At 69.9% G+C, this 113,596-nt stretch carries 106 protein-coding genes, 1 tRNA gene and 3 riboswitches (1 of these 110 cut by a window edge); of the genes, 73 read left to right on the top strand and 34 right to left on the bottom strand.

Annotated features, from left to right (window positions below):
- The 5 genes from ACOJV9_RS14020 to proB form a co-directional block, all read left to right on the top strand.
- A protein-coding gene (locus tag ACOJV9_RS14020) for an Rne/Rng family ribonuclease (protein WP_420185835.1) crosses the window boundary here: on the top strand, positions 1-1,134 show its final stretch. The gene continues 1,740 nt to the left of window position 1, outside the view; 1,134 of the gene's 2,874 nt are visible here — the last part of the coding sequence; the start codon falls outside the window, past its left edge; its stop codon occupies positions 1,132-1,134.
- A 104-nt stretch (positions 1,135-1,238) separates the two neighbouring features.
- Entirely contained in the window at positions 1,239-1,544 is a 306-nt protein-coding gene (rplU, locus tag ACOJV9_RS14015) for a 50S ribosomal protein L21 (RefSeq protein WP_420185860.1), read from the top strand.
- Between the two features lie 35 nt (positions 1,545-1,579).
- Positions 1,580-1,849 (top strand): 50S ribosomal protein L27, encoded by a 270-nt coding sequence (gene rpmA / locus ACOJV9_RS14010; protein ID WP_420185834.1) that lies wholly within the window; start codon positions 1,580-1,582, stop codon positions 1,847-1,849.
- A 118-nt stretch (positions 1,850-1,967) separates the two neighbouring features.
- Positions 1,968-3,506 (top strand): GTPase ObgE, encoded by a 1,539-nt coding sequence (obgE, locus tag ACOJV9_RS14005; protein WP_420185833.1) that lies wholly within the window; start codon positions 1,968-1,970, stop codon positions 3,504-3,506.
- Positions 3,507-3,509: 3 nt separating this feature from the next.
- The gene (proB, locus tag ACOJV9_RS14000) at positions 3,510-4,637 is read left to right on the top strand and encodes a glutamate 5-kinase (protein WP_420185832.1); all 1,128 of its coding nucleotides are present in this window, start codon (positions 3,510-3,512) and stop codon (positions 4,635-4,637) included.
- Between the two features lie 12 nt (positions 4,638-4,649).
- On the opposite strand, the gene pdxY is transcribed toward proB, so the two are convergent.
- On the bottom strand, positions 4,650-5,504 hold the full coding sequence (gene pdxY / locus ACOJV9_RS13995) for a pyridoxal kinase PdxY (RefSeq protein ID WP_420185831.1): 855 nt from the start codon (positions 5,502-5,504) through the stop codon (positions 4,650-4,652).
- A 77-nt stretch (positions 5,505-5,581) separates the two neighbouring features.
- Here pdxY and ACOJV9_RS13990 point away from each other — a divergent pair, with 77 nt between their 5' ends.
- Positions 5,582-6,874, top strand: coding sequence for a glutamate-5-semialdehyde dehydrogenase (locus ACOJV9_RS13990; protein WP_420185830.1), 1,293 nt, complete (start codon positions 5,582-5,584; stop codon positions 6,872-6,874).
- A gap of 33 nt (positions 6,875-6,907) precedes the next feature.
- Here the strand turns inward: ACOJV9_RS13990 and ACOJV9_RS13985 are convergent, their stop codons facing one another.
- Both ACOJV9_RS13985 and ACOJV9_RS13980 read right to left on the bottom strand, forming a co-directional pair.
- On the bottom strand, positions 6,908-7,426 hold the full coding sequence (locus tag ACOJV9_RS13985; RefSeq protein WP_420185829.1) for a hypothetical protein: 519 nt from the start codon (positions 7,424-7,426) through the stop codon (positions 6,908-6,910).
- Complete coding sequence (locus ACOJV9_RS13980) at positions 7,423-8,391, bottom strand: glycosyltransferase family 2 protein (protein WP_420185828.1); 969 nt, start codon at positions 8,389-8,391, stop codon at positions 7,423-7,425. Before ACOJV9_RS13980 ends, ACOJV9_RS13985 begins: the two co-directional genes overlap by 4 nt.
- A 512-nt stretch (positions 8,392-8,903) precedes the next feature.
- On the opposite strand from ACOJV9_RS13980, the gene ACOJV9_RS13975 reads away from it, so the two are divergent.
- From ACOJV9_RS13975 to ACOJV9_RS13955, 5 genes are all read left to right on the top strand, one after another.
- Positions 8,904-9,143: a hypothetical protein gene (locus tag ACOJV9_RS13975; protein WP_420185827.1), complete on the top strand. Its 240-nt coding sequence runs from the start codon at positions 8,904-8,906 to the stop codon at positions 9,141-9,143.
- Positions 9,140-9,796 (top strand): nicotinate-nucleotide adenylyltransferase, encoded by a 657-nt coding sequence (gene nadD / locus ACOJV9_RS13970; protein ID WP_420185859.1) that lies wholly within the window; start codon positions 9,140-9,142, stop codon positions 9,794-9,796. Before ACOJV9_RS13975 ends, nadD begins: the two co-directional genes overlap by 4 nt.
- Positions 9,783-10,163: a ribosome silencing factor gene (gene rsfS, locus ACOJV9_RS13965; protein WP_035940111.1), complete on the top strand. Its 381-nt coding sequence runs from the start codon at positions 9,783-9,785 to the stop codon at positions 10,161-10,163. Before nadD ends, rsfS begins: the two co-directional genes overlap by 14 nt.
- Complete coding sequence (locus tag ACOJV9_RS13960; RefSeq protein WP_420185826.1) at positions 10,160-10,840, top strand: histidine phosphatase family protein; 681 nt, start codon at positions 10,160-10,162, stop codon at positions 10,838-10,840. Before rsfS ends, ACOJV9_RS13960 begins: the two co-directional genes overlap by 4 nt.
- Before the next feature lie 77 nt (positions 10,841-10,917).
- Positions 10,918-10,990 (top strand) — tRNA-Ala (locus tag ACOJV9_RS13955).
- Positions 10,991-11,052: 62 nt separating this feature from the next.
- On the opposite strand, the gene ACOJV9_RS13950 is transcribed toward ACOJV9_RS13955, so the two are convergent.
- The 3 genes from ACOJV9_RS13950 to ACOJV9_RS13940 are packed head-to-tail and all read right to left on the bottom strand — an operon-like array spanning position 11,053 to position 13,518.
- Positions 11,053-11,361 carry a YnfA family protein gene (locus ACOJV9_RS13950; RefSeq protein ID WP_420185825.1) on the bottom strand — a complete coding sequence of 103 codons (309 nt, stop codon included), beginning with the start codon at positions 11,359-11,361 and terminating at the stop codon, positions 11,053-11,055.
- Between the two features lie 22 nt (positions 11,362-11,383).
- Positions 11,384-12,586, bottom strand: coding sequence for a zinc-dependent alcohol dehydrogenase (locus ACOJV9_RS13945; RefSeq protein WP_420185824.1), 1,203 nt, complete (start codon positions 12,584-12,586; stop codon positions 11,384-11,386).
- Positions 12,583-13,518 (bottom strand): SRPBCC family protein, encoded by a 936-nt coding sequence (locus tag ACOJV9_RS13940; protein WP_420185823.1) that lies wholly within the window; start codon positions 13,516-13,518, stop codon positions 12,583-12,585. The genes ACOJV9_RS13945 and ACOJV9_RS13940 overlap by 4 nt, the downstream gene beginning before the upstream one ends.
- Positions 13,519-13,624: 106 nt before the next feature.
- On the opposite strand from ACOJV9_RS13940, the gene ACOJV9_RS13935 reads away from it, so the two are divergent.
- Complete coding sequence (locus ACOJV9_RS13935; protein WP_420185822.1) at positions 13,625-14,845, top strand: GNAT family N-acetyltransferase; 1,221 nt, start codon at positions 13,625-13,627, stop codon at positions 14,843-14,845.
- Positions 14,846-14,852: 7 nt separating this feature from the next.
- On the opposite strand, the gene ACOJV9_RS13930 is transcribed toward ACOJV9_RS13935, so the two are convergent.
- Genes ACOJV9_RS13930 through ACOJV9_RS13920 form a run of 3 tightly spaced genes read right to left on the bottom strand, consistent with a single transcriptional unit; the run spans position 14,853 to position 17,081 of the window.
- Positions 14,853-15,458 carry a DNA-3-methyladenine glycosylase I gene (locus ACOJV9_RS13930; RefSeq protein WP_420185821.1) on the bottom strand — a complete coding sequence of 202 codons (606 nt, stop codon included), beginning with the start codon at positions 15,456-15,458 and terminating at the stop codon, positions 14,853-14,855.
- On the bottom strand, positions 15,455-15,943 hold the full coding sequence (locus ACOJV9_RS13925; RefSeq protein WP_420185820.1) for a hypothetical protein: 489 nt from the start codon (positions 15,941-15,943) through the stop codon (positions 15,455-15,457). Before ACOJV9_RS13925 ends, ACOJV9_RS13930 begins: the two co-directional genes overlap by 4 nt.
- Before the next feature lies 1 nt (position 15,944).
- Entirely contained in the window at positions 15,945-17,081 is a 1,137-nt protein-coding gene (locus ACOJV9_RS13920) for a metallophosphoesterase (RefSeq protein WP_420185819.1), read from the bottom strand.
- A gap of 132 nt (positions 17,082-17,213) precedes the next feature.
- Between ACOJV9_RS13920 and ACOJV9_RS13915 the strand changes: the two genes are divergently transcribed.
- From ACOJV9_RS13915 to ACOJV9_RS13905, 3 genes are all read left to right on the top strand, one after another.
- Complete coding sequence (locus ACOJV9_RS13915; RefSeq protein WP_420185818.1) at positions 17,214-18,725, top strand: flavin-containing monooxygenase; 1,512 nt, start codon at positions 17,214-17,216, stop codon at positions 18,723-18,725.
- A gap of 10 nt (positions 18,726-18,735) precedes the next feature.
- A complete protein-coding gene (locus ACOJV9_RS13910; RefSeq protein WP_420185817.1) occupies positions 18,736-19,530 on the top strand; it encodes a deoxyribonuclease IV in 795 nt (264 codons plus the stop codon).
- Between the two features lie 77 nt (positions 19,531-19,607).
- Entirely contained in the window at positions 19,608-20,099 is a 492-nt protein-coding gene (locus tag ACOJV9_RS13905; RefSeq protein WP_420185816.1) for a DUF4396 domain-containing protein, read from the top strand.
- 9 nt (positions 20,100-20,108) lie between these two features.
- On the opposite strand, the gene ACOJV9_RS13900 is transcribed toward ACOJV9_RS13905, so the two are convergent.
- A complete protein-coding gene (locus ACOJV9_RS13900; protein ID WP_420185815.1) occupies positions 20,109-20,957 on the bottom strand; it encodes an NAD(P)/FAD-dependent oxidoreductase in 849 nt (282 codons plus the stop codon).
- 234 nt (positions 20,958-21,191) lie between these two features.
- Between ACOJV9_RS13900 and leuS the strand changes: the two genes are divergently transcribed.
- The 7 genes from leuS to ACOJV9_RS13865 all read left to right on the top strand — a co-directional run bounded on the left by leuS (position 21,192) and on the right by ACOJV9_RS13865 (position 31,561).
- On the top strand, positions 21,192-24,104 hold the full coding sequence (leuS, locus tag ACOJV9_RS13895; RefSeq protein WP_420185814.1) for a leucine--tRNA ligase: 2,913 nt from the start codon (positions 21,192-21,194) through the stop codon (positions 24,102-24,104).
- 78 nt (positions 24,105-24,182) lie between these two features.
- Complete coding sequence (locus tag ACOJV9_RS13890; protein ID WP_420185813.1) at positions 24,183-25,064, top strand: DUF72 domain-containing protein; 882 nt, start codon at positions 24,183-24,185, stop codon at positions 25,062-25,064.
- A 5-nt stretch (positions 25,065-25,069) separates the two neighbouring features.
- A riboswitch (SAM riboswitch) is annotated at positions 25,070-25,184 on the top strand.
- A 43-nt stretch (positions 25,185-25,227) separates the two neighbouring features.
- Complete coding sequence (locus tag ACOJV9_RS13885; RefSeq protein WP_420185812.1) at positions 25,228-26,616, top strand: aminotransferase class V-fold PLP-dependent enzyme; 1,389 nt, start codon at positions 25,228-25,230, stop codon at positions 26,614-26,616.
- Positions 26,617-26,651: 35 nt separating this feature from the next.
- Entirely contained in the window at positions 26,652-27,503 is an 852-nt protein-coding gene (locus ACOJV9_RS13880; protein WP_420185811.1) for a DegV family protein, read from the top strand.
- 13 nt (positions 27,504-27,516) lie between these two features.
- Positions 27,517-28,134 carry a glycerol-3-phosphate acyltransferase gene (locus tag ACOJV9_RS13875; RefSeq protein WP_420185810.1) on the top strand — a complete coding sequence of 206 codons (618 nt, stop codon included), beginning with the start codon at positions 27,517-27,519 and terminating at the stop codon, positions 28,132-28,134.
- Between the two features lie 92 nt (positions 28,135-28,226).
- A complete protein-coding gene (locus tag ACOJV9_RS13870; RefSeq protein ID WP_420185809.1) occupies positions 28,227-29,186 on the top strand; it encodes a ComEA family DNA-binding protein in 960 nt (319 codons plus the stop codon).
- Entirely contained in the window at positions 29,183-31,561 is a 2,379-nt protein-coding gene (locus tag ACOJV9_RS13865) for a ComEC/Rec2 family competence protein (protein ID WP_420185808.1), read from the top strand. Before ACOJV9_RS13870 ends, ACOJV9_RS13865 begins: the two co-directional genes overlap by 4 nt.
- 1 nt (position 31,562) lies before the next feature.
- Here the strand turns inward: ACOJV9_RS13865 and ACOJV9_RS13860 are convergent, their stop codons facing one another.
- Positions 31,563-32,501 carry a LysR family transcriptional regulator gene (locus ACOJV9_RS13860; protein WP_420185807.1) on the bottom strand — a complete coding sequence of 313 codons (939 nt, stop codon included), beginning with the start codon at positions 32,499-32,501 and terminating at the stop codon, positions 31,563-31,565.
- Between the two features lie 148 nt (positions 32,502-32,649).
- On the opposite strand from ACOJV9_RS13860, the gene ACOJV9_RS13855 reads away from it, so the two are divergent.
- Together ACOJV9_RS13855 and ACOJV9_RS13850 are read left to right on the top strand one after the other, a co-directional pair.
- Entirely contained in the window at positions 32,650-32,838 is a 189-nt protein-coding gene (locus ACOJV9_RS13855) for a hypothetical protein (protein ID WP_420185806.1), read from the top strand.
- Positions 32,839-32,904: 66 nt separating this feature from the next.
- The gene (locus tag ACOJV9_RS13850; protein ID WP_420185805.1) at positions 32,905-33,780 is read left to right on the top strand and encodes a Sir2 family NAD-dependent protein deacetylase; all 876 of its coding nucleotides are present in this window, start codon (positions 32,905-32,907) and stop codon (positions 33,778-33,780) included.
- An 18-nt stretch (positions 33,781-33,798) separates the two neighbouring features.
- Here ACOJV9_RS13850 and lexA read toward each other — a convergent pair whose 3' ends face one another.
- Positions 33,799-34,548, bottom strand: a complete 750-nt coding sequence (gene lexA, locus ACOJV9_RS13845; protein WP_420185804.1) for a transcriptional repressor LexA — start codon at positions 34,546-34,548, stop codon at positions 33,799-33,801.
- A gap of 184 nt (positions 34,549-34,732) precedes the next feature.
- Between lexA and ACOJV9_RS13840 the strand changes: the two genes are divergently transcribed.
- The gene (locus tag ACOJV9_RS13840; protein ID WP_420185803.1) at positions 34,733-35,137 is read left to right on the top strand and encodes a LysM peptidoglycan-binding domain-containing protein; all 405 of its coding nucleotides are present in this window, start codon (positions 34,733-34,735) and stop codon (positions 35,135-35,137) included.
- Between the two features lie 172 nt (positions 35,138-35,309).
- Here the strand turns inward: ACOJV9_RS13840 and ACOJV9_RS13835 are convergent, their stop codons facing one another.
- Together ACOJV9_RS13835 and ACOJV9_RS13830 are read right to left on the bottom strand one after the other, a co-directional pair.
- Positions 35,310-36,431: a winged helix DNA-binding domain-containing protein gene (locus ACOJV9_RS13835; protein ID WP_420185802.1), complete on the bottom strand. Its 1,122-nt coding sequence runs from the start codon at positions 36,429-36,431 to the stop codon at positions 35,310-35,312.
- An 87-nt stretch (positions 36,432-36,518) separates the two neighbouring features.
- On the bottom strand, positions 36,519-37,118 hold the full coding sequence (locus ACOJV9_RS13830; RefSeq protein WP_420185801.1) for a GNAT family N-acetyltransferase: 600 nt from the start codon (positions 37,116-37,118) through the stop codon (positions 36,519-36,521).
- A 424-nt stretch (positions 37,119-37,542) separates the two neighbouring features.
- Here ACOJV9_RS13830 and ACOJV9_RS13825 point away from each other — a divergent pair, with 424 nt between their 5' ends.
- Positions 37,543-38,061: a hypothetical protein gene (locus ACOJV9_RS13825; protein ID WP_420185800.1), complete on the top strand. Its 519-nt coding sequence runs from the start codon at positions 37,543-37,545 to the stop codon at positions 38,059-38,061.
- Positions 38,062-38,194: 133 nt separating this feature from the next.
- Here the strand turns inward: ACOJV9_RS13825 and ACOJV9_RS13820 are convergent, their stop codons facing one another.
- On the bottom strand, positions 38,195-43,162 hold the full coding sequence (locus ACOJV9_RS13820; RefSeq protein WP_420185799.1) for an nSTAND1 domain-containing NTPase: 4,968 nt from the start codon (positions 43,160-43,162) through the stop codon (positions 38,195-38,197).
- 56 nt (positions 43,163-43,218) lie between these two features.
- Positions 43,219-43,731: a hypothetical protein gene (locus tag ACOJV9_RS13815; RefSeq protein WP_420185798.1), complete on the bottom strand. Its 513-nt coding sequence runs from the start codon at positions 43,729-43,731 to the stop codon at positions 43,219-43,221.
- Positions 43,732-44,049: 318 nt separating this feature from the next.
- On the opposite strand from ACOJV9_RS13815, the gene nrdR reads away from it, so the two are divergent.
- The 9 genes from nrdR (at position 44,050) to ACOJV9_RS13770 (ending at position 58,383) form a co-directional block, all read left to right on the top strand.
- Positions 44,050-44,574 carry a transcriptional regulator NrdR gene (gene nrdR, locus ACOJV9_RS13810; protein WP_420185797.1) on the top strand — a complete coding sequence of 175 codons (525 nt, stop codon included), beginning with the start codon at positions 44,050-44,052 and terminating at the stop codon, positions 44,572-44,574.
- Between the two features lie 121 nt (positions 44,575-44,695).
- A complete protein-coding gene (locus ACOJV9_RS13805; RefSeq protein WP_420185796.1) occupies positions 44,696-47,671 on the top strand; it encodes a vitamin B12-dependent ribonucleotide reductase in 2,976 nt (991 codons plus the stop codon).
- 135 nt (positions 47,672-47,806) lie between these two features.
- A complete protein-coding gene (locus tag ACOJV9_RS13800) occupies positions 47,807-48,985 on the top strand; it encodes a cysteine desulfurase family protein (RefSeq protein ID WP_420185795.1) in 1,179 nt (392 codons plus the stop codon).
- Complete coding sequence (locus tag ACOJV9_RS13795; RefSeq protein ID WP_420185794.1) at positions 48,982-49,950, top strand: DUF4007 family protein; 969 nt, start codon at positions 48,982-48,984, stop codon at positions 49,948-49,950. The genes ACOJV9_RS13800 and ACOJV9_RS13795 overlap by 4 nt, the downstream gene beginning before the upstream one ends.
- Entirely contained in the window at positions 49,947-53,471 is a 3,525-nt protein-coding gene (locus ACOJV9_RS13790) for a hypothetical protein (RefSeq protein WP_420185793.1), read from the top strand. Before ACOJV9_RS13795 ends, ACOJV9_RS13790 begins: the two co-directional genes overlap by 4 nt.
- Positions 53,468-54,316 (top strand): phosphoadenosine phosphosulfate reductase domain-containing protein, encoded by an 849-nt coding sequence (locus ACOJV9_RS13785; RefSeq protein WP_420185792.1) that lies wholly within the window; start codon positions 53,468-53,470, stop codon positions 54,314-54,316. Before ACOJV9_RS13790 ends, ACOJV9_RS13785 begins: the two co-directional genes overlap by 4 nt.
- Before the next feature lie 391 nt (positions 54,317-54,707).
- Positions 54,708-55,721, top strand: a complete 1,014-nt coding sequence (locus ACOJV9_RS13780; RefSeq protein WP_420185791.1) for a hypothetical protein — start codon at positions 54,708-54,710, stop codon at positions 55,719-55,721.
- The gene (locus ACOJV9_RS13775; protein ID WP_420185790.1) at positions 55,718-56,758 is read left to right on the top strand and encodes a DGQHR domain-containing protein; all 1,041 of its coding nucleotides are present in this window, start codon (positions 55,718-55,720) and stop codon (positions 56,756-56,758) included. Before ACOJV9_RS13780 ends, ACOJV9_RS13775 begins: the two co-directional genes overlap by 4 nt.
- 386 nt (positions 56,759-57,144) lie before the next feature.
- Positions 57,145-58,383: a DEAD/DEAH box helicase family protein gene (locus ACOJV9_RS13770; protein WP_420185789.1), complete on the top strand. Its 1,239-nt coding sequence runs from the start codon at positions 57,145-57,147 to the stop codon at positions 58,381-58,383.
- A 289-nt stretch (positions 58,384-58,672) separates the two neighbouring features.
- Here the strand turns inward: ACOJV9_RS13770 and ACOJV9_RS13765 are convergent, their stop codons facing one another.
- The 3 genes from ACOJV9_RS13765 to ACOJV9_RS13755 are packed head-to-tail and all read right to left on the bottom strand — an operon-like array spanning position 58,673 to position 59,855.
- Positions 58,673-58,909, bottom strand: coding sequence for a hypothetical protein (locus ACOJV9_RS13765; RefSeq protein WP_420185788.1), 237 nt, complete (start codon positions 58,907-58,909; stop codon positions 58,673-58,675).
- A complete protein-coding gene (locus ACOJV9_RS13760) occupies positions 58,906-59,619 on the bottom strand; it encodes an RNA polymerase sigma factor (protein ID WP_420185787.1) in 714 nt (237 codons plus the stop codon). The genes ACOJV9_RS13765 and ACOJV9_RS13760 overlap by 4 nt, the downstream gene beginning before the upstream one ends.
- Positions 59,616-59,855 (bottom strand): hypothetical protein, encoded by a 240-nt coding sequence (locus ACOJV9_RS13755; protein ID WP_420185786.1) that lies wholly within the window; start codon positions 59,853-59,855, stop codon positions 59,616-59,618. The genes ACOJV9_RS13760 and ACOJV9_RS13755 overlap by 4 nt, the downstream gene beginning before the upstream one ends.
- A 158-nt stretch (positions 59,856-60,013) precedes the next feature.
- Between ACOJV9_RS13755 and ACOJV9_RS13750 the strand changes: the two genes are divergently transcribed.
- From ACOJV9_RS13750 to ACOJV9_RS13730, 5 genes are all read left to right on the top strand, one after another.
- On the top strand, positions 60,014-60,463 hold the full coding sequence (locus ACOJV9_RS13750) for a hypothetical protein (RefSeq protein ID WP_420185785.1): 450 nt from the start codon (positions 60,014-60,016) through the stop codon (positions 60,461-60,463).
- A gap of 2 nt (positions 60,464-60,465) precedes the next feature.
- On the top strand, positions 60,466-61,416 hold the full coding sequence (locus ACOJV9_RS13745; protein ID WP_420185784.1) for a patatin-like phospholipase family protein: 951 nt from the start codon (positions 60,466-60,468) through the stop codon (positions 61,414-61,416).
- Positions 61,413-62,042 (top strand): GTP cyclohydrolase I FolE, encoded by a 630-nt coding sequence (folE, locus tag ACOJV9_RS13740; RefSeq protein WP_420185783.1) that lies wholly within the window; start codon positions 61,413-61,415, stop codon positions 62,040-62,042. Before ACOJV9_RS13745 ends, folE begins: the two co-directional genes overlap by 4 nt.
- Positions 62,043-62,088: 46 nt before the next feature.
- Positions 62,089-63,387, top strand: coding sequence for an NAD(P)/FAD-dependent oxidoreductase (locus ACOJV9_RS13735; protein WP_420185782.1), 1,299 nt, complete (start codon positions 62,089-62,091; stop codon positions 63,385-63,387).
- A 141-nt stretch (positions 63,388-63,528) separates the two neighbouring features.
- Entirely contained in the window at positions 63,529-64,920 is a 1,392-nt protein-coding gene (locus ACOJV9_RS13730; RefSeq protein ID WP_420185781.1) for an HNH endonuclease signature motif containing protein, read from the top strand.
- Positions 64,921-64,980: 60 nt separating this feature from the next.
- Here ACOJV9_RS13730 and ACOJV9_RS13725 read toward each other — a convergent pair whose 3' ends face one another.
- The 3 genes from ACOJV9_RS13725 to ACOJV9_RS13715 form a co-directional block, all read right to left on the bottom strand.
- Entirely contained in the window at positions 64,981-66,093 is a 1,113-nt protein-coding gene (locus tag ACOJV9_RS13725; protein WP_420185780.1) for a hypothetical protein, read from the bottom strand.
- A gap of 349 nt (positions 66,094-66,442) precedes the next feature.
- Positions 66,443-66,973: a hypothetical protein gene (locus tag ACOJV9_RS13720; protein ID WP_420185779.1), complete on the bottom strand. Its 531-nt coding sequence runs from the start codon at positions 66,971-66,973 to the stop codon at positions 66,443-66,445.
- A gap of 353 nt (positions 66,974-67,326) precedes the next feature.
- A complete protein-coding gene (locus ACOJV9_RS13715; protein ID WP_420185858.1) occupies positions 67,327-67,704 on the bottom strand; it encodes a DUF6318 family protein in 378 nt (125 codons plus the stop codon).
- On the opposite strand from ACOJV9_RS13715, the gene ACOJV9_RS13710 reads away from it, so the two are divergent.
- Positions 67,637-68,104 carry a hypothetical protein gene (locus tag ACOJV9_RS13710; RefSeq protein WP_420185861.1) on the top strand — a complete coding sequence of 156 codons (468 nt, stop codon included), beginning with the start codon at positions 67,637-67,639 and terminating at the stop codon, positions 68,102-68,104. The two genes, ACOJV9_RS13715 and ACOJV9_RS13710, sit on opposite strands and share 68 nt — an antisense overlap.
- Before the next feature lie 66 nt (positions 68,105-68,170).
- Here the strand turns inward: ACOJV9_RS13710 and ACOJV9_RS13705 are convergent, their stop codons facing one another.
- Complete coding sequence (locus ACOJV9_RS13705) at positions 68,171-69,091, bottom strand: oxygenase MpaB family protein (protein WP_420185778.1); 921 nt, start codon at positions 69,089-69,091, stop codon at positions 68,171-68,173.
- A gap of 85 nt (positions 69,092-69,176) precedes the next feature.
- Between ACOJV9_RS13705 and ACOJV9_RS13700 the strand changes: the two genes are divergently transcribed.
- A complete protein-coding gene (locus ACOJV9_RS13700) occupies positions 69,177-69,896 on the top strand; it encodes a SprT-like domain-containing protein (RefSeq protein WP_420185777.1) in 720 nt (239 codons plus the stop codon).
- 67 nt (positions 69,897-69,963) lie between these two features.
- Here ACOJV9_RS13700 and ACOJV9_RS13695 read toward each other — a convergent pair whose 3' ends face one another.
- The gene (locus ACOJV9_RS13695) at positions 69,964-70,920 is read right to left on the bottom strand and encodes an NYN domain-containing protein (RefSeq protein WP_420185776.1); all 957 of its coding nucleotides are present in this window, start codon (positions 70,918-70,920) and stop codon (positions 69,964-69,966) included.
- A gap of 140 nt (positions 70,921-71,060) precedes the next feature.
- Here ACOJV9_RS13695 and ACOJV9_RS13690 point away from each other — a divergent pair, with 140 nt between their 5' ends.
- The 3 genes from ACOJV9_RS13690 to rocD are packed head-to-tail and all read left to right on the top strand — an operon-like array spanning position 71,061 to position 73,633.
- Complete coding sequence (locus tag ACOJV9_RS13690; protein WP_420185775.1) at positions 71,061-71,627, top strand: DinB family protein; 567 nt, start codon at positions 71,061-71,063, stop codon at positions 71,625-71,627.
- Between the two features lie 43 nt (positions 71,628-71,670).
- Entirely contained in the window at positions 71,671-72,351 is a 681-nt protein-coding gene (pdxH, locus tag ACOJV9_RS13685) for a pyridoxamine 5'-phosphate oxidase (protein ID WP_420185774.1), read from the top strand.
- Positions 72,352-72,400: 49 nt separating this feature from the next.
- Positions 72,401-73,633, top strand: coding sequence for an ornithine--oxo-acid transaminase (gene rocD, locus ACOJV9_RS13680; protein ID WP_420185773.1), 1,233 nt, complete (start codon positions 72,401-72,403; stop codon positions 73,631-73,633).
- A 42-nt stretch (positions 73,634-73,675) separates the two neighbouring features.
- Here rocD and ACOJV9_RS13675 read toward each other — a convergent pair whose 3' ends face one another.
- The gene (locus ACOJV9_RS13675) at positions 73,676-74,281 is read right to left on the bottom strand and encodes an acetamidase/formamidase family protein (RefSeq protein WP_420185857.1); all 606 of its coding nucleotides are present in this window, start codon (positions 74,279-74,281) and stop codon (positions 73,676-73,678) included.
- Positions 74,278-74,943 (bottom strand): cobalamin B12-binding domain-containing protein, encoded by a 666-nt coding sequence (locus ACOJV9_RS13670; RefSeq protein WP_420185772.1) that lies wholly within the window; start codon positions 74,941-74,943, stop codon positions 74,278-74,280. Before ACOJV9_RS13670 ends, ACOJV9_RS13675 begins: the two co-directional genes overlap by 4 nt.
- Positions 74,944-75,039: 96 nt before the next feature.
- Between ACOJV9_RS13670 and ACOJV9_RS13665 the strand changes: the two genes are divergently transcribed.
- Entirely contained in the window at positions 75,040-75,882 is an 843-nt protein-coding gene (locus ACOJV9_RS13665) for a TspO/MBR family protein (RefSeq protein WP_420185771.1), read from the top strand.
- 1 nt (position 75,883) lies between these two features.
- Here the strand turns inward: ACOJV9_RS13665 and ACOJV9_RS13660 are convergent, their stop codons facing one another.
- Positions 75,884-76,777 (bottom strand): alpha/beta fold hydrolase, encoded by an 894-nt coding sequence (locus tag ACOJV9_RS13660; protein ID WP_420185770.1) that lies wholly within the window; start codon positions 76,775-76,777, stop codon positions 75,884-75,886.
- Between the two features lie 71 nt (positions 76,778-76,848).
- Here ACOJV9_RS13660 and ACOJV9_RS13655 point away from each other — a divergent pair, with 71 nt between their 5' ends.
- Entirely contained in the window at positions 76,849-77,211 is a 363-nt protein-coding gene (locus ACOJV9_RS13655) for a hypothetical protein (protein ID WP_420185769.1), read from the top strand.
- Positions 77,204-77,629: a hypothetical protein gene (locus tag ACOJV9_RS13650; protein WP_420185768.1), complete on the top strand. Its 426-nt coding sequence runs from the start codon at positions 77,204-77,206 to the stop codon at positions 77,627-77,629. Before ACOJV9_RS13655 ends, ACOJV9_RS13650 begins: the two co-directional genes overlap by 8 nt.
- On the opposite strand, the gene mgrA is transcribed toward ACOJV9_RS13650, so the two are convergent.
- Positions 77,598-78,644 (bottom strand): L-glyceraldehyde 3-phosphate reductase, encoded by a 1,047-nt coding sequence (gene mgrA / locus ACOJV9_RS13645; protein WP_420185767.1) that lies wholly within the window; start codon positions 78,642-78,644, stop codon positions 77,598-77,600. The genes ACOJV9_RS13650 and mgrA overlap by 32 nt on opposite strands.
- A 75-nt stretch (positions 78,645-78,719) precedes the next feature.
- Positions 78,720-78,834, top strand: a riboswitch (SAM riboswitch).
- Positions 78,835-78,851: 17 nt separating this feature from the next.
- Here mgrA and ACOJV9_RS13640 point away from each other — a divergent pair.
- The 5 genes from ACOJV9_RS13640 to ACOJV9_RS13620 all read left to right on the top strand — a co-directional run bounded on the left by ACOJV9_RS13640 (position 78,852) and on the right by ACOJV9_RS13620 (position 86,716).
- A complete protein-coding gene (locus ACOJV9_RS13640) occupies positions 78,852-80,189 on the top strand; it encodes a bifunctional o-acetylhomoserine/o-acetylserine sulfhydrylase (protein WP_420185766.1) in 1,338 nt (445 codons plus the stop codon).
- A gap of 61 nt (positions 80,190-80,250) precedes the next feature.
- A complete protein-coding gene (locus tag ACOJV9_RS13635; protein ID WP_420185765.1) occupies positions 80,251-80,538 on the top strand; it encodes a WXG100 family type VII secretion target in 288 nt (95 codons plus the stop codon).
- The gene (locus ACOJV9_RS13630; RefSeq protein WP_420185764.1) at positions 80,535-81,746 is read left to right on the top strand and encodes a hypothetical protein; all 1,212 of its coding nucleotides are present in this window, start codon (positions 80,535-80,537) and stop codon (positions 81,744-81,746) included. Before ACOJV9_RS13635 ends, ACOJV9_RS13630 begins: the two co-directional genes overlap by 4 nt.
- A complete protein-coding gene (gene hrpA / locus ACOJV9_RS13625; protein ID WP_420185763.1) occupies positions 81,715-85,617 on the top strand; it encodes an ATP-dependent RNA helicase HrpA in 3,903 nt (1,300 codons plus the stop codon). The genes ACOJV9_RS13630 and hrpA overlap by 32 nt, the downstream gene beginning before the upstream one ends.
- Before the next feature lie 190 nt (positions 85,618-85,807).
- Positions 85,808-86,716, top strand: coding sequence for a proteasome assembly chaperone family protein (locus ACOJV9_RS13620; RefSeq protein ID WP_420185762.1), 909 nt, complete (start codon positions 85,808-85,810; stop codon positions 86,714-86,716).
- A 91-nt stretch (positions 86,717-86,807) separates the two neighbouring features.
- Here ACOJV9_RS13620 and ACOJV9_RS13615 read toward each other — a convergent pair whose 3' ends face one another.
- On the bottom strand, positions 86,808-88,505 hold the full coding sequence (locus tag ACOJV9_RS13615; RefSeq protein WP_420185761.1) for a DNA polymerase: 1,698 nt from the start codon (positions 88,503-88,505) through the stop codon (positions 86,808-86,810).
- Between the two features lie 131 nt (positions 88,506-88,636).
- On the opposite strand from ACOJV9_RS13615, the gene ACOJV9_RS13610 reads away from it, so the two are divergent.
- The 11 genes from ACOJV9_RS13610 (at position 88,637) to ACOJV9_RS13560 (ending at position 100,329) form a co-directional block, all read left to right on the top strand.
- Positions 88,637-89,386, top strand: coding sequence for an EcsC family protein (locus ACOJV9_RS13610; protein WP_420185760.1), 750 nt, complete (start codon positions 88,637-88,639; stop codon positions 89,384-89,386).
- A 3-nt stretch (positions 89,387-89,389) separates the two neighbouring features.
- Positions 89,390-89,806, top strand: coding sequence for a YkvA family protein (locus tag ACOJV9_RS13605; RefSeq protein ID WP_420185759.1), 417 nt, complete (start codon positions 89,390-89,392; stop codon positions 89,804-89,806).
- Positions 89,807-89,900: 94 nt separating this feature from the next.
- Entirely contained in the window at positions 89,901-90,977 is a 1,077-nt protein-coding gene (locus ACOJV9_RS13600) for a DUF4192 domain-containing protein (RefSeq protein WP_420185758.1), read from the top strand.
- Between the two features lie 63 nt (positions 90,978-91,040).
- A riboswitch (SAM riboswitch) is annotated at positions 91,041-91,150 on the top strand.
- Between the two features lie 14 nt (positions 91,151-91,164).
- Positions 91,165-92,298: a homoserine O-acetyltransferase MetX gene (gene metX, locus ACOJV9_RS13595; RefSeq protein WP_420185757.1), complete on the top strand. Its 1,134-nt coding sequence runs from the start codon at positions 91,165-91,167 to the stop codon at positions 92,296-92,298.
- A 92-nt stretch (positions 92,299-92,390) separates the two neighbouring features.
- A complete protein-coding gene (locus tag ACOJV9_RS13590) occupies positions 92,391-92,765 on the top strand; it encodes a universal stress protein (protein ID WP_420185756.1) in 375 nt (124 codons plus the stop codon).
- A 253-nt stretch (positions 92,766-93,018) separates the two neighbouring features.
- Positions 93,019-94,701 carry an RNA polymerase sigma factor gene (locus ACOJV9_RS13585; RefSeq protein WP_420185755.1) on the top strand — a complete coding sequence of 561 codons (1,683 nt, stop codon included), beginning with the start codon at positions 93,019-93,021 and terminating at the stop codon, positions 94,699-94,701.
- A gap of 114 nt (positions 94,702-94,815) precedes the next feature.
- On the top strand, positions 94,816-95,745 hold the full coding sequence (locus ACOJV9_RS13580; protein ID WP_420185754.1) for a tyrosine-type recombinase/integrase: 930 nt from the start codon (positions 94,816-94,818) through the stop codon (positions 95,743-95,745).
- A gap of 44 nt (positions 95,746-95,789) precedes the next feature.
- Positions 95,790-96,383, top strand: a complete 594-nt coding sequence (locus tag ACOJV9_RS13575) for a hypothetical protein (RefSeq protein WP_420185753.1) — start codon at positions 95,790-95,792, stop codon at positions 96,381-96,383.
- A 655-nt stretch (positions 96,384-97,038) separates the two neighbouring features.
- Entirely contained in the window at positions 97,039-99,126 is a 2,088-nt protein-coding gene (locus tag ACOJV9_RS13570) for a phage/plasmid primase, P4 family (protein WP_420185752.1), read from the top strand.
- Between the two features lie 242 nt (positions 99,127-99,368).
- Positions 99,369-99,926 (top strand): hypothetical protein, encoded by a 558-nt coding sequence (locus ACOJV9_RS13565; protein WP_420185751.1) that lies wholly within the window; start codon positions 99,369-99,371, stop codon positions 99,924-99,926.
- Between the two features lie 28 nt (positions 99,927-99,954).
- The gene (locus tag ACOJV9_RS13560) at positions 99,955-100,329 is read left to right on the top strand and encodes a hypothetical protein (protein ID WP_420185750.1); all 375 of its coding nucleotides are present in this window, start codon (positions 99,955-99,957) and stop codon (positions 100,327-100,329) included.
- Positions 100,330-100,827: 498 nt separating this feature from the next.
- Here ACOJV9_RS13560 and ACOJV9_RS13555 read toward each other — a convergent pair whose 3' ends face one another.
- Positions 100,828-101,226 (bottom strand): DUF1304 family protein, encoded by a 399-nt coding sequence (locus ACOJV9_RS13555; RefSeq protein ID WP_420185749.1) that lies wholly within the window; start codon positions 101,224-101,226, stop codon positions 100,828-100,830.
- Position 101,227: 1 nt separating this feature from the next.
- A complete protein-coding gene (locus ACOJV9_RS13550) occupies positions 101,228-102,310 on the bottom strand; it encodes a methyltransferase (protein ID WP_420185748.1) in 1,083 nt (360 codons plus the stop codon).
- A 73-nt stretch (positions 102,311-102,383) separates the two neighbouring features.
- On the opposite strand from ACOJV9_RS13550, the gene ACOJV9_RS13545 reads away from it, so the two are divergent.
- Positions 102,384-102,803 (top strand): MarR family winged helix-turn-helix transcriptional regulator, encoded by a 420-nt coding sequence (locus tag ACOJV9_RS13545; protein WP_420185747.1) that lies wholly within the window; start codon positions 102,384-102,386, stop codon positions 102,801-102,803.
- Here ACOJV9_RS13545 and ACOJV9_RS13540 read toward each other — a convergent pair.
- The gene (locus ACOJV9_RS13540) at positions 102,784-103,332 is read right to left on the bottom strand and encodes a phospholipase D-like domain-containing protein (RefSeq protein WP_420185746.1); all 549 of its coding nucleotides are present in this window, start codon (positions 103,330-103,332) and stop codon (positions 102,784-102,786) included. The genes ACOJV9_RS13545 and ACOJV9_RS13540 overlap by 20 nt on opposite strands.
- Positions 103,333-104,435: 1,103 nt before the next feature.
- Here ACOJV9_RS13540 and ACOJV9_RS13535 point away from each other — a divergent pair.
- The 6 genes from ACOJV9_RS13535 (at position 104,436) to ACOJV9_RS13510 (ending at position 109,368) form a co-directional block, all read left to right on the top strand.
- Complete coding sequence (locus ACOJV9_RS13535) at positions 104,436-105,410, top strand: hypothetical protein (RefSeq protein ID WP_420185745.1); 975 nt, start codon at positions 104,436-104,438, stop codon at positions 105,408-105,410.
- A 58-nt stretch (positions 105,411-105,468) separates the two neighbouring features.
- Positions 105,469-105,930 carry a macro domain-containing protein gene (locus ACOJV9_RS13530; protein ID WP_420185744.1) on the top strand — a complete coding sequence of 154 codons (462 nt, stop codon included), beginning with the start codon at positions 105,469-105,471 and terminating at the stop codon, positions 105,928-105,930.
- 551 nt (positions 105,931-106,481) lie between these two features.
- Positions 106,482-107,309 carry an FG-GAP repeat domain-containing protein gene (locus ACOJV9_RS13525; RefSeq protein WP_420185743.1) on the top strand — a complete coding sequence of 276 codons (828 nt, stop codon included), beginning with the start codon at positions 106,482-106,484 and terminating at the stop codon, positions 107,307-107,309.
- Between the two features lie 422 nt (positions 107,310-107,731).
- A complete protein-coding gene (locus ACOJV9_RS13520) occupies positions 107,732-108,568 on the top strand; it encodes a phytanoyl-CoA dioxygenase family protein (protein WP_420185742.1) in 837 nt (278 codons plus the stop codon).
- A 263-nt stretch (positions 108,569-108,831) separates the two neighbouring features.
- Entirely contained in the window at positions 108,832-108,975 is a 144-nt protein-coding gene (locus ACOJV9_RS13515; protein WP_420185741.1) for a hypothetical protein, read from the top strand.
- A 219-nt stretch (positions 108,976-109,194) separates the two neighbouring features.
- Complete coding sequence (locus ACOJV9_RS13510) at positions 109,195-109,368, top strand: hypothetical protein (protein ID WP_420185740.1); 174 nt, start codon at positions 109,195-109,197, stop codon at positions 109,366-109,368.
- Positions 109,369-109,444: 76 nt separating this feature from the next.
- Here the strand turns inward: ACOJV9_RS13510 and ACOJV9_RS13505 are convergent, their stop codons facing one another.
- Positions 109,445-109,861, bottom strand: a complete 417-nt coding sequence (locus ACOJV9_RS13505) for an ATP-binding protein (RefSeq protein WP_420185739.1) — start codon at positions 109,859-109,861, stop codon at positions 109,445-109,447.
- 1,205 nt (positions 109,862-111,066) lie between these two features.
- Between ACOJV9_RS13505 and ACOJV9_RS13500 the strand changes: the two genes are divergently transcribed.
- Positions 111,067-111,498 (top strand): ester cyclase, encoded by a 432-nt coding sequence (locus ACOJV9_RS13500; protein ID WP_420185738.1) that lies wholly within the window; start codon positions 111,067-111,069, stop codon positions 111,496-111,498.
- Between the two features lie 633 nt (positions 111,499-112,131).
- On the opposite strand, the gene ACOJV9_RS13495 is transcribed toward ACOJV9_RS13500, so the two are convergent.
- Positions 112,132-112,533, bottom strand: a complete 402-nt coding sequence (locus ACOJV9_RS13495) for a hypothetical protein (RefSeq protein ID WP_420185737.1) — start codon at positions 112,531-112,533, stop codon at positions 112,132-112,134.
- A 341-nt stretch (positions 112,534-112,874) separates the two neighbouring features.
- On the opposite strand from ACOJV9_RS13495, the gene ACOJV9_RS13490 reads away from it, so the two are divergent.
- Positions 112,875-113,381: an ATP-dependent DNA ligase gene (locus ACOJV9_RS13490; protein ID WP_420185736.1), complete on the top strand. Its 507-nt coding sequence runs from the start codon at positions 112,875-112,877 to the stop codon at positions 113,379-113,381.
- The last annotated feature ends 215 nt before the right edge of the window (positions 113,382-113,596 follow it).

Raw genomic sequence — 113,596 nt, 5'->3', positions numbered from 1 at the left:
GACTTCAGCCAGCTCATCGTCTCGGGCGACCAGGCGTGGAGCGAGGTCAGCGGCTACGTCGAGGACGTCGCACCCGACCTCGCCAGGCGCCTCACGCACTGGACCGCCGAGGAGGACCTGTTCACTCACCACCGCGTGGACGAGCAGATCGCCAAGGCGATGGACCGCAAGGTCTGGCTGCCCTCCGGTGGCTCGCTGGTCATCGACCGCACCGAGGCCATGACCGTGGTCGACGTCAACACCGGCAAGTTCGTCGGCTCCGGGGGCAACCTCGAGGAGACCGTCACCAAGAACAACATCGAGGCCGCCGAGGAGATCGTCCGTCAGCTCCGCCTGCGTGACATCGGCGGGATCATCGTCATCGACTTCATCGACATGGTCCTCGAGTCCAACCGCGACCTCGTCGTCCGGCGGCTCCTCGAGTGCCTGGGGCGTGACCGCACCAAGCACCAGGTCGCCGAGGTCACCTCGCTCGGTCTCGTCCAGATGACCCGCAAGCGGGTCGGCTCCGGCCTGATCGAGGTCTTCTCCGAGCCGTGCGAGCACTGCGCCGGCCGCGGCATCATCGTCCAGGCCGAGCCGGTCGACCGGTCCGAGGGCCAGGGCGGCGACTCCCACGGCCACAACGGCAACCACGGCAGCGACCGGGGCGCGGGATCCTCCGCCCGCGGCGGTCGCAGCCGTCGTGGCAAGGGCGAGCCCGCCCCTGCTTCGGCCCAGCGGGAGACCGCGGCCGAGGCACCGTCCACGCCGTCGGGCCCGACGGCCGCCCAGATCGCCGCCGCGGCCCACGCCGCAGCGATCAAGTCGATGTCGGGGGAGCCCGCCGACGACGACGTCGCCGACCTCAGCGATCCCGTCACCGACGAGACCACCTCGCCGCAGCCCGAGACCGAGCCTGGCGACGAGACCGGCACGCCCGAACAGGTCACGCCTGCCACGGCCGCCGAGGATCTGCCTTTCGCCGCCCCGGTCGAGCAGTCCGCGCCCGAGGCTCCCGCGCCTCCCGTCGAGGCCGAGCCCGCCCCGCTCGACCAGCCGGTCGTGCGGGCGCGGCGCAAGCGTGGCCGCGTGGTCGCACCGGCCGGCCCCCCGAAGGCCGCTGATTTGGAGCAGTCCGAGGGCGACCGCTAAACTCATCAGTCGGTGCGCCCACCGAGCCGATGTCCTGTGTCACTGGGGTAGCTGTTGGCCGGTCACCAGAGCGAGCGCATCCTGAACCGAAAGTGAGCACCACTGTGTACGCGATTGTTCGCGCAGGCGGTCGGCAGGAGAAGGTCTCCGTGGGAGACATTCTTCTGATCGACAAGATCGGCCAGGACGGCGACAGCATCGACCTGACCCCGCTTCTCGTCGTCGACGGCTCGACCGTCACCTCCGACGCCTCGAAGCTGGCGAAGGTCTCCGTCAAGGCTGAGGTCCTCAAGTCCGCCAAGGGCCCCAAGATCACGATCATGAAGTACAAGAACAAGACCGGTTACCGCAAGCGTCAGGGCCACCGCCAGCCGCTGACCCAGGTCAAGATCACCTCGATCGACGCCTGAGCGTCCCGTCCACAGACTCACGAAGGTAGGCAGACATGGCACACAAGAAGGGTGCGTCCTCGACCCGTAACGGTCGCGACAGCAACTCCCAGCGACTCGGCGTCAAGCGCTTCGGCGGCCAGCTCGTCAACGCGGGAGAGATCCTCGTCCGCCAGCGCGGCACGCACTTCCACCCCGGTGAGGGTGTCGGCCGCGGTGGCGACGACACGCTGTTCGCGCTCGTCGCGGGCAACGTCGAGTTCGGCACGCGGCGTCGCCGCAAGGTCGTCAACATCGTTCCCGTGGAGACCGTTTCCGCGTCGTGACCGCAGCGTCACCACCAAGGCGCCCGTATGCCGCGTGCTTCCCGCACGGCATACGGGCGCTTTTCGGTTCGCCGTAGACTTCCCCCGCACGCCAGCTTCGTCGAAAGAGGAACCCCCCATGGCCGTCAACTTCGTGGACCGCGTCGTCCTGCACGTCGCGGCCGGTGACGGTGGGCACGGGGTGGCGTCGGTCAAGCGAGAGAAGTTCAAGCCGCTCGGCGGCCCGGACGGCGGCAACGGCGGCAAGGGTGGCTCCGTCGTCCTCGCCGTCGACCCGCAGGTGACGACGCTGCTCGACTACCACCACACGCCGCACCGGCGCGCACCCAACGGCAAGCCGGGTGCCGGCGACGAGCGCAACGGTGGTGACGGCGCCGACCTCGTGCTGCCCGTCCCGGAGGGCACGGTCGTCAAGAACGCCGCGGGTGAGGTCCTCGCCGACCTCGTCGGCCACGACACGACGTTCGTCGTCGCCCAGGGTGGCCGCGGCGGGCTCGGCAACAAGGCACTCGCCTCCGCGCGGCGCGTGGCCCCCGGCTTCGCCCTGCTCGGTGAGCCCGGAGGGTCGCTCGAGATCGTCCTCGAGCTCAAGTCGCTCGCCGACGTCGCCCTCATCGGCTTCCCGAGCGCGGGCAAGTCCTCGCTCGTGTCGGTCGTGAGCGCGGCCAAGCCCAAGATCGCCGACTACCCCTTCACGACCCTCATCCCCAACCTCGGTGTCGTCACGGCCGGGGCGGCCCGCTTCACCATCGCCGACGTCCCGGGCCTCATCCCGGGTGCCAGCGAGGGCAAGGGGCTCGGCCTGGAGTTCCTGCGCCACGTCGAGCGCTGCTCGGTGCTCGTCCACGTCGTCGACTGCGCGACGCTGGAGCCGAACCGCGACCCGATGAGCGACCTCGACGTCATCGAGGCCGAGCTCGCGGCCTACGTGCCCGACAACAGCCTCGGCGGCCGGCCCCTGTCCGAGCGCACCCGCATCGTCGTCCTCAACAAGGCCGATGTGCCCGACGCGCGTGACCTGGCCGAGATGGTCAAGCCCGACCTCGAGGAGCGCGGGCTCGAGGTCCACATCGTCAGTGCCGTCGCCCACACCGGGCTCAAGGAGCTGACCTTCTCGCTCGCCAGGCACGTCGCGGCGGCCCGAGCCGAGATGGAGGCCCTCGTCGTCGAGCGGCCGCGCGCCGTCGTGCGGCCCAAGGCCGTCGACGACGCCGGCTTCACCGTCAAGCGCGAGAACACCTCCGACGGCGAGATCTTCCGGGTCCTCGGTGACCGGCCGACCCGCTGGATCCACCAGACCGACTTCTCCAACGACGAGGCCGTCGGCTACCTCGCCGACCGGCTCAGCCGCCTCGGCGTCGAGGAGCAGCTCTACAAGGCCGGGGCCGTCGCCGGGTCCACCGTGGTCATCGGTCCCGAGGAGAACTCGGTCGTCTTCGACTGGGAGCCGACCATGGCGGCCGGCGCCGAGCTGCTCACCGGCCCGCGCGGCACCGACCTGCGCCTCGGCGAGAACGACCGCAAGACCCGTGGCGAGAAGCGCAACGAGTTCCACGGCCGCAAGGACGCGCAGACCGCCGCGCGCGACCAGCTCGCGGCCGAGCGCAAGGCCGGGCACTGGGCCACGGTCCGCGGCGACGACTCCGACGACGAGTGAGCGGTGGGCACTGAGGCGCTGCTGCGCGCCGCCATCGGTGGGGCCCGTCGCGTCGTCGTCAAGGTCGGCTCGTCCTCGCTGACGGGCCCGGGCGGCGGGACGATCGACGACTCCCGCCTCGTCGCGCTCGTCGACCACCTCGCCGCGGTGCGGGCCCGCGGGGGAGAGGTCGTCCTCGTCTCCTCCGGTGCGATCGCCGCCGGCCTGGGGCCGCTGGGACTGACCGCGCGCCCGCGTGACCTCGCGACCCAGCAGGCCGCGGCCTCGGTCGGGCAGGGCGCCCTCGTCGCGGCGTACGCGCGGGCGTTCGCCGCCCACCAGCTCACGGTCGGCCAGGTGCTGCTCACCGCCGACGACGTCACCCGGCGCACCCACTACACCAACGCCCGTCGCACCCTGACCCGGCTGCTCGACCTCGGCATCGTCCCCGTGGTCAACGAGAACGACACGGTCGCCACTCACGAGATCCGATTCGGCGACAACGACCGCCTCGCCGCGCTGGTCTCGCACCTCGTCGGTGCCGACGCGCTCGTGCTGCTCACCGACATCGACGCGCTCTACGACGGTCCGCCGTCCCGCCCGGGGTCGAGCCGCATCTCGGCGGTGCTGTCACCGGCCGACCTCGACGGCGTCGAGATCGGCGGCACCGGCAGCTCGGTCGGCAGCGGAGGGATGGCCACCAAGGTGGAGTCGGCCGGCATCGCGGGGGCGGCCGGCATACCGACCGTCCTGTCCCGGCTCTCCGACGCCGGGCACGCGCTGGCCGGGGAGGACGTCGGCACGGTCTTCGCGCCCCGGTCCCGCTCGCGGGCCTCCCGCCAGCTGTGGATCGCGCACGCCACGACCCCGCGGGGCCGGCTCCTCGTCGACGCCGGTGCCGTCACGGCGCTCACGACGCGGCGCGTGTCGCTGCTGCCGGCCGGCATCGTCGAGGTGCAGGGCAGCTTCAGCGGCGGCGACCCGGTCGACGTGTGCGCTCCGGACGGTCGGGCCATCGCCAGAGGGCTCGTCAACTACTCCTCGAGCGAGCTGCCGCCGATGCTCGGCCGGACCACGCACGACCTGGCCCGGGACCTCGGTGCCGCGTACGAGCGCGAGGTCATCCACCGCGACGACCTCGTCATGCTCTGAGCCGAGCCACCCTCAGCTGAGGCGCTGGACCTCGAACTGCATGCGCGGGTGCGCGATCTCCTCCTGCGACTGCACGAGCTGGAGCTCGCGCCGGCCGGAGTCGAGCGTGCGCTGGAGCAGGTCGAAGACGCTCGACACCGTGCGGCCGAGGGCCACGCCGGCGTCACCGGTCTCGAGGAGGTGGGCGGTGAAGAGGGCGGCGGTGACGTCGCCGGAGCCGTTGGCCTTCATGGGCAGCTGCGGCGTCCGGACGATCCACGCGCCGTCGCCGTTCACGGCCAGCATCTCGATGGTGCCCTCGGGGCGGTCCGGGCGCAGCACCGAGGTGACGAGGACGGTCGAGGGGCCCATCTCTCGGGCCCGCTCGACGGAGGCGAGGGTGTCCTCGAGGCTCTCGGGCTGGGTCTCGGTGAGGAAGCCGAGCTCGAACTGGTTGGGCGTGATGAGGTCGGCCTGCGGGACCACGCGCTCGCGCAGCAGCACCGGGATGGCCGGGTGCACGAAGCAGCCCGAGGTCGCGTTGCCCATGACGGGGTCGCACGCGTAGATCGCCCCGGGGTTCGCGGCCTTGACCCGGGCGACGGCGTCGAGGATGACGTCGCCGATGGCCTCGCCGCCCTGGTAGCCCGACAGCACCGCGTCGATCTCCGGCATCGCGTCTCGCTCCTCGACCCCCGTGATGACCTCACGGACGTCGTCGGCGGCGAGCAGCGGGCCGCGCCAGGCGCCGTAGCCGGTGTGGTTGCTGAAGTTCACCGTGTGGACCGGCCACACCTCGACGCCGAGACGCTGCAGCGGGAAGACGGCCGCGCTGTTGCCGACGTGGCCGTAGGCGACCGAGGACTGGATGGAGAGGATCGTCGTCACGCCCGCCATCCTTCCACCACGCAGGGCCGGGATGAGATGCCCGTATGCCGCCCGCTGCCGCAACCTACGCTGGAGGCATGCCCGCGCCCGCCGCCGCTCCCGTCAGCACCGACGACGTCGCCCGCGTCGCCGACCTCGCTGCCCGCGCCCGGGTCGCGTCGCGGCGCCTGGCCCTGCTGAGCCGGGCCGACAAGGACGCCGCGCTGCGGGCGCTCGCCGACGCCCTCGACGCCGCGAGCGACGAGATCGTCGCCGCGAACGCCGAGGACGTCGAGCGCGGCCGGAGCTCCGGCATGGACGAGGGCCTCGTCGACCGCCTCACCCTGACCGGCGAGCGGCTCGCCTCGGTGGCCGGTGCCCTGCGCGACATCGCCGCCCTGCCCGACCCCGTCGGCGAGGTGGTGCGCGGCTCGACGCTCGCCAACGGCCTCGAGATCCGGCAGGTGCGCGTGCCGATGGGGGTGGTGGGGATGATCTACGAGGCTCGCCCCAACGTCACCGTCGACGCCGCCGGGCTGGCCCTCAAGTCGGGCAACGCCGTCATCCTCCGCGGCGGGTCCGCAGCCGAGTCGACCAACCGCGCCCTCGTCGCGACGATGCGCGCGGCCCTCGAGACGCAGGGCCTGCCCGCCGACGCGGTCGGACTGCTCGACGGCGGCCGCGATGCCGTGCGCGCGCTGCTCACCGCTCGCGGCCAGGTCGACCTCATCATCCCGCGCGGGGGAGCGGGCCTCATCCAGACCGTCGTCACCGAGTCGACCGTGCCGGTCATCGAGACCGGGGTCGGCAACTGCCACGTCTACGTCGACGCGGCCGCTGACCTCGACAAGGCGATCGCGATCGCGGTCAACGCCAAGACCCACCGGCCGAGTGTGTGCAACGCGGCCGAGTCGCTGCTCGTGCACGAGTCGCTCCGTGCGACCTTCCTGCCCCGGGTCCTCGCCGAGCTCTCCCGCGCCGGGGTGGTGCTGCACACCGACCCGCAGGCTGCGAAGGCGGCGGAGGCGGCCGGCATACCCCACGTCCCGGCGACGGAGGAGGACTGGGACACCGAGTACCTCGCGCTCGAGATGGCCGTCGCGGTGGTCCCGGACCTCGACGCCGCGCTGGAGCACGTGCACGCGCACTCCAGCGGCCACACGGAGGCGATCGTCACCGAGGACCGGGCGGCCGCGCGCCGCTTCACCACGGAGGTCGACGCCGCCGCGGTCATGGTCAACGCGTCGACCCGCTTCACCGACGGCGGCGAGTTCGGGTTCGGCGCCGAGATCGGCATCTCCACGCAGAAGCTGCACGCCCGCGGGCCGATGGCACTGCCCGAGCTGACGACGACCAAGTGGATCGTCGAGGGCGATGGGCAGGTCCGCTGACCGCCCGTCATCTCGCACTCGAGCTCCTGCCGGCTAGCGGCTGACCTGGAGCGTCGTGAGGATCTGCTCGCACATGCTCCGCGAGCGCGCGATCTCGCCGCCGACCGGGCACAGCACCATGAACGTGGAACCGACCGCGGTGCGAGCCCGCCCGCCCACGAGGATCGCGTCCTGCCCCTGCTGCTCGTCGGGGTCGAGCCGGGTGGCGGGAAGTCCGTCGACGGTGACCGGCCTGCTTCCGGGCACGGTGACCGCGGGGTCGACGAGGGCGTCGACCGGGCTGCCCTCGACCGGGTTCGGCTGCAGGAAGGCCACCGTGGCGGCCTCCACCTCGGTCATGTCGGGGGAGGTCACGCGCAGGCAGTCACCCTCGTCGGCGGCGCACGGGGTGGTGCTCCACGTCGCCGGGATGGTGAAGGTCAGCGACCCGCCGGGCGTGCGGGCGGAGGTCATCGGTGGCTGCACGTCGTCGGCGCGCAGTACCTTCCAGCCGGTGAGGCAGACGACGGCGAGCAGCAGCACACCGAGACCGGCCAGACCGCGGTCCCTCACGGCCGGTGCGCGCGGTTCTGGGAGTCCAGCGAGTCGTGCGCGACGAAGTACGTCGGCCGGGCCTGCATCGCGCCGTACATCCGCCCGACGTACTCGCCGAGGATTCCCAGGGCGAGGAGCTGCACCGCTCCCATCGCTGCGACGATGACGACGGTGGAGGTCCACCCGGGCAGGGCGTGCCCGAGCAGACGGGCGATCACGGCATACACGAGGACGCCGAGCGCGGCGAGACCGCCGATCAGCCCCAGCCACGTCGCGAAGCGCAGGGGCGTGAGCGAGAAGCCGGTGACCGAGTCGACCGAGAGCCGCAGCATCTTCGCGAGCGGGTACTTGGAGGTCCCCGCCGCGCGGACCTCGCGGGTGTAGCCGACGGAGGCGGAGGGGAAGCCGAGCGCCGGCACGACGAACCGCAGGACGCGGTTGTGCTCCGGCAGCGAGTTCACGGCGTCGACGGTGGCGCGCGACATGAGGCGGTAGTCGCCGGCGTCCACGGGGGCGTCGATGTCGGCCAGCCGGCGGATCGTGCGGTAGAACATCCCGGCCGAGTGGCGCTTGAAGGCCGTGTCGGTCGAGCGGTCCTCCCGCACGCCGTAGACGACGTCGACCTCGCGCTCGCGCGCCACGCGAAGCATCTCGGCGATGACCTCCGGGGGGTCCTGGAGGTCGGCGTCGAGCGTGACGACGTAGTCGCCCCTGGCGCGCCGCAGCCCGGCCGAGATCGCGGCCTGGTGCCCGGAGTTGGCGCGCAGCCGGACGACCCGCAGCTCGGGCCACTCGCGCCGCAGGCGCTCGAGCAGGACCGGGGTGGCGTCGCTGCTGCCGTCGTCCACCGCCACCACCTCGTATGCCGTCCGGAGCCCGTCCGCGAGGGGGCGAAGGCGCTCGACGAGGAGGGGCAGGACGGCCTCCTCGTTGAACATCGGCACGACGATGCTCAGCGTGATCGGGGAGGAGGGCGCAGACATGGGCCCCAGCGTAATCGGCGGCGTCGGCGCAGCGAGCCACCGAAGGCCCCCGACGTATGAGGTCGGGGGCCTTCGGCGCTGGGGAACAGTCCCTCTGTGTGAGCCGGTCGTTCCCGACGGGCGAACCCGCCGAGGGGGCCACGCGACAGTGGCGTCGTCCCGGCTGGACCGGGGCGAACTTCGACTCTGGCCGTCGGCCGCGGTGCGCCCCGCGATGCCGCTCGCGTCAGGGGTCTCCCCCAGCCGGTCCCGTCGCCGGGGCCGAGGCACGTCCGTTCTCCTTCGACCTGACGTCCACCCCGGGCCTCGAGCGAGCTCGAACGGTTCCGGAGCGGATGTCCGTGGGGTCCTGTCTAGTGCTCAGAGGGGTTGCGACGCAACAGGAACGGGTAGTTTCTCGCCGAGCGGCTCGCCCCGCGCGTGTCGTCCACAGGTGCGGTCCCGTCGCCACGCTCCCGTGCACAGCCCTGTGGACGGCGTCGGTGGACAACGGTGGCGGTAGGCTGCACCCCATGACGTCGCACGCTGCTCGTGTCCTCGCCGCCGAGGAGGCCGCCCTCAGGGAGCTGCCGATGCCCCCGTGGGCCTTCGGCGTCCTCGCCCTGGCCGCCTTCGGGCTGCTCCTCCTGGTGCTGTGGACCTTCCGCGGGACCGCGCAGCGGCACACGCCACCCACGGAGCACAACGACCACCACTCGACGGACCTGGCCCACGCCCACGGCGGCACGATGCACGACAAGGGCCAGCACTGAGCGCAGACCGACGACGCCGCCTGGGCGTGATGGGTGGGACGTTCGACCCCATCCACCACGGGCACCTCGTCGCCGCCTCCGAGGTCCAGTCGCTCTTCGACCTCGACGAGGTCATCTTCGTCCCGACCGGGCAGCCGTGGCAGAAGGCCGAGAGGGTCGTCAGCGAGGCCGAGCACCGCTACCTCATGACCGTCATCGCCACCGCCTCCAACCCCCGCTTCCAGGTGAGCCGCGTCGACGTCGACCGTGCCGGCCCCACCTACACGATCGACACCCTGCGCGACCTGCGCCGGCTGCGCCCGGACGACGAGCTGTTCTTCATCACCGGCGCCGACGCCCTGGCCCAGATCCTGTCGTGGAAGGACGTCGACGAGCTCTGGGACCTCGCCCACTTCATCGGGGTCACGCGCCCCGGCTACGAGCTGTCCGAGTCGGGCCTGCCGCAGGACGGAGTCACCCTCCAGGAGGTGCCAGCCATGGCGATCAGCTCGACCGACTGCCGCGAGCGGGTCGCCGACGGCGAGCCGGTCTGGTACCTCGTGCCCGACGGCGTCGTCCAGTACATCAACAAACACCACCTGTATGCCGGTGGACCGGGTGCGTCGTCCGACGCACCCGCCACTGCGGACGAGGAGTCCCGTGCCAGCCACTGACCGTTCCCTCGAGCTCGCTCGCGCCGCCGCCCACGCGGCCGCCGAGAAGCTCGCCACCACCATCGTGGGCATCGACGTGAGCGAGCAGCTCGCGATCACCGACATCTTCGTCATCGCCTCCGCCGAGACCGAGCGCCAGGTCGGCGCCATCGTCGACGAGGTCGAGGACTCGCTGCGGGAGATGGGCTCCAAGCCCGTCCGCCGCGAGGGCCAGCGCGACGGTCGCTGGGTGCTCATCGACTTCGGTGACATCGTCGTGCACGTGCAGCACGACGACGAGCGCGAGTACTACGAGCTCGAGCGCCTCTGGAAGGACTGCCCCGAGGTCGACCTGGGTGCCGTCGGCACCGAGCAGGGCGGCCGGTGACCCTCGGGCCCCACGCCCGCGTCATGGCCAAGGACTCCCCGCGCCGCCTCATCGTCCTGCGCCACGGTGAGACCACCCACAACGCCGCCGGCATCTGGCAGGGCCAGCTCGACTCGCCGTTGTCCGCACGGGGTGTCGAGCAGGCCGCGGCGGCTGCCCGCGCGGTCGCGGCGTTCGGCCCGACGCGCGTGGTCGCCTCCGACCTGTCCCGCGCGCGGGTGACGGGCGAGACCGTGGCGCGCGTGGACGGCATACCGTTCTCGACCGACGAGCGGTTCCGTGAGATCCACGCGGGGGCGTGGCAGGGGCTGACCGGTGAGCAGGTGCGCGCCGGCTACCCCGAGGACATGGACCGGCTCCTCGAGGGCGAGGACTTCAAACGGGGTGGCCACGGCGAGTCCGTGGCCGACGTCGCGGCTCGGTGCCGCTCCGGCGTGGACGCGCTGCTCGACGAGCTCGACGCGGGGGAGTGCGTGGTCATCGCCACGCACGGCGTCTCGGGCCGCGCGCTGGCCGCCGACCTCGTCGGCCTGGACCAGCGGACCGCGTGGATCGCGCTCGGTGGCCTGGGCAACTGCCACTGGGCCGAGCTCGTCGAGGGCCGGGCCGGCTGGCGCATCCAGACCTGGAACCAGTCGGCGGCAACGGCTTCGGCACGTGACGACGGCGTGGCCTGACCCCGATTTGGTCGCTCGGTCGGGCCCGTCGTAGACTTTCGCCGTCGCCTTCGGGGGACGTCCCACCGGGGCAACTCGGGGCATTGGCGCAGTTGGTAGCGCGCTTCCATGGCATGGAAGAGGTCAGGAGTTCGAATCTCCTATGCTCCACCCAGAACAGGACCGGACACCTCGCGTGTCCGGTCCTTCGTCGTTCCGGCGCCAGCGGCCGGTCAGGCGCCGCGGGGCGCGTACATGATGACGGCGACGCCGACGAGGCAGACCAGTGCGCCGCCGATGTCCCAGCGGTCGGGGCGGAAGCCGTCGGCGACCACGCCCCACAGCAGCGAGCCGGCCACGAACACCCCGCCGTATGCCGCGAGGATGCGTCCGAAGTTCGCGTCCGGCTGGAGCGTGGCGACGAAGCCGTAGAGACCCAGGGCGATCACACCGGCTCCCACCCACAGCCAGCCCCGGGAGGTGAGGTCACCGGTCGGGGGTTGGGTGACGAGTCGGGACCCCGAGGGGAGGCGACTCGTCACACCACCCCCGAACGGTCCCGGGTCAGGGCTGGAGGACCACCTTGGTGCACTCCTCGTCCTTGTGCTTGAAGATGTCGTAGCCGCGGGGGGCGTCCTCCAGCGGGAGGTGGTGGCTGATGATGAACGTGGGGTCGATCTCGCCGCTGCGGATCCGGCCGTAGAGGTCCTTGAGGTAGCGGTGGACGTGCGTCTGACCCGTGCGCACGGTGACCGAGCGGTTCATCAGCGAGCCGAGGGGGAACTTGTCGGCGAAGCCGCCGTAGACCCCGACGATCGAGACCGTCCCGCCGTTGGCCACCGACAGGATGGCCTCGCGCAGCGCCTGCGGCCTCTCGGTGGACAGCTTCGTCAGCTGCTTGGCCTTGTCGTAGGCATGGACGAGGGAGAGGTCGGTGTGGGCCTCCATGCCCACCGCGTCGATGACCCGGTCAGGGCCGCGCCCACCGGTGAGCTCGCGCAGCTCCTGCAGGACCGGCGTCTCCTCGTAGTTCAGCGGGTGGGCACCGGTGTGCTCCTCCGCCATGGCGAGTCGCTCGGGGACCCGGTCGATGACGATGACCTTGCCGGCCCCCATGATCTGGGCACTGAGGCAGGCGAACTGCCCCACCGGGCCCGCGCCCCACACGGCGACCACGTCGCCGGGCTCGATGTCGCACAGGTCGGCAGCCATCCAGCCGGTGGGCAGCACGTCGGTGAGGAAGAGCACCTGGTCGTCGGTGAGGTCGTCGTCGACCTTGAAGGGGCCGACGTCGGCGAAGGGCACACGGACGTACTCCGCCTGGCCCCCGGGGTAGCCACCGAGCATGTGCGAGTAGCCGAAGATCCCCGACGGGGAGTGGCCCATGACCTTCTCGGCCTCACCCGCGTTGGGGTTGGAGTTCTCGCAGAGCGACGTCAGGCCACGCTGGCAGGAGCGGCAGGCGCCGCACGCGATGGGGAACGGGACGATGACGCGGTCGCCGACCCGCAGCCCGCCGTCGCGGTTCGCGTTGCCGTGGCCGTTGGACAGGCCCGGGCCGAGCTCGACGACCTCGCCCATGAACTCGTGGCCGAAGATGTCGCCCGGGACCGCCGAGGGGACGTAGCCGTCGTAGAGGTGGAGGTCGCTGCCGCAGATGGCGGTCGAGGTCACCCTGACGATCGCGTCGCGGCTGCCGAGGATCTGCGGCTCGGGCACGTCCTTGACCGACACCCGGGTGGGGCCGCCCCAGACCACGGCCCTCATCGGGAGCTCCCCACCTTCGAGGCGCGGGCCGGGCCCTGGAGGAACCGGCGCTTCGCCTCCGTTCCGCGCGGGAGGATCTCGGTCCGCACGACCTCACCGGTCTCGATCACCTGCTTGAAGCGGCGCAGGTCGTCGCGGACCTGCTGCTCCGGCTCCTCGCCGAACAGCGTCGCCACCGCGCGGCCGAGGAGCCCACCCGGGACGTCGTAGTGCAGGACGACGCTCACCTCGGTGCCGCGGTCGCCGGGGGCCGGCGCGAAGTGGACGGTGCCGGAGTTCTCGACGTCGGCGCCCGGGAGCGACATCCAGGACAGCCGACGGCCGGGCTCCTCGCTCGTGATCTCGGCGTCCCACGAGACCTGCTTGCCCGCCGGGCCGTGGGCCACCCAGTGGCTGGTGCCGTCGTCGTTCTCGACCACGGACTCCAGGTGCCCCATGAACGACGGGAGCCGGTCCAGCTCCCGCCAGAACGCGTACGCCTCGTCGGGAGGCCGGTTCACCGTCGTGCTGGCCCTCAGCGCGAGCGGGCCCGGCCGGCCGGCGCCGTGCTGCGAACCCCGGGTGCGCAGGGCCGCGCGGACGTCGAGCGCGGTGATGCCGGCCACCGCGAGGGTCGCGAGGGACAGCCGTCCCAGCCGGTCGCCCGAGCGGGACCGCAGGGCGTGCCCCATGAGCGCGAGGTCCATGGCGTCGCCGACCACCCTCGTCCACACCGACCGGCGGGGGCCCAGGAGCAGCAGTCCGGCATGCCCGAGCTCGCGCACCCCCACCCCGCGTATGAGGGCCGGCGCCGTGGCGATGTCGTCCACGCCCGCCACCCGGGCCACCCCGGAGGGGCGGAGCACCATCGGCAGTCCCAGCCCGGCGCTGGCCACGCCGAGCCCGCGCACGAGCCGGTCGATCTGACGTTCGGGCCTGTCCTTGGTCTTCATGAGGCCCCGATACCCCTGTCCGCGGCGCCCATTCGCCCTCGGTTCGCGCATTCGCCCGACGGCTCGGCGGCCGGCCGCGCAGGGGGTGCGCTGGCACGATGGCGCCATGACGACGCGACGGCTCGGACCGGACGACGAGAAGGCGAGCGTGAGGCTGGGTGCCGAGGCCTTCGGCGAGCGACCGCCGTCCGCCACGCCATCTGGGCCGGCCGACGCCGACCAGCCGGCGCGCACCTGGCCGCCCGAGGGGGTCGTCGCGCTCGGCACCTTCGACGACGACGACGACGCCGGCATCCTGGTGGCCAAGCTCAACGGCCGGCCCTACGACAGCTGGTTCCACGGGAGCCGGGTGCCGACCTTCGGGATCGCCGGGGTCACGGTGGCGGCCGAGCGACGTGGCGAGGGGCTGCTCTCGCCCCTCATGGACGAGATCCTCGCGGAGGCCCGCCGCCAGGGTGCGGCGATCTCCACGCTCTTCCCGACCGCGCCCGGCATCTACCGCCGCTTCGGCTACGAGCTCGTCGCCGAGCTGACCACCGTCTCCGTGCCGACGGCCGCACTGCAGCGGCTCGGGCGGGCGGACGGCATACGCACCCGGAGGGCGACGGAGGGCGACTTCGACGCGGTGCGGCGGTGCTACGACCGCTGGGGCGCCCAGCGCAACGGGCCGCTCACCCGCGACGGGGTGATGTTCCCGGCGGACGCGGCCGAGTGGCTCGGCGGCTTCACCGGCGTCACCCTCGCCGTCGACGCCGACGACACCGTCCAGGGGTTCCTGTCGTGGCGCCGGGGGCCGGGCTACGGACCCGATGCCAGGATCGCCGCCGAGGACCTCGTCTGGAGCACCGGGGCAGCCCGCGACGCGCTCCTGTCGACCCTCGGGAGCTTCGCGGCGGTGACGCCGACGACGCACCTGGAGTCGAGCGGGACCGCCGAGCTGGAGCTCGCGCTCCCCGTGACGGCCACGAGCCCGGTGGAGCGCTCGCCCTACATGCTGCGCCTCCTCGACGTCCCCGCTGCCTTCGGTGCCGTCCGTCCGGCCTCCGGCGTCACCGGCTCGCTCGTCTTCTCGGTCGTGGGGGACGTGCACGGCGGCACCGACGGCACCTACCGCCTCGACGTCGACGGGGGGGAGGTGCGCTGTGAGCCGACCGACGGGGAGGCCACGACGGCCTTCTCCCCGCGGGGGCTCGCCCTGCTCTGGAGTGGCGCACTGCCACACGGCCGGATCGTCGCCGAGGGCCTGGCCCGGACGCGCGGCGGTGACGAGGACCTGTGGGACGCGCTCGGACTGGGCCGCCCGCTGCACATCCGCGACTACTTCTGAGCCGCCGCTACTGGGTCCAGACGCCCGAGGTGCCGCGCCGGTGGGAGCCGACGAGGTGGGTGTCGACGATGCCGATCGCCTCCATGAGCGCATACATCGTCGTCGGCCCGACGAAGGTGAAACCCTTGCGCTTCAACCCCTTCGACAGCGCGAGCGACTCCGGCGACGTCGTCGGCACGTCGGCGTACGTCCGCGGCGTGGGTGTGGTGGCAGGCCGGAACGACCACACGTATGCCGCGAGGTCGCCGTCGGGGTCCTTGCGCAGTCCCAGCGTGGCCTCGGCGTTCTGGATCGTCGCGTGCACCTTGGCCCGGTTGCGCACGATGCCCGCGTCTGCCATGAGGCGGGCGACGTCGTCCTCGCCGAACGCAGCCACGGCATCGGGGGAGAAGTCCGCGAACGCGGCACGGAACGCCGGGCGCTTGCGCAGGATCGTGGCCCACGACAGCCCGGACTGGAAGGCCTCGAGCGACAGCCTCTCGAACACGCCTCGCTCGTCGCGGACCGGCATGCCCCACTCGGTGTCGTAGTAGTCGCGCAGCATCGGGTCGACCGACGCCCAGGCCGGCCGGGCCAGCCCGTCGTCCCCGACCACGACTCCCGGCTCGCTCACACCAGTCCCTGACGGGCGGCGACGACGGCCTCGACGAACTCGTGCGGGTCCTCGACGCTGAGCCCGAGCCGGCCACGGCGGTGCACGACGGTGGCCATCGGCCCGCCGACGCGGTAGGCCCACTTGCCGCGACCCTCCCAGCGCAGGCCCCAGCCCCAGCCGACCCCGTCGACGTGGTCGCCCGCGCCGACGTCGGTGACGTCCTCGATGGCGATGGTGCGCGGGGCGAGGGGATAGGCCACGCGGATGGCGCGGTCGGTGACGGTCACGGTGACGGGACCGCGGGCGACGAGCCATGCCAGCCCGACGAGCCCCACGAGCAGGACTGCTCCGAGGGCGACCGCCCACCCGCCGAGGCTCGCCACGAGCAGGCCGCTGACGACGCCGGCACCGGCCACGAGCGCCCCGAGGAGGACGAGCGCCCGGTGCGGCCGGACGACGGAGCGGTAGCGGGCGGCACCGAGAGCGGTCGGGTCGGGCGCCATCTCAGCCTCTCCTCAGCGTGATGACCGGGATCTCGGGAGGCGCGGCGACGCGCACGGGTGGACCCCAGCTGCCGGCACCGCGACTCGTGATGACGGGCACACCGTCGACGACGGCATACCCCTCCACCATGGGCTGCTGGAGCGGCACGATCAACTCGCCGGGCCACACCTGGCCACCGTGCGTGTGGCCGGACAGCTGGAGGTCCACGCCCCGGTCGGCCGAGTCCGTGGCCATGAGCGGCTGGTGCGCCAGGTAGAGGGTGAAGCCGTCCTCGGTGCCGGCGAGCGCCCGCTCGGGCTCGGGGGCGAACGCACCCGTTCCCTCGCGGTCATGGACCCCCGCCAGCCGGATCGACTCCCCGCCGACGGTGAGGACCTGCGAGGAGTTCGCGAGGACGGTGATGCCCAGTCGCTCCCACTCCGCCAGCCACTCGGCGGTGGAGCCGGTGTACATCTCGTGGTTGCCCGTCACGGCGAAGACGCCCAGGGGCGCGTCGAGGTCGGCCAGCGGTGCGATCTCGGCGCGGTGCCGCTCGAAGGGGGCGTCGACGACGTCACCGGAGAGGATGACGAGGTCCGGGGTCGCGGCGTTGACCCGGTCGACGACCCGCTGCGCGAAGTCGGCGCCGTGGACGACACCGGCGTGCAGGTCGGTGACGAGGGCGACGGTCGTCCCGTCGAAGGCGGCCGGGAGCGCTGCGGACGTGTGGGTCGTGCGGGTGAGCTCCGGCTCTGCCGCCTCCACCACGCCGTATGCCGTCGTGCCCAGTGCCGCGACGAGGGCGACCACGGCGGTGGCCCGGTTGAACGACCGCAGCCGGCCCGGCCGGCGCTCGCGGGGAGTCACGAGCCAGACGACGAGGGCGACGAGCTGCGCGGCGGCGAGGACGAGGAGGAGGTACATCGCGACGACGAGCCAGGTGAGCGCCAGCCATGCCACCGGGCGGGTGTCGTCGGCGGTGCCCCAGCGCAGACCGCCGGCGATCGCGAGCACGGCGAGGGCGGTGAGCACGACGAGAAGGGCGCTGCCGGCATACCTCCAGCGTGTCGACCACCGGGGCGCCGCGACGAGGCGACGGTGCAGCCAGAAGGTGAGGAGCCCGATCACGGTCAGGGCGATGAGGGCGAAGATCAGCACGCAGGGTCCCCGGTCGTCGTCATGGAGGGGTCATGCTCGCACGGGCGGATGTGGGTGACCTGGACGCGGGCCCACGTCGCCGGAGCCCGAGCGCGCCCGTGGTCTGATGAAGGGGTCCGCCCCCACCTCCCCGTGGAGCCATCCCATGACCCCCTCGACGTCGACGTCCTCGTCGTCGGCGCCGGCCTCTCCGGCGTCGGCGCCGCCTGCCGGCTCGTCGAGCTCTGCCCCGACCGGACGTTCGCCGTCCTCGAGGCGCGTGCGGCCGTGGGAGGCACGTGGGACCTCTTCCGCTACCCCGGGGTGCGGTCGGACTCCGACGTCTTCACCTTCACGTACCAGTTCCGGCCGTGGACCGAGCCCGACGTGCTCGCCTCGGGGCCGCGGATCCGGGACTACATCCGCGACACGGCGCGCGAGCTCGGGGTCGAGGAGCAGATCCACCACGGGCAGCGCGTCGTCGAGGCGGACTTCTCGAGCGACACCGGCCGGTGGACCGTCACGGCCGAGACGGCGGACGGCCGGGTGGAGCACACGGCGGCCTTCCTCTACCTCTGCACGGGCTACTTCTCCTACGAGGGAGGGCACGTCGTCGACTTCCCGGGACGGGACGACTACCGGGGCCCGGTCATCCACCCCCAGGACTGGCCCGACACGTTCGACCCCGCCGGGAAGCGCATCGTCGTCATCGGCTCGGGGGCGACGGCGGTGACCCTTGTGCCTGCCCTCGTGGATGACGGGGCCGCGCACGTGACGATGCTGCAGCGCACCCCCGGCTACGTCCTGTCCCGCTCGGGCACCGACCGGCTGGGCGGCGCGCTGCTGCGAGCGCTGCCGACGGGCGCCGCGCACCGGACCGTCCGCGCCAAGAACCTGCTCACCAACGTCGCCCTCTACGAGGTCAGCCGCCGCTTCCCGGACGCGGTCCGGCGAGGGATCGCCCGGGTGAACGCCGGCCTCGTGGGCGAGGAGGTCGTGCGAGAGCACTTCACGCCGGCCTACGCACCGTGGGACCAGCGCCTGTGCATCGTGCCGGATGGCGACCTCTTCGCCGCGATCGACTCGGGTGACGCGTCGGTCGTCACCGACACCGTGGACCGCTTCACTCCGACCGGGATCCGGCTGGGCGGGGGAGGGGAGCTCCGGGCGGACGCGATCGTCACCGCGACGGGGCTGCGCATCGAGGTGGCCGGCGGCATCCGCCTCAGCGTGGACGGGGCAGCCTTCGCACCCCACGAGCGCTTCTTCTACAAGGGCGTGATGTTCGACGGGGTGCCCAACCTCGCGGTGTGCTTGGGCTACACCAACAACTCGTGGACGCTGCGGGCCGACCTGTCCTCGCGCTTCGTGTGCGCCGTGCTCCACCGGATGGCGGCAGCCGGCGCGGCGACGGCGACACCACGCCTCGACGCGGACATCGAGGAGGGGGAGCCGCCGTTCGAGCTGACCTCCGGCTACGTCCGGCGCTCACGTCACCTGCTGCCACGCCAGGGCACGAAGGCACCGTGGACGGTGCGGCAGAACTACTTCCACGACCGGCGGCTCATGTCGACCCGTCGCGTCGACGACGGCACGCTCGAGCTCGCGGGGCGTGCTCCCGCGCGGTCCGGCGCCGCACCAGGCGCTGACACCCCGGCTTCCTAGACTGGGGCGCATGACCCTGACGATCGGTGCCCACGTCGACCAGACCGACCCGCTGGCGGAGGCCGCCGCCCGTGGCACGACGTTGGTGCAGTTCTTCCTCGGCGACCCCCAGGGCTACAAGGGCCCGGAGATCAGGTATGCCGGTGGGGCGGCCGCGCTGCGCGCCGACGCCGAGGCTGCGGGCGTCGACCTTTACGTCCACGCGCCCTACGTCATCAACGTCGCGACGACGAACAACCGCATCCGCATCCCCTCGCGCAAGCTGCTCCAGCAGCACGTCACCGCGGCGACCGAGATCGGCGCCAAGGGCCTCATCGTCCACGGTGGCCACGTCGGGAAGACGGACGACCCGGAGGTCGGCTTCGACAACTGGCGCAAGGCGGTCGAGGCCACCGACCTCACGCTGCCCCTCCTGCTCGAGAACACCGCCGGCGGTGACAACGCCATGGCCCGCTACCTCGAGCGGATCGCGCGGGTGTGGCACGCCATCGGCTCCGCGTCGCAGGCCGACCGGGTCGGGTTCTGCCTCGACACGTGCCACGCCCACGCCGGTGGCAACAGCCTCGAGACCGTCGTCGACGACGTCCTCGCCATCACCGGCCGGATCGACCTCGTGCACTGCAACGACAGCCGGGACGCCTTCGACTCCGGCGCCGACCGGCACGCGAACTTCGGAGCCGGCCGGATCGACCCCGACCTCCTCGCCGGGGTGGTGCGCTCCGCCGGCGCCCCGGTGGTGTGCGAGACGCCCGGGGGCGCCGAGGAGCACCAGGCGGACTTTGCCTGGCTGCGCGAGCGCCTCTGACCGTCGGCCGGCTGGCCGTGGAGGACAGCCGGTGGCCTTGCCGGAATATACCCCCTAGGGGTATCGTTGTCGGCATCATGGACCACTCGACACATGCCCAGCACACCACCCACGACTCGGCACCGGCGGATCGCGGACTGTGGCCCCAGGCCGTCAGCGCGACTCTGCACTGCCTCACCGGCTGCGCCATCGGCGAGGTCCTCGGTCTCGTCATCGGCACCGCCCTCGGGCTCTCGACCATGGCGACGATCGCCCTCGCCGTGGCACTGGCCTTCTTCTTCGGCTACGCCCTCACCCTCACCCCCGTCCTGCGCGCGGGCGTGCCTCTCGCCACGGCGCTCGGCGTGACCTTCGCCGCGGACACGATCTCGATCACCGTCATGGAGGTCGTCGACAACGCGATCATGCTCGTCGTCCCGGGCGCGATGGAGGCGGGACTGGACTCCTGGGTCTTCTGGGGCGCGCTCGCCGTGGCGCTCGCAGTGGCCTTCGTGCTCACCGTGCCGGTGAACCGCTGGCTCCTCGCCCGCGGCAAGGGCCACGCGGTCGTCCACCAGTACCACCACTGACGCCACGCCTCAGGAGGTGACCCGCACGTCCCTCCGGTGGAGCACGTGCTGGAGCGCGGACGTCGCAGCGAGCTGGCCGGCATACGCCGCTGCCAGGACCGAGTGCACGGGGGCCGTCATGTCGTCCGCCTGCGCGAGGTCACCGGCAGCGAAGATGCCGGGCACGCTGGTCCGGCCGTGCGAGTCGACGGCGATGCAGCCGGTGTCCCGCATCTCCAACCCGAGCTGCGCCGCGAACGGTGCCGCCTGCTCGGCCTCGACGTGCACGAAGAGCCCGTCGACCACGACGGTGCTGCGCCCGGACGAGACGTGCAGCCCGTCGGGGCGCTTCGCGAGGGCGGTCACGGTCGGGACGACGTCGACACTGCGCGCGATCGGCTCGAACATCGCGACGAGGTCGCGGGCCGCGGGGTTCTCCTCGACGACGACGCGTCGGCCGTGCAGCTCGTGCCCGTGGCAGAACGGGCACATGAAGACCGTGCGGCCCCACTGCTCTGCCATCCCCGGCACGTCAGGCAGGAGGTCACGCAGCCCGGTCGCCAGCAGCACGGCGCGCGTCGGCGCGGAGGAGCCGTCGGCCAGGCGCACGGAGAAGCCGTCGCCTCCGTGCCTGTCGACGACCAGGGCGGCCGTGTCGGACACCTGGACGTCGCGGTAGGCACGCAGCTCCTGGCGGGCCAGCTCCCGCAGCCGGGCCGGGGGGCGCCCGTCGGCGGTGAGGACGTTGTGGACGGCGTCCACGGGGGCGTTGCGGTAGGAGCCGGAGTCGAGCAGGAGGGTCGGGCGGTGCATCCGGCCGAGGGTCTGCGCGGCCTGCAGGCCGGCCGGACCGGCGCCGATGACGACGACGTCGAACATGTCTCTCCCGAGGTGCGGTGGTGGGTGCGAGAGCGGATACCCCACCGGCCCTGATTCATGTGCGCGGAGGGGTGCCCACACGCTGCGATAGTCTGCAGCCATGGCACACCGGCTGCTCCTTCGACAGCCGCGCTGACGCTCCACCCCGGACGTCACCGCGGCGAACCCCTCCTGCGCGAGGGGCTTTTTTGTGGGCAGCCACGTCTGAGAAGACACCGAGAAGGCAAGGATGAGATGAGCGAGACGGCGCACCGCTACACCGCAGAGCTGGCCGACCGGATCGAGCTGGCCTGGCAGGACCGCTGGGAGGCCAGTGGCGCCTTCGACGCGCCCAACCCCTCCGGACCGTTCGCCGACCCGGAGGCGGTCGCCTCCTTCTCGGGCCACCTGCTCGCGCTCGACATGTTCCCCTACCCGAGCGGCGCCGGGCTCCACGTCGGGCACCCGCTCGGCTACATCGCCACCGACGTCTTCTCGCGCTACCACCGGATGCTCGGCAAGAACGTCCTGCACTGCCTGGGCTACGACGCCTTCGGCCTGCCGGCCGAGCAGTATGCCGTCCAGACCGGCCAGCACCCGCGGGTCACCACCGAGGCCAACATCGTCATCATGGCCCGCCAGCTGCGCCGGCTCGGGCTGGGGCTGGACAACCGCCGGTCGATCGAGACGATGGACCCCGACTACTACCGCTGGACCCAGTGGATCTTCCTCAAGATCTTCGACAGCTGGTACGACCCGGAGGCGCCGGGTCGCGCCGGGGGAGTGGGCCGGGCCCGCCCGGTCAGCGAGCTCGTCGCCGAGTATGCCTCGGGGAGGCGGCCGCTGCCCGCCGACGACGGTCGCGGCTGGTCCGACCTCAGTGACGTCGAGCGTGCCGACATTCTCGACAGCCACCGCCTCGCCTACGCCTCCGAGGCGCCGGTCAACTGGTGCCCCGGCCTGGGGACGGTGCTCTCCAACGAGGAGGTCACCAACGACGGCCGCTCCGAGAGGGGCAACTTCCCCGTCTTCAAGCGCAACCTGCGCCAGTGGATGATGCGGATCACCGACTACTCCGACCGGCTGGCCGACGACCTCGACCGCGTCGAGTGGCCCGCCAAGGTCAAGGCGATGCAGCGCAACTGGATCGGTCGCAGTGAGGGTGCGCGCGTCTCGTTCCCGATCGTCGGCGCAGAGGACACCGTCGACCCGATCGAGGTCTTCACGACCCGCCCGGACACGCTGTTCGGGGCGACCTTCATGGTGCTGGCGCCCGAGCACCCGCTCGTCGACCTGCTCGTGCCGGAGGGGGAGTGGCCCGAGGGCACGAACCCGGCCTGGACCGGTGGCGAGCCGACCCCGCAGGCGGCCATCACGGCATACCGCCGGGCGGCCTCGCGCCGCAGCGACGTCGAGCGGCAGACCGAGGGCAAGGACAAGACCGGGGTCTTCACCGGCGCCCACGCCACCAACCCCGCCACGGGCGCCCTGCTGCCGGTCTTCGTGGCGGACTACGTCCTCATGGGCTACGGCACCGGCGCGATCATGGCGGTGCCCGGCCAGGACGAGCGCGACTGGGACTTCGCGACCGCGTTCGAGCTGCCCATCATCCGCACGGTCCAGCCCACCGAGGGCCACCCGGAGGACGAGGCGTTCACCGGCGACGGCCCGGCGATCAACTCCGCCAACGACTCGCTGGACCTCGACGGGATGGCCGTCGCGCAGGCGAGGGCGACGATGATCGACTGGCTCGTCGAGCACGGGCACGGCGAGGCGACGATCAGCTACAAGCTGCGCGACTGGCTGTTCTCTCGCCAGCGCTACTGGGGCGAGCCGTTCCCCATCGTGTTCGACACCGACGGGGTCGCGCACGCAGTGCCCGAGTCGATGCTGCCGGTCGAGCTGCCGGACGTGCCGGACTACAGCCCGCGCACCTTCGACCCCGAGGACGCGCAAAGCTCACCGGAGCCGCCGTTGGGCCGCGTGTCGGAGTGGGTCGACGTCGACCTCGACCTCGACGACGGCCGGGGCGTGCAGCGCTACCGCCGCGAGACCAACACGATGCCCAACTGGGCCGGGTCGTGCTGGTACTACCTGCGCTACCTCGACCCCGAGAACCGTGAGGAGCTCGTCTCCGCGGAGACCGAGGAGTACTGGATCGGCCCGCGGGACAGGCCCGTCGACGGGGCTCCGGCCGGCTCGCGGGACCCGGGCGGTGTCGACCTCTACATCGGCGGCGTCGAGCACGCCGTCCTTCACCTGCTCTACGCCCGCTTCTGGCACAAGGTGCTCTTCGACCTCGGGCACGTCTCGAGCGAGGAGCCGTTCCGGACGTACTTCGCGCAGGGCTACATCCAGGCGCCCGCCTTCACCGACTCGCGCGGCCAGTACGTCGAGGCGAGCGAGGTCCGGGAGGTCACTGGCGACGACGGCCACCCCGCCTTCACCTGGAACGACCAGCCGGTCACCCGCGAGTTCGGCAAGATCGGCAAGTCGCTCAAGAACATGGTCTCGCCCGACGACATGTATGCCGCGTACGGCGCCGACACGCTGCGGCTCTACGAGATGGGTCTCGGCCCGCTGGAGCAGAGCAAGCCGTGGGACACCCGGGCCATCGTCGGCTCGCAGCGGTTCCTGCAACGCCTGTGGCGCAACGTGGTCGACGAGGAGACCGGGGAGCTGCGGGTCGGCGACGGACCGCTCGACGACGCGACGGCGCGCGTGCTCCACCGCACCATCGACGCGGTCCGGCGCGACTACGACGAGCTCGGGTTCAACACGGCGATCGCCCGCCTCATCGAGCTCAACAACGCCCTCACCAAGCTGGGCAGCGCGCCTCGTGCGGCCGTCGAGCCGCTCGTCCTCATGGTGGCGCCGCTGGCGCCGCACATCGCCGAGGAGCTGTGGTCGCGGCTGGGTCACCCGGAGTCGCTGACGCACGCGCCGTTCCCCGTCGCCGACCCGGCGCTGCTGGTGGAGGAGTCGGTCACCTGCGTCGTGCAGATCAGGGGCAAGGTCCGCGACCGCATCGAGGTGCCCGCGGACATCGGCGAGGACGAGCTGCGCGAGAAGGCGCTGAAGCTGCCCAAGGTGCTCGAGGCGACCGCCGGGGGAGTGCGCACCGTCATCGTGCGAGCCCCCAAGCTCGTCAACGTCGTCCCGCTCTGACCCTCACCTCGTGTGCCCCAGCGCGACCTCTGGGTCGCGCTGGGGCACACGAGGCTGGCGTTCGGGCAGGATCGGGGCATGATCCGGATCGGCATCTCCGGCTGGCGGTACGCGCCGTGGCGCGGGGTCTTCTACCCGAAGGGGCTGCCCCAGCGGCGTGAGCTGGAGTACGCCGCGGAGCGGATGTCGTCGGTCGAGGTCAACGGCTCGTTCTACTCCCTGCAGCGCGCCTCGAGCTGGAAGGCCTGGGCGCAGGCCGTCCCCGACGACTTCCTCTTCGCCGTCAAGGGTCCGCGCTTCGTGACCCACATGAAGAAGCTCTCCGACGTCGAGGTGCCGCTGGCGAACTTCTACGCCTCCGGGGTGCTGACGCTGGGGCACCGGCTGGGGCCGTTCCTCTGGCAGCTCCCGCCGAACCTCGGCTTCCACCCCGACCGGCTCTCGGCGTTCTTCGACCTCCTGCCCCGCAGTGCTGCTGCCGCCGCGCAGTGGGCGTCGAGCCGGCACGAGCCCGAGCGGCTCAAGGGCACCCCGGACACCTCAGCGCCGGTCGACGTGCCGCTGCGGCACGTGCTGGAGGTGCGGCACGAGACCTTCCGGACACCGGCGCTGGCCGAGCTGCTGCGCGCGCACGACATCGGGCTCGTCGTCGCCGACTCCGCCGGGACGTGGCCGATGCTCGACGACGTCACGAGCGACCTCGTCTACGTGCGGCTGCACGGCGATGAGGAGCTCTACGCCAGCGGCTACAGCGACGCCTCGCTGGACCGGTGGGCCGACCGCATCCGGGACTGGTCGTCAGCAGGGCTCGACGTCTTCGTCTACTTCGACAACGACATCAAGGTGCACGCGCCCTACGACGCGCTGAGGCTGGCCGAGCGACTGGGTGTCGGGCCCGCTCCCGTCTCGGCTAGTGGACAGGAGGTCCCGAGGACTGGGCGGACCGGCATATCCTCCTGACCCAAGGTCACGAGTACCAGTGTTCAGCCCCGGCTTGCTGGTCGGCAACCCTCCTCCGCGGTGGGGTGCTCCGGGTGACGACCTGGTCGGCTGCAGCAACGCAGCCGGCAAGCGCGGACTCCCGAGCACCTCGAGGGTCCATCGACTCTCCAGGGAGCAGCAGATGTCCATCGCCAGCTCGATACCGCACACCGCGACCCCCGAGCGCCGACGCACGTGGCTGCGGTCGGTGCCCTCGCCCGACCGGGTCGTCGCCGAGCCGGGGCCGGTCCCCGCCGTCGTCGCGCCCCCGCAGGTGCCGACCTGCCACGGCACGGTCGTCGAGTACGCCAACTTCGACCACGGCGCCTCGACTCCGGCCCTCGCGAGCGTCGTCGCCGCAGTCGCCAGGGCCACCGCGACATACTCCAGCGTCCACCGGGGGCAGGGGTGGGCCAGCCAGGTGTCGAGCCACTACTACGAGGCCGCCCGCGAGGAGGTCGCCCGATTCGTCGGCGCCCGCGAGGGCGACGAGGTCGTCTTCACCCGCAACACCACCGACTCGTTCAGCCTCCTCGCCCGCGCCGTGCCGCGCCGCACCCGGGTCGTCGTCTTCGCCAGCGAGCACCACGCCACCCTCCTGCCGTGGGAGCCGAAGAACACCACCCGGCTGCCCGTCCCGCTGACCCACACCGACGCCGAGGTGCTCCTCACCGAGGCACTGGCGCGCAGCCGGGGCAGCCGCACCCTCGTCGTCCTCAACGGTGCCTCCAACGTCACCGGGGAGTACTGGCCGGTCGAGCGTCTCTCCGAGATCGCCCGCAGCCACGGCGCGCGGGTGGCCCTCGACGCGGCCCAGCTCGTCGGGCACCGCCGGGTCGACCTGGACACCCTCGGCGTCGACTACGTCGCCTTCAGCGGTCACAAGATCTATGCGCCCTACGGCGCCGGTGCGCTCGTCGGTCGCGCCGACTGGCTCGACGCGGCGCCGCCGCACCTCGCCGGCGGCGGCGCGACCGCGCGCGTCGACCCGCTCTCGGTCACGTGGCAGACCGGGCCGGCCCGCCACGAGGGCGGCACCCCCAACGTCATCGGTGCCGTCGCCCTCGCCGCGGCGTGCGCCGCGATCCGCGAGCACCGCGGCGCCCTCGAGGCGCACGAGGCCCACCTCACCTCTCGGCTCGTCGACGGCCTCCGGGCGATCGAGGGTGTCGAGACCTGGAGCATCTTCGGCGACGCGTCCGACCGCGCGCCGGTGGTGACCTTCACGGTGGACGGGCTCGAGTCCTCGCTCGTCTCGGCCGCGCTGTCCGCAGAGCACGGCATCGGGGTGCGCGACGGCAAGTTCTGCGCCCACCTGCTCGTGGACAGCCTGCTCGCGGACGAGGACGTCGACACGGCGGTGCGGGTCAGTGCCGGCCTCGCGACGACCGAGGAGCACGTCGACCGGCTGCTCTCCGCCGTCGCCTCACTCGCCGGCGGCGGACCCGGTGTCGCCTATGGCCGGGTCGAGGGTCGCGGCTGGGTTCCGACCGACGACCGGCGGGGCACCGTCACCGACCTGCCGTGGTGACCACGGCGGGGCCGGTGGAGCACTAGCCTCGGGCTGTGGCCACCGCTCTCGTCACCGACTCCACGGCATACCTCTCTCCCGAGCTCGTCACGGCGCGCGGCATCGGGGTGGTGCCCCTGCACGTCGTCGTCGGTGGGCAGGACCGGCGCGAGGGCGTGGACATCGGTGCCGGTGAGGTGGCCGAGGCGCTGCGCTCGTTCCGTCCGGTGTCGACCTCGCGCCCGGCGCCGCAGGCGTTCCTCGACGTCTACCGCGGGCTCGCCGAGGGCGGCGCCGACGCGATCGTCTCGGTGCACATCTCGGCCGACATGTCGAGCACCATCGGGTCGGCCCAGCTCGCCGCGCAGCACGCGCCGGTGCCGGTCACCGTCGTCGACAGCCGCTCGATGGGCATGGCGATGGGGTATGCCGTCCTCGCCGGTGCCGAGGTCGCCGCCGGCGGCGCGTCGGTCCAGGACGTCGCCGAGGTGGTGCGCCGGCGGTGCGAGGCGGCGACGGTCGTGTTCTACGTCGACACGCTGGAGCACCTGCGCCGTGGCGGCCGGATCGGCAAGGCCAACGCGCTGCTCGGGTCGGCGCTGGCCATCAAGCCGATCCTCGGGCTCACCGAGGGGTCGATCGTGCCGCTGGAGCGGGTGCGGACGTCGTCGCGTGCGATCTCGCGACTGGAGGACCTCGCCGTCGAGGCGGCCACGGCATCCGGTGCGGAGTCGGTCGACATCGCCGTGCACCACCTCGACTCGGCCGAACGGGCCGACAGGCTCGCGGAGCGGCTGCGTCCCCGCGTCCACGGGCTGGCCGACCTCTCGGTGGTGGAGCTGGGCGCGGTCGTCGGCGCGCACGTCGGGCCGGGGACCCTCGCCATCGCGGTGAGCCCGCAGGTCTGACCCGGCCGACTCCGTGACCCTCTCGACCTCCGGCACCGGCACCGTCATCGCGGCGGCGCTCGTCGCGGTCGTCTGCTTCGCCATCGGCGGCGTCAACCCCGCCACCGCCGTGGGGCGCAGCCAGGGCGTGGACGTCGCCACGGTGGGTTCGGGCAACCCGGGCGCCACCAACCTGGGTCGCGTGCTGGGCCGGAAGTGGGGCATCGCCGTGGGCGTCCTCGACGTCCTCAAGGGCCTCGTTCCCACGCTTGTCGTGCAGCTGACGCTCGGGACGTGGCTCGCGCTGGTCGGGGGCGCCGCCTGCGTCCTCGGGCACATCTACAGTCCCTACCTCGCCGGTCGCGGGGGCAAGGGCGTGGCGACCTCGCTCGGTGCGATGCTCGCGGTGGCGCCCTGGGTGGCGCTGGCCGGACTGGTCGTGTTCCTCCTCGCGCTGCCGTTCGTCAAGCGGCTCGGTGACGCGTCGGTCCTCGCGACGACGGCGCTCGTCACGCTCGGGGTCGTGCTCACCGTGCGGGCGGAGCACACCGTGGGCCGGGGCGTGGGGGTGTGGGTGACGCTGTTGTCGCTGCTCGTGCTGGCCCGGCACCGGCGCAACATCCTCGCCTGGGTGGGTCGGCTCCGGGGCTGACGGCCGTCCACATGCCGACGACGCCGGGGCGGTCGTCCACAGATGCCCACCGCCGGCTTGGGGAGGGGTCCGGGACTTCCTAGCGTCGCCGTATGCCGTTGCGCCGCCACCCCGAGCCCGTCTCACCTCGCGCTCTCGCGCGGGTGCGCGCGGGTGCCGAGCGCCCTCGGGCGGGACCGGACGAGCTCGCCGCCCGGTCGGCAGCGGACGGACCGGGTCCTGACGAGGGGCGCGGACGGCACCGTCCCATCGAGCTGGCGCGCGGTCCGGTGCTCGAGCTCCCGACCAGCCTGCGTGGCGCCCGGTGGGCGCCCACCCGGTCCGCGGGCCTGGCGGTGCTGGCCGTCGTCGTCCTCGTGGCCGCGGTGTTCGGGGTCCGGGTCTGGCTCGCCGGGTCGGGTGGGGAGCCCGTCACGGGAGGCGACAGGGGCACCGCTGCACCGAGCGGTGTCAGCCGGGGGACGGCGACGCTGTCTCGCGCTGCTCCGGGTGTCTCGGCGACGGGTGGGGCGCCGTCCGCTGCTGCGTCCCCGACCGCTGGGGCCACTGCTGCGCCCGTCCCCACCGGCCCGGCCGGTGTCGTCGTCGTGCACGTCGTCGGTCAGGTGGCGTCGGCGGGCGTCTACCGCCTGTCGCCGGGAGCCCGGATCGCCGACGCGGTCCGGGCCGCCGGTGGCGCCACGCGAGGGGCGGACCTGTCGGCGGTCAACCTCGCCCGGCTCGTCCTCGACGGCGAGCAGGTCCACGTCCCTCGACCCGGGGAGCCCGCCCGGCCGGGGGCATCGGTCGGCGGCCCGGGTGCCGGTGCGGGGTCGGCGGGTGGGGCGACCGGTGTCGGCGGCGGGGGTGCTGGTGCCGGTGGCCTGGTGGCGCTCAACTCGGCGGACCTGTCCGCGCTCGACACCCTCCCGGGGGTCGGCCCCGTGCTGGCCCAGCGAATCCTCGACTGGCGCACCGAGCACGGCCGGTTCACCAGCGTCGAGGAGCTCGGTGAGGTGAGCGGCATCGGTGACAAGCTCCTCTCACAGCTCACGCCCAAGGTCACCCTGTGAGCGAGCGGGTCGCCGGTGAGGAGTGGCGGCGCGAGGTCGTGCACCGCACCGACGTCCGCATGCTCGTCCCGGCGCTGGTCGGCTGGGCGCTGCTTGCGACCACACTCACCTGGGCGGAGGTGCCGCGATGGGTGCTCTGTGCCGTCCTTGCGCTGGCCGTCGCCGTGGGCTCATCGGTGACCGCCGTGCGCCGCCGCCGGTGGTGGCGCGGCCTGCTGCTCGTGCTCGGCGTGGTCCTGCTGCTCCAGGTGGCGGGCAGTGGGCAGCACGCCCTACGCGCCACCGGTGACCTCGACGCCCTCACCCTCGCCCGAGCGGTGGTGACCCTCGAGGCGACGGTGACCTCCGACCCCTACACGCCCCAAGCGCAGGGCGGCCGGGAGCCGGTCGTCATGCTCCGCGCCTCGGCCCACGAGGTGACGGGCAGGGGGCGGACCACCGCTGCCCACGCCCCGGTGGCGGTGCGCGGTGACGACGCGCTCCTCGACCTGCGGTGGCACGACCGCGTGCGGTTCCGTGGCCGGCTCGGGCCGCCCCAGCCCGGTGCCGCCGACGTGGCGGTGCTCCGGGCCTCCGAAATCGTCGTCGTGGAGCCGGCCGGTCCGGTGGCCCGCGTCGCCGAGCACCTGAGGGCGGGGCTGCGGCGCGCGGTGGACCCCACGCCGGCCGACGCGCGGGGCCTGCTGCCCGGGCTCGTCATCGGTGACACCACCCGCACCCCGCCGGACCTTACCGAGGCGATGCGCGCCACCGGCATGACGCACTTGACGGCAGTCTCGGGGTCCAACATCGCCGTCGTCGGTGGCATGGTCCTCGGGCTGTGCGTCCTGCTGGGTGTGAGGCGCCGGTGGCGCCCCGTCGTCGTCGCGCTCGCGATCGTCGGCTTCGTCATCCTGGCCCGGCCCGAGCCGAGCGTCGTGCGGGCCGCAGCGATGGGCCTCATCGGGCTGCTCGGCGCGAGCAGGTCACGGCGTCGAGCCGGCATCCCCGTCCTGGCCGGGGCGATCGTCGTCGTGCTGGTCGTCGACCCGTGGATGGCGCGCTCGTTCGGGTTCGCACTCTCCGCGCTGGCGACGCTCGGGCTGCTCCTGTTCACCCGTCCGTGGGGTGACGCCATCGCGAGGCACCTGCCCGCACGGCTCGCCCTCCTTGGTCCCGCCATCGCCATACCCGTTGCGGCACAGGCGATGTGTGCACCCCTCGTCGTCCTCCTGCAGGGATCGGTGAGCGTCGTCGGCGTCGTGGCCAACCTCGTGGCCGCGCCGCTCGTCGCTCCGGCGACCATCGCCGGCGTCAGTGCCGCCATCGTGTCCGTGGTGGCCGACCGACCGGCAGAGCTCCTCGGCTGGCTCGGCGCCCTGCCCACGCTCGGCATCACGAGGACGGCACGCGTCATGGCCGAGGTGCCGGGTGGCACGATGCCGTGGCCCGACGGTGCCCGCGGGGCGCTGCTGCTCGCTGGGGTAACGGTGCTCGTCATCCTGTCGGGGCGGTGGTGGGCCCGGGTGGTCCTGCTCCGCCCGGTGCTCGCGCTGGGGGTGCTCGCCCTCACCGCGGCGATGACGATCCCGACACGGGTCGTCACCTGGCCCGCGGAGGGGTGGCGCGTGGTGTTCTGCGACGTCGGTCAGGGCGATGCCGCCGTCGTTCGCACCGGACCGGGCCGCGCGCTCGTCGTGGACGCCGGTCCGGACCCGCCACTGGTCGACGGCTGCCTCGACTCGGTCGGGATCGACGTCGTGGACGCGGTGGTCCTCACGCACTTCCATGCCGACCACGTCGAGGGGCTGCCAGGCGTCCTCGGTGGCAGGACCGTGGGGCAGGTGCTGACGTCACCGGTCCCGGAGCCGGCCCACCAGGTCGGCGAGGTGACGGCGTGGGCGGGGGCACGCGGCATACCGGTGTCCGGCCTGGCGGCGGGCGACCGGCTCGCCCTCGGCGAGGTGACCGCAGAGGTGTGGGCGCCGGTGCGGCGCATCGCGGCCGGGTCGGTGCCCAACAACGCGAGCGTCGTGCTCGCCGTCCATGTCGGCGAGGTCGACGCCCTGCTGCTCGGCGACGTCGAGCGCGAGTCGGCGCACGACCTGCTCCTCCGCCTGCGTCGTGACCCCGCCATGGCCGCTGCCGCGGAGGCCTTCGACGTCGTCAAGACGCCCCACCATGGCAGCGCCAACCTCGACGCGGGCCTCATGGCGGCGGTGCGCGCACCGCTCGCCGTCGTCAGCGTCGGCAAGGACAACGACTACGGGCACCCGACCGCCACGCACCTGGCGATGATGAGCGGCAACGGGTATGCCGTGCACCGCACCGACCAACGGGGGCACATCGCCCTCGTCGAGCGGGACGGCCGGATCGAGGTGGTCACCCAGCGGTGACTCAGCGCACCGAGGCCGAGGACGCCCTGTGCGTCGCAGCCTCGGCGCTCTCGACGAGCGCGTCGAGCGTGGCCCTGACGGCCGGGACGCGCTGGAGGTCCGGGGTGGTGACGGCGACGATGTGGCGACGCGAGGCCGGTGTCATCGGCAGGGCGGTGACGTCCTCGTGGTGGACGGTCCTGAGGATAAGGTCGGGGATGACGGCGATGCCGAGCCCTTCGGCGATGAGCCCCATCACCGCGACGTAGTCCTCGGTCTCGTAGGCCACGTCGGGCACGTAGCCCGCAGTGCTTGCGAGCTGCAGCAGGTGGCCACGGCAGCGCGGGCAGCCCGCGATCCAGGTCTCGTCCTGCAGCGCTGCCATGTCGACCTGGCTCGAGCCGGCCAGTGCGTGGGTGCGGGGGACGGCCAGCAGCACCTCGTCGTCGAGAAGGGGAGTGGTGACGAAGGCCTCGAGGTCCTCCTCGCCACGCCCGAGGTCGGTGCCCTCGTAGACGAAGGCGACGGCGAGGTCGCACTCACCGGCGCGCAACGCGGCCAGCGACTCACGGGGCTCGGCCTCGCTGAAGGTGATCGAGACACCGGGGTGCTTGGCCTTGACCCTGGCCAGGGCCTTGGGGACCAACGTCGCCGACGCGGACGGGAAGGCCATGAGCCGGACCCGGCCCGAGCGCAGCCCGGCGATGGCGGCGACCTCCTCCTCGGCGGCGTCGAGCGCGGACAGCACCGGACCGGCGTGCCGCGCGAGGACCGCACCGGCCTCGGTGAGGCGGACGCTGCGGCCCACCCGCTCGACGAGCGTCGTGCCCGTGCGCGTCTCGAGGCGCCGGACCATCTGCGAGATGGCGGGCTGGGAGTAGCCGAGCGAGAGCGCCGCCGCCGTGAAGCTGCCTTCGTCGGCGATGGCCCGCATGACCCGGAGTCCTGCAGCGTCGATCATGCAGGAATTCTATAACCAGAAGTTATCGAGTGCCGCCACCGTCGCTCGATGCCTGATGTCGCCCGATCCGGCGAGCAGGGACGCTCCGTCCCGGACCTCGCCGCATCCAGCGGTGTATCTGGGCATGAGTCGGCTCCTCCTCCCCAGCATGAGGTCCACGAACCGTCGGCGGACGGCCCGCCGAAGCCACCACCCGGACGTCACCTGCGACGGCCTCGGCCGTTGGCACTGGAAGTGCCAGTGCGGTGCCGGCGCCTACGCGGGTGCCACCGCGGTGGACTGGCGCTGGATGGTGACGGCCGCCCTGGTGCACCAAGGTGCCTGCCCCGGCGAGTGAGTCCCCCCGCTCAGGGCCTGACCTCGTCGGCGCAGGGGCGACAGGGCCAGCACCTACGATGGCCGGGTGAGTTCAGAGGTGTCGGTGGGCGAGGTCGCGGCGCTCCTGCGCGCGACGGGGCCGGCGCTCGTGCTCAGCGGAGCCGGCATGTCGACCGAGAGCGGCATCCCTGACTACCGTGGACCCGACGGCAACCGCCGGGTGACGCCGATGTCGCACCAGGAGTTCACCGCCACGAGTGAGGCACGCCAGCGCTACTGGGCGCGCAGCTTCATCGGGTGGCAGCGGTTCAGTGCTGCCGAGCCCAACGAGGGTCACCTCGCGGTCACCGAGCTCCAGCGCGCCGGCGCCCTCGGACCGGTCATCACCCAGAACGTCGACGGGCTGCACCAGGACGCCGGCACCCGGGAGGTTCTCGAGCTCCACGGTTCGCTGGGGGAGGTCGTCTGCCTCACCTGCGAGAGCCGTCTCGACCGCGGCCTGCTCCAGGCGCTGATGGACGACGTCAACCCGGGGTTCGCCTCGCGCGCCCTCGGGTCCGTCGTCGACGGGTCCCAGGTCAGCAGCCAGATCCGTCCCGACGGCGACATCGTCCTCGCCGACGAGGCCGTGACCGCGTTCGCCACCCCACGCTGCCTCGCCTGCGGCGCCGACACCCTCAAGCCCGACGTCGTCTTCTTCGGTGGAGCCGTGCCCAAGCCGCGCGTCGAGCGCTGCTATGCCCTCACCGAGGAGGCGAGCGCCCTCGTGGTCCTCGGGTCCTCGCTCAAGGTGATGAGCGGCTACCGGTTCGTGCGCCGGGCGGCGGCACGCGGCATACCCGTCGTCGTCATCACCAGGGGCCCCACGCGGGGGGACGCCGAGACGACGCACCGTATCGATGCACCGCTCGGCGTCACCCTGGCGGCGCTGACCCGCGCGGTCGAGACCCAGGTGGCGTGAGGGCAGGCGGACCGACGCTCAGATCCGGCGCAGGACCGCGGTGACCTTGCCGAGGACCGTGGCGTGGTCACCGTCGATCGGGTCGAACGCCGGGTTGTGCGGCAGCAGCCACACCTTGCCGTCCTTGCGCTTGAACGTCTTGACCGTCGCCTCGTTGTCGAGCATCGCGGCGACGATGTCCCCGTTGTCGGCGGTGGGCTGCTGGCGGACGACGACCCAGTCGCCGTCGCAGATGGCCGCGTCGATCATCGAGTCGCCGACGACCTTGAGCAGGAAGAGCGAGCCCTCGCCGACGATCTGCTTGGGCAGCGGGAAGACCTCCTCGACCGACTCCTCGGCGAGGATCGGCACACCGGCCGCGATCGACCCGAGCACCGGGACGTAACTCGCCTCCGGCCGGAGGTCGCCACTGCCGGTCGGGTCGAGCTCGGCGTCGACGTCGTCGGGCGCGGCCCCACCGCGGTAGCCGCGGATGTCGCTCGGGGTGTCGGGGGAGACGACCTCGATGGCGCGAGGCCGGTTCGGGTCCCGGCGCAGGTAGCCCTTCTTCTCGAGGGCGTGCAGCTGGTGCGACACCGAGCTGGGCGACGTCAGGCCCACGGCTTGGCCGATCTCGCGCATGCTCGGCGGGTACCCGCGGCGGTCGACGGAGTTGCGGATGACGTCGAGAACCTTGCGCTGACGCACCGTGAGCGTGCCGTCACCCGGGTCACGGTCCGGCAGCTGGTGGACGTCGGCGTCGGCGTCCTGGCGGCTCTTGTCGCTCATCTCGTCTCCTCTGAAACCAGTGGTGTCAGTGGGGCCTGATTGGCTTCCTGACATGACCACAGCGTACGGAGTTCGTGCAGGCGGATCAAACACCTGTTCGACGCGTGTCTTGAATCGTTCGAACATCCGTGCTAGACATCGTACAGACGTTCTATCGAACGTCCTTTCGACCCAGGAGGACTTCATGAGTGCAGCAGCTGCCCTCGACGGCACCACGGGCGGGTATGCCGTCCCGCGTCCGGTGCGTCGCCCGGAGCGTCCGCGCCTCGTCCTCGTGCCCACCGGTGCGGCCGTCCCGGTGGCGCCGCGTCCGGCCCTCCGCCTCACCCGCACCGGCCGCCTCGCGCTCACGAGCTCGGTCCTGCTCGTCGCGCTGGTCGTAGCGTTCGTCGGCCTGACCGGTGGAGCGTCAGCGACCTTGGGCCCCGAGCGCGTCACGGTCGAGCAGGGTCAGACCCTGTCCCAGATCGCGGCCGAGTACATGGGTGGCTCGTCGATCGCCTCTGCCGTCGCCGAGCTCCGGCTGGTCAACGGTCTCGGCTCCGCCCAGGTCCGCGCCGGCCAGCAGATCGTCATTCCGCAGGGCTGATGCCCGCGCGATGACGACCGCACGCTCCGAGCCGCTTCGACCCCGGCTCGGTCCTGAGTCCATGGCAGAGCCTCGACCCCTCGCCGACTCAGCACGGAGGGCGCCCCGCCTTTGTTGTGCGGGGCGCCCTTTGGCGTGCCCGGGGGTCTCCACCACCGCCGGCACTCGAGGCTCAGCCGAAGACGAGCTCGAGCGTGCGCTCGTGGAATGACGCGAGGAGCTCGGCCGCCTCCGCGATCCCGTCACGTTCTGCCGGGGTGAGGTCGACGTCTGGCCGCACCGTCACGATGGCCCGTCGCTGCTCGAGCTTGCGGTTGAACGTGCCGACGTCGTGGGCTCCGACGACGACGATGCCGCCGCCGGCCTCGGAGACCAGACGCGTCCGGTCCGCCTGCTGGTTGCGGCGCAGGAACCCGGTCCTCGGATAGGTCAACGCCGCCTCGTCGAAGGTCGACAGTAGGTATGCCGTGTGCTCCCGCGTCGTGCGCGACGTCACCGAGGGGTCGAACCACAACGTCTCGTCCTGGCAGCTGACCTGCTCGAGGGGGTGTGACGCGAGCAGGGAGGGCGAGGTCGTCAGCTCCGCTGTGGCGGAACGGATCTCGCTGAGCGTCAGCCCGCTCCACCGCTGCAGGTCGCGCTCGGAGGCAGGGCCGTGACCGGCGTAGAAGCGGTGGGTCAGCTCGACCGCCGCTCGTGCGCGGGACCAGGAGTCGGACGCGGCGGGAGCCACGAGCCCGTCCACGAGGGCGTAGGTGTGCTCGGCGCCCCGAGGAGGTCCCGAGCAGATGACCGATCGCACCTCCGCCACGATGAGCTGGTGCGCCATCGCCTCCCCGGGCCCGGGCAGCCCGGCCGCGGCGAACGCGGGCCCGAGCTCCCGGCGGGTCATGGAGCGGCCGTCGACCAGCAGCGTGCGCAGCAGCTCGATGCCCCGCTCCCTGACCTCGGGAGTGACTCCGAGCTGGCGCTGTCGCGAGGCGGCCGATGCCTCCACCTTGGCGCCCGTGAGTGACTGGATCCAGCGCAGGTCCTCGGGTGCGACGTGGTGCCAGGTGGGTCGCAGGATGTGCGTGCGCACCCAGCCGCCGGCCGACTGCGCGTCCAGCACACCGGCATACGACGTCGTCCTGGAACGCATCGCGAGCGAATGAGCCGCGAGCGGTGCGTCCTGACTCTGGACGCAGGTGAGGAGCCGGACCGCGTCGGCGGCGTGGGGGAGCGGAGCGGACGAGAGGCGTTGGACGGCGAGCCGTCGTCGGACCACCCAGTCGCGGGACACGGTTCGGGTCATCCGGCGGTCCCCGGGTTCTTCCGCAGGCTCACCGAGCGCCACCTCGCGACCGAGGCGGCCGTGCTGAAGGCGCGCAGCGCGCAGGGTTCATGACGCCAGCGTCCGTCGCATCGTGAGGCGCGGCATCCTGCTCGCCGTCGCGTCGGTCGTGCCGACCACCTCGAACCCGGAGCGTTCGAACATCGCCCTCGTCCCGACGAACGCCATGGTGAGGTCCATCCGGCCCGGAGGGTCGACGGGGTGCGACTCGACCGCGGGTGCCCCGTGCGCCGCGGCGTGGTTGACCGCTCCGTCGATGAGGTGCCGCGTCACCCCACGCCTGCGGTAGCCACTGCGGACGACGATGCAGACGATGCTCCACACCGGTAGGTCGTCGGTGGGCCGGATGAGCTTCGAGCGGTGGAGCCGGGGGATCTCGGAGCGCGGGCCGATGTTGCACCAGCCCACCGGCGTGCCGTCCAGGTAGGTGACGACGCCGGGCGGGTGCTCCCGCTCGCAGAGGGCGCGCATCGCCAGCTCGCGCTGGTGCGGGCCGTCGCCGCCGAGCTCGGTGATCTCGGCCGTGGTGAGACGGTGCGACAGGCACCAGCAGTGGGTGGCGCGACGGTTGCGGTTGACGACGTCGGCGAAGTCCTCGAAGCGGTCGGGGGTGACCGGGTGCGTCTCCCACACGGGCTCGGTGGTCATGGACCCATGGTGGCGCCGACGGCCGACAGCGCGCGCAGCACATCGCTGCGTGCGTGAGTCACGAGGCCGTCGTCGGCAGTGAGCACGATCTCGCTGACGAAGCTGAGCCGCTGCGAACAGGCTTCAACACCGTCGTGGGCGAGCCGCCGTCGTCCGAAGCGGCTCGCGAACCGCTGTGGTGCTCGTGGCCCTGATCGATCCGGCTCGCGAGCCCCAGCAAGGTTCGCGAACCCGATCGGGTCGGGCGGGAACACGTTTGCTGCGCGTGCAGTTGTGTAATCATGTAAGCAGTGCAACGCGAGGAGGCAGGTTCACCATGAGGGCCCACGACACAGACAGCACCACCAGCCCCAGGGCGGAGCGCCAGGACCGGCGCGGCACGCCGCGACGAGGACCGGGCGGTCACGGCAGAGGCGGGCGCGGCATGGGCCGGCCCGGCGGCTGGCAGCAGGCCGACGTCCCCCGCGCCGACGACGCGCGCGACTGGTTCACCGGGCGTCTGCCCGACGACTGGTTCACCGAGGTCGACATCCGCATCGACCGCGACGAGATCACCGTCATCGGCACTCTGCCCGACGAGACGCTCGAGGGTGCCGAGGCCGAGGGTCGCATCAGCCGCTGGCGCAGCGACACCAAGGACCGGCGCATCGAGATCGCCCGCGAGGCCGAGGCGCGCTACGAGCGCAAGGTGTCCTGGGGCGTGCGCCTCGGCAGCACCGAGGCGCTCTTCACCCACCTCGCCGCACCGGTCATGACGCGGTTGCGTCAGCCGGAGCGGCAGGTGCTCGACACCCTTGTCGACGCCGGTGTCGCCCGCTCCCGCAGCGACGCCCTTGCCTGGTCGGTCCGCCTCGTCGGCCAGCACGCCGACGAGTGGCTCGGCCAGCTCCGCGAGGCCATGAGCGAGGTCGACAAGCTCCGCTCCCAGGGCCCCGGTCTCTGACCGACCGCCCACCCGCGTATGCCGTCCGCTTCCCACGAGCGGACGGCATACGTCGGCCTGTCGGACCCTTCCCCGCCGCCTACTGCACAGGAAGGGGCGTGGTCACACGCCTTCCTGTGCAGTAGGTGCTGCGTCAGGGGCAGGTCCGGGGGACCGGACGGCCGGGCAGGACGATCGCGGCCTCGTCGGCGGTGAGGTTGCGGTTGGCCGCCGAGCACGCCGCCGCCACCCACTCCTCGCGGTCGACGCTGAGCCGCACCCGGCGGCTGGAGTCGTAGAGCACCTGGACGTGCTCGGCGTCGGGGAAGTGGACGAACCCCCACGCCTGCTCGTCGACCACCGGCTTGCCGTAGGGCCGCCACGTCGTCATGTCCCAGAGCGTGAGGTCACCGTCCGTACCCAGCGTGGCTAGCACGCTGCCGTCCGGGCTGACGGTCGCACCGATGACGAACCCGGCGGCGATGAGACGCTTGGGCGCTGCGGGCTTCAGGGTCTCGGCGTCGAGGAAGCGCACCCAGCCGGCGAAGTCGCCCGCGATGATCGTCTTGCCGTCCTTGCTCCACGTCACGGCGCCCACCTGGACCTTCTGCGTCGTGAGCTTCCCGAGTCGACGCACCTCACGCATCGTCGCGACGTCGACGAGCACGAGTGCGTCGACGCGCGCCACGGCGGCCAACCGCCCGTCGGGTGAGAGGGCGATCTGGGGCACCTGGTCGCCGTTCATCCGCTCCGGATCGAGGTCGCGCAGGTGCCCGGTGACGCGCCTCTCGCGGAGGTCGACGGACATGACACCGTGTGCGCCGTTGGCCACGGCGCGCTTCCCGTCGGACGACACGTCGACCGAGAACCCCGGCTCGGGCAGGGCGACGACGCCGACCTGCCGCCTCGATGCCACGTCCCAGAGGTGCAGCGCCCCCTTGTCCTCGACCAGGTCGAAGTCCTCGGTGAACCACATCGCCGACACCAGCGCCGTTCGGCCGTCGGGCGCCATCGCCACAGTCGTCACCTGGCACTCGCACGTCTCGGCGTCGGGCAGGGGAAGGTCGGCGACCTTCTTCCCCGAGGAGAGGTCGACGAGCTCGGCCGTGTTGGGTCTGTCGTCGTAGAAGTGGACCGAGGCGCCGACCTCCCCCGTCACGGGCGCCTCGCCGGCGTAGACCCTGGCCTCGATCGGCCCGTCGCTGATGATGGTCCTCGTCCCGGAGAGGTCGAACCCGACTGCCGTGCCGTCGCGGCCCGCCGTCCACAGGAGGTCCTCCTCGCGGCCGGCGAACGCGACACCGAGCACGGTGCCCTTGTGCCCCTCGAGCCGGTGCAGCTGGTCCATCGTCGCGGTGTCGTACACGTTGACGGCCTCGTCACTGCTCACGGCCAGCGTCGTGCCGTCGCGGCTCCACCGCCCGGAGCGGGGGTCCCCGTCGAGCGGAACCGCGGACCCGGCGGGCTTGAGGGTCGCCGTGTCGAGAAGCGTCACGGTGTCGCCGGAGGCGCTCCGCCTGACAACCGCTGCCCGGTCGCCCTCGGGGGAGGCGGCGAGGATCTCGCCGGTGACCCGCGCAGGAGCGCGCACACCGCGCGTGTCGATGACGACGCTGCCCGAGTCCGGCTCGAACCCGGCACCGCGGCTGGCTCGGCCGTCGGGCCAGATGACGAGGTTCTCCATCGCCGCCTTGCTGTATGCCGGCCACGCCACCGAGCCGCGGACCGTCCCGGTCGCAGGGTCGACGGCATACAGCCGTGTGTCGGTCTGGACGTGGAAGGTTCCCGAGCCGTCGAAGCCGCCCCAGTGCAGGTACGGCGCGCCTTTGGCTGCGGGGTCGGCGGGAAGGGCGGCGGACGAGAGCTCCCAGACCACCGAGCCGTCGCGCGCGTCGAAGCGGGTGAGGACGGAGGTGGGCTCGCGACCGAGCGTGCCCAGGATGCCGAAGCCGTCGGGCGTGACGCTGAGGTTGGCGATCTGTCCGCCTTCGGGGGTGTCGACCAACCACTTCGTATCGCCGGTCTCGGCGTCGATCGCCCACAGCCGTCCCTCGTTCTCGCTCACGTAGACCGTGCTGCCATCGGGACTGACCGCGTTGCGCAGGAAGCGGTTCGGCGTGCGGACGCGGTGCACGACGGACGGCTGGCGCGCCAGCAGCGTGAGCAGCCCGCCGTAGGTCTCGGGGCTCTGCTCGAGCTTCGTCGCCTCGATGGCGGTGAGCAGGGCGGTGTCGGGGTAGTCCATGTTGAGCGACGTCGCCGCGAGCCGGCGGGCGTCGGCGCTCACCGCGTTGGCGGCGGCCTCCTGGCGCGACCGCCACGCGAGCAGGCCGGCGACGAGCGCTGCCACGAGCACGGCCGCGATGGCCATGACGAGCCACCGCAGGCGCCGGTTCTGCCGAGCCGTCGAGGCTGCCCGCTCCTCGACCTCGCGCCGAGAACGTTCCGTGGCCTCCTGGCTCGCGTCGAGGAAGTCCCGCTCGACGCTCGTGAGCTCCTCGGGGCGTGCCTGGGCGACCTCCAGCCCCGAGGCCAGCCGCGTGCCCGACCAGAGGCCGGTGGGCTCCCGGCCCTCTGCGTGCCACTCGCCTGCGGCCACCGCCAGCCGGCGCTGGACCGCCCGGCCGGCGGCGTCCTCGACGAGCCACCCGCGCAGCCGCGGCCACTCACGGAAGAGCGCCTCGTGGGCGACCTCGACGTGACCACCGGTCACCGTGAGGAGCCGGGCTGCGGCGAGGGTGTCGAGCGCTGCCCGGATTCCCCTGTCAGGCAGAGCATCCAGCTCTTCCAGCGGCACGCGCCGCCGCGTGACCCCCGCGCCGTCGCCCGGCCCGGTGAGGCGCAGGAGCAGCGACCGGGCGCTCTGCTGCTGTCCGGACGTCAGGTCGTCGAAGCACTCCTCCGCCAGCGTCGCGATCGCGCCGCTCAGCCCGCCGGTGCGCACGTATGCCGCGTACGTCAGGTTCGCCCCGTCCCGCTGCTCCCACAGCTGGGTCAGCGACGTCGACAGCAGCGGGAGCAGGCCGGGCTCCGCGCCGGCGTCGGAGACGATGGTGTCGGCCAGCCCTTCGTCGAGGCCCAGGCCGGCCGCCGCGGCGGGACGGTCGATCGTGCGCCGGACCTCGGCCGGGGTCGGGGCACCGACGAGCACGGTGGCATCACCCACGAGGGCCGCCAGGCCGGAGTGCTCGGCGAGCTCCCCGGTCCGGTCGGCGCGGAGCGCGACGACGACCGTGACGTCCGACCGCGCGTCGGTCGCCAGCTCCGCGAGCGTGTCGAGGAACTGTCGCCGCTCGTGCTCGTCGTCGCACAGCGTCCACACCTCCTCGAGCTGGTCGACGACGAGCACGGTGCGCGTGTCCGCCGAGTCGTCCGCGGTGACGAGCTGGGAGAGGAGGTCGCCGACGTCGGCATGGCTGCGTCCGAGCGCAGCTCTGGCCAGCTCACGCAGCGGGTGCGGACCGGGTCGCATGACGACGACCGACCAGGCCGCGCTGCCGGGCAGGACATCGGCGGCGAGGGAGGCGACGAGTCCGGCTCGCAGTGCGGACGACTTGCCCGACCCGGACGCCCCGACGACGGCGATCGCCCGAGAGGACGCGACGCGGGCGACGAGCTCGGCCACGAGACGTTCGCGGCCGGCATACCACCGCGCGTCCTCCACGTCGTAGGCCGCGAGACCACGCCACGGGCACACCCCCGGGTCGGCAACCGTCGAGGGCAGCGCTGCATCGCGCAGGTCGACCACGCTGTCGACCAGGTCGGCCCGAGCGCTCGCGAAGGAGATCCCGCTCTCGTCGGTGCGCCGGGCGGCGGCACCGACGCGCTGGGTCGCGTGGGCCCGCGCGTGGACGGTGGCCGCCTCATGGACCGCGCCGGGCCACCCGTGCGACCGGGCGAGCACCGGCTCCAGCGCCGCGTCGACGGCATCGGCGGGAAGGTAGTCGGCGAGCACCTCGCGGACGTGCGCCGCGCCGAGGGGGAGCAGGTCGACCACCTCGTCGACGCCCTCGGTGGACGCGTGCGGGCCGCCGAGGCGCAGCGTCATGGTGGCCGGCCGTCCGCCCTCGACGTGGTCGGCGACGAGGAGGAGCGGGCGGCCCGGCGCGACGAGCGCCTCGTCGGCGGGGGAGTCGGCGGCCTCATAGCGGACCTCGGCACCGCTGCGCGCGACCTCGGCAGCGAGGTTCGCCGCCAGCGCCGTGGCGCCGGCACCGACCGGTCCGCGCACGAGCAGGGTCGTCGCGGGGGAGCGCAGCGCCTGCTGCCATGCCTGGCGCAGCCGGTCGAGCTCGGTGTCGCGGCCGACGGTGCGCGGCCGGGCGCCGGACAGCTCCGCTGGCAGGGCGAGGCGAGGAGTGGTCGGCCGCAGTGCCGGGTCGTGGGCGAGCACTCGGCTGTGCAGCGCTTTGAGGCCGGCTCCCGGGTCGACGCCCAGCTCGTCCGCGAGCGTGGTGCGCGCGCGCTCGAACGTCGTCAGCGCCTCGCCCTGCCGCCCGTCGCGGTAGAGCGCGAGCATGAGCATCTCCCACGCCCGCTCCCGCAACGGGTGCGCACCGACGAGCTGCTCGAGCTCGGGGATGGCGAGGGCGAGGTGCCCCAGGGCGACCTCGGCGCTGAGCCGGTCCTCGGTGGCGGCCAGTCGCAGCTCCTCGAGCCGCCGCGCCTCCGCCTGCGCGAACCGGGCGTGGCCGAACCCGGCGTATGCCGGTCCGCGCCACATCGACAGCGCCTCGCCGAGCGTGGTGCTCGCGCTCTCCGGTCGCCCGTCCGCCAGGGCTCGGCGACCGACGGTGACGAGGCGGGTGAACCGCTCGGCGTCGACGGTGCCGAGGTCGAGCGCGAGACGGTAGCCCGGGCCCTCGGTGAGGAGCACCTGGGGGGTGCCCTGCCGCTCTGGCTCGAGGGCGTTGCGGACCCGCAGCACGAACGTCTGGAGCGACTTGCCGGCGCTGGCCGGCGGCTCGTCCTGCCACAGCGAGTCGATGAGGTCGCTGCTCGGGACCAGCCGACCGCCCGCGCTGACGAGGTGGGCGAGAAGGGTGCGCTCCTTGACCCCACGGATCTCGATCGGTCCGTGACCGTTGCTCACGCGCAGCGGGCCGAGGACGCTGTAGTCCACGTGCTGACGATAAGGGGACACGGTTCCGCCTGTCCTCGAATTGGTGAGTCGCGGACCTATGCCGTGAAGGCGTCGCAGAGGTCGGCGAAGGTCTCGTCGTCGGGACCGCTCCGGAAGGTGACCGTCTCGGACTCACCGTCGACGACCAGGACCGAACGGCCGGAGGCGAGCGTCACCGTCCCAGCACCGGGGACACGCCGGTTGACGACGCCGTGGACCGCGACGGTGAAGGTGTCCTCGTCGGTGTAGGTGATGAGCTCCGGGCCACGGGACGTGCCCTGGATCGTCACCCCGTTGGCGGTGATGTCGCTGCGGAAACGGTAGTTGCGAATCTCCCGCGTGGGGTTTCCCTCCTCGTCGGTCCACATGACCACGGTGAAGGTGCCGTGGACGTGCAGGCTCACGGGGAAGCCGCAGGCCTCGGTCATCCCGCCGTGGACCGGGAGGGTGAACTCGACGGACTCGACGGTGTGGGTCGGGCCGGCCGCGTGAGCCGGCGTCGCGGCGATGACGGCGCCGGCGGCGAGAGCGGTGGCAGCGAGGGCGCGAAGCGGTGTGCGAACGAACATGTCGGTCTCCTGTGGCTGGGTCTGTCGGGCTGGTGAGAAGGACCCTGTCGACCCCCGGTCGCGATCGGGTCGCGGTCCGATCGATGCCCTGCGCCGCGCAGCCATGGGGCGACACGCCGAGACACGCAGGACACGTCCGCAGGGCTTGCGGCGCACGTCACAGCAGCGCATACTGGCTACTACATCTAGTGGTTACACCGATGTAGTTCATCCACATATGGTTCACAGGCGCAACGGGGTTACCCACACGTTGTCCCCAGCCCGTCCCCAGCGCCGTCCCCAAGCAGGCGCTGTCAGGCCCCCGGAAGGAGCCGGTCCGTGCACTGCCCGTTCTGCCGCCACACCGACTCCCGGGTCATGGACTCGCGGGCCACCGACGACGGCTCCAGCATCCGGCGCCGCCGTCAGTGCCCCGCGTGCGGCAAGCGCTTCACGACGCTCGAGTCCGCAGCCCTGTCCGTGGTCAAGCGCTCCGGGGTGACCGAGCCGTTCAGCCGGGCCAAGGTGCTCGTCGGTGTCCGCAAGGCCTGCCAGGGCCGACCGGTCACCGAGGACCAGCTGGCCCTGCTCGCGCACCAGGTCGAGGAGTCGATCCGGACCGCGGGCCAGGCCGAGATCGACGCCCACGAGGTCGGCCTCGCCGTCCTCGAGCCGTTGCGGGCGCTCGACGAGGTCGCCTACCTCCGGTTCGCGAGCGTCTACCAGGCGTTCGACAGCCTCGAGGACTTCGAGCAGGCGATCACCCTGCTTCGCGTCGAGCGTGAGGCCATGACGGATGACAGCGAAGAACGCCTGTCAACGCCGGCCGGCCCGCCGGGTGAGAGCACCTCCGGTCCGCGCTGACCGGCATACGAAAAGCAGAAGCAGCACCACCAGATCGGCACGGCACCACTGTCAGTGGTGCGCGATAGACATGGCATCAGATCATCGCCCGGCGCAGCCCGGGCAGGGAGAGGGAGCAGCAATGACGGAGACCGCCGGCGCACGTGCAGGGGCCCGCAAGAACCCGACCAAGGGAGCGGGTGTGAAGGTCGAGCGGATCTTCACCACGCCCGGCGTCCACCCGTACGACGAGGTGACCTGGGAGAAGCGCGACGTCGTCCAGCAGAACTGGAAGACCGGCGAGACGATCTTCGAGCAGCGCGGCGTCGAGTTCCCCGACTTCTGGAGCGTCAACGCCTCCACGATCGTCACGACCAAGTACTTCCGGGGCGCCGTCGGCACCGAGGCGCGCGAGACCGGGCTCAAGCAGCTCATCGACCGCGTCGTCCTCACCTACGTCAAGGCGGGCAAGGAGCACGGGTACTTCGGCTCCGACGCCGACGCCGAGCTCTTCGAGCACGAGCTGACCTACGCCCTGCTGCACCAGGTCTTCAGCTTCAACTCCCCGGTCTGGTTCAACGTCGGCACCAAGAGCCCCCAGCAGGTCTCGGCCTGCTTCATCCTCTCGGTCGACGACTCGATGGACTCCATCCTCAACTGGTACAAGGAGGAGGGCTTCATCTTCAAAGGCGGTTCGGGCGCGGGTCTCAACCTGTCGCGCATCCGCTCCTCCAAGGAGCTCCTCTCCTCCGGCGGCACGGCCTCGGGCCCGGTGTCGTTCATGCGTGGCGCCGACGCGTCCGCGGGCACCATCAAGTCCGGTGGCGCGACCCGCCGCGCGGCCAAGATGGTCGTCCTCGACGTGGACCACCCCGACATCGTCGAGTTCGTCGAGACCAAGGCGCGCGAGGAGGACAAGATCCGCGCGCTGCGCGACGCCGGCTTCGACATGGATCTCGGCGGCAAGGACATCGTGAGTGTCCAGTACCAGAACGCCAACAACTCGGTCCGCGTCAACGACGAGTTCATGCGTGCGGTCGAGGAGGGCACCGAGTTCGGCCTGAAGTCGCGTGGCGACGGCTCGGTCATCGAGACCATCGACGCCCGCGAGCTCATGGGCAAGATCGCCAAGGCCGCGTGGGAGTGCGCCGACCCGGGCATCCAGTACGACGACACGATCAACGACTGGCACACCAACCCGGAGACGGGCCGGATCACCGCGTCCAACCCCTGCTCCGAGTACATGTCGCTCGACAACTCCTCGTGCAACCTGGCCTCGCTCAACCTGCTGAAGTTCCTGCGCGACGACGACACCTTCGACGTCGAGACCTTCCAGAAGGTCACCGAGCTCGTCATCACGGCGATGGACATCTCGATCTGCTTCGCGGACTTCCCGACCGAGCCGATCGGCAAGACCACGCGTGACTACCGCCAGCTCGGCATCGGCTACGCCAACCTCGGCGCGCTGCTCATGGCGACCGGCCACGGCTACGACTCCGACGGTGGCCGTGCGCTCGCCGCGTCGATCACGTCGCTGCTCACCGGAGCCGCGTACAAGCGCTCCGCCGAGATCGCCGGCGTCGTCGGTGCGTATGCCGGGTACGCCCGCAACGCGGACGCCCACAAGCGGGTCATGCGCAAGCACGCCGCGGCGAACGACACCATCCGCACGATGCACACGATGGACAAGGACATCCACCGCGCTGCCACCAAGGCGTGGGACGCCGTTGTCAAGGTGGGGGAGAAGAACGGCTACCGCAACGCCCAGGCGTCGGTGCTCGCCCCGACCGGGACCATCGGCTTCATGATGGACTGCGACACCACCGGCATCGAGCCGGACTTCTCGCTGGTGAAGTTCAAGAAGCTCGTCGGTGGCGGCTCGATGCAGATCGTCAACCTCACCATCCCGCGGGCCCTGCGCAAGCTCGGCTACACCGAGGAGACGGTCGAGGCGATCGTCGAGTACATCGCCGACAAGGGTCACGTCATCGACGCGCCCGGCCTCAAGACTGAGCACTACGAGATCTTCGACACCGCGATGGGTGCACGCTCCATCTCCCCGATGGGCCACGTGCGGATGATGGCGGCGACGCAGCCGTTCCTCTCCGGTGCCATCTCCAAGACGGTCAACCTGCCCGAGGACGCCACGGTCGAGCAGATCGAGGACGTCTACGTCCAGGGCTGGAAGATGGGCCTCAAGGCGCTCGCGGTCTACCGCGACAACTGCAAGGTCGGCCAGCCGCTCTCCGACGGCGGCTCCACCGCCAAGGACGCGGCCGCGGACAAGGCTGCCGGTGTCGCTGCGGCGGCCGCCGGTCCGGCCCAGGTCGTCGAGAAGGTCGTCTACCGCCCGACGCGTGAGCGTCTGCCGAAGCGTCGCTCCTCGCAGACGACGTCGTTCGCGATCGGTGGCGCCGAGGGTTACCTCACGGCCGGCACCTACGAGGACGGTCGCCTCGGCGAGGTCTTCCTCAAGTTCGGCAAGCAGGGCTCGACCCTCGCCGGTGTCATGGACGCCTTCTCGATCGCGGTCTCCGTCGGCCTCCAGTACGGCGTGCCGCTCGAGACGTTCGTCGAGAAGTACTCCAACATGCGCTTCGAACCGGCCGGCATGACCGACGACCCGGACATCCGCATGGGCCAGTCGCTCGTCGACTACGTGTTCCGTCGCCTCGCGCTGGACCACCTGGACTTCGAGACCCGCTCGTTCATGGGCATCCACACCGCGGAGGAGCGTCAGCGCCAGCTCGAGACCGGCTCGTACGCCCCGTCGACGGTCGAGTCCGACGACACCGAGGCGCTCGAGGACGAGATCGAGTCGTTCTCCCAGGGTGTCGGTGCGAGCTCGCCGAAGAAGACGGCGGAGGCTGCTCCGAAGACGGCGGGCGAGTCCCCGGCGGTCAACGGCGTGGAGCACGCCAGCGAGGTCACCTCAGGTGCCGGTGCAGCCTCGGCCCGCGTCATCTCGGGTGACGTGCACTCTTCGGCCGAGCTGCTCGAGAAGTTCCAGGGTGTGTCCGCGGATGCGCCGATGTGCATGACCTGCGGCACGAAGATGCGCCCGGCCGGGTCCTGCTACGTCTGCGAAGGCTGCGGAAGCACCAGCGGCTGCAGCTGATCCCGGAGGAGGCGGCGCGCCTAGCCTCCCTCGACTGATCATCGGGGGAGGCTAGGTCAGTAAAGCGAGCGGTTGGTTTAGTGGAGTACGGGTTGTCAGAGGTCGCACATACGTTCGAGGTGGAGGTGAGCAGAGATGACGTCCATCTATCTGGATTACAATGCGACAACGCCCCTGGATGACCGTGTGTTGATTGAGATGCTTCCGTGGTTAACGAGCCAGTTCTGGAACGCAGCCTCTTCACATGCGGCCGGTGAAGTTGCCCGAGGCGCAGTAGAAGCGGCTCGACGACAGGTAGCGACCCTCATCGGTGCGCGGCCCCGCGAGGTCGTGTTCACCTCCGGCTCAACAGAGGCGAACAACCTGGCGCTTAAGGGGGTAAGCGGTGCCCGACCTGCGGGCCGGGACACGTTGCTAGTTTCGTCCATAGAGCACAAGGCAGTCCTCGACGCGGCTGGATGGCTTGAGGAGCAGGGCCTCAACGTCCAGTTGATCCCAGTTCGCAAGGACGGGGAAATCGACGTCGAAGAACTTGGCCAATTGATGGGCGAGCACGTGCTTCTGGCCTCGGTGATGTTGGCCAACAATGAGACGGGGGTTTTGCAGCCCCTTCAGCGCGTGTCGAGTCTTGCCAGCAGGCACGGCGTACTCGTCCACACCGACGCCACGCAGGCGGTAGGCAAGCTTCCCGTGGACGTCGAGTCTCTAGGCGTGGATCTACTGTCGCTATCAGCTCACAAGTTCTACGGGCCGAAAGGGGTCGGCGCTCTCTATATCCGGCGCGGCGTGCAGCTCGAGGCTCAGCAGCATGGGGGCGGGCACGAAAGCGGAGTTCGGAGCGGGACGCTAAACGTTCCAGGCATCGTGGGTCTCGGTGCCGCAGCGGAAATGCTGACAGACGAGGTGGTGCGTGAGAGCGCTCTGAGCGAATCGACGCTCGTAGAAAAACTCACTGCCGGGCTTGTCTCTGCCATCCCTGGGGCCAGTCCTGTCGGATCGGCGAGAAGGTTGCCCAATACCGTGTGCCTCCACTTTCCTGGAGCCGACGCGGAGGCCGTCATGGCCAACATGCCTGACGTTTGGGTGTCAACTGGGTCGGCTTGCACTGCACGCGTTCCCGAGCCATCGCATGTCCTGATCGCGATGGGATTGTCCAGGCAACAGGCTTACGAGTGCATCCGCTACAGCGTCGGCCGATCGACGACCTCAGAAGAGATCAGAACTGCTGTTGAGCGGTCGGCTGTAGCCGTTGAGCGCGTACGAATGCTGACTGAGTCGGATACCAATTTGGACATTGAAAGGATTCCCACGTGAGGCTCGATGAGGCCTGCTCGCCGGTGTTCGCGCGTCATGAGACCTTCGCGCCACGCTACGGCTGGCTGAAGAAGGCCGTCGATGCGGCATCGCAGGAGGATGATGTCTTCAACCGCGAGGAAGCCGTCGTTGACCTCGGAGTTGGCAAGAACATGGTGCGATCGATTCGTCACTGGGGCCATGCGTTCAAATTGCTTGAGATGGAACTTGTAGCGAAGAGCCGCCGACCGCGTTCGCGACCCTCCTCCATTGGAAGCGACTTCTTCGCTGATGATGGAATCGATCCATATTGTGAGCTGCCGGGGACGCTTTGGCTGCTCCAATGGTGGTTGCTGGCGCCAATTTCGGTCTCGCCCGTGTGGTGGCTGTCTTTCAACGAGTTCACCGGTATAGAGTTCACGGAGGAAGAACTGCAACAGTTTGTGCTAGACCGCACAGGCGAGTGGGCAGACCCGCATCCATCGTCGGTGAAGAAGGACGTAAGCGCCTTGCTGCGGATGTATTCCTCGGGGGAGGGCGTCCGGGCCACGTTCGACGATCGCATCGACTGCCCCTTCAGAGATCTTGGCCTCCTGCAGCCAAGCGCGACCGTCCCTGGAGGATACCGATTCCTTCTCGGTGCGAAGGCGACGTTGCCGAGCCTTATCTTCACTGCATGCGTCCTAGACTTCGCAGTCCGTACGGGCGATGACACCAGAACCATTAACCTTAGCCGTGCGACCTCAGAGGTCGGCTCACCAGGGCGTGTGTTCAAATTGTCTGATGGGGCAGCGCTCGACCTCTTGGAGGACGCAGTGACGCGCACTGACCACGTGCGCCTTACTTCGGCAGCCGGAGTGCCACAATTGACGCTTTCGACTTCGCCGGCGATCGCGCTTCGAGGCGTCCTCTCGGATCACTATCGCGTATTCGGACGAAGGATAATGCCCGGAGAACTGGTGCCGGCCGTGGGGAGTGTGGCGTGACAAGGCTCATTGAGCTCCGTCGTCCGAAGAGTCGATTCGCACGCTCCATCAACGTCGAACGTGACACCGGCTCCTCAGCGGTGGAAGGATATCTTCCGGTCGGCCGCGCAATTGAGGCATTGGATCGCCTAGGCCGTGCGCTGCTTAGCGATTCTGCAGAGGTCGCCCTGTCAATCACTGGACCCTATGGGTCTGGCAAGTCCTCACTCGCCCTGATCATTGACGGCCTCTTTGCACCTGCTGACGACCCAGCACGCGCGTCTGCCGAGACTATGCTCCGCGACGCCGCTCCCGAGACTATGGTGCTCCTCCAGCAGGCTATGGAGCGGTCCGAGGCCAGGAAGTCGGGCTTCATCCGCGCCGTAGTCACGGCTCAGAGGGAGCCGGTGGCCCAGACGGTCGTACGAGCGCTCCTACACGGTGCCCAACGCTTCACACCAGCGCCAGCGAAGCGTCAGGCCCTCCGTCGTTGCATCAAGACCCTCATTGATTTTGACCACGCGATCCGTTCTTCCAGTGAACGAGTGGAGAGCCGTGCCATTCGAAACTTGATTTTGCAGTTGGACGAAATCGGCCCAGTCCTACTCGTGATCGATGAGTTCGGGAAAAATCTCGAGGCGTTTGCCGAGCGACCCGGCGAGGGCGACCTATTCCTGTTGCAGGAACTTGCCGAATGGACTCGGCGCGGATCCGGCGCTCGATTGGCCCTCGTAACGTTGCAGCACATGGCCTTTGGAGACTATGCCGACGGGGCGAGCGCTATGCAGCGCCGCGAATGGGTGAAGGTCCAAGGGCGGTTCGAAGACATCCCGTTCGTCGATACCGCGGTGCAGACCATTTCCTTGGTGGCAGCCTCATTCGAAGATATGAGAAGCCCTCAATCTGCTCGGATTGAGGAGTGGGCAAAGCGTCAAGTCGCTGAATTACGCTCTCTGGGACTGACCGAACTTGCGATACGCACAGAACTGATTGCTTCGTGTTGGCCCCTGCATCCGCTGACCCTGGCCGTCCTACCGGAACTCTGTCAGCGATATGGCCAGAACGAACGCACCATGTTCTCGTTCCTAGCCGGCACGGAACCCAGGAGCGTTCACTCCTTCTTGCGTGATATGGAACTCCCTGACACTGGGCTTCCAACGGTAGATCTGGATATGATGTATGACTATTTCTTGGAGTCCGCATCCAACATGGTCAGCGTCTCCGCGGACGCCTCGCGCTGGATGGAGATTGACACACGGATTCGTGATGCGCACGGGTTGGATACCGCTGCGAGGCGGGTGCTCAAGAGCGTTGGGCTTCTCAATCTCATTTCGGCAGGGGGCAGTGTCCGTGCCAGCCGTGAAATGGTCGGTTACGCCGCGTCGAATGGGCTTCCCGGGACCCGCGGTCCAGCAGAGGTCGAGGCTCGCCTTCAGCAGTTGGAGGCGGCTGGGCTCGTCACGTACAGGGAATTCGCAGACGAGTTCAGAGTGTGGCAGGGCAGCGACTTCGACCTGAAGTCAGCAATCGCTGTGGCGAAGAGGCGACTGAGGGATGAGCCGCCGAGAGTGATCTTGCAGAGGGTCCTGCCGCTGGGGCCGCTTGTTGCCGCGCGGCACTCGCATGTCACTGGAACGCTTCGAGCGTTCGAACGTGGATGGACCGATAGCAGCGTGTCAGTGATCACACCGCTTTCACAGCGTGATCGTGGTGATGGGCTGTTGCTGTACGTACTCGCTGGCACGCAGCCGACACGGGCCGTAACGTGCGTAAACAACGACAAGCCAGTGGTCTTCGCTACCACCAGCAACCCCGCGCCACTCGTGGATGCAGCCCGAGAACTCGCAGCGATAGATGAGGTCATCGCAAGCGACGATGAGGTTCGGTCCGATTGGGTAGCCCGGAAGGAACTTGCTGAGCGGCGCGTGGCGGCTGCCGTTGCGATGGACGCGGAGTTTGAGACCGCCTTCGGCGCAGCCTCCCTCACATCCCGCTGGCACTGGGTGAAGCGTGACCATTGGGGCAAGGCCGGGCAAGTCTGGCGGAAGACGAGCAGGCAAAGTCCGTCCGCCGTCCTGTCAGTTGTCGCTGACTCCCACTACCCGGATGCGCCCGTGGTGCGCAACGATCTGATCAACCGGCATGAGCTCTCCTCGCAGGCCGCTAAGGCAAGGCGAGAAGTCATGGAGGTCATGGGAGCGAATGAGCAGGTCCCTGGCCTTGGTATTACCGGGTTTGGGCCGGACCGAACGCTGTACCTCTCAGTTCTGCGGTCTTTGGGCCTGCATGGAACCCGTGAGGATGGAAATTCTGCCTTCCTCGAACCCGCCCACGACTCAAGTGTTCGTCCCGTCGTGGCGGCAATCATTGGTCAAATTCGCACCTCATCGCGCTCACGGCTCAACGTGTCTGACCTGTATGCGGATCTTTCCCTTCCGCCGTATGGCCTGCGTGCTGGGCTCGCGCCAATTGTTTTTGTCGCGGTCATGCGGCAACACAAGGATGAGTTCGCACTCTACGAACACGGCACGTTCCGTCCCACGTTTTCGGGCGATGTGGCCGAGAGGCTGCTCAGGAATCCAGGCAACTTTGAGGTCAAGAGCTTTGCAAGCGGGTCAGGAGTGCGGCGCCAAGTGGTCGAGAGCCTCGCCGCGACCCTGATGAACGCGAGGGCTGGCTCCCAACCAACAGTAGTGAACGTGGTTGGGTCCCTCGTGGCGCGCTTCAACATGCTCCCCGCGTACGCGAAGAAGACGGCGACGGTCTCGAATGAGGCAAAGGCGCTACGGGTTGCCCTCGTCGACGCGACAGAACCCGATCTCCTGGTCTTCGACCGTATCCCGGCAGCCGTGGGCTTCGCGCCGATCCCTGCCGGGTCGGTTCACAGCAAGACCGACGCCAATCGACTCGCCGCTGCTGTCCTGGGTGCAGTGACGGAGTTGTCTGACGCCTACCCTGCCCTTGTCGAAGAGATCCGCAAAAGGCTATGCACAGAGTTGCGAGTCTCTGGCGACGACTACCGCGCGTCCCTTCAGCGGAGGGCTGCCGAGATCGCGGACAAGGTCATTGACCCGCGTGTGAAGTCCCTGGTCGCCGCGATCAGGGCCGGTATTCCCCAGGAGGAAGGGTGGCTGGAGTACGTTGGCATGCAGGTGACGGGGGTGCCGCCACAAGCGTGGGCAGACGAGGACTGCCGCCGGTTCCGCAGCATCATGGCTGAAGCCGGGGGCACCTTCAGGCGGATCGAAGCTCTTAACGCCGATATGCGTAGTCAAGAGGGCGAGTTTGACGCCGTTCGGTTCCACGTGAACTGGTCGCATGGGCATGAGACGGTCAAGCTGGTTGTCTGGGATGAGCGTACGAAGGAGGGGACGGCCTCAGTGGTGACTCAAGCATTAGATGCCCTTACTGCGGCGGCCGGAAACAGGGAGACCGCTGCTGATTGGCTTATGGCAGCGTTGGCAGACCATGAGTGGAAACGGGTCGCTCAACCTGACGCGACCGGAAATCACCCCAATGCTTCAAACGAGGAATCGGCATGACTGCATCAGTCCGGCATGTTTGCGGAATCTCTGGCGGTAAGGACTCATCCGCTCTAGCTATCCATCTCCGGGACCGCGTCCCCGACATGGAGTACTTCTTTTGCGACACTGGCGCGGAGTTGCCAGAAACCTATGATTACCTCAATAAACTTGAAGTGGTCCTCGGCAAGCCCATCGCGCGCCTGAACTCAGATCGTGGCTTTGACCATTGGTTTGAGGTCTTTCGCGGAACCCTGCCGTCGCCTCAAATGAGATGGTGCACGCGGCAGGTCAAGATCAAGCCTCTTGAGGACTGGCTCGGGGACGATCCGGCCATAAGTTACGTGGCCATTCGGTCCGATGAAAGCAACCGGAAGGGCTATGTGTCCACAAAGCCGAATATTGAAGCGGTCTTTCCCTTTATCGAAGAGGGCGTGGACCATGAAGGTGTCCTGAAAATTCTTGATGAGGCGGGGGTTGGGCTGCCGGCGTACTACGAGTGGCGCACTCGATCGGGCTGCTACTTCTGCTTCTTCCAGAGGAAGGCCGAGTGGGTCGGCCTTGCCGACCGCCACCCCGACCTGTTCGAGCGTGCGAAGGCAATCGAGCGAAAGGTTCTCACTGACGCAGGCGCTTCAGGCGACGCCAACTACCAGGGCGTCGCCATGAAGGGCCGTGACTACACCTGGTCCGCGGGGGAGACCCTCGACGAGCTGCTCGCGCGCCGTGACGAGATCATGGACAAGCATGAAGTTGCCATGGAACGTTCCCGCCGAAACCGACGCAACCTTCCCCTGATCGAGGTACTCTCGAACGCGCTAGACGAGGATGACGATACCGAGGCGTGCACTGTGTGCGCACTTTGACACCAAAGGGGGACGCGCATTGACAGCCGGGGTACCAGGTCCATTCGCTCAGGTCTCTACTCGTATCGCAAATGTGGACCTACGGGAGTATCTGTCGTCAGAGCCGGAGGTCTTAGGCGCCCTCCGGGTCATCAATACGGGCCCAGGCTTGGGAGATTGGCGAGTCGACCTATCATCGGTCGGCGGTGGACTAACCGAACTTACAATTTTCGCCCCAAAGGCGGGCGCATTGCCAGATGACTCTCTCCTTATTTCTGGGTGCATCCCCGAACTCTTCGCTTGTGAGTATTTTGAAGTATCACGAGGGGGGAGACGTTGGCGCACTGAGTCACTCCCAGAATGGTTGGCGGCGCCGACGACAGCCACCCTCAAGCTTCAAACGCTGTCGCCCTTGAATAGAGCCACGCACTTCGTCAAGCTCATTGGCGCGCATCCGCACGGCATTCCACCGGAATTCACCAACAGTAGAGCTATATGCGAGTTCCTCAGACATCGCACATGGCTCGGGTCTGAAGACTATCGAGATTCCTCCCTGGCCGTTTCCTTCTCCGTCCTCACAAAGGAGTGGCAGATCTCGGCCCGTAGCTTGCATGAGGATGAAGAAAGACCTGAACTCGTGTGGGACGGGTCCGCCAACGGGCACCACGTCCGCCTTTGGACTGCAAAGGGAAACCAGCGCAACATCAGGCATTCGGTTTTCGGTGGGATCCAGGTGCCCTTCCAAACGAGGACGGCGATAGCTGCTAGCCTCACGAAGGCGGGTCTGGCGTCGTTCACGTTTGAACTCATCGATCGGCACCAAGTCGACTGGGGTGTACTGGGCACAACTACGATGCCGCCCAAGCAGGCGTCCAAGCTCGAGGGAAGCTTGGACGCTTTGCTGGAATCTGACGAGGTTCAAGCATGCGCGGAGCGTCGTCGAGTCTCGCGCCGAATCGAGGCTATGAAGCGGCTCAACGAGCGAATGGACGCAGCAAGGAATGCCAAGTCAGTCTTCTTGAATGACGTCTTCATAGGACTTGAGCCGAAGAGTGAAGCAGGCGCCATTGCGCTCTTCCATAAGCTTGAGGGCATGAATGCATTGCCATTCGAGTACTGTTCCCGAGCATGGGCTGGCGCAGAGGGAATCGACGAACTCGCCGACTTTCAGTTGGACAACCTATCCTTGAAGCAGACTGACGTTCCTGTAGAATTCGAGTTTGACCTGCACAACTTTTTCCTGCACGACCATCCTCTTGAACAGGTGAAACTCATAATCTGCTGGACTTCCTCATGGAAGCGGGAAGAGCTTGCTTCAACGGAGAAACCTTGGCTTTTTACCCTGCAGAGAGATGGCCACAAGATCCCCGTGGTTACTATCAGTTCCCTTCCAGGCATTTCATTGAGTTCAGGAGTAGTCAAATGAGCAAAACGGTCATAGAGAAGGTCGTTCGTCGCTTCATTGAAGACGAGCACGGGAATCGGAGGGACTACTACGTAGGAGCCCTACGCAATGATCATGCGAAGATGATAACGTTTGTGCCTGTTGCAGAGAACAGCACGCGCACTTTCCTGGAGGAAAATACTGCAGACGGGTATCAGCGGCCCGGGAGCGCAGCACGTATGAGCCTATTCGCGAAGTATGCAGAGGAGCACCCCCTCGCCGTCGTCCCGCCGGTGGTTCTAAGCGGCCGCGGGCGCTGGAGCTTTGTGAGCGAAAAGAACTCCGACTTCGGCCGGTTGGAAGTTGAGGAGCCGGCCGCGATAATTGATGGACAACATCGCATGGGGGGCTATGTAAAGCTTTGGGACAAGTCTAAGATGAGACGCGAAGTCGACTTTGTACTGCTTCCGAACTTGGTTCTTGAAGAAGAGAAGCAGGAGTTCCTCGCAATCAACAACACTCAGAAGGGGGTGGAGCGGTCGCTGACGACCCTCCTCCTCGAGAGTGATGAGGCTCTTGTTGGCGTAGAAATGGACGAGCGTGAGGATTCCCCCTTCAAGGGCAGAATTCAGCAAGTCAAGAAGCAACGACAGCATATTTTTAGCCTTGCAGCCGTGGCAAAAAACGTGGGGCGTACCTTCAGTCACGGAGGCTTCGACGACACGCCAGTGGATGTCAAGGCAGACATCATGATTAAGTATTGGGAACTCATCGGCGAGGCTTTTCCTGAGGAATGGGACGACCTGTCCAAGCCCACCCCAAAGCTTTTCCAGTTCAAGTTACTTGAAACAACCGGGCTTATAGCGTGGAGTTATGCGGCAACCGACGTTCTCGCACCCTCCTATGACCCGTCGATGCAGTCAGTGAACTGGGGCAGCGTCAGGGCGAGATTGCAGACGGTGGCAGATAGAGATTTCGACTGGAGTAAGAGCGGTGAATTCTCCAACGCTACTGGAGAGGTCGGTGGAAAACTGATTCATAAAGCTATTCAGAAGGCCCTTGTGAATTCCAAGGACTAGCGGTGTTGGTGCTGGTCCGTCTTTCCCGGGGTGCGCCGCTAACGGTCTTCCACTCCGCAAGAAGCCCATGTGGTTTAGTTTCAGGGAAGCGGAGCCATAAGGGGAACTATGTTAAGACGCGCGCCTCCTCAGCAGCCTCCCTCGGGCTGCGGCCCTGCAGACGCTGCAATTGGCCAGACGATGACGAGGAATTTGGGGCCTAACGGTGGGGAGTTCAAGTGCAGGTTGAGTTGTGGTGTACGACGCGGTTCTTGAAGTCGATGTATCGAAGTCAGAAACTTACCGCCATGAGTCGACAAGCGCTGAGAGATGTCTTGGCGCGTTTCGAATCATTGACTTTTCCCATGTATGGCTATGATCGTCATGCTGGCCTGAAGAAGTTTCCCGTGTATGAGATCAAGATATCGGGCGGCGATCGTATGCTGGTGCATTGGGATACGAAGAAGCTGGTCCTGCTGGATACGGGCGGCCACGAGACAGTTCCACGTTACGACGCTGCGAAACTTCGATTCGACCTCGAATACTGCTCGCCTGCGCCCCCTGATTTGCTGCAGCGACCGCTGTTCCAAACTCGAGCAAGGGGCGAATTGTATGCCGCGCCTAACGGGCATTTCCCGGGCGAGAATGAGGGCCTGTGGGCGGTGCACCTGGACGATGAGCAAGGCGCTCTTTTCGATTGTGCATATGACGCTTTGCGCGGTGAGGAGCCATCCGTCCACGTTTTTGCAGGAGGGCCCGGAACCGGAAAGACTGCAATACTCGCTTCGCTCTTGAGCGCTGCCTTGGATCTTGGCAACGAGGTGAGACTCTCGGCAATGGCGGGTGTAGTTGACTACCTCGAGTTCTCCACCGATCTCCCAGTTGCCGACCACCTCGGTACTGCTTGGGACAGTGTTGATGTGCTGTTGCTGGATGACCCAAATAGCCTATACGAAGTTCAGCAGGCGTCGCGAAGTGTCTTGTCTGGAAGGGTGCGATTTTTGGCAATCGGCGTCGATCCGATGCAACTAAACGACAGTGTCACTGATAGTGAGTGGGAATCCTGGGCGGCAGGCTGTCACGCGCAGGTGGGATGGTTGCGCGACTGCTATAGGCAGAAAGAAGAGATCGCTGATCTTGTCCTTCCAGTGATCAGGGCGGCAGCTCTCAGCGGCCCTTCGAGTGCGCAGGGTGAAAACCTTGACTACGCTGCCTCACGGAGACGCCTTCTAGATCGATCGGGAAACCTGCGGTTTGTGAATCCTAATGGGTATGTCCGCGTCTACCGGGAGCCATCGATAGATGATGTGCGAGGCGAACTGGCACGCCTCAGGATAGGGGAGAGCAGTTTATGGAAACACTGGCCAGCTCTGCTCTTGGTCTCTGATAATGAGAGCGACGCGTCGCTGATAGAGGAAGTGCGATCGCAGTCAGATTGGTTGTTCATAGAAACGATTAGCCTTGAGGAAGCGCTTCGTGTCAAGGGGGTCGAGTTTCAGCATGGCTTTGTATTCATGTCCCAGCTTCGGTTCCAAGACCTGCAATCTGGTGTAGCAGGTGATGGTGAGCGAGCCGTTGCAGATCTGAGGCTGAGTAGGATCCCGTTGACAAGGGCTCGAGATTCGCTTGTATTCTTTGTATATTGAGGCATGGCAGCGAGTAGTGTCGTTCTCGTTTGATGCCAAGATGCTCATCTCTGACGCGTTTGGAAGCTGCTCGTCCAGAACGTCGCATTGTGTAGGCTAGGGCCTCGAGCCCTCGCCATAATTCTTCTCGAGGGCGAACGACATTTCCACATTCCACTCCCGCTATGCGACGAAACCGGCCGGGCCGCATGGGCCGCACACGGGAACAACAGACTCGATGCGCAAGCGATGAACGCGTGTGACCTCGTCGATCTTCGACAACTCGGGTGACTGCCGATATCGCGGCCCGTTACATTCGTAGGAGGGCGATGAGGGACTGGGCCTCCTCGTCGCACGCGGCGCAGCCGACGAGGTGGCGGTCCATGGCTGCGTCGTGGTGGTCCGGGTCTGCCACCACGGCCTCGACGTGTGTGTCCATCCGGTCGAAGCACTCGTCGCACGACAGGTACGGCGTCGTGTCGACGAGCAGCGCTGCCACCGCGGCGGCAGGAAGGTTCGAGTTCGGGGGAGTGGGCGGGGGAGTCATGACGATCCTGCCGATGCAGTGGGAATGTCGGACTCCGCGTCGCCACGCGCAGCCAGCTCCGGCAGGTATCCCCGCCGGGTGAGGTCCGCGCGCAGCCGCTGCCGGACGTCGTGGACGGTCTTGTAGAGCGCGTTCCGGTTCGAGCCGAGACGCTCGGCGAGCACGTCGATCGGCACACCGTCGACGAGCAGGGCGATCGCCACCCGCCGCTGGTGCGGCGTGAGGCAGGTGTGCATCGCCTCGGCCAGGGCACGCGCGAGGTCGGCGCCCTCGGCCTGCCGCTCCGGTCCGTCGGAAGCGTCGTCGGGAACGCGCCCGAGGTCGAGGTCGCGCAGCTCCACTTCGCGGTGCTGCCACTGCAGCCGCCGCACGTCGGTCGCCGCCTCGAGGATGGCGAACTTGAACGCCCACGTCGTGAACCGACTGCGCCCCTCGAAGGTGTGCAGCTTGCGCAGCAGCGCCGTCATCGCCTCGTCGGCCGCCTGGTTGACGATGACGTCGACGGTGCCGGGAGAGGCGTCGGGCAGCGCCGAACGCATCCGCCAGACCTGGTGGGCCGCGGCCCGCAGCATGAGGGAGTGCAGCGCCCGCAGGGCCGCCTCCTGCTCGGCGCCCGAGGATGACAGCGCGGCGATCCAGTCCTCCGGAACGCCGTCGGCCGGTGCGTCGAGCGCCGACACCGTGGTCTCGGCCCGGAACCCCTCGCTCACCACGGTCCCGTTCCCTCGTCGATGGGGGCGAGGATTCGGGCGGCCAGGTCGGGCGGGCACCCCGCGTCGACGAGCGACAGCAGCTCGTGCAGGTCGGCCCGCGTCCGGGCGAGCGAGTCCGCCAAGGCCCACGGGAACCCGGCCTCGTACAACCGGGTCGCGCGCCAGGCGACTACGTCGACCGGGGTGCCGGCCGGCTGGTGCGCCTCCGGTGTCCGGGTCTGGTGGGTGGTCATGCCCTGTTCGCTGCACGGCAGGCCCTCGGTCTTACCGACGTCCTCGTGCCCGGTAAGACCCACGACCCACGACGCCACCAACACGATGTCAGCCTCCCACCCCGCTGTCGTCGTGTCAGGCAGCGCAGGCCGGAGGGCACCACACATAGGAGGTCATCATGGCCACGACCGAGACCCAGCGAGAGGCTGAGGCAGCGCAGCACAGCAACGGCGACCCGGCATACCAGGCATTCTTCGTCCTTCGGTCGGCGTTCGTCGTCGCACCGATCCTCTTCGGGCTCGACAAGTTCACGAACCTCATGACCGAGTGGGAGCGCTACCTCGCGCCGGTCCTGTCCGACCCGCTGCCCTTCTCGTCGCAGCAGCAGATGTATGCCGTCGGTGTCATCGAGGTCGTCGCCGGACTCGTCGTCCTGTTCCACCCGCGCCTCGGCGCCCTCGTCGTCGCGGCCTGGCTCGGCGGGATCATCGTCAACCTGCTACTCATCCCCGGCTTCTACGACGTGGCCCTGCGCGACGTCGGCCTCCTGCTCGCCGCCCTTGCGCTGCAACGGCTCTCGACCCGGTTCGACGCCCACGCCCTGCTCTGGCCGCTGCGCAAGAGCTGACCATGCCAGCCACACCACGCAGCGCTCCGGCGCCACCTGGACGCACGGCGTTCGTGCTCACCGGCGGGGGCAGCCTGGGCGCCGTCCAGGCCGGGATGGTCTCCGCGCTTCACGACCACGGCATCGACCCCGACCTCCTCGTCGGCACGTCGGTGGGTGCGGTCAACGCCGCCCACCTCGCCGGGCCCGGTGCACTCTCCGACCGCATCGGGGAGCTCCGCGAGCTCTGGCGGGGGATGCGTCGCAGCGACGTCTTCGTCGCGAGCCCACGTCGGTGGGTGCGGGCGGCAACCGGCTCCGCGCCCTCCCTGTTCTCCGACGGGCCGCTGCTCCACCTGCTGACGACGCACCTCGGGTACTCGTCCTTCGAGGACGCGCAGCGCCAGCTGGCCCTCACCGCAACGGATCTCGTCACCGGGGCGGCACTCACGCTCGATCATGGATCGGTCGTCGACGCCGTCCTGGCGAGTGCCGCAGTGCCCGGGTTGCTGCCGTCCGTGCAGCGGGACGGCCGCACCCTCGTCGACGGCGCCGTCGGCCACCCGGGACCTCTCGCCTACGCCGACGAGCACGGCGTCGCCGACATCTACCTCCTGCCGGCCGGCTACCCGTGCGCGGGCGCCCCACCACGGGGCGCGTTGGCCGTCGGCCTCACCGCCCTCGCCCTGCTGCTTCACCACCAGCTCGTCGACGAGGTGGAGCGGTATGCCGGCAACGCCCGCCTGCACGTCGTCCCACCGCTGTGCCCGCTCGCCGTCTCACCCGCGGACTTCGGCCACGCCGGCGAGGTCCTCGAGCGCGCCCACGAGACCACGTCGGTCTGGCTGGAGCACGAGGACGCGACCGGACGGCATACGGGCGCAGGTGTCCTCGGCTTCCACGGTCCGCATGACACTCCGACAAGCCACGCCAGCAGCCCACGGCGACAACCGATCGAAGGGATCCTCAGATGACCAGCACCGCAGCGCAGCCCCGTCAACCTGCCTGTCCGCGCGCGTCGTGGGCGGGGGTCGAGGCCGTCGTCGAGCCGGACCTCGAGTCGGCGACCGGCGCGGCAGCGGACCTGCTCACCGCCCTCGGGGTCGACGTCACCACCGAGTCGCTCGAGCGCACGCCGGAGAGGATGGCGCGGGCGCTGGCCGAGATGTTGCGGCCGAGACCGTTCGAGCTGACGACGTTCCCCAACGACGGTGGCTACGACGAGCTCATCGTCGCCCGCAACATCCCCGTCCGTTCCCTGTGCGAGCACCACATGCTGCCCTTCGTCGGGACGGCGCACGTCGGCTACCTGCCGGGGGAGCGGATCCTCGGGCTGTCGAAGCTGGCGCGGGTCGTCGAGCACTTCTCGCGCCGGCCGCAGGTGCAGGAGCGGCTCACGACCCAGGTCTCGACGTGGCTGCGGGACCAGCTCGGCGCCGCGGGCGTCGGGGTCGTCATCGAGGCTGAGCACCTGTGCATGGCCCTGCGCGGGGTGCAGGCGCCCGGGACGAGCACGGTGACGTCGAGCCTGCTCGGGGTGCTCCGCGACGACCACCGCACCCGCGCCGAGTTCCTCGCCCTGACCCGTCCAACCCGCTGACCGCCCTGCCCTCCCACCATCCCCAGACACACGAAAGCAGGACGTCATGACCCGCACACCCTCGTCCGTCGCCATCGTCGGAGCCGGCCTCGCCGGAGCCAGGACCGCAGAGGAGCTGCGCACCGCCGGCTTCGACGGCTCGATCACGCTGCTCGGGCGCGAGGAGCACCAGCCGTACCAGCGGCCGCCGCTGTCCAAGGCCAACCTGCTCAGGGGCGAGGTGGCTGATGGCGACCTCTTCGTGCACGAGCCGGCGTGGTACTCCGCGCACGACGTCGACCTCAGGCTCGGGTGCTCCGTCGACGCGGTCGACCTCGAGGCGCGGACGTTGTCGACGAGCTCGGGCGGGTCGAGTGCACGCACGTCCGGGGAGACCGTGGCGTTCGACGTCCTCGTCCTCGCGACGGGCTCGTCGCCGCGGCGCCTCGACGTGCCGGGAGCGGACCTGTCAGGGATGCACTACCTGCGCACGCTCGACGACAGTGACCAGCTGCGAGCCGCCCTCGTCGAGCGCCCGCGGGTCGTCCTCATCGGTGGTGGCTGGATCGGGCTGGAGGTGGCCGCCGCTGCCGCGACCCTCGGCGGCTCGGTCACCGTCCTCGAAGCAGGCGGTATGCCGTTGGGTTCCGTTCTCGGAGAGCGGATGGCGTCCGTGCTGGTCGATGCTCATCGCGCCCACGGGGTGGACGTTCGGACCAACGTCGAGGTCAGGGGGTTCCTTGGTGACGGTGCCGCCCACGCTGCTGGCGCGGGTCACGTCACGGGCGTCGAGCTCGGCGACGGAGCCCGTGTGCCGGCCGACCTCGTCGTCGTCGGCGTCGGAGCCACGCCCAACCTTGACCTCGCCGTCGCGATGGGGCTCGATGTGGACAACGGAGTGCTCACCGACGAGTACCTTCGAACCTCACACCCCGACGTTCTCGCCGTCGGGGACATCGCGAACGCCTGGCACCCGGCACTCGAGACGCGCGTCCGCGTCGAGCACTGGGCCAACGCACTGAACCAGCCGTGGACGGTGGCAGCGACCATTCTTGGCAAGCGGACGGCATACGACCGCCTTCCGTACTTCTACTCCGACCAGTACGACCTCGGGCTGGAGTACACCGGGCACGTCGGGCGGGACGACGTGACCGAGCTCGTCGTGCGCGGCGAGGAGTCGTCGGGCGAGTTCATGGCCTTCTGGCTGCGCGAGGGGCGGGTGGCGGCCGGGATGTGCGTCAACATCTGGGACCGGATGGAGGACATCCAGGCGCTGATCTGCTCCCGTGAGGAGGTCGAGGTGGGACGGCTGGCCGATCCGGACGTGCCCTTGGGAGAAGTCGGGATCAGGGCGGTGGTGGCGTGACGGGCTGGTGCCCTTGGCGCTCGCCAGCTCACGGCGACGCGGCTCACCCTGTCGTGCCCTGTTTGTGCGGGTGGCCGCGCGTTTCCCTGACGGTGGTCCTCGCCGAGGTGCAGTGTCAGTGCTCTCTCATAGTGTCGCTTCATGGCACTCGGACATCGCCTTCCCGACGCGGCGCAGCAGCCGCATGGTCGGCCGGTGCTGGGTGCGACCCGAGAGGCGACCGAGGCCCTGGAGCAGTCCTCGGTCCAGCGGGTCTGGGCTCTCAGCGACGACGAGCTCGGGGCGGCCGTGGGACAGCTCGGTGCGTTGAGCGCCAATGTCGAGGCCCACTTGGTCGCCGTCGTCACCGAGGCCCGGCGTCGAGGACTGGGCACCTCTGACGGGTGGGGTCCCACCGACTGGACCCGCGCGATGGCTCCCCAGCTGGCCAGCCGCACCCACGCCGACCTCGACGTCATCAGTGCAGCCGCTGACGAGCCGCGATTGGGAGAGGTCGTGGACGCGGTCATGGATGCTGCCTCCTCGGCTGACGATCGCGTGGATACCCCACAGTGCGAGAACGGTGCTGACGGGGCTGGCTACCTGCCGCTGGGCAAGGCGGCGCAGATCGCGCGGTTCCACCGCAGCGTGCGGGGGCTCGCCGACGCGTCGGAGCTCGAGGGGGTCACGGAGGTGCTGCTGCACAGCGCACGGGGCGCCGACGGGCTCAGTGAGCGGCAGTTGGCCACCGCCATCCGGTATGCCGGTCAGGTGCTGCGGCCCGACAAGCTGGCAGAGCATGACGCCGACCGACGTCGGGCGCACCGCTCCTTCACCAAGGGCAAGGGACCGCTCGGTCTCGCGCGATACATCCTTCTGCTCGACGAGGAGGGCGCCGCCATCGTCGACGCCGCTGTCGATGCGCTGGCCAAGCCGCGGCCGGACGAGGACACCGGTGAGCGGGACTCACGCACACCGGCAGCCCGCCGCGCCGACGCGCTGCTCGACCTCATCCAGCGAGCGGTCGGTGCCCCGGACGGCGTGCCGCGACAGGCCAAGACGACGGTGTCGGTGACGATCGACCACGAGGTGTTGGCCGGGCGGTGCCGGGGCGCGGGGGTCACGATGGAGGGCGAGGTCCTCACGCCCGGCACGGTGCGCCGGCTCGCCTGTGACGCTCTCATCATTCCCGTGGTCCTCGGCTCGCGTGGAGAGGTGCTCGATCAGGGTGAGGCGCAGCGGCTCTTCACCCGTCCGCAGATCCGACACCTCTGGCTGCGGGACGGTGGATGCACCTTCCCCGGGTGCTCCAAACCGGCGGCGTGGACGGACGCTCATCACCTCCTCCACTGGGTCGACGGCGGGCCAACCGACATCGACAACGCCGCGCTCCTCTGCCGGGCGCACCACACCGTCGTCCACAGCAACCGATACGCAGGCCAGGTCGTGGACGGACCGCGCGGTCCGCGAGTCCAGTGGGACCTGTCCGTCGACTCCTACGAACGTGCGCGCGGTGAGGCCCCCGATCACGCCAGCACGCGACGGCGACGGTGATCCCGCCCCGCACCCCGCCACGGCGGGGTCATTGGTGTGCCCCGTGCTGTCGCGAGGCGACTACCGGCCCTCGGCACCCTCCGCACCCTCGGCAGGGTCTGTGGTGTCGGAATGCCTCTGGTCCGGCGGCTCCTCTGGGTCGCTCGGGTTCTTGACCGCACGCAGGATCGTTGGGGCGCTCGACTGGGCCGTAGGGACCTCCCAGGACTCCCATGGCCCGAGATCTTCGGCGAACGGTGTCCGCCATGCGCAGTGTCCCAAGGTCGCGACGATGAAGCGGTCGAACGACATGCCGTACTTGGCCGCACGACGGTTGAGCTCGGCGTGGAGGGACTCCGGCATGCCGGCGACGGAGAACGACACGACGTCACCGGCAGCCCAAGCTGCTGTGTCGTCGAAGACATGCTGGCGGGAATGCTCGGAGAGGACGTCGTGCAACAGCTCAACCAGCGGGCTCACCGGCCGGCGGAACAGCTCGGGATCCTCGATCAGGGCGTGGCCGAGGGCTCTGTTGAGCTCGGCCTCGCGGTTCGGCTCCCCGACGTCCGACCACCACGCTTCCTCACGGATGTGTCTCCCGAGGATGGCCCGCACCCGCTGCTCCTGTGCAGCGGTGGCGCCCACACCGTTGGGCAACGCCTCGATCCGCACCCGTCCGCCCTCGACGGTGAGTGCCAGCACGGTTCCCGCTGGCACGTCGGGAAGCCACCCCGCCGGCCCGAGGAGTGCGGGGTGCCCGAACTCGGCGGCCGTGAGCTCGCCCCCGGTGACCAGAGGAATCGGGTCCAACGATGCGCACAGGAGGAGCGGCTGAAGCGAGACGTTGGTCCACAGGTCAGTCCGATCCGTCGTCGCGGCCTCCACCCGGTGCGTGAGCGTTTGTCCGTCGAGGACGTCGAGCAACCGGCAGATCCGGCCGTCGGGTCGTCCCACCAGGACAGTGGCGTTCATGGCCATGGCGATCACGCTCTCCCTCGTCACCCGGGCATCTCGAAACTCGGCGCGCAATCGTCCTGTGAGCCAGTCGAGAGGCAGTGGACCAGAGGCAAGCACGCGCAGGGCGGTCGACAGTTGGTCCAGTTGAGCGAGAGCGTCGGCGTCGTGATTCATCCGATCACTGTGTCCGATCGCTGCCGCGCACCGGCTGAGTTGTCCACAGGCTCGCACGGTCACCGAGGATGGCGGGACCACGAAAGGTGCTGTGTGGCAATGCCATCCGATGGAATGCACGTGCTCGGTGCGTCGCCTCACTCGCGTGGCCGAGGCCCGCGGGATCACGTCACTGGGGCACCCGAGAGCCACTCTGCTCACGGTCGGCTTCAGCCCGCGCCGATGCGATCGCCCACTCGCCATACGCGGACGTGACGTCGTTGGCGGCGGCACCCGACGGGAGGAAGTGCAGGTGGAGCTGACGGACACCAGCGGAATGCCGATGCCGCTGGGGCGGACCGACCCTCACTGGCAATCCCTACGCCTGCAGTGATCCCGCCCGGTGTGTGAAAGCTCCACGCTAGGGAGGGTGTCAGTTCTGGTACAGGCGCGCCTTCGCCTCGGCCACGGTGAGGTTCGATGGCGTGCCTTCGATCGTCACGGTGTCGGGGATGGTGATCCAGGCGCCGCCGTCGACGCGGAAGCGACCCGAGTATGTCGCGTTGATCTGGACAGGAGCCACGGTCTTCGTCCGGTACGTGTGGACGATGTCGCCCGTCGGGTGCGGTCCGCCCAAACTCTCGACAGGACCAACGGCCTCGCCGTCACCGAAGAGGTAGGTGGCGCTGACGAAGACCGGCTCGATCTCGACCCGACGCCCGACCAGGGTCGCCGAGTCCGGTTCACCGGGCTCGAATCCTTCGGTCGGCCACCTGAGCTCGTAGTACGTGGGCAGGTTCACGAGGGTCTTCAGCCCAACGGGCTGAATGGATGCAGACGGTTTCGCGAAGGCCGTCTTGTGGAACTGATCGAGGATCATCTGCATCGTCAGGGCATTGGTGGACCCGGGGACTAATGAGGCCAAGCACGTGTAGTCGATGCGTTCCCACTGCGCGCCCGCCACGGGACTCCCGTCCCTGTTCACTTCTATCCGCCAGACCCAGACCGCTGGCCCAGAGGTGGCTCCAACCGTACGACCACCGTTGCAGACGGCGAACTCGCCCGTACAGCTGGGTTGGCTCGGGTTCCCTGCTCCCGGAGGAGCGGTCGTGCAGTAAGACGTCGACGAGAACTTGTACCAAGGCGGCCTACTAGGGGCGGTCGCTGACCCGTGAAAGGACGCGCCCAGCGTCTCGAGCTCCTGAGTCGAGAGCCCGTTAACTGCAGCTCCGTCATCGTCAGTCTCGCCAAGAAATGACGGATCGTTGGCGGTAGCAATCGCCGGTGAAACAAGAGCCCAGAGCGTCAACGCAATAGTCAGGACTGAGGTGCGGCCAATCCCTCCATCAGCCATTGGTCCCCCTTTCGGCTAAGTAGCGCGACACGTGCCGCCGAACTTGCCTTCTGTTTCTCAACGGCCACCCCAGTTGAGTCAACGACGGTCACGGCGTTCTGACTTAGCGTGAAGCTCACGCGGTGCTGCCCGAGCGGGTCGGCGCCCATCGACTTGATGTCGACGAGAGGTTTGAATGGTGCTGGCGTCACGCGGTGCCCCTTCGCGGCGTACTGGACCGGATTGTCCGCCAGATTGGAACAGCTCCTGCAGGTCGGCGAAGACAGTTGTGGGATGAGTTTCGGATCCGGGGTCATGAAGGCTGTGTTGACTTGGTCGAACCAGAAACGGACGAAGGCGATGGCGCCGGCGTCGGTGTTGGCGCGGGCTGCTGCAGGGATGTCGATCGAGGGAGACGCGGACGCGCTGGGGCTCGCAGAGACAGAGGGCGACGGTGAGGCGCTGCTCGGCGATGCCGATGGCGACGGCGACGAGATCGTCGGCGTGGGAGCGGCCGTCGCACCTTCGCCACCGCCGTTGCAACCAGCGAGAGCGAGCGTGGCAACGGTGGCGGCGGACACGGCATACGACCGGCGTGTGCGTGACTTCATCGTGCGGAACCCTCCGTCGTGCGGTACCGCGCAGACGACCATGCGCCCCGAGGCATCGTGTTCTGCCATCAAGAGTAGGGACTGCGACGGGTTCCGCCACTCGAGCGCAGGGTCGGTAGACGCAGCGAAGGCGTTGCGCGCGCACGTCTGAAGGTCTCACGACACCGAGTGTGTCGAAAGCCTCGAACTCGGCCGCGGAGTTATCCCCAGCCCGGGCTCAGCGGGCGCGGGCCTGCTCCGCCACCGTGCGGACGTCGGCCGGGTCAGCCATCGCCCATCGGACCGTCGCCGTCGCCGCATCCCCGAGGGGCCGCGCGAGCACCATCTCGGTCACCGGCAGCCACGGGAGCCGCAACGGCCGACGGGCCCACCGCGGGAGCAGGGCGACGGCGCCGGCAGCCAGGGCGGCATACCCGGCCTTGGCGGCCAGGGGGAGCGGCGGGTGGAGCAGCAGGAACCGGGCCGCTTCCCGCGACGCAGGAGTGGACTCGAGCTCCGGCCAGTAGGACTCGATCATCGCTGCCAGTCCCGCGGTCGTCAGCGGAGGGTCCGCGACACCCAGGCGCCGGGCGACGACCGCCGCTTGCTCGACGTAGAGATTCGCTTCGGCATCCGTGAGCGGCTCGGACGCATACCGCTGGAACGCCGTGAGGAAGCTGTCCACCTCGGTGATGTGCACCCAGCGCAGCAGGTGCGGGTCGCTCGCGGCATACGGACGCCCATCCGCGGCCTTGCCGCGCACGCGCTCGTGGATGGAGCGCACCCGCGTGATCAGCTCCTCCGCGTGCTCGATCGTCCCGAACGTCGTCGTCGCGAGGAACTCGCTGGTGCGCTGCAGACGCCCCCACGGGTCACCCTTGAACCCGGAGTGCCCCGCGACGCCGGCCATGGCCAGCGGGTGAAGGGACTGGAGCAGGAGCGCCCGAATCCCGCCCGGGAACATCGCCGCGTCCGCGTGCACGCGCCAGATCGGGTCCTCCGGCGTGAACCAGCGCTCACCCTCGGCGCCCCAGATCACGCGTGCCTTGGCGGCGGCGTCCTCCCCGGCCACGCGGGAACGCAGCGCGTGGGCGAGCTGGGTCCGGGCGCGGGCGTCCCACCGGTCAAGGTTCGCGCTCGTGTCGTCGCGGCTGGTCATTCCACACTCCTCGGGCAGGGTAGGACAAACCCTATACACCCAGGCTGACAAGCGGCTGGGAGCGCGTCAAGGAGGACTGTCAGTGGTGGCTGGCAGCATCGTCGCCATGGAGATTCCCGCAGCCCTCACGCTCGGGCGCCGCCTGCTGCGCGAGCACGGGCTGGGCGACTGGAGCATCCGCACCGACCGTGCCAAGACGCGTGCCGGCGTCTGCCGGTTCAGCACGCACACGATCTCGCTCAGCGCCGACCTCACCCGCCTGCACGACGAGACGGAGGTGCGCGACACGATCCTGCACGAGATCGCGCACGCCCTCGTCGGGCCCTTCCACGGTCATGACGAGGTGTGGCGAGCAAAGGCCGTCGAGATCGGCTGCTCGGGGGAGCGCACCGTGCCGTCGCACGCACCTCGGGTCGAGGGCCCCTGGCGAGGTGTGTGCCCGCAGGGCCACGTGTCGACGCGTCATCGCCGTCCGACCCGGGTGCTGAGCTGCTCCCGGTGCAGTGGCACCTTCGACGCCTCCTCAGTCATCTCGTGGACCTACCGCGGGCGGCGGGTCGCCATGGGTCAGGCCTACCGCGCCGAGCTGGAGGCCTTGGGTGGTCACGTCGGCGTGGCTCCGTCTCGGACCGTTCCGGCCCCCGCGCTCGGGTCGGTGGTGCGTATTGTCACCGCCGGTCCGCTGCGCGGCGCCGTCGGCGAGGTCGAGGCCGCCTTCGCGACGCGCAGCCAGGTCCGCGTCGGCGAGGAGCTGTATGCCGTCCCCAACGACGCGCTCGAGACGGCCCACGCCGTGGCCAGCTGATGACGATGCCACGAGCTTGAGGGCGACCGCGTCGGTGGCTGCCGTCGGACTCGGACGGCGACCGCGGTCAACGCAGCCGGACGGTCAGCTGCCCGTTGTCGTTGGCCTGGAAATCGAGGAGGTTGCCCTGTGCCTCGACGAAGGCGCGGAACGAGGAGTGTCCGAGCGACTTCTCCTTGAAGGTCGAGTCCATGCGTTGCATCTGCGTCTTCACCGCTGACAGGTACAGCCACCCGTCGTCGCTCTTCTCCATCCCGACGCGCATCGCCCGGACCAACAGCTCGGTCGCCCTGGCACTCGCCTTCTCCGCCTTGGTCGGAACCTTGGCGGCCGCCGGTGCGGCCTTCTTCGCCGCAGCCTTCGTGGTGCCCGCCTTCTTGGCCGCAGCCTTGGTGGCGCCGCTCGCGTTCGCCAGACCCTGCGTGGGGGTGTGGGCAGCAGCCTCCGCCTGCTTCGCCGGCACGATGGTCCGCACGCCGGGCAGGTCGCTGTAGTCGCTGAACTCGTCACAGGCAGCCACGAGGGCACGACTCGTCGACCCGGTGACCCCGATCCCGACGACGAACCGGCCCATTCGCCGACAGCGCTGCGCCAACGCGATGTAGTCCGAGTCACCTGCCACGACCACGACATGTGTCAGGTCCGCGTGATCCACGAGGTCGTTGACCGAGTCGATCGACAGGCGGATGTCGGCCCCGTTCTTGGTGCCGGACGTGGCGAAGAGCTGGACGAGATCCACCGCCCTGTCGACGAGCTGGCTCCGGTAGGCGGCGTTGGCCGGCACCGACCAGTCGGCGTAGGCCCGGGTCAGTGCCACGGTCCCGAAGGACGACGCGTAGTCGATGATCGCGCCCACGTCGACCATCGCCTCGGCCAGGCGCTTCGCGGCGACCTCGCCGCCACCGGGCGCGTGGTCACGGGCGTTGTCGCGCCGCCACGAGCCGTCTCCGTGCAGGTTGTCGTAGCGGGAGATGACCATGTTGTCGAAGTCGAGGTAGACCGCGACCCGGGAGCTGTCTGACATGGGGCCGACCCTATGGCCGGCTGCAGGGTCGGGCGCGGACCGGCGCCAACACGGCCACGCCGGGGAGGAAGCGCAGGAGGAAGACGCCTCGGGTGACGGAGTGGCAGGAGCGCTCGACGGTGTCCGATCCCATCGCTAGCGTGACGAGCATCAACGCGTCACCCGGAGGAAGGTTCGTCATGGACACCCAGCCCGACGTCGTCGCCCTGCTCTCGCGCGCGATCGACCAGACCGCGGGACTGCTCGAGGAGGTGTCGCCCGACCAGTACGACCAGCCCTCGACCTGCGCGGACTGGACGGTGGGCCAGCTGGTCCAGCACGTCGTCGCGTCACCGCGGAACTTCGTCGACATGTTCTCCGGCAAGGACGTCGACTGGGCCCACCCGCCGGCTCTGGGCGAGAACCCCGCTGCGGACTTCCGATCAGGCGCTGACGAGCTGCTCGAGCACCTGCGCTCGCAGGACGGTGACGCCTCGTCCAGTGCGGCGCTGCCCGAGTTCGCCGTCCACTCGTGGGACCTGGCCACCTCGATCGGAAGCTCGCGCCTCCTCGACGACGAGGTCGCCACGCACGCGCTCGCCTTCATGAGCAACAACCTCACCCCCGAGAACCGCAGCGGCGTCTTCAAACCTGAGGTGCACGTCGACGACGACCGTTCGGTGCAGGACCGCCTCGCCGCCTTCGCCGGCCGACAACCGCGCGACTGACGCACCCCGCACGTGGGTTCCCACCCACTTCTATGCTCGGCCCATGAGCGACGTGACCCGGGTGGACTACGACGGCGAGGGCCTCTCCGAGGAGGACGTCGCGCCCACGCCCTGGCAGCAGGCGCAGCGCTGGGTCGGCGAGGCCGTCGAGCGCTCACGGGTGCGCGACGACGTCCCCGAGCCGCACGCCCTCTCCGTCGCCACGGTCGACGCCCACGGAGTGCCCAACGTGCGCACCGTCCTCATGCGCTTCTTCGACGAGCGCGGCCCCGGCTTCCTCACCAACACCGACTCCACCAAGGGCATCGAGCTCGCCGCCAACCCCGCCGCGGCCGCCTCGTTGACGTGGCCGTCGATGTACCGCGCCATCCGCTTCCGCGGCCGCGCCGAGCTCCTCGACCGCGACGCGGTCGCGACCTACTTTGCCAGCCGACCGTGGGGCTCGCGCATCTCCGCCTGGACCTCGCGCCAGTCGCAGCCGGTGACGTCCCGCGCAGAGCTCGAGACGGCATACGAGACGTATGCCGCCCGCTGGCCCGACAGGGGACAGCCGGACGACGTGCCCCTCCCGGACTTCTGGGGCGGCTACCGGGTCGTCTGCGACGAGGTCGAGTTCTGGGGCGGGCGGCGCAACCGGCTGCACGACCGCCTCGTCTTCACCCGCGCCGGCATGGGCTCGCTCGACGACCCCCATGCGTGGACCCTCGGGCGTCGTCAGCCCTGACCGGGCGCCGTTACCCTGAACGGACCACCGACGAAGGAGCAGCACCGACATGACGCTTGAGCACACCGGCACCACCCCGGCCGGAAGCACCGAGCAGCACATCGAGACGACCGAGCGGTACGCGGCGCACAACTACCACCCGCTGCCCGTCGTCCTCGCGAGCGGTGAGGGCGCGTGGGTCACCGACGTCGACGGCAAGCGCTACCTCGACTGCCTCGCCGGCTACTCCGCGCTCAACTTCGGCCACTCCCACCCGCAGCTCGTCGAGCGCGCCCGCCAGCAGGTCGGCACCCTGACGCTCACGAGCCGCGCGTTCTTCAACGACCAGCTTGGCCCGTTCGCGCAGGCCCTCGCCGAGCTCACCGGCAAGGACATGGTCCTCCCGATGAACTCCGGCGCCGAGGCCGTCGAGACGGCGATCAAGGTCAGCCGCCGCTGGGGCTACGAGGTCAAGGGCGTGCCCGAGGACCAGGCCAACATCATCGTCATGGAGGGCAACTTCCACGGCCGCACGACGACGATCATCAGCTTCTCCGACGACAAGGTCGCGCACGACAACTACGGCCCCTACACCCCGGGCTTCCGCGCCGTCCGCTACGGCGACATCGACAGCCTGCGCGCCGCGATCGACGAGTTCACCGTCGCGGTCCTCTTCGAGCCGATCCAGGGTGAGGGCGGCGTCGTCGTCCCGCCGGAGGGCTTCCTGCGCGAGCTGCGTGCGCTCTGCTCGGAGGAGAACGTCCTCATGGTCGCCGACGAGATCCAGTCGGGTCTCGCGCGCACCGGCACGACCTTCGCGTGCGACCTCGAGGAGGTCGTCCCCGACATGTACATCCTCGGCAAGGCACTCGGCGGCGGGCTCTACCCGGTCTCCGCCGTCGCGGCGGACAGCGACGTCCTCGGCGTCATCACGCCCGGCTCGCACGGCTCCACCTTCGGTGGGAACCCGCTCGCTGCCGCGATCGGACACGAGGTATGCCGTCTGCTCGCCACCGGCGAGTTCCAGGACCGCGCGCGCCGGCTGGGTCAGCGACTGCGTGAAGGCCTCGAGCCTCTCGTCGGGAACGGGCTCGACGCGGTGCGGGTGCGCGGACTCTGGGCTGGGCTGGACGTCACCCCGGGCGGTCCCACCGGACGGGAGCTGTGTGAGCGCCTCATGGAGCGCGGCATCCTCGCCAAGGACACCCACGGCATGACGATCCGCCTCGCCCCGCCGCTCGTCATCACCGAGGACGAGGTCGACCTGCTCGTCCAGGCCGTCACGGACTCGCTCACCGGCTGACCGCCAGGCCAGCGCGCGCGAGGCGCGCGGACGGCATACGCCTCAGCGGTGCGTGAGGTGCTCGCGCCCGATCTCGGCCAGCCGTTCGTGCATGCCGTCGTAGACGGTCGCACCGTTGAGGACGGCCGTCGGGAGCTTCGCCACCATCGTGTAGTTGGTGTCGACGACGTTCCCGGCGGGCGCCAGGCCCGCCTGGCTGACGAGCTGGAGCGCGTCGAGAAGGTCGAGCCCGGTGAGCTGCGACGTCCACGTGACGAGGTCGTGCTGGCTCGCGCGGAAGGCGTCCTCGAGCGGCCGGGTCGACCCGGTGGACATGATGGCGTCGTCGCTCTGGACGCGCGGCCAGCCGAGCTGGGCACCCTTGACGACGTCCACGACGATGGTCGTGTTCATCGCGGCCTCGACCGCCGTGCCGCAGACCTCGCCCTCACCCTGCCGGCAGTGGCCGTCCCCGAGGGCGAGCTGCGCACCCGGGACGCTCACGGGGAGGTAGAGCGTGACGCCCTGCCGGATCTCCGGGGTGTCCAGTTGCCGCCATGCGCGGACGGGGTGATCGACATGATGGTCTCGCCCGCGGCGGGCGCGACGCCCACCTACCCCGCCGGGGTGCGCAAACTCGGGGGAGGGACGACCCGGGAGGTGGGTCAGGCCGAGACGGTCAGGCCGACGGCGTCGCCGCGGTGCCAGCGGACGACCTGTGCGACGGACCGGCGCATGTCGGCCGGAAGGAGGGTGGCGTCGACGCGCTGGGCGAGGTCGGCATCGGCACCGGCTCCTCCGATGGCGAGCGGGTAGTGGCGGGCCAGCACCCTCAGCGCACCGCCGTGCGCCTCGAACACCCGTCGACGGGTGGCGGCCACGATCACACCGGACGCCCCGACGACCCGGCACACGTCGGCCAGTCCGGGCAGGGGGGTGTCGGACCCGAGGAAGCGGGACGGCACTCCGGCTCCCACGAGAAGGACGTGGAAGCAGAGCAGCCCGAGGTCGTGCCGCTCGCCGGGCGGGCAGGCCAGCACGACGGGGTCCGTGGTGAGGGTGGCCGTGGGGGCGTCGGACTGAGCGGCCCCGGTGAGCCACGACCGGACCACCTGGCTGGCGAATTGCTCGGTCGCGACGGAGCAGTCGCCGCGCTCCCACGCACGTCCCACGGCGTTGAGGAACGGCAGCACGACGTCGGTCACGACGACGTCCACGCCGAGGTCGCGAGCCCGGTCACGGAGCTCGGCGCGCAGCGCGCGCTCGTCCATGGTGTGGGCGGCGGCAAGCATCGCGTCGACCGAGGTCGACGCCGGGGAAGGCAGGGTCACTCCCGAAGTGTAGGCGCTTTCGGCGCTCACCTGCGGTTATGCCGTGGAGCGGGTAGACCTCAGGCCGTTCCGGGGTGGAGGTGGCAGGGTGGGGCCATGACGTCATCGGACCGCACCAGGCAGACCGGCGTCACCCTCGCTGAGATCTTCTGCGTTCTCGGCACGCTCGTCGGGGTCGGGGTGATCGGCACGCGCGTCGAGGAGTCCTCGGGCGGATCCCTGTCCGCGGACGCGACCCTGCTGGCGCCGGCCGGTCCGGCGTTCTCGATCTGGTCGGTCATCTACGTCGGGCTCGCCGCCTACACCGTGTGGCAGTGGCTGCCCGGGGCCGGGCGCAGCGAGCTCGCGCGGCGCACCGGGTGGCTCGTCGCCGCGTCGATGGTCCTCAACGCGGCGTGGCTGCTCGTCACCCAGCAGGGCTGGATCTGGGTCAGCGTGCTCGTCATCCTCGCGCTCCTCGGGGTGCTCGCGCGGCTGGCCCTGGACCTGGCCTGCACGCCGGACGACGCCGCGGACCCGGTCGGGACGTGGATCGTGCGCCTCACCGTCGGGCTCTACCTCGGCTGGGTCGCCGTCGCGACCTTCGCCAACGTGGCCGCGGCCCTCGCGAGCAGCGGCTTCCGGTTCACCGAGGGTCCGGCGGCGGTCGCGGTGGCCCTCGTTGCGCTGGTGGTCGTCGTGGCCCTCGTGGTGGCGCTGCTGCGCCTCGTGCCCACCCGGCTGGGTGTCGCCGCCGCCGTCGTGTGGGGGCTCTCGTGGCTGGCGTGGGGGCGCGTCGGCGACGAGCCGCGCTCCACGGTGGTCGGCGCCGCGGCCCTGGTCGCCGCGCTCGCCGTCGCCGCTGGCGCGGTCGTGCTCACCGTGCGCGGCCTTCGGGAGTCGCGCAGCGCCGGCTCCCGGGACGCCGAGCCCGTGCAGTCGGACTCAGCCATCCACTGACTCAGGCGTGGGCGCGGTGGGCGTTCTGGGTGATCGCCTCGGCGATCTCCTCGCGCCGGCCCCGGGGCAGGTCGTGCCCCATCTCGGGGAAGAGCAGCAGCCGCGACCCGGGGATGGCGCGGGCCGTCGCGACACCGCCGCTGGGCAGGACGAGCTGGTCCATGAGCCCGTGGATGACGAGCGTCGGAACGGTGACCTCGGCCAGCCGCGCCGTCCGGTCGGGGGAGGCGTTGATCGCGTTGAGCTGGCGGTCGCGGCTCACCGGCGTCGCGGCGCCGCGAGCGGCGTGGGCCTCGGCCATCCTGCGCATCTCGACCTCGTCGAAGTCCTGACCGGCGATGACGCGGAAGGCCTGCACCCCGCGCTCGATGGCCTCCTCGCGCGTCACCGGCGCTGCGGCACGGATCTGGCGCATGAGGGCCGGCAGCAGCCGCGCCGACGTCCGCCCGTGCCGGCGGTGCCCGGTGTTCGACATGATCGAGGTCAGCGACCGCACCCGCTCGGGGTACTTCAGGGTCAGCTCCTGCGCGACCATCCCGCCCATGGACACGCCGACGACGTGGGTCGACGCGAGGCCGAGGTGGTCGAGCAGCCCGGCGGCGTCGTCGGCGAGGTCGCTCAGCGTGTAGTCGGCGATGGCCCACCGGCGCGCGGCCAGGCCCTTGGCGACGGCGCCACGGGTCGGCGGCGGAGTCTCGGTGAAGGTCGACAGCCCCTGGTCGCGGTTGTCGTAGCGGACGACCCGGAAGCCGCGGTCCACGAGCATCTCGACGAAGTCCGGCGGCCATGCCACGAGCTGGGCACCCATGCCCATGATGAGCAGGATCGGCTCGCCGTCGTCGGGTCCGTCGATGACGTACTCGATCCGCACGTCGCCGATCTCTGCGGAGGTCATACGGGCATCCAACCACCGCCGAACCGGCCGGTAACCGAGGGGGTGGTGCACGCGACGTAGGCTTTTGCCTCGTGCTGCTCCCGCTGACCCAGGGTCTCGTCGCCGCCGCGATGCTGCTTGCCGTCGTCGCCCTCGGCTACGCACTGTTAGACAGGCTCATCAACGACTGGCTGCTCGGCCTGGCCGCCCTCGTCGAGCTCGGCGTGCTCGTCCAGCTCGTCCGCGGCCTCGTCGGCATCGGCGAGCTCGACACGGGGGAGCGCAAGGCGACGTTCGCGGCATACCTCGTCTCCCTGCCGTTCGTCCTCGCCCTCACCCTCTGGGGTGCCATCAAGGACAAGACGCGCTGGGCCATGAGCGCGGTCGCGGTGGGTGCCTTCGCCGTGGCCGTCATGACGCTGCGGCTGCAGCAGATCTGGGACCTCCATGCCTGAGCGCCTGCACTCCGCCCAGGGCCCGGGCCGCATCCTCGTCGCCGTCTACGGCGTGCTGGCGCTCGCCGCGACGGGACGCTCGATCCTCCAGATCGTCGAGTACTTCTCCCGCGCGCCGCTCGCCTACCTGCTGTCGGCGCTCGCGGCCCTCATCTACGTCGTGGCGACCGTGGGCATGGCGCGCGGGGACCGCGCGAGCACCCGCGTCGCCCTGCTCGCCTGCACCGTGGAGCTCGTCGGGGTCCTCGTCGTCGGGACGTTGTCGTATGCCGTCCCCGACGCCTTCCCGGACAAGACCGTCTGGTCGCACTTCGGCTCGGGCTACGGCTTCGTTCCGCTGGTCCTGCCGGTTCTCGGGATCTGGTGGCTCAACCGCGTGCGCGCCGTCAGCCCGTCGAGGACGTCGCCCAGAGGTTGATGCCGGCCTCGACGGCATGCTGGTCGATGGCCTCGAGCTCCGCGTCGCTGAAGCCGAGGTTCTCGACCGCGAGCAGGTTGTCGTCGAGCTGCTCGACGCTGGACGCGCCGACGAGGACCGACGTGACCCGGTCGTCGCGCAGCGCCCAGGCCAGCGCCATCTGCGCGAGCGACTGGCCTCGCTTCTCCGCCATCGCGTTGAGCGCGCGGACGTGCGTGAGCGACTCCTCGGTGAGCAGGTCGGGCGACAGGCTCTTGCCCTGGGAGGCGCGTGAGCCCTCCGGGATGCCCTTGAGGTACTTGCTCGTGAGCATTCCCTGGGCCAACGGGGAGAAGGCGATGCAGCCGACTCCGGTCTCGCCGAGGACGTCGAGCAGGTCCTCTTCCACCCAGCGGTTGAGCATCGAGTAGGACGGCTGGTGGATGAGCAGGGGCGTGCCGAGCTCGCGGAGGATCTCCACCGCCTCGCGGGTGCGCGGGCCGGAGTAGGACGAGATGCCGACGTAGAGCGCCTTGCCCTGTCGCACGAGGGAGTCCAGTGCGCCCATCGTCTCCTCGAGAGGCGTGGTCTCGTCGAAGCGGTGGCTGTAGAAGATGTCGACGTAGTCGAGTCCCATGCGCTTCAGCGACTGGTTGGCGCTGGCGAGGACGTACTTGCGGCCACCACCGCCCTGCCCGTAGGGGCCGGGCCACATGTCGTAGCCGGCCTTGGAGCTGATGACGAGCTCGTCGCGGTAGGGGCGGAAGTCGCGGGCGAAGAGCGTGCCGAAGTTGCGTTCCGCGGAGCCGTAGGGCGGTCCGTAGTTGTTGGCGAGGTCGAAGTGGGTGACCCCCTTGTCGAACGCCCGGCGCAGGATCGCCTGCTGGCGCTCGAGCGGGACGTCGTCACCGAAGTTGTGCCACAGGCCGAGCGAGATCGCGGGCAGGTCGAGACCGGACCGCCCGACCCGGCGGTACGGCATACCTGCCTCGTAGCGGTCGGGGGCGGCCTGGTACTCGTCGGCGTGGAAGGTCATGCGCCCATCATGCCCGGGTCCACGATGCGGGACGACGATGTCGAGGGGTGGGCGTCGTTGGCTACCGTGGTCGCAGGTCATGAGTGCCAGCGACAAGCCCCGGCTCGCTGGCCGGCAACCCTCCTACCGCGGTGGGGTGCCCCGGGTGAGGACCTGGCGGCACGTCGACCGGCGGCCGCAAGCTCGGCACACACGAGGAGCACGACCATGACCGACGACGCCACCCCCGCGACCCCGAACTGGTCCTTCGAGACCCGTCAGATCCACGCGGGACAGGCCCCGGACGCCGCCACCGGCGCGCGGGCCCTGCCGATCTACCAGACGACCTCCTACGTCTTCAAGGACTCCGAGCAGGCGGCGAACCTGTTCGCGCTCAAGGAGTTCGGCAACATCTACACGCGCATCATGAACCCGACGCAGGACGCCGTCGAGCAGCGCATCGCCTCGCTCGAGGGCGGTGTCGGTGCGCTGCTCGTCGCCTCCGGCCAGGCGGCGGAGACGATCGCGATCCTCAACATCGCCGAGGCCGGCGACCACGTCGTCGCGTCGCCGTCGCTCTACGGCGGCACCTTCAACCTGCTCAAGTACACGCTGCCGAAGTTCGGCATCGAGGTGACGTTCGTCGAGGACACCACGGACCCCGAGTCGTGGCGAGCAGCGGTGCGCCCCAACACCAAGCTGTTCTACGGCGAGACGGTCTCGAACCCCCGGGTCGAGATCCTCGACATCGAGACGGTCGCGGCCATCGCCCACGAGGTGGGCGTGCCGCTCATCGTCGACAACACCGTCGCGACGCCCTACGTGCTGCGACCGCTCGAGTGGGGTGCCGACATCGTCGTGCACTCGGCGACGAAGTACCTCGGCGGTCACGGCACGACGATCGCCGGCGTCATCGTCGACGGTGGGACCTTCGACTTCGGGGCCGACCCCGAGAAGTTCCCGAACTTCAACACGCCCGAGGAGAGCTACCACGGGCTGGTCTTCGCCCGGGACCTCGGTGTCGGTGGGGCGCTCGGCGCCAACCTCGCCTACATCCTCAAGGCTCGGGTGCAGCTGCTGCGCGACCTCGGGCCGGCGGTGGCGCCCTTCAACGCGTTCCTCATCGCCCAGGGCATCGAGACCCTCAGTCTGCGCATCGACCGGCACCTCGAGAACGCCCACGCCGTCGCGCGCTTCCTCGACGGGCACGAGCAGGTCGAGTCGGTGCGCTGGGCCTCGCTCCCCGGGGACCCGTTCCACGAGCTGGCCGCGAAGTACACCCCGAAGGGCTCCGGCGCGGTCCTCGCGTTCGAGATCGCAGGTGGGGCGGACGCTGGCCGTCGGTTCGTCGAGGCACTCCAGCTGCACTCGCACGTCGCCAACCTCGGTGACGTCCGTTCGCTCGTCATCCACCCGGCGTCGACGACGCACTCGCAGGGTGGCGACGAGGACCGCCTCGCAGCGGGCGTGACCCCCGGGCTCGTTCGGCTGTCCGTCGGCATCGAGCACATCGACGACATCCTCGCCGACCTCGAGCTCGGCTTCGTGGCCGCCAAGGGCGCCTGACCCTCGCCGGGTCTGTGGACAACGTCGCTGGCGGAGGCGCCGGTCGCTCTACCGTCGAGTGATGACGAGGATGCAGATCGGCGCCGACGTCATCGCGGCGCTCGGGGTCTCGCTCGGTGAGGTCGCACACGGCCTGGAGATGACCCACGACGGCTCGGTCGACCGCTGGGCACTCGGCGGCGGCGAGGCCTCCGACGCGTTCGACCACCTGTTGTCAGGGTGGCGCCGCAACCGGCTGGCCCTGGCAGAGGCGCTGCGCGACCTGGGCGACAAGGCGCAGGCGGCCGGGACCGCCTACGTCGAGACCGAGTCGGATGTCGGGCGGATGTTCGGCGGGCCGACCCGGTGACCGACCGGGTCCTTCCGCCGGTCGAGGGCGACCCCGAGTCGGTCCGCGCGCTCGCCCACTCCCTGCGCTCCGGTGCCGGCCGGCTCGCGCAGGTCAACGGCGTCCTCACCGGCATCAGGGCCGGTGCGTCGTGGGACAGCCCGGCTGGTGAGGTCTTCGAGGCTGCGGTGCACGGGTCACCTCCCGTGGTCGACGCCCTCATCGACCGGTATGCCGGTGCCGCCCTCGCGCTGACGACCTTCGCCGATGCGCTCGAGCTGGCCCAACGCCATGCCCTGGCCGCGAGTGGGAGACACTCCGACGCTCTCGAAGACCTCCGCCGACTCGAGGACCAGGCCGTCGCCGTGCAGGCCGACCCGGTGGCCGCCGATGCCGTCCGGCGCCGGCAGGGCGAGGTGATGGAGCAGGCGCTGGACGCCGAGCGAGCGCACGCCCGCGCCCGGGACGACTTCCGGGACGCGGACCGGCACCTGGCCCGACGACTCCGGGCACTGGCGGACGACATCCTCGACGACCCGTGGCACTACTCCGCGTTGGCCGCGGCCGACGAGGGCGCACAGGAGCTGGCGGCCATGCCTCCGGCGGCGCGACGGACCTCGGTGACGGCCGCGCTGGGTGCCGCAGCGGACGTCCTGGGCACGGCCGGCCAGGTCGGCCTGCTCGTGCTCTACGGCGAGGGCAGCTGGAAGCAGGTCGGCGTCGACGCCGGGGTGCGTGCCCTCGGCGTCGGCGCCAGGGGGCTCAAGGCCGGAGCCGTGGCCAGCTCCCGGGCCACCTCCGACCTGGACGGCCGGACCCGGGGCCACGTCGGTGAGGAGCTGTCCACCCCGCGAAGGCTCGGCACCGGCGTGCGAGACGAGCTGCACCGGGCCCGACCGAACCTCGCCCGCACGCTGGACCCCTCCGGCGGCCCCAGCCGGATGGTCGTGCCCCTTCCTGCCCTCGAGCCCATGAGGTCGACGAAGAACCTGACGTCCGGTCAGAAGGCGCAGGTCTGGCGCGCCCACACCATGGCCACCGCCCGCCGCCGGGCCGACGAGGCGTTCCTCGACGACTGGCGCGCCGCCACCGCCGGGGGAGCGGGCGCACAGCGCATGTTCGTCGCCGGCGTGACCCTCGAGCGGACGCTGCCGAAGGTCAAGGAGGCCGCCACCGCCGCGGGCGCCCCGAAGCCGGATGAGGCACGCCGGCCGGCGACCTATCCTTGAGCGCGTGCCGGAGCGAGGTCAGGGAGGAGTCGTCACCGACGGCTCCGTCGAGCGGGGGTCGGACGGGCGCGGCCCCGTCGACCCCGCCGTGCTGAGGTATCCCGAGCAGCTCCCCGTCGTCGAGCGACGCGACGACATCCTCGCCGCGCTGCGCGGGCACCAGGTCGTCGTCATCGCTGGTGAAACCGGCTCGGGCAAGACCACCCAGATCCCCAAGATGTGCCTCGAGCTCGGCCTCGGCAGCACCGGCCAGATCGGTCACACGCAGCCTCGCCGCATCGCCGCCCGCTCGGTCGCCGAGCGCATCGCCGAGGAGATGGACGTCGAGCTGGGCGAGCTCGTCGGCTACCAGGTGCGCTTCACCGACCACAGCAGCGACCGCACGCGCGTCAAGGTCATGACCGACGGGATCCTGCTCGCCGAGATGCAGCGCGACCGCGACCTGCGCCGCTACGACACGATCATCATCGACGAGGCGCACGAGCGCTCGCTCAACATCGACTTCATCCTCGGCTACCTCAAGTCGCTGCTGCCGCGCCGCCCCGACCTCAAGGTCGTCATCACCTCGGCGACGATCGACCCGGCCCGCTTCGCCCGGCACTTCTCGACCGACCTGCGCGGCACCGTCGTGCGCGAGGTCCCCGTCATCGAGGTCTCCGGCCGCACCTACCCCGTCGAGGTCCGCTACCGCCCGCTGGTCGAGCGGGCCGAGGGCGGCGAGGTGACCGAGGAGCGCGACCAGGTCACCGCGGTCTGCGACGCCGTCGAGGAGCTGTGGACCGAGACCCCGCCCGGGCACAGCGCGACCGACATCCTCGTGTTCTTCTCCGGGGAGCGCGAGATCCGCGACGCCGCCGACGCCCTCGGCGGCATGAACCTGCCCCGCACCGAGATCCTTCCGCTCTACGCGCGCCTCTCCGCCGCCGAGCAGCACCGCGTCTTCCGGCGGGGGAGCGGGCGACGGATCATCCTCGCCACCAACGTGGCCGAGACCTCCCTAACGGTGCCCGGCATCGGCTACGTCATCGACACCGGCACCGCGCGCATCTCCCGCTACTCCCAGCGCACCAAGGTCCAGCGTCTGCCGATCGAGCCCATCTCGCAGGCCAGCGCCGCCCAGCGCTCCGGCCGGTGCGGGCGCGTGGCGGACGGCATCGCGGTCCGGCTGTACTCGGAGGAGGACTTCGAGTCCCGGCCCGAGTTCACCGAGCCCGAGATCCTGCGGACCTCGCTCGCCTCGGTCATCCTCCAGATGACCTCCCTCGGACTCGGTGACATCGCCCGCTTCCCGTTCGTCGACGCGCCCGACGCCAAGCAGATCGCCGACGGCGTCCGGCTGCTCGAGGAGCTGCACGCCCTGCGCGAAGGGCAGGGCAGGCGTGGCGAGAGGCGGCTCACGGCATACGGGAAGACCCTGGCGCGGCTGCCGCTCGACCCGCGCCTTGGGCGGATGCTCATCGAGGCGGAGCGGCTCGGCTGCACCAAGGAGGTCCTCGTCATCGTCGCCGCGCTGTCGATCCAGGACCCGCGCGAGCGGCCGGTCGACAAGGAGGCGCAGGCCCAGCAGCACCACGCGCGCTTCAAGAGCGAGACCTCGGACTTCGCCGGCTTCCACGCCCTCTGGCGCTACCTCAAGGAGCAGCAGAAGGCACTGTCCAGCAGCGCCTTCCGCCGGATGTGCAAGGCCGAGTTCCTCCACTACCTGCGGATCCGCGAGTGGCAGGACCTGCACCAGCAGCTCCGCTCGGCGTGCCGTCAGGCGCGCATCGACCCCGAGCTCTCGACCGCCCCGAAGGACGGTGAGCCCGACTGGGACCGCGTCCACCAGGCGCTGCTCGCGGGTCTCCTCTCGCACGTCGGCGTCCGGGACGAGCAGAAGCGGGAGTATGCAGGCGCGCGCGGTTCGCGTTTCGCCATCAACCCGGGGTCCGGCCTGTTCCGCAAGCAGCCCGACGTCGTCATGGCTGCCGAGCTCGTCGAGACCACGCGCCTGTGGGCCCGGGTCAACGCCGCCATCGACCCGCTCTGGGCGGAGGAGCTGGGCGCCCACGTCGTCAAGCGCACGGTCTCGGAGCCGCGCTGGTCCAAGTCGGCGGGCGCGGTCATCGCCTCGGAGCGGGTGACCCTCTACGGCGTCCCGCTCGTCGTCGACCGCACCGTGCAGTACTCCCGGATCAACCCCGAGGAGGCACGCGAGCTCTTCCTCCGGCACGCCCTCGTCGAGGGTGACTGGGACACTCACCACAGGTTCTGGAAGGCCAACACCGCGCTGCTGCAACGGCTCTCGGAGCTCGAGGAACGCGCCCGCCGCCGCGACCTCATCGTCGACGACGAGGTCGTCTTCGCCTTCTACGACGCCCGCATCCCACCCGACGTCACCTCCGTCCGGCACTTCGACAGGTGGTGGAGGGGCGAGCAGCGCAGACGGCCGGACCTGCTGACCTTCACCGAGGAGCTCCTCACCCGCGAGGACGCGGACGCCGTGTCGGCCGGTGACTACCCGCGCACGTGGCGGCAGGGCGACCTCGAGCTCGACCTCACCTACCAGTTCTCGCCGGGGGATGCCGCCGACGGCGTGACCGTCCACATCCCGACGGCGGTCCTCAACCGGGTCAGCGCCGACGGCTTCGACTGGCAGGTGCCGGGGCTGCGCGAGGACCTCGCGGTGGCGCTGCTCAAGTCGCTGCCCAAGGCCACCCGCCGCCACTTCGTGCCGACGCCCGACCATGCCCGAGCCGCGCTGGCCGGCGCCGACCCCGGCGCGGGCCGACCCTTCACCGACGAGCTCGCCCGGGTGCTCAGGGACCGGACCGGCGTCGCCATCCCGACCCACGAGTGGGACTGGGACCGGGTGCCCGACCACCTGCGACCCACCTTCGCCGTCGAGGGGCCGGGCGGGCGCTTCATCGCCCGCGGCAAGGACCTCGACGCCCTGCGGCCCACCTCGCAGGGCGCCGTCCGCCAGCGCCTCGCGAAGGCCGGGGCGTCGATCGAGCGCTCCGGGCTGACGGCGTGGACGGTCGAGGACGTCCCTCGCACCTTCGAGGGGCGCTCGGGCGGACACACCGTCCAAGGCTTCCCGGCGCTCGTCGACGAGGGCACGTCGGTCTCGCTGCGCGTGCTCGACGACGCGGGCACGGCCGAGGCCGCACACCGCGCGGGGGTGCGCCGGCTCCTGCTGCTCAACACCTCCGCGCCGTGGAAGCGGGTCCTGGCCAGGCTGACCAACGCGCAGAAGCTGGCGCTCGGCCAGAACCCGCACGGCTCCGTGCCCGCGCTGCTGGAGGACTGCCTCGCCGCGGCCGTGGACTCGATCGTGGCCGAGCAGGCCGGGGGAGAGGTGCGCACCAGGGCCCAGTTCGAGGACGCCCACACCGCCGTCCGCACCCACGTCGTGACCCGCGTGCTGCAGGTCATCGAGGCGGTCGAGCCGGTGCTCGCCCTGGCCGCCGAGGTGCGCCGCCACCTCGACGCAATCGACGCCGGCGCCGCTGCTCGCACCCTGGCCCTGACCAGCGCTGACGTCCGCGCCCAGCTCGACGGACTCATCCGGCCGGGGTTCGTCGCCGACAGCGGGATGGCCCGGCTCCCGCACCTGCAGCGCTACCTCCGGGCGATGATGCAGCGGCTGCAAAAGGCGCCGGCGAACGCGCGCGAACCGCAGCTGCAGGCACAGGTCGACGGGATCGAGACGGCATACGCCGACCTCCTCGACGCGCTGCCGCAGACGGCCGGGCGCGCGCCGGAGGTGAGCGAGATCGGCTGGATGATCGAGGAGCTGCGCGTCAGCCTGTTCGCGCAGTCGCTCGGGACCGCGCACCCGGTGAGCGAGAAGCGCATCCGCAATGCCATCGCGGCCGTGGCACGCTGAGCCGGTGACGACGGGGACGCCAGGGACGCCAGGACCGACGCCGCCGGAGCCCGCCCGCCCCGGCCTCGTGAGCCATGCCTTCGACGGCGTGCCCGTGCCCGACTTCGCCGACGTGCAGGCCGCCCGGGGGAATCTCCGCGACGACCGGCACGTTTGACCAGACACGTGACCCCCCTGAGAGGCTGTTCCCGTGCAGAACCCGTCTGACCTCTATCGCTTCGAGATCGATGCCCAGCCGCCGACGCGGCGTCCGGGCGCGCTCATCGTGCTCCTCGGCGCCTTCATCGACGCCGGCAACATCCAGCGCATCCTCGGCACCCACCTCGTCGACACGAGCGAGGCCGAGGTCGTCGCGACGTTCGACGTCGACGCGCTGCTCGACTACCGCGGCCGCCGCCCGGCCATGGTCTTCGACCGCAACCACTGGGAGAGCTACGCCGACCCGTCGATGGTGCTCTACCGCATGGCCGACCGCGACGGGCAGACCTACTACCTGCTGACCGGTCCCGAGCCGGACTTCCAGTGGGAGCGCACGATCGAGGCGATCCGCCAGCTCATCCGGGTCCTCGGCGTCACGCTCGTCGTCACGAGCCACGGCATCCCGATGGGCGTGCCGCACACCCGCCCGGTCGGCATGACCGCCCACGCGACGGACCCCCGCCTCGTGCACGACAAGGAGTCGCCGTTCGGCACGGTGCAGGTCCCGGCGTCCTTCCCGGCGCTGCTCGAGCTGCGTCTCGGCGAGGCCGGGGGCGACGCGCTGGGCTTCGCGGTCCACGTGCCCCAGTACCTCGCGCAGGCCGAGTGGGCCGAGGGCGCGCTGGCCGCGCTCAACGCGATCACCGACGCCACGGGGCTCAACCTGCCCAACGACGACCTCGTCGCCAAGGCGGGGATCAACAACCGCGAGATCGCCTCCGAGCTGGAGGACAACGCCGAGGCCGGCCAGATCGTCAGCGCGCTCGAGCAGCAGTACGACGCGTTCGTCGAGGGCCAGGAGCGCCCCAGCCTGCTCGCGACCGAGGCCGAGGACCTCCCGTCCGCGGACGAGCTCGGCGCCGACATCGAGGAGTTCCTCCGCAACGTCAGCGACGACTGACCCCCGACTTCATGCCCGTTGCGGTCACACCGAGTCGCCGCGGCACGATGTGGCCGACCACAACGGGCAAGAAGTCGGGCTGAGGGATGCCTCAGTCCTTGGCCTCGGACCAGCGCGAGATGACCGAGGTGTCCGCGACGAAGCGCACCGGCGCCCCGGCCGCCCACCGGCGCGAGGCGTCGGCCAGCGCCCGGTCGACCAGAGCCGCGACCTCGTCGGCCCGGTCGGCCGGCGCGTGCACGAGCAGCTCGTCGTGCAGGCAGAGCACGATCTGGGCCCCGAGCGGCCCGCCGAGCGCCCGCACCGTCGCCGCCCACGCCTTGAACAGCTCGGCCGCGGCGCCCTGGATGATCGCGTTGCGCGCGAACCGTCCTCGCGCGGCGTCGAGCGCCGGGTCGGCGCCGACGGGTGACGTCGCGAGGAAGCGCCCTGTAGGGATGAGCCGCCCGCCGAAGGTCCGCAGGGGCTCACCCCGCACCCCCGTCTCGTACGCCCGGTCGAGCAGCCCCATCGCCACCGGATAGGCCCGCTCGAGCCCCTTGAGCGCCTCGCCGGCAGCGCCGCTGCGCTGGCCGTACATCGCGGCGAGCACCGCGATCTTCGCCACCGGCCGGTCCACCCCGAGCCGCGAGGCCACCGGCGCATAGAGGTCGTCGGCCCGCGTGGCCTCGGCGAACGCCGGGTCGCCGGACACCACCGCGAGGACGCGCGGCTCGATCTGCCCCAGGTCGGCTCGCACGAACACGTGCCCGGGGTGAGCCGCCACCCCGGACCTCAGCGCCGCCGGCAGGTTGTGCAGGCCGTTCTCGGCGGTCATCCGTCCGGCCGCGCCGTCGCAGGCGCTCCACCTCCCACGGAGCCGGTCGTCGGGGCCGACGCACTCATCGATCCACCGGTAGCCGTAGGTCGTGGAGATGCGCTCGGCCTTGCGCCACTCGAGGAGGGCGTCGACGACCGGGTGCACCTGCCGATAGGCCTCGAGCACCCACTTGCGGGTGTGGGGCACGTCGACCCCGACGCCGACCAGCATGTCGCGCACCTGCTGCGGGTTGCGCAGGTCGGTCGACTCGCGCCCGGAGACATGCCGCAGCACCGTGGCGTCGCGCTCGCGGCGAGCGGCCACCTCTGCCGCCTCGGACGACGCCCGCGGCCCGGCGAAGTCCGCGATGAGGGCCTCCATCGCCGGCCGGTCGACCGGCAGCCCGCCCCACTCCAGCTCGAGGCACATCAGTGCCGCGGCGGACTCCGAGTGCACCGTCCCCACGGTCCGCGCGCCGAGCTGCTGCGCCCGGTCGCGCTGTCGGACCGCGCACGTCAACGCCGCCTCCGCCCAGGCCAGCAGCCGCTCGTCGGTCTCGAGCCAGCCCGACGCCGCGTCGGCCCGCAGGTGTCCGTCCCGGCGGACGAGGTCGTCGGGGCCCACCTCGTCGCCGGCCGAGAAGTCGAACAGGTCACCCGCCGAGGGCTCCGGCATCGTCGCCAGCGCCACCCCGTGCGCCGCCGCCCAGACGCGCCCCGGCTCCGCCGCCCAGCCGCCGTGCAGCACCCGGTGCGCCTCGGCGAGGTCCCAAACGCGCGCGAGCGGCGAGCCGACCGCGCGGACCAGCTCGCCGGCATACCTGGCGGACCACCAGACCCAGCGCGGCCCGGAGTCGACAGCGAGAGCCGCCATCTGCGCGGCCACGTCCGTGACCGGTCCGACGCTGCTCACGCCGGCGCCCATGAGGGCCGCGCGGCCACCGTGGACGACGGCAGCGACGAGGTCGGCGGCGCCGCCGGGATGGGCCATGGGCGAAGCCTAGGTGAGGCCGGAGACAGCGACGCGCGGGCCGGTTCGCACCCCGCTGACGTGGCAGGATCGAGCCAGACAGCAGTTCGCAACGGCACCCCGGTGGGACCGGGGAGCCACAGGAGGACACCGTGGGACTCTTCGGATTCGGCAAGGACGACGCTCAGGTCGCCAAGGAGCAGGTGGCGCAGACCAGGACCGCCCTCGAGCAGGCGCAGGCCGGCCCGCAGGACCAGGGCTTCCTCGGCAGCTCCGCCACCAAGATGGTCGAGAACCTCCTCGACAGCGGCATCGACGGCAAGGGCCCGTTCGACCCGGCCGCCTCGGTCGCCGCCTCCGCGCTGAAGAAGAACGGCGGCAACGTCGAGGCCGCCGTCGACGACGTCGTCAAGAGCCACCTCAAGCTCGCGGCCGCCGGCGGGTTCGTCACGAGCCTGGGTGGCTTCATCACCCTGCCCGTCGCGCTGCCGGCCAACGTGCTGGGCTTCTACCTGCTCGCCACGCGCATGACGGCCGCCGTCGCGCACCTGCGAGGGCACGACCTCACGCAACCGCAGATCCGGACCGCCGTGCTCCTCACGCTCGTGGGCGCCGACGCCGACGACCTGCTCGCCAAGGCCGGCATGGTCTCGCCGACCGGCCGGCTCACCAACCTCGCGGCGCAGCGGCTGCCCGGTCCGGCCCTCATGGTCCTCAACAAGGCCGTGGGCTTCCGCCTCCTCTCGACGGCGGGCAGGAAGACGTTCAGCCGGTTCGGGCGCAACGTCCCGATCGTCGGCGGCATCGTCGGCGCGGGCCTCGACGGCTGGCTCATCAAGCGCATCTCCGAGAACGCCCGCCGCGAGTTCCCGACGGCGACGGCGCGGATCGCGGGGGCCTGAGCCATGGCGATGTACTCCAAGGTCGCGACGTTCAAGAGCCTCGCCACGGCCGTGCGCATCGCGACCCGCCCGGGTGGACCGTCGATGGTCGAGCGCGCCCAGGCCGTCCCGCGGCTGGTCCAGGCCGTGCGCAGCGGCGAGTACACCGGCACCTCGATCGGCCGGCTCCTCATGATCGCGGGCGCTGCGGGCTACCTCGTGTCGCCGGTCGACCTGCTCCCGGAGGCGCTGCTCGGCGCGTTCGGGCTCGCCGACGACGCCGTGGTCGGCTCGTGGCTGGCCGCCCAGATCGTCACCGAGACCGAGGACTTCCTCGCCTGGGAGCGGACCACCGGTCGCGGGTCGGGGCACGGTGCCTCCGTGCCGGGCGAGGTCGTCGACGACTCGACGAGCGGCGGTTCCACCTCGCCGCGTGCGTGAGGCCCGTCCACACCCTGCCCGTATGCCGTCCGCCCTCCACAGGCGCCTGACCTGACCCTTCCCGGGTCGGTCGGGTGCTGCCGACGCTGGGGCCATGACCTCAGTGAAGATCAGCACCACCGGCGAGATGCTCGCCGTCCTGCCGCACCAGCTCGGCCACCAGCTGGACCGGTGCGTCGTCATCGCCATGGTCCGGGGCAGGACCCTCGGACCGGTCGCCCGCACGGACCTGCCCGACGAGCGTCACGTCGCTGATGTCACGGACCAGCTCCTCGAGAGCCTGCGGCGGGTGGGCCCCGAGGCGGCGCTGCTCGTGGGCTACGAGTCGGTGCCGGGGGAGTCGCGCTCGCTGCGCCACCGCCTGCACGAGGGCCTCACCGGGGCCGGCGTGGGCGTCATCGACCACGTCGTCGTGCGCGACGGCTCGTGGTGGGGCGCCTGCTGCCGCCCGTCCCCGCGCTCGCTCGACGGACTCCGGGCCGAGCACGCCGAGGGGCACACCCTGCCCGACTCCTCGACGGTGCCCGCCGTGGCCGAGCTGGTCGCCACCGGCAGCGCCCCGCTGCGCAGCCGCGACGACGTCAGCGCCCTCGTCACCGAGGACCCCGGCTCGAGCGCCGGTGTGGGTGACGCCCTGGCTCGGCTGGATGCCGATGCCGCCCGGGTCGATCGCGACGGCCCGGGGCGGGTGGCGGACCTGTGGGCACGGGTCCTCGCTCCGGAGGCCTCTCGTGGTGACGACTTCGCCGCCACCGACGAGGAGGTGGCGACCATGCTCCGCTCGCTGCGCGACAAGCCGTGGCGTGACGCGCTCATCGCCTGGATGTCGGCGGTGATGTTCCCGCTCGACCTCGTCGACGACGCCTCGTCGATGCTGCTCGCCTCCAGCGCCCCGGCGGGGCCGGTGCGCAGCGCGGCGTGGTCACGCGCCGTGCTCCAACGCCTCCTGGCCGTGGCTCGGCGCGTGCCGGACGAGTGTCCGCACGACGCTGCGGCGATCTGCACCGTCGCCGCCTGCGTGGCGTGGGGCCTCGGCACCGGTTCCATCGCCGGTGACGCCGTGAGCCGTGCCCTGCGCGTCGACCCGGGCTACACGCTCGCGGGCTATCTCGAGCGGATCATCGAGTTCCAGGTGCGCCCCCGACGGCAGTGGTCGGACGTCGCCGCCTGAGGGCGCTCTCACGGTGCGGACAGCACTGGGTCGGCGCGGCTCCGGGGACCTAGAATCGACGCAGGTCATGAGTCCCAGCGCCAAGCCCCGGCTTGCTGGGCGGCAACCCTCCTCGCGGTGGGGTGCCCCGGGTGAAGACACGGTCCGTCGGCACCGACGGGCAAGCGCGACTCGAGGAGCACCTCCGATGACCATCACCGACCTCCCGACGGCGTCGTTCTGGCGACCCGGCGACCTGCCGGGCCGGCGACGGTTCACGTCGCTCGGCGCGGTCCCGCTCGAGCTGGGCGGGCTGCTGCCCGAGGTCACGGTCGCCTACGAGACGTGGGGCGTCCTCAACGAGGCCGCCGACAACGCCGTCCTCGTCGAGCACGCCCTCACCGGCGACTCGCACGTCGAGGGCCCGGCCGGGAACGGGCACCCCACCCCCGGCTGGTGGGACGGTCTCATCGGCCCCGGCCGGCCACTCGACACCGACCGCTTCTTCGTCGTGGCGAGCAACGTGCTCGGCGGCTGCCAGGGCACGACCGGGCCGTCGAGCGACGCCCCCGACGGGCTCCCGTGGGGGAGCCGCTTCCCCGCCATCACCATCCGCGACCAGGTGAGCGTGGAGGCCCACCTCGCCGACCAGCTCGGCGTCCGCCGGTGGGCCGGGGTGCTCGGTGGCTCCATGGGCGGCATGCGCGCCGTCGAGTGGGCGACCAGCCACCCCGACCGGGTGGCGACGTGCATCGTCCTGGCGTCCACGGCATACGCGACGGCCGACCAGATCGCCTGGTGCCAGCCCCAGCTGCTCGCCGTCCGCGCCGACCCGAACTTCCACGGCGGCGACTACTACGCGCACGGGGTCGTCCCCGCCGACGGGCTGGGCATCGCCCGGCGGATCGCGCACGTGACCTACCGCCACGAGGGTGAGCTCGCGGAGCGCTTCGGCCGTGTCGCCCAACCCGGTGAGGAGCCCCTCGGCGGAGGGGGCCGCTACGCCGTGGAGTCCTACCTCGACCACCACGCCGGCAAGCTCGCGGCACGGTTCGACGCCAACTCCTACGTCGTCCTCAGCGAGGCCATGAACAGCCACGACGTCGGCCGGGGTCGGGGGGGAGTGGCCGCCGCGCTCGGAGCCTTCTCGGGCCGCCTCGTCGTGGCGGGGGTCGACACCGACCGCCTCTATCCGGAGCGGCTGTCCGAAGAGATCGCGGCGCTTCGGCCCGGCACCATCCTGCGCCGGGTCACGTCGCGCTTCGGCCACGACGGCTTCCTCATCGAGATCGAGCGGGTCGGCGAGATCATCCGTGACGCCCTGACGGAGGAGCACGGCTGACGTCGCCGTCCGCGTCCGTGTCAAGCGTCACAATCTCCGGTAGCGTCCACGCAAGAGCCCGGTGGGGCTGACCTGAGACAGAGGAGACGCTCGTGGCAATCGTCGTGGGATACATCCCGACCAAGGAAGGCGCTGCCGCCCTGGCCCGCGCCGGAGAGGAAGCAGTCCTTCGCGGGGCTGACCTCGTCGTGATCAACTCCAACCGGGACGGCGCCGGCAACGACTCCGAGGAGCTCAACCGCCTGGGCGACGACCTCAAGGCACAGGGCGTGAAGGTGAGCGTCCGCCAGCTCATCCGCGGCAACGAGCCGGCCGAGGACCTCATCGCCGTGGCCGAGGAGCTCTCCGCCGACCTCATCGTCATCGGTCTGCGCCGTCGCACCCCCGTGGGCAAGCTCATCCTCGGGTCCAACGCGCAGCGCATTCTCCTCGACGCACCCTGCCCCGTCCTCGCCGTCAAGAGCTGACCCCTCCCGGCACCGGTCGCCGGACCGTCCACCGCCCGCCGACCACCCGCACGGAACTCGCCGCGACCCCCCTCGAATAGGGCAGGGGGGTCGCGGCGATTTATAATGGTGGAGCACCCTTCGAGCAAGGGCCGGTCCCCACCCCTGTGGGGCACGTCAGAAGGTGCACCAAGTCGATCAGCCGGTCGGTGCTCCGCCCACGCGTGAGCCCCACCGAGCGCCTCCCCGTGACGAAAGGTTGCCGGTGTCGCCTGTGTCCACGAACGCCTCCGAGACGCCCCTCCCCGCCGAGTTCAGCCACCCCGCCCTCCAGGACCTCATCCGGTCGGGGCGCACGGGTGGACAGGTCACCGGTGAGCAGGTGGCCCAGGCCATCACCGCCGCGGGTGTGCGCGCCAGCCGCGGACGCATCGTCCTCACGGCGCTCGCCGGTCAGGGCATCGAGGTCGTCATGACCGCCCCGGACAAGGCCGTGGCCGCCGCCGCGAGGGCCAGCGCCAAGAAGACGACGACGACGGCCACCAAGAAGACTGCTGCGACCAAGAAGGTGGCCGCGACAAAGGCTGCGCCCGCCAAGGTCTCCGCCCCCAAGGTGGCCGCCGACGAGGCCCCCGCCACGAAGACCGCGGCGAAGAAGACCGCGGCCACGTCCGCCGCCAGGGCCGCGACGACCAAGAAGGCCGCCGCCGCCGCCGCGGCCCCGGCCAAGAAGACCACCCCCGCACGCAAGACCGCCGCCAAGAAGGCCGCCGGCGCCGCGAGCACCGCCGATGCGCCCGAGGCCGACGGCGACGTGGACGTCGAGCCCGACGACGTCGACCCGGCCGAGCTGGCCAAGGTCGGCGAGGTCGACGTCGCAGCGGTCGTCGCCGTGACGGCCGACGCCGACTCCGACGACGACAGCGACTCCGAGGACGGCGAGGGCGACAAGGCCAAGGCCGACGCCGCTCCCGAGAGCGCCGGTGGCTTCGTCCTGCGCGACGACGACGAGGAGGACGCGCCCGTCCAGCAGGTCGTCACCGCCGGCGCGACCGCCGACCCGGTCAAGGACTACCTCAAGCAGATCGGCAAGGTCGCCCTCCTCAACGCCGAGCAAGAGGTCGAGCTCGCCAAGCGCATCGAGGCCGGCCTGTTCGCCGAGGAGCGCCTCAACTCCGGCGACAAGATCGACATGAAGCTCAAGCGCGAGCTGTGGTGGATCGCCCAGGACGGCAAGAACGCCAAGAACCACCTGCTCGAGGCCAACCTGCGCCTCGTCGTCTCGCTGGCCAAGCGCTACACCGGCCGCGGCATGCTCTTCCTCGACCTCATCCAGGAGGGCAACCTCGGCCTCATCCGTGCGGTCGAGAAGTTCGACTACACCAAGGGCTACAAGTTCTCGACCTACGCGACGTGGTGGATCCGCCAGGCCATCACCCGCGCCATGGCCGACCAGGCCCGCACCATCCGCATCCCCGTGCACATGGTCGAGGTCATCAACAAGCTCGCCCGCGTGCAGCGCCAGATGCTCCAGGACCTGGGTCGCGAGCCCACCCCCGAGGAGCTCGCCCTCGAGCTGGACATGACGCCCGAGAAGGTCGTCGAGGTGCAGAAGTACGGCCGCGAGCCCATCTCGCTGCACACCCCCCTCGGCGAGGACGGCGACAGCGAGTTCGGTGACCTCATCGAGGACTCCGAGGCGGTCGTCCCCGCCGACGCCGTGAGCTTCACGCTCCTCCAGGAGCAGCTGCACTCGGTCCTCGACACGCTCTCCGAGCGCGAGGCCGGTGTCGTCTCGATGCGCTTCGGCCTCACCGACGGCCAGCCCAAGACCCTGGACGAGATCGGCAAGGTCTACGGCGTCACCCGCGAGCGGATCCGCCAGATCGAGTCCAAGACGATGAGCAAGCTTCGCCACCCCAGCCGCTCGCAGGCGCTGCGCGACTATCTGGACTGACCGGACCGGCTCCTCGGCGCCATCGTTGCAGGTCAGCGGCGCTTTTCACCGCGGGCTCTGTGCGGATTTGCAGAGCACAGCGCTCCTAGTCCAGATATCGCCTAGGCTCGGTCGGTGACCACGAGCAGCCTTGGTGTCCCGGATCTGCGGTTGCTGGCGACGTCCTGGATGCTCGGTCTGCGGGCCGAACGCAAGTCGCCGCAGACGCTGAAAAACTACGGCGACGGGGTGCGGTTCTACCTCGACTGGTGCCAGCGGGGCAGCGCGGACCCACTCGCCCGGGACAGCCTGCGCGCCTGGGTCGCCGAGCTCGTCGACACCGGGATGGCGCCGGCCACGATCCGCGCCCGCCAGCTCCCGGTGCGCCGGTTCACCGCCTGGCTCGCCGAGGAGAGCGAGATCGCCGCCGACCCGTTCCTGGGGCTGCGCTCACCCAAGCTCGACGTCAAGGTCGTCGAACCCCTCAGTGACGACCAGCTCCGCCGGCTCCTCGCCGCCTGCCAGCCCCCGACCGGCGCCACCCCGCAGGTGGCGCTGCGGCACCGCCGCGACGAGGCCATCGTCCGCCTCATGCTCGAGACCGGCGCCCGCGCCGGCGAGGTCGTCGCCATGGCCCTGGAAGACCTCGACCTCGCCGCCGGCACCGCGATCATCCGCCGCGGCAAAGGCGGGAAGGGCCGCGTCGTCCCGGTCGGCCCCCACGCCGCCAAGGCCCTCGACCGGTACCTGCGGCTGCGCCGCCACCACCGCCTCGGCGCCACCTCACCCGCACTGTGGCTCGGCGACCGCGGCAAGCAGTTCTCCTACGACGCCCTGCACAAGTCCCTGGGGGAGCGAGCCGCCGCCGCCGGTATCTCCGGATTCCACCCGCACCGGATGCGCCACACCGCCGCCCACCGCTGGCTCGCCGCCGGCGGCTCTGAGACCGGCCTCATGGCCGTGGCCGGATGGGCCCGCCCGGACATGCTGCTGCGCTACACCCAGGCGCAGGCCTCCGCCCGCGCCGCCGTCGAGGCCCGAACCCTCAACCTGGGAGAACTGTGAGGCGGCATCGACCCGACCGCCCTGCAGGCGCCTACGAGAGCGCCGTGACAGCGCTGTGGCCGGATCTGGGCGACGAGGACCCGCATCAGCGCACCCTCAACGCCACCTACAACTACCTGGTCGCCGACCGTCAGCTCAACCTCAAGACAGGACAGTGGGAGCTGCTTCCACTCTCCACGACCCGCCCGCTGCTGCGCGTCGTCTGCGACGCGGGGCACGGGGCACGTCCCGATCCCATGCTCGCCGAACTCTGGAGGACAGACTCCGGCCTGTTCTTTATCTCGAAGCTTCCCGGAGGGCTCTTCGACCCGCCCGATGACCCCACCGATCCGTTTGCGCCCCCGACCGCCGTGCTGTCCAAGGATCAGAAGGTAGAACGTCGTCGCCAAGCCGGTCGGGCACGGCTCACGCAAGGCTGGCAGCCGGTGCCCATCACCATCGTCCGGCTCTTTCTGGAGGACCCGAACACGCTGAGCGTCACGTTGTGGGTCAAGTGCGGCCGTCATGGCCCGCACACGATCGACCGGGTTCGTCTGTACAAGACCTACCTTGAGGATCAACGGCGACGCCAACAGCGCGACACGCCAGAACCGTTGGTGATCGGGCTGCATGACGTTGAAGCGCTATCCTCGCCGTAGTCCGCAGGATGCGGTCTAGATGCGGTCGCCGGTGGCGCCCCCAGGAGTGACGCACCTGGAGGAAAGCCTGGTTCAGCATGTCCGCAACCAAGCCCACGCAGCGACAGCTGGTCGCTCGCCTGGCCGCCCACGAGTCCTGGGCCCGCACACCCGACCGGACGGCACGCACCGCGCCAGCGCGCGATGCCTTCCTCGCGAAGTTCGAGGACCTCGTCGACCCTCGGCAAGAACTGCTCCCCGATGAGCGCGCACGTCGGGCGGTCAATGCTCGGAAGGCGCACTTCACTCGCCTCGCCCTGCGCTCGGCGCAAGCGCGTCGCTCGGCCGGTAGCCGGCGGAAGGCTCTCGCGGAACTCGGGGAGGCAACCGCTCTACTTGCAGAGGCGACGCAGTCATCCTCGGACACTTCCGAGGAAACCCGGGCGACATGCGATGGCGCGCCCACCGTCGACGCTGCGAACCCGTCCCTCGCGGTCAACAGGGGGTCCGTGCGATGAGCGCAAACGAATGGCGCCCTACCGGGGCACCACCCGAGTCGTCCTCCCAGACAACGATCCCCACGGTAGCCAAGGGCACTGACACCAGACCGGCAGCGGTGCTCATCACGGCTCCGCGTACTGGGCGACCCCGCAGGATCCGACCGGGGTCACGGGCCATGCTGTTGCCGAACCACCGCACCGTCCTGCAGCAGTCGGCCATCTCCGACAAGGTCATCGACGCTCGAGGCTATGCGAGCCTGACCTGGTCCAACACCGACGACCAGAACGCTGACCGGCTGAAGGCGGCGGGCTTCGGGCGGGCGCTGTATGAGGACCGCTCGCGGTACCCCGGGGTCCTGATCCCCCAGTTCGGACCTACCGGCGCCCGGCTCTCCGCGCAGTACCGGCCGGACTCCCCCCGGAAGGACGACAAGGGGAAGCGCCGCAAGTACGAGTCACCGCCGAATCGGCCCTTGGTTCTCGACGTCCACCCCTTCAATACTGCCAAGATCGCGGACCCAACTGTGCCCCTGTGGGTGACCGAGGGTGTCAAGAAGGGCGACGCGCTGACCACGGCTGGCGAGTGTGCGCTCTCCCTGTCCGGAGTGTTCGCTTGGCGCCGAACCCACGGCACGTTGGGTGACTGGGAGGACGTGCAGCTGCGCGGACGACGGGTGTATGTCTGCTTCGACAGCGACGCGCGCACCAACGGAAACGTCGCTGCAGCCATGTCACGCCTGGGCAGATGGCTACGGTCGCGTGGGGCCAAGGTGCAGTACATCACCTGCCTACCCATCGACGGTCTGGACAAAGTTGGTGTCGACGACTACCTCGCCAACGGCGGCGTCATCAGCGACCTGGTGAACGCAGCGTCCTCGAGCCCTCCGAACCCCACAGCGGGGGACACGAGGCTTACGGATGCCGTCTTGGTTGAACGGTTCGCCTTCGAGTGCCTTGCCGACCGCTACCTGCACGTGCATGGCCTCGGTTGGCTGGGCTACGACGGGCGGCGGTGGCGTGACGTTCCGGACGAGGTGGTCGTGGACGAGGTCCGCAGGTACGTCACCCTCCTAGCGCACCTGGCACTCCAGGATGGTGAGCCTCACGAGCGACTGAAGCAGTATGTCGCCTTGCAGTCGGCCGGCCGGATCAAGGCCATCGCCGGTCTCGCCAAGGGAGTGGAGTCGGTTCGGGCAGAATTGGACGACTTCGACGCCGACCCGATGCTCCTTGGAGTCGGGAACGGAGTAGTGAATCTAGCCAAAGGAGAGCTCCTCGAGCACGACCCCTCCCTCCTTATCCGGCGAGGCACTGACGTCGACTTCCACCCGGGCGCGGAACACCCGGACTGGAACAAGGCACTGACCGCGTTCGCCGATGACGACACCCGGGACTGGGCCCAGTACTTCCTGGGCACCGCGGCGACTGGCCTCACGCCTCGCGAAGACATCATCGCCTTCTGGCACGGCGGCGGAAGCAACGGCAAGACCACCATCCTCGGGGCGGGCCACCTCGCACTGGGCGCCGCCGCTCAGGTGCTTCTACCGACGATGTTCGGCGGCCGCCGGGAAGAGCACCCCACCGAGCTCATGGACCTTCTCGGGGCGCGATTCGCACACGTCGAGGAGACTGGGGACGGCCATCGACTGGATACCGTCAAGTTGAAGCGCTTCCTGGGCACAGAGCTCATCACAGCCCGGCGAATGCGACAAGACTCCGTGACGTTCCGTGCGACGCACACTCTGGTGGTTTCGACCAACCACCGACCGGTGGTTACGGACACCGACCACGGAACATGGCGTCGGCTGGTGATGGTTCCGTTCCCCAAGACGTTCGGTGAAGACGGGCTCCCCGCGGATCCTGGGTTGCGCGGCAGGCTGTTCAACGAGGTGCCTCAGCAAGAGGCCGTCCTCGCGTGGCTCGTTGAGGGAGCACGACGTTGGGCGGCCGATGACTACAAGCTGCCCCAGATGCCGGAAGCCGTGGAGGAAGCCACGAAGGAGTGGCGTGAGTCATCCGACGTCATCTACGCCTTCGTGAGTGACAGGCTGCGCAGTTCCGCCCGGGGACTCATCGAGGTGGAGCATCTCAGGGCCGAGTTCAACGCTTGGCTGCCAGAGCCGCACCATCCCTGGGGCATCCAGACATTCGGGGAGCGCTTCGAGAGACACGAGGCGATCAAGGCCCTCGGCGCTAGCCGCGGGAAGCACCCGGCCAATAGACGAGCCGTCTTCGAGGGGATGGTGTTCAGCACGGACGAGTGATGCGGCGCAAAGGACCCGAAGGCCCTACTCAGTGCGAACGACTGGGTCTCGCCGGTATGGCAAGGAACGTCACTCGGGTCCTTTGCGCACCACACCTACGCGGGAGGACGCCTGAACATGGTCGAATGCGGCATCAGTCGATGATGACGGGCTTCTGCCCGCGGTGCGTCAGGATCAGGCGTCACCCAGCGCCCGTTGGCAATGCGTGTCATCGTGGGGAACCCCTGACTGAGGAGAGCCTTGTGGCAGACATTCACGTATGTGCATTCCACGCCGACGAGGGCATCCGTCCAGAGCGTGTCGGCGACGAGGCGGGATCGCTGCGATACACCTGCCCCCGGCTGAAAGGCCATCCGACGGAAGGCACCTACACCTGGTTGTCTGTCCCAACGCCGCCCGGCCTAGAAGGGGTGACCGGCCTTGCCGCCGACCTCGGTCTTCATCTCGAGCTGCCGAGCATCGTTTCGGAGTTCCGCGGTCACTGGGTGGAGTACGGAGTAGTCGAACAGCGCTACGCCGAGCGCAACCCGCAGGACTTCGCGATGCTCGTGGAGCGGTACGGTCACACCGCGATCAAGGGCAAGAGCTACACAACGTCGGCGTTCCTCGCTCACACGTTGGGAGACCTCAGCAAGCACGGCTCGGTGCTGTATCACTGGGGACCAGCGACCGGGCGGTGGAAGTACAACTCCCAGATCTCCTGGTGGGCAGTCGCTCCTGAGCCGCAGTGGTCGACGGAGACGTCGTGGGAGGCACTCGGGTGCTCGGTGACCTACGTGCCCGGGCAGACGGAGGTGTAGACCTGAGCGCGCACGAGCAACACAGCGAATGAACGAGCACCAGGTGCAGAAGCACCTCGCCCAACTCTGGGTTGACGAGGGGGCCGACATCGGCCGTGAGCGCCTCTTCCTCGCCGCGTGGGAGGTGATGGACAGCTACCGCATCAACAGCGCACAGCAAGGGTTCGGTCGGCCGGCCGTCGACTTCCTCCTGCTCGACTCCCAGGGGCGCATGGTCGCCCTCGAGCTGAAGATGACTGTGCGCTCTCCGCGGGATTGCTGGTCAGTGCTGTGTCAGGTGACGCACCGCGCGCAGCGGCTCGCAGAGGGTTTCACCCCCGGCCCTGCTGAAGGCTGCCTACCGGACGTGCCGCTCGGGCGCGTACGGCCGCGTCGAGACCCGAGACGTCGGCCCTCTGCTTGAGGCTCATGCCCGCCACTTCTGCACTCCGACTCTGCCTGCCCCCTCTGGGCTCCCGGTGCGACGGGTAGTCGCTGCGAGGCACTTCGGTTCGGCCTGGAGCGACGTCCGTGAGGACTTCGTAGAGGGTCCCCGCGAGGCGACAGTGGAGGCCATCTCTCGGTACGCCCAGGGCGGCGGGGCTGGTCGCGAGTTCAGGCGCTGGTTGGCGTTGGCGCCTCCGGAGCCCTCGGCCTTGGCTGCCGGCGTCCTCGACTTGGTCGTGACGACGTCTTGAGAGGCCGGAGGTTCGTGAGGTTCTCAGAGTCGTCAGTGTTGGGCCTGGGGCCGATGGTGAGGCAGGGAGAACAGGCCAGCCTTCGCTTCGGGAGCAGGCAAGCCGCGAGCCCGCCTGGGCCTTCGCCGCGCGCCCGGCGGACAGGTCCGGCCGGCCCGGGTCCGCCTTCGCGGAGAAGCCGGTGGGCGGCAAGCGACGGGCGCACTGACAGCGTCGCCGCTGAGTCAGACCGCGATGACCGCCAGTGCGATCGCCGGAAGCGCGGACGACGCAACGGTCCCTCGGACGCTGCCGCCGCGCGGGCGCCAGTAGCCGAGCAGGTCGGCGACGCCCATCGCGAGCGACGACAGCAGTATGTAGAGCAGGGACACGACCACGACGGTGACCCCGGTCGACTCGTCGCCGTTGTGGAGGATCCAGAGCCCGGCCAGCCCGCCGATGCCGGCCAGGGCGTTGCGGACGCCGATGCAGAACGACCACAGGTGGACGTTGGCGATGCCGTGCGGCTCGATCCCGAGGAACTGTTGCACCCAGGGCCGGTCGATGAGGAACGCCTCGAACGGGAAGACGGCGATCAGGATGACGGCCGTGATGCCGGTGCAGACCTGCGCGACGGTGTCCATGTCAGTCCGCCGGCCGGGCTTCGACGAGCGAGATCGTCGAGATGGTCGGCACGACGCGGGTCATCCGGAAGCCGCTGCGCTCGAGCAGCGACGCGAACTCCTCCTCGGTGCGCTCGCGACCGCCGACCCAAAGCAGCATGTCGAGGTCGAGCGACTTCGTGAAGTGCGGCGCGTCGCCCGGCGGCACCACGCTCTCGACCAGCAGGAGGGTCGCGCCGGACGGCATGTGGCGACGCAGGATGGTCAGCAGCGCGACCGCCTGGTCGTCGTCGAAGTCGTGCACGACGCGTCGGAGGACGTAGAGGTCGCCGTCGTCGGGCGCGGTCTCCAAGAACGACCCACCCACGAGCCGGCACCGGTCGAGCACGCCCGCCTCGCCCAGGTGCTTCTCGGCCGGACCGATGAGGCTCGGCTGCTCCAGCAGCACGCCGTCCGCGGCCGGCGCCGCGCCGAGCATCAGCGCGAGCAGCTGCCCGTGGCCGCCGCCGACGTCGACAATCGTCCCGAACGGCGTGAAGTCGTAGACCGCCGCCACCGTCGGCCAGTCGAGCTCGGTCAGCCGGCCCATCGCGTCGTTGAAGGTCGAGGCGTAGTCGGCGTCGCGGTCGAGCAGGTCCCACATCGGGACACCGTGGACCGCCTCCGCCTGCGGGTCACCGGTGGTGACGCCCTCGGGGAGCCGGCCCCACACCGACTGGTAGCGCGGGTCGCCGATCATCAGCACCACCGACCGCATCGAGTCCGGCGAGTCGGACACGAGCGTGCGACCGACGGCCGTCAGGTCGAAGCGGTCGCCGACGTGCCGGACGATGCCGTACGCCGCGCTGGCCCGCAGGAGGCGGAAGGTCGCGTCGGGGTTGGTCCCGAGGTCGGCGGCGACCTCCTCCGCGGTCCGCGCCCCGGCGGCGAGGACATCGGCGATGCCGAGCCGGGCGACGGCGTACACCGCCTGCGAGGCCATGAAGGCCGACGAGACCTCGAGGATGCCGACCTCGGGCGGCACCATCCGCCGGGCCAGGCCCTGGATCGCGGTGCGCACGCCGGTGGCGGCGCGCACCACGCCGACGGGTGGAAGTCGGGTCATGGGATGCCCCCTCTATGATCGTCAGGGATGCTGACCATCATGGTCAGTGATGCTGACTACGTCAAGGGATGCGATGGACCTCGCGACGCTCATGTTCGTCTCCTACCGCGCGATGGACGAGCGTGTGCAGCGCGCGATGCGCGAGGCGGGGTACGACGTCACGGTGGCGCAGTCGCGGCTCGCCCAGCGGATCGCCGACGAGGGCTCGCGGCTGACCGAGCTGGCCGACCGGGCGCAGGTGACCAAGCAGACCGCGAGCCTCCTGGTGGCGGCGCTGGAGCGCGAGGGCCTGGTCGAGCGGGTGCCCGACCCTAGCGACGGTCGGGCGCGGCTGATCCGGATGTCCGCACGCGGGCGCGAGGCCGCGACCCAGGCCATGCATGTCGTGATCGCTGTCGAGCAGGAGTGGACCGAGCACCTCGGCCCCGAGCTCGCGGGGCAGCTGCGCGAGGGGCTGATGAAGCTCCGCGAGATCACCGACCCCTACGCCTAGAGGTCCACCTAGAAGTCGGAGGTGCCGCGCAGCCGCCTCGGCCGTCCGTCGGGGTCGATGGCGCGGCGGTAGAGCGGTGCCGCCCACCGTGCCGTCCGGGACGAGACCTCCGGCGGCTCGTGTGGGTGGAGCGACTGCCCGGAGTGCCGACCCGCTCGTTCCAGAGCGCGGTCGGGTCGTCGATGTCGTTCAGCCGGGGGTCGTCCTCGGGCAGGCCGAGGTGCTCCGCCCACAACGGCGTACGCAGCCGACGGTGCAGCTCGTCGTCGGGGTCGACGACCGCGCAGGTGAGCTCGGAGTCGTGGCTCCACGAGCGGAGGTTGAGGTTGTCGGAGCCGATGGTCATCCACTCGTCGTCGACGATGCCGACCTTGGCGTGGACGTAGATCGGCGTACCTGCGTCATTCTCGAGGTCGAACATGCTGAACCGGTCACCGCCCGCCTCCCGCAGCAGGTCGTACGCGAGCCGTTGGCCGTAGTGCATCGGGGGACCGCCGAACCGGCCCTCGTCCTCGGCGTAGCGCGGCACGACCGCGATCACCTGCAGGTCGGGCTCGCGGCGCAGGGCGTCGGCGAGCGTGCCGGCTACGACGTCGGATCAGAAGTACTGGTCCTCGACGTAGATCAGCTTGCGGGCGCGCGCGCAGGCACGGGTGTAGGCCCGGGCGAAGGTCTCTGCGGTTGTGCGTTGGAGGGCTACTTCCGTCACTCGTAGCCTGGCGATATCCACATGTGCCCCCGGATCACATCCAATGCGGTCTGGAGCGCATGGCATGCACCCGATCTAAGCGCGAGGCTGGGGTAACGCCACTCCTCGGCAACCTTCGCAAGGAGAAGGTCAACCCCAGTCTGCTTACCGATCTGCTTACCATCCACTGCGCACGCCCGGGACCACCGCCGTACGTCAGCGGACGACGCGCACGCTTACACCGCGTCGATGCCGCCATCCGGATGTCAATGGCATGGAAGGAGTCGCCAGGCCACACCCAGGACACAAGAGGTTCCAAGAGGGCCGTCAACGCCGGCAACCGTTGAGAGGTCGCGGACGCCATGGCGCTGCTGCTGACAAGGAGGAAGACCGAGCCCTCCCCGGCCCGACGCAGTTGCCCTCAACGGCTCGTCAGCGTTCCCGACCTCGGTGTCTACGTGCCGAACCGGCAGCGGGTCGCCGTCAAGCCTCCCATCAGTTCCACCGCACCGAGCAGATCCGCGGCGTGCGCGCCTTCCCGGAGCAGATTGGCGCTAACCCGGGCCGCTACGTCGTGCTCTCCACCGGTTCCACCGTCGCGGAGCTCATCTCGTGAAAGGTCCTCGGGCCGGACGGGCTCGTCGTATGGTCCCTCTGGTCCGGGTTCCTACATGAGGCATCCGGTCGACGGCTGAGGGAGACGCTCGTGGCCGCAGGGGTGCCGCTGGTCGAGGCCCACACTTCCGGGCATGCGACGGTCGTGGATCTGCAACGCCTCGTGGCGGCGATCAACCCCGGGTCGTACCGATTCACACCGACGCCGCGCAGGCGTTCGTAGGCCTGTTTCCCCGAGCCGCGCCGGTCGCCGATGGCGACTGGTGGGCGGTGTGACCCGTTTTCGCCGACCGCTCCAGCCGCGAACCACAACCAAGGGGACCACACGCATGGTCGATCAACTGATGCACCCGGTGTACTTGCCGTTTACGACAACCGAGCTCGAGAAGCACTTCGCGCCGGTGGCTGCCGCTGCGGACGGGCGACACCTGAGGCACTTCGAGGACAGCCTGAAGCGCTGGGCCGAGCACCAGGAGCGAACCGCAGCCGGGGGCTCCGCGACCTCGTCCGCCACCCGTCTGGCGCGGCAGATGGAGAAGGACGAGCGGTTCTGGATCGTCAGCGCCCTGATGGCCCTCTTTCACCGAACCGCAGACGATGCGGCCCGGGCGGCAGCCTTCGCGGGGCTGCTCGCGCGGGCGCAGGTGCAGCCACCTGGTGGGTTCGGGAGCTGGCAGGAGGCGCTGGCTGGAAGGCTCCACCTCTTCTTTGAGGTGAACCTGCCCTCCCCCAAGAGCTACCAGCAGTGGCTGCGCTCTCGCCTCGATGAGCGGGTTCTTGTGCCCTACGTCCGCGAAGCTGCAACGGCCCGGGGCACGCTAGAGGGAGCGACCAAGGCCGCTGCCATGCTGCTGGCTGAGGACACGGGGGTGGCCGTCGTCTTCGAGGCCAAGGTGCTCTCGGACGTCTCCAAGGACATCACCTTCGACGTTGCACGCAACCAGCTGGCACGACTGGTCGACGTCATGCTTGAACCTGCCGCACACCGCGCCCCGCTGTCGACCCGGAAGCCAGAGTTCACCAGCTTGGTGCTGGTCACCCCTGAGCTGTTCCGACCCCCGGCCCCTGGCGGCCTCGATCGCAGTCGGCTCTACGGCTGGCTCATGCCTGCCTACCGCGACGCGAGCGGCACCCTCCTTGCAGCCCACCTAGCCCACCGCGACTACACCGAGCTTCACGGCGTGGCCGACCGCCTCGGCTGGGCCACCTGGGAGGACTTCAACGCCGTCGTGGACGGCGCCTGCGGGTGGCTTCCACCCTCAGCTCGACAGGCAGGCAACGGCGACAATCCACCATCGCAGTAGGTCCGGCCTGTCTTTGTCCTGTTGGACTGTCCGGACATTGACCGAGGGAGGGTGAAGGGTGGCGGCATACACCGAGGCGACTGGCGATCTCCTCACTCTGGGGCTGCCCGCGATCGGACACGGCTGCAACACCGCCGGTTCCATGGCCGGCGGCATCGCACGCCAAGTCCAGGAACGGTGGCCGCAGCTGCACAGCGAGTACGCCCAACTCTGCCGCGACCGCCAGTTCCCGCTCGGCTCTTTCCATGTCGTGGATGTCGGGGAGGTACTGGTGTACAACGTTGCCACGCAACGGAATCCGGGGCAGGACGCCTACCTTGGTGCGATCTCATCCGCCGTCGCAGGCGCCCTACAGGACCTCGAATGCCGCGGCATCACGACACTTGGTCTTCCGCGCCTCGGTGCCGGAATTGGCGGGCTCCAGTGGTCCGCTGTCCAAGCCGTACTGCGAGCACTGGCCGCGAGCTCACCGGTGGACCTCGTCGTAGTCACTCAGCCGAGACGACCCATCGACGCCTGAACGCAAGAAAGCGCCCCGTGGCTGGCCCCGCCCGTCCAGGAGACGAGGGAAACCGGCTCACGGGGTAGGGCGGAGCTTGCCAGCGTTCGTCACTGCGAGCTCGCCGCTCGACCAGGTTGTGTCCACCCTGGTGATTGGCTTGTGCCGAGCTGGGTCAGGCTGCGCTTTCATGCGTATGGCAGTGAACCGCGCCGGGTTCAGAGCTCGTCGCGCACTCGTGATTCAGCGCGCCAGCCGGCTGACGGAGGGCTGCAGCGGAGGCCTCGCCGCGGCATCCGGCCAGTGTCTCCGACACCCGACCTCGAGCTTCCGGTCGCGTCCTGCTCAAGGACGGATCTCAAGACAAGGGCCGCCTCGGAGGTGGATACTGGGATGTTGTGGAGAGCAACTCACCTGGGACAGTGGGAGGCAAAGTCATGCAGCTCCGAGCGATTGCTTGCGCGTGCCTATTCCTGACTTCAGCGCTGTTCGCGGCGCCAAGGGCCGAGGCGGTTGAGGGGTTCGATACGACCTCGTCGACGACAGCGGACGGCGCGGCGACGAGTTGGGCCGTGAAGTGGGGCATCAGATATGACCATTGGGTGCCCGGGGACTACGGTGGCGACGACCGGACCGATATTGCGGTCTGGCGGCCGCGCAATGGCACGTGGTACATCCGCGGCGTGGGCACGGTGGTGTGGGGACGCGAGGGCGATAGGCCGGTGCCCGCTGACTACAACGGCGACGGCAAGACCGACATTGCGGTGGTACGCGGCCCCCAGGACGGGTGCAGCGTGCCGATGGTCTGGTACATCCGCGGTGTGGGCACGTTCACCTGGGGCCGCGGCTGTGACGGGACGGTGCCGGCCGACTACAACGGCGATGGCCGAGCCGAGGCGGCCGTGACCCGTTATTGCCACTGCGCGGACCCCAGCGCGCCCCTCACTTGGTATATCCGCGGCGTCCGCACCGTGGAGTGGGGAGTCGGCGGTGGCGACCGCGCGGACCGGGCGATGCCCGCGAACTACGTCGGTGACAAGCGGACCGACCTCGGCGTGATCCGGACAACCACGAGCGAATGGAAGTGGTATATCCGAGGGGCCGCCACCCCTGTTGTGTGGGGCGGCAAAGCCACTCCTGATGGCTTCCTCGATGACATGCCTACCCCCGCTAACTACATCGGCGATAGCCACGACGACATCGCCGTCTTCCGACAATCCACGGGCGAATGGTTCATCCGCGGCCTCAGCGCACCCATCACATGGGGCAAGGGCGGCGGCCGTAGCGACTGGCCCGTGCCCGGCGACTACGGCGGCGACAGCCACACCGACATCGCTGTGGTGCGGTATTCGCCTACCGACGAAACTTTGACGTGGTTCATCCGCGTTGGGACGCAGTGAAGGGACCGCTTCTCAGCGCGAATTGAGGCGCATCCGGCCCCCGACCTGCTGGCCTTGAAGTTTGCGCCTGTTCCCTCTTCCCGCACCTCGCCAACGCGAACCTGCCGTGGAACCCCATGGAGGACGCCGAGGCGCGGGCCGTAGAGGTCGACGGTCCGCGTAAGCGATCGACGACGCGACCGCCGTCGCGGTGGTCGACGGCGTGGTGGAGGTGGTCTCCGAGGGCCAGTGGCGACGGTTCCTCTGATCGCCGGCGGCTCCGCGCGACCGGCACTCCTGGGATCCGAGACACGCCCGAACATTCTCTCGCTGACCTTTGCGACCGCTCTAACCTGTCTCGAGAGCAGCTCGCGGGGAACCGCCCTGCGGCGTGCCGGAGGAACGGGGAGTCACATGTCCGACATCACCGCGCAGAGGTCGTCGTGACCAGCGCAGGGGCCGCCGACAAGGTCGACGTCAAGGCCTTCTGGCGCGACGGGTACCAGATCGTCCGGGGCGTCTACACGCCGGAGGAGATCCGCCGGTTCCGCGAGGACGTCATGGCGACCCGCTCGCATAGGGGTGACCTCCTGTCCAACCCGCGGCTCAGCCGCGTCATCACCGACGGCAACATCGTCGGCATCGCCCGCACGCTGCTCGGCAAGGACGAGATCGTCTACGCCGGTGACAGTTCGGTGACCGTCAACTCGAGCCAGCGTGGGTACCACAAGGACAACGCCGACCGGGAGGACCTCAACGCCCCCGACTGGCAGGGCCGGTACACCGTGCTCCGGTTCGGGATCTACTGCCAGGACCACGTGCAGCACACCGGTGGCCTGAACCTGCGGGCCCGGTCACACAACACGACCTCGCTCAGCAAGGGCAGGACGGTGTACGTCCGCAGCGGTGTCGGCGACGTCGTGGTGTGGAGCCTGCGCACGAGCCACAGCGGCAACGGGTCGCTGCTGCGCTTCCCCAAGTGGCTGCATCCGCACCCCGGCGTCGGCCGCCGCCTGCCGTCCGTGTTCGAGGCGGCGAAGGACGGCGACCGGATGGCGCTCTTCGTGGCCTTGGGCCTGGATGACGCCCACCACGACCGGTACACCGAGTACCTCAAGACGCGGAGGTACATCTGCGGCATGTGGCGCCACTCGCAGTACGACGAGGATACGCTCGCGCGTGCGGCGTCGATCGGTCTCAAGGTCCGGGACCTCCCGAAGGAGATCGCCGACGACTCGAACGTCGGGCAGAACGAGGTCTGGCAGCCCCTGCCTTACTGACCAGTCCGCTACTGTTTTGAGCTCCGGTCCCGATCCCTGATGACCGTTGCCGCGGGCTGGGGGCGGCAGTGCACGCGGTGAGCTGTCCCTTGACTTCGGCGCGTCGTGTCGTGGTCGGCGACGTTGCCTCCTGCGGTGCGGTTCGGTGGTTCAGACAGCTCTAGCCCGGTAGGCAAGTGCAGATTCACGCCCGTAGACACAGGTCGTCTGCGGCGGGACACTCGACTCAGGCCTTCAGAATGGATGCAGTCAGAGGAGCAGCCATGTGGTGGATCATCGGCCTGATTACCTTGTTCATCGTCTGCGTCGTCGTCCTTCAGCGGCGCGGTGCCGGCGCGGGTGACCCGAACTACCGGCCGCCGGATGAGCGCCCCGAGTTCTATCAGCCGGGCGGCGGCGGCGCATGACAGTCGGGTCGGAGGTTCCTCGGGGTAGGTGTTTCTCGTCAGCCGACGCTTCGGCTCGGTGCCATTTCGCCCGCAACGCTCCGGGGGAAGTGTGGTGTTCGGTTGCCGTCGGCCGCAGGAACACCGTGCCCGTAACGTCACCGTCAACACGCGCCGCGACCACAACAGCGAGACCCGCTCGGCCCGCAAGACCACCGACTGATCGCCTATCTCGCCACCGTGCTGGCCGTCCTGGTCACCTCGCTCCTCGTCAATGACGACGGCGACAACACCGCTGACCCGTTCAGCGCCGAGCAGGCCCTGCGCTACACCACCTTCCTCACCATCGGCTACATGGTCGCGGCCGGCCTGGCCAAGTCCGGCACCTGGGGCCACGCCCACGACAACGACTGACAACAGTTCAGCAGAAACGAACGCCCCTCTTCGGAGGTGGGGGCGCTAGTGCATCTCAGCTGGGAAGCGGGCCGGGCTAGCCGGTACTGCTGAGCCCGGCGACTGACGTTGTTGAGGTGCCCATCTCGAACCACACGGTTTTTCCGGGCTTCGGATCCGCTTCAACCACTCCCCAGTGCGCGGACAGCGCGTCTACGATCAGCAGGCCTCTGCCTGTCTCCGCGTCTGTAGGGGCTTCCCTGCGCTCGGGCAGTGCGGCGCCGACGTCGCTGACCTCCACACGGAGCATGCCGGCACTCCGGTACGCATGCACTCTCACAGGACCCTCACCATGGGTCACGGCGTTGGCCACCACTTCGCTCGCCACGAGCACCGCGTCATCTGCCCACGGGGGCAGTTCCGGCTCGAGGAGGGTCCGGAGGCGTTGGCGCACAGCGGTGGCAGATTCCGGCTCGGACGGGACGAGCCACAACTGCAGGGTGGTCGAGCTCATCACAACTTTTTACCACTTGCGCCTCATTCGCATCACTGAATCCATGACGTTCATGAAGTGCGTAATGGTTGATCTGGCGGCCGCTGAGTAGGCCCTCGTTCACGTCGCCGCCAGCTGCGTCGGACCGTCGGCAGCAACGAACGCTCCGATCTCTTCGCAGGTGGGGGCGCTTCGTCTTTGTCGGTCGACCATGAATGCGTCGCCGGCTCGGGGGTAGTTGGGAAGAGTCTGAAGCAGTCCGGACTGTGCCCCGTTCCTCAGCGCAGGGGGAGGAGCGGGGCACCCTTCGCCGTCGGCAGGGTTGGCCCAGGCCGGCCATGACCCGGTAATCCACAAGCGCTATGGGGCGAGCAGCGCAGGGCAAGACGATGAGAGACGGTGTCGCAGGGGCACCGTCTCGAAGGAAGGAAGGATTGTGAAGCGACCTCTCGCAGTGTTGCTCCGCACATTGGCCGGGTTCACCATGGCCGCCGGTTCCGCACAGGCCGGCGAGATCAAAGGCCCACCCGGGACCGTCGACAGCACGAACACCAGGGCGCGCTCGATCACGCCCAATCCGCCTGCGCAGCCAGCGGCCTCAACGACCTCGACCCGCACGAAGGACATACCGTTTCACAGGTGCAGACCGCCGCCGACTCATGGAAGTACTACGGCCTGCCCAAGGGTGCACCGGGCACGTTGGGCTTGTGCCAAGGCAACTGACACACCACGCCCCCACCTCCTTGGAGGTGGGGGCGTTTCCTCGTGTCACGCCGGAGCTGTCGCTAGCATCTGTCATCGCATCACGTCTGATGCAGTGGTGCGAGCAGAGGAACCACGCATGACAGGCAATCGCCTGTGGTTCGAAGTCGGCACGCAGACGGGCCAGCAGCGTCGGGCTGGATGCACTTATGACCGTCAGCAATCTGTGCCGGTAGCGACGAGCCCACAAACGCTGACCCGGCACCGTCTATGCAACTACCCAGTTACCGCTGACCAGTTGCTTGGACGTCGCTCGACTGAAGATTGCGCGACTGAAAATTGCGCATGGCGCAGGGAGGCACTCATCCGCACTCCGGGCGTTTCGCCGGCGTGGTTGACCGAACTATGGCGGATGAACCGAGCGAGGTGTTGACTTGGTGCACGGGCCGGATCGCGGTGGATCCCTCCCCGGTTCTGAGCCCTGGCGCGGCGAACAGTCGCGACCATCAGGGAAGGAGCGGAGAATGTCCATTCAAGAGACCGAACGCCTCGTTCGCCAGTACTTGGACGCGCTGTTGAATCGAGGCGACTTCGCCTCGTTCTTCGCCGACGACGTGGTGTGGACAACCATGGAGACGGGCGACCAGGTCCGAGGCCGAGACGCAGTCAAGGACTTCATCATCACCATGCACACCCAGCTGTTCGACGCGTCCCCTGAGTTGGGAAACATCACGTTCGCAGATGGTGTGGCGGGTGTGGAGGCGGTGTTCGTCGGCACGCACACCGCGGAGTTCGCGGGCGTCCCGGCGACCGGTACCTCCGTGCGGCTCCCCTACACCGTGTTCTACGACGTTGCCGATGGAGCAATCGCTGCGTTGCGCGGCTACCTGCCCATCAGCGCCCTAGTCCAGCAGCTTGCCGGAGCCGACTCCCGTCGTTCGGAACCGGCCCACTGACACCGACTGGGTCTGCCCCGGGCCGGAGAGTGATGAAAGCTGCGTGAGGCTTGGAGTGCTCCGTCGCTACCGGACAGACCACGCCGCGTCCCCCCGAGCTCAACCTTTATCGCCAGTCGGTAGGTCGAGCGGTAGAGGTTGGTTGCTGGTCTTCGCGTGATGCGCCGCGGGGAGGCCGTGCACGTCGCCGACAAGCTGCCCGACGAGGGCCTTCGGTTCGACTTGGATTAGGCCAGGTGATCACCCACGGCCAGTGACAATACCTGAGCATGGATCGCTGCTTTCACGGGAGCTGCAGCCCAGCGCAATGCCCTTGATTGTGGCCAGTTATGTCGCTCATGTCGGGGGTCTAAGCGCGCCGGCGCGAAGTCGCGGCGGATTAGGAATGGCTGAGGCGCGTTCGTATGGCCCCACCACGACGGCGGGCCTTGTCCGACGCTGGGCGTCTTGGGTCCCCGTCACAACGTGCGGGTGCGACGTTGCGTTTGCGCCGGCCGTTCACGCGTCCGTGATCGGCTCACGACAACGCCGGATAGTTACGGCTCCGTACGACCTTCGAGGGGGCGTTGCATTCCGGAACAATCATTCCGGAACAATTGGGCGCGACCTGAGCGGTGCGGGAACCTGCGAGGACTATCCCGCCGCGGGGCCGCGAAGCAGGAACCCTCCCGCGACCGTAGTTGTGACCCCGTCTTCATCGAACGAGAACGAGCACGTGTCGTCGATGGGCGCTCCCACCTTGTCTAGCGTGACTATTTGCGAAAGCACCTCCCCAGTGGCGGTGTCGGTTTGGGTGATGGTGACCTTGCGCAGGACCAGCGATAGCTGCGTGCCCTGCACCTTGAGGACAGCGCCTTCCGTGGCGGCCGGTCCGTACAGCGTCACGTCACCCAACGAATCGCAGACAACCTCGAACGCTTCGTAGAAGGTTGCCTTCGTGGGATCGGCGTTAGCAGGAGTGAGCGGCAGCAGCAATGCTGCTGGCACGACAGCGAGGGACAAGATCGACCTGGACATGGACATGATCGCCTCCATCAGCGGGACTCCAGAGGTGCCCTCGGGTCGCCGACGATGCCGAGGGGACAACACGGGTACTGAATGTTTTAGCCCCCCGGTTGAGAATCTGTCTAGGACCGACCTCAGATCGCATCTCAACCGCCCCGATGCTCTCCGCTACAGGGAGCGTCGTCCCTTAGGCCGCACGTCCGGATCGTGACCTCGACCGACCTCTCGTGGGGGGCCAGATGACGTAGCCCGGCCGGCAGAGTCCCGCACTGTCACTGGCTGGCTGCTCCTTGAGCGCAGGCGGCCCTCGCAAGGAGCCGCACGACCGAGGACCATCAGCGGCCGGCCGGTACCCAAGCAAGCTCACTCCTATGACAACGGATGGGGCGACGGCTCGGGCCTGGTTCACGAATTGCCGCCACGCTGGCATAGAGGGGCTGGTGGTCAAAGGCGCCGACTCGGTCTACACGCCAGGTCGCCGGTCGTGGATCAAGGTCAAAAGCCGCGAGAGTACCGAGGTCATCATCGGTGCCGTCACTGGCAGCCTCGAGCGGTCCGACACCATCGTTGCGGGTCTGTACCGCTCCGGGGTGTTGGAGATCGTGGGCCGGAGCACCCCGCTGACCACGACACAGTCCCGTGCGCTCGGGGCGGTCCTCACCGCGGCCGGCCCAGACCATCCTTGGCCGGACGAGGTGTCCTCTTCCCGGTTCGGTGCCTCCCGCGACAGGGTGGCTCTGGTCAAGGTTGAGCCGGTCGTCGTTGGCGAGGTGCTGGCCGACACGGCGCTGCAGGCGGGCGCCTACCGCCATCCCCTGCGCTTCCTGCGCCCTCGCTTCGACCTTTCACCCGAGGACCTGCAAGGCCGAGGCGAGTAATGCCTGGCTGTCGGGGATGCGCGGGAGACTTCGGGTGTGGTGAGGGCTGGGGCGGGCAGCAAGCGGACGTGCGGTCCTCACCATGATGGTTGCAAGATTGCATGACGAGTTGTGCCGCCGACACCTGACGTCATCCGCGTACCTCGCGCTCATGCTTGATATGTGGGTGATCCTCGTGATCGCCGGCGCTTCTACGTTGGGGTGTCCGTTCCCTT

Origin of the sequence: Knoellia terrae (genome assembly GCF_048606435.1) — a bacterium.
GTDB lineage: Bacteria > Actinomycetota > Actinomycetes > Actinomycetales > Dermatophilaceae > Knoellia > Knoellia terrae.
Note: the sequence above shows the minus strand (reverse complement) of the source record. Positions and strands in the feature narration are given on the sequence as shown.

Coding starts and splice junctions, on each gene's coding strand:
- rpmA (WP_420185834.1), top strand. CDS start 1,580: ATGGCACACAAGAAGGGTGCGTCCTCGACCCGTAACGGTCGCGACAGC.
- obgE (WP_420185833.1), top strand. CDS start 1,968: ATGGCCGTCAACTTCGTGGACCGCGTCGTCCTGCACGTCGCGGCCGGT.
- ACOJV9_RS13990 (WP_420185830.1), top strand. CDS start 5,582: ATGCCCGCGCCCGCCGCCGCTCCCGTCAGCACCGACGACGTCGCCCGC.
- ACOJV9_RS13980 (WP_420185828.1), bottom strand. CDS start 8,391: ATGTCTGCGCCCTCCTCCCCGATCACGCTGAGCATCGTCGTGCCGATG.
- ACOJV9_RS13975 (WP_420185827.1), top strand. CDS start 8,904: ATGACGTCGCACGCTGCTCGTGTCCTCGCCGCCGAGGAGGCCGCCCTC.
- ACOJV9_RS13945 (WP_420185824.1), bottom strand. CDS start 12,586: ATGAGGGCCGTGGTCTGGGGCGGCCCCACCCGGGTGTCGGTCAAGGAC.
- ACOJV9_RS13940 (WP_420185823.1), bottom strand. CDS start 13,518: ATGAAGACCAAGGACAGGCCCGAACGTCAGATCGACCGGCTCGTGCGC.
- ACOJV9_RS13935 (WP_420185822.1), top strand. CDS start 13,625: ATGACGACGCGACGGCTCGGACCGGACGACGAGAAGGCGAGCGTGAGG.
- ACOJV9_RS13925 (WP_420185820.1), bottom strand. CDS start 15,943: ATGGCGCCCGACCCGACCGCTCTCGGTGCCGCCCGCTACCGCTCCGTC.
- ACOJV9_RS13910 (WP_420185817.1), top strand. CDS start 18,736: ATGACCCTGACGATCGGTGCCCACGTCGACCAGACCGACCCGCTGGCG.
- ACOJV9_RS13905 (WP_420185816.1), top strand. CDS start 19,608: ATGGACCACTCGACACATGCCCAGCACACCACCCACGACTCGGCACCG.
- ACOJV9_RS13900 (WP_420185815.1), bottom strand. CDS start 20,957: ATGTTCGACGTCGTCGTCATCGGCGCCGGTCCGGCCGGCCTGCAGGCC.
- leuS (WP_420185814.1), top strand. CDS start 21,192: ATGAGCGAGACGGCGCACCGCTACACCGCAGAGCTGGCCGACCGGATC.
- ACOJV9_RS13890 (WP_420185813.1), top strand. CDS start 24,183: ATGATCCGGATCGGCATCTCCGGCTGGCGGTACGCGCCGTGGCGCGGG.
- ACOJV9_RS13885 (WP_420185812.1), top strand. CDS start 25,228: ATGTCCATCGCCAGCTCGATACCGCACACCGCGACCCCCGAGCGCCGA.
- ACOJV9_RS13870 (WP_420185809.1), top strand. CDS start 28,227: ATGCCGTTGCGCCGCCACCCCGAGCCCGTCTCACCTCGCGCTCTCGCG.
- ACOJV9_RS13860 (WP_420185807.1), bottom strand. CDS start 32,501: ATGATCGACGCTGCAGGACTCCGGGTCATGCGGGCCATCGCCGACGAA.
- ACOJV9_RS13855 (WP_420185806.1), top strand. CDS start 32,650: ATGAGGTCCACGAACCGTCGGCGGACGGCCCGCCGAAGCCACCACCCG.
- lexA (WP_420185804.1), bottom strand. CDS start 34,548: ATGAGCGACAAGAGCCGCCAGGACGCCGACGCCGACGTCCACCAGCTG.
- ACOJV9_RS13840 (WP_420185803.1), top strand. CDS start 34,733: ATGAGTGCAGCAGCTGCCCTCGACGGCACCACGGGCGGGTATGCCGTC.
- ACOJV9_RS13835 (WP_420185802.1), bottom strand. CDS start 36,431: ATGACCCGAACCGTGTCCCGCGACTGGGTGGTCCGACGACGGCTCGCC.
- ACOJV9_RS13830 (WP_420185801.1), bottom strand. CDS start 37,118: ATGACCACCGAGCCCGTGTGGGAGACGCACCCGGTCACCCCCGACCGC.
- ACOJV9_RS13825 (WP_420185800.1), top strand. CDS start 37,543: ATGGGCCGGCCCGGCGGCTGGCAGCAGGCCGACGTCCCCCGCGCCGAC.
- ACOJV9_RS13815 (WP_420185798.1), bottom strand. CDS start 43,731: ATGTTCGTTCGCACACCGCTTCGCGCCCTCGCTGCCACCGCTCTCGCC.
- ACOJV9_RS13805 (WP_420185796.1), top strand. CDS start 44,696: ATGACGGAGACCGCCGGCGCACGTGCAGGGGCCCGCAAGAACCCGACC.
- ACOJV9_RS13800 (WP_420185795.1), top strand. CDS start 47,807: ATGACGTCCATCTATCTGGATTACAATGCGACAACGCCCCTGGATGAC.
- ACOJV9_RS13785 (WP_420185792.1), top strand. CDS start 53,468: ATGACTGCATCAGTCCGGCATGTTTGCGGAATCTCTGGCGGTAAGGAC.
- ACOJV9_RS13775 (WP_420185790.1), top strand. CDS start 55,718: ATGAGCAAAACGGTCATAGAGAAGGTCGTTCGTCGCTTCATTGAAGAC.
- ACOJV9_RS13765 (WP_420185788.1), bottom strand. CDS start 58,909: ATGACTCCCCCGCCCACTCCCCCGAACTCGAACCTTCCTGCCGCCGCG.
- ACOJV9_RS13755 (WP_420185786.1), bottom strand. CDS start 59,855: ATGACCACCCACCAGACCCGGACACCGGAGGCGCACCAGCCGGCCGGC.
- ACOJV9_RS13750 (WP_420185785.1), top strand. CDS start 60,014: ATGGCCACGACCGAGACCCAGCGAGAGGCTGAGGCAGCGCAGCACAGC.
- ACOJV9_RS13745 (WP_420185784.1), top strand. CDS start 60,466: ATGCCAGCCACACCACGCAGCGCTCCGGCGCCACCTGGACGCACGGCG.
- folE (WP_420185783.1), top strand. CDS start 61,413: ATGACCAGCACCGCAGCGCAGCCCCGTCAACCTGCCTGTCCGCGCGCG.
- ACOJV9_RS13735 (WP_420185782.1), top strand. CDS start 62,089: ATGACCCGCACACCCTCGTCCGTCGCCATCGTCGGAGCCGGCCTCGCC.
- ACOJV9_RS13730 (WP_420185781.1), top strand. CDS start 63,529: ATGGCACTCGGACATCGCCTTCCCGACGCGGCGCAGCAGCCGCATGGT.
- ACOJV9_RS13710 (WP_420185861.1), top strand. CDS start 67,637: ATGAGTTTCGGATCCGGGGTCATGAAGGCTGTGTTGACTTGGTCGAAC.
- ACOJV9_RS13705 (WP_420185778.1), bottom strand. CDS start 69,091: ATGACCAGCCGCGACGACACGAGCGCGAACCTTGACCGGTGGGACGCC.
- ACOJV9_RS13695 (WP_420185776.1), bottom strand. CDS start 70,920: ATGTCAGACAGCTCCCGGGTCGCGGTCTACCTCGACTTCGACAACATG.
- pdxH (WP_420185774.1), top strand. CDS start 71,671: ATGAGCGACGTGACCCGGGTGGACTACGACGGCGAGGGCCTCTCCGAG.
- rocD (WP_420185773.1), top strand. CDS start 72,401: ATGACGCTTGAGCACACCGGCACCACCCCGGCCGGAAGCACCGAGCAG.
- ACOJV9_RS13665 (WP_420185771.1), top strand. CDS start 75,040: ATGACGTCATCGGACCGCACCAGGCAGACCGGCGTCACCCTCGCTGAG.
- ACOJV9_RS13660 (WP_420185770.1), bottom strand. CDS start 76,777: ATGACCTCCGCAGAGATCGGCGACGTGCGGATCGAGTACGTCATCGAC.
- ACOJV9_RS13650 (WP_420185768.1), top strand. CDS start 77,204: ATGCCTGAGCGCCTGCACTCCGCCCAGGGCCCGGGCCGCATCCTCGTC.
- mgrA (WP_420185767.1), bottom strand. CDS start 78,644: ATGACCTTCCACGCCGACGAGTACCAGGCCGCCCCCGACCGCTACGAG.
- ACOJV9_RS13640 (WP_420185766.1), top strand. CDS start 78,852: ATGACCGACGACGCCACCCCCGCGACCCCGAACTGGTCCTTCGAGACC.
- ACOJV9_RS13635 (WP_420185765.1), top strand. CDS start 80,251: ATGACGAGGATGCAGATCGGCGCCGACGTCATCGCGGCGCTCGGGGTC.
- hrpA (WP_420185763.1), top strand. CDS start 81,715: ATGAGGCACGCCGGCCGGCGACCTATCCTTGAGCGCGTGCCGGAGCGA.
- ACOJV9_RS13615 (WP_420185761.1), bottom strand. CDS start 88,505: ATGGCCCATCCCGGCGGCGCCGCCGACCTCGTCGCTGCCGTCGTCCAC.
- ACOJV9_RS13605 (WP_420185759.1), top strand. CDS start 89,390: ATGGCGATGTACTCCAAGGTCGCGACGTTCAAGAGCCTCGCCACGGCC.
- ACOJV9_RS13600 (WP_420185758.1), top strand. CDS start 89,901: ATGACCTCAGTGAAGATCAGCACCACCGGCGAGATGCTCGCCGTCCTG.
- metX (WP_420185757.1), top strand. CDS start 91,165: ATGACCATCACCGACCTCCCGACGGCGTCGTTCTGGCGACCCGGCGAC.
- ACOJV9_RS13570 (WP_420185752.1), top strand. CDS start 97,039: ATGCTGTTGCCGAACCACCGCACCGTCCTGCAGCAGTCGGCCATCTCC.
- ACOJV9_RS13560 (WP_420185750.1), top strand. CDS start 99,955: ATGAACGAGCACCAGGTGCAGAAGCACCTCGCCCAACTCTGGGTTGAC.
- ACOJV9_RS13555 (WP_420185749.1), bottom strand. CDS start 101,226: ATGGACACCGTCGCGCAGGTCTGCACCGGCATCACGGCCGTCATCCTG.
- ACOJV9_RS13550 (WP_420185748.1), bottom strand. CDS start 102,310: ATGACCCGACTTCCACCCGTCGGCGTGGTGCGCGCCGCCACCGGCGTG.
- ACOJV9_RS13545 (WP_420185747.1), top strand. CDS start 102,384: ATGGACCTCGCGACGCTCATGTTCGTCTCCTACCGCGCGATGGACGAG.
- ACOJV9_RS13535 (WP_420185745.1), top strand. CDS start 104,436: ATGGTCGATCAACTGATGCACCCGGTGTACTTGCCGTTTACGACAACC.
- ACOJV9_RS13515 (WP_420185741.1), top strand. CDS start 108,832: ATGTGGTGGATCATCGGCCTGATTACCTTGTTCATCGTCTGCGTCGTC.
- ACOJV9_RS13505 (WP_420185739.1), bottom strand. CDS start 109,861: ATGAGCTCGACCACCCTGCAGTTGTGGCTCGTCCCGTCCGAGCCGGAA.
- ACOJV9_RS13500 (WP_420185738.1), top strand. CDS start 111,067: ATGTCCATTCAAGAGACCGAACGCCTCGTTCGCCAGTACTTGGACGCG.
- ACOJV9_RS13495 (WP_420185737.1), bottom strand. CDS start 112,533: ATGGAGGCGATCATGTCCATGTCCAGGTCGATCTTGTCCCTCGCTGTC.
- ACOJV9_RS13490 (WP_420185736.1), top strand. CDS start 112,875: ATGACAACGGATGGGGCGACGGCTCGGGCCTGGTTCACGAATTGCCGC.